This is a genomic window from Paraburkholderia metrosideri (assembly GCF_904848625.1).
GTDB lineage: Bacteria > Pseudomonadota > Gammaproteobacteria > Burkholderiales > Burkholderiaceae > Paraburkholderia > Paraburkholderia metrosideri.
The window spans coordinates 288,358-391,524 of sequence record NZ_CAJHCP010000009.1 but is presented as its reverse complement, the minus strand read 5'-3'; the positions used below and the strand labels follow the sequence as shown (position 1 = coordinate 391,524).

89 protein-coding genes and 7 pseudogenes (1 of these 96 only partly in view) are annotated in these 103,167 nt (G+C 60.0%); 35 read left to right on the top strand and 61 right to left on the bottom strand.

Annotated elements, in window-relative coordinates:
- The 4 genes and pseudogenes from LMG28727_RS22250 to LMG28727_RS22235 form a co-directional block, all read left to right on the top strand.
- A pseudogene (locus tag LMG28727_RS22250) lies at positions 1-322 on the top strand (ISNCY family transposase); the annotation flags it as partial.
- 410 nt (positions 323-732) lie between these two features.
- Positions 733-1,140 carry a DUF2384 domain-containing protein gene (locus LMG28727_RS22245; RefSeq protein WP_201644448.1) on the top strand — a complete coding sequence of 136 codons (408 nt, stop codon included), beginning with the start codon at positions 733-735 and terminating at the stop codon, positions 1,138-1,140.
- A gap of 71 nt (positions 1,141-1,211) precedes the next feature.
- Positions 1,212-1,463, top strand: a pseudogene (locus LMG28727_RS34275) (RES domain-containing protein); the annotation flags it as partial.
- A 627-nt stretch (positions 1,464-2,090) separates the two neighbouring features.
- Positions 2,091-2,435, top strand: a pseudogene (locus LMG28727_RS22235) (DDE-type integrase/transposase/recombinase); the annotation flags it as partial.
- A 43-nt stretch (positions 2,436-2,478) separates the two neighbouring features.
- On the opposite strand, the pseudogene LMG28727_RS22230 reads toward LMG28727_RS22235, so the two are convergent.
- The 17 genes and pseudogenes from LMG28727_RS22230 to LMG28727_RS22150 all read right to left on the bottom strand — a co-directional run.
- Positions 2,479-2,706 (bottom strand): annotated as a pseudogene (locus LMG28727_RS22230) (IS6 family transposase); the annotation flags it as partial.
- Positions 2,707-3,035: 329 nt separating this feature from the next.
- Entirely contained in the window at positions 3,036-4,211 is a 1,176-nt protein-coding gene (locus tag LMG28727_RS22225) for a fumarylacetoacetate hydrolase family protein (RefSeq protein ID WP_201644447.1), read from the bottom strand.
- A 65-nt stretch (positions 4,212-4,276) separates the two neighbouring features.
- Positions 4,277-5,260 (bottom strand): substrate-binding domain-containing protein, encoded by a 984-nt coding sequence (locus LMG28727_RS22220; RefSeq protein WP_201644446.1) that lies wholly within the window; start codon positions 5,258-5,260, stop codon positions 4,277-4,279.
- Between the two features lie 36 nt (positions 5,261-5,296).
- Positions 5,297-6,298 carry an ABC transporter permease gene (locus tag LMG28727_RS22215; protein WP_201644445.1) on the bottom strand — a complete coding sequence of 334 codons (1,002 nt, stop codon included), beginning with the start codon at positions 6,296-6,298 and terminating at the stop codon, positions 5,297-5,299.
- Positions 6,291-8,201, bottom strand: a complete 1,911-nt coding sequence (locus tag LMG28727_RS22210) for a sugar ABC transporter ATP-binding protein (RefSeq protein ID WP_201644444.1) — start codon at positions 8,199-8,201, stop codon at positions 6,291-6,293. The genes LMG28727_RS22215 and LMG28727_RS22210 overlap by 8 nt, the downstream gene beginning before the upstream one ends.
- 20 nt (positions 8,202-8,221) lie before the next feature.
- Positions 8,222-9,097, bottom strand: a complete 876-nt coding sequence (locus tag LMG28727_RS22205) for an amidohydrolase family protein (protein WP_201644443.1) — start codon at positions 9,095-9,097, stop codon at positions 8,222-8,224.
- A 60-nt stretch (positions 9,098-9,157) separates the two neighbouring features.
- Positions 9,158-9,604 (bottom strand): MaoC family dehydratase, encoded by a 447-nt coding sequence (locus tag LMG28727_RS22200; protein WP_074771260.1) that lies wholly within the window; start codon positions 9,602-9,604, stop codon positions 9,158-9,160.
- A 28-nt stretch (positions 9,605-9,632) separates the two neighbouring features.
- Entirely contained in the window at positions 9,633-11,006 is a 1,374-nt protein-coding gene (locus LMG28727_RS22195; RefSeq protein WP_201644442.1) for an MFS transporter, read from the bottom strand.
- Between the two features lie 105 nt (positions 11,007-11,111).
- Positions 11,112-12,251 carry a hypothetical protein gene (locus LMG28727_RS22190; RefSeq protein ID WP_201644441.1) on the bottom strand — a complete coding sequence of 380 codons (1,140 nt, stop codon included), beginning with the start codon at positions 12,249-12,251 and terminating at the stop codon, positions 11,112-11,114.
- Positions 12,252-13,463 (bottom strand): CaiB/BaiF CoA transferase family protein, encoded by a 1,212-nt coding sequence (locus tag LMG28727_RS22185; RefSeq protein ID WP_201644440.1) that lies wholly within the window; start codon positions 13,461-13,463, stop codon positions 12,252-12,254. It lies immediately after the preceding gene.
- A gap of 256 nt (positions 13,464-13,719) precedes the next feature.
- On the bottom strand, positions 13,720-14,754 hold the full coding sequence (locus LMG28727_RS22180; RefSeq protein WP_201644439.1) for a LacI family DNA-binding transcriptional regulator: 1,035 nt from the start codon (positions 14,752-14,754) through the stop codon (positions 13,720-13,722).
- 26 nt (positions 14,755-14,780) lie between these two features.
- Positions 14,781-15,845 carry a Gfo/Idh/MocA family protein gene (locus tag LMG28727_RS22175; protein ID WP_201644438.1) on the bottom strand — a complete coding sequence of 355 codons (1,065 nt, stop codon included), beginning with the start codon at positions 15,843-15,845 and terminating at the stop codon, positions 14,781-14,783.
- Complete coding sequence (gene rbsD / locus LMG28727_RS22170) at positions 15,838-16,329, bottom strand: D-ribose pyranase (protein WP_201644437.1); 492 nt, start codon at positions 16,327-16,329, stop codon at positions 15,838-15,840. Before rbsD ends, LMG28727_RS22175 begins: the two co-directional genes overlap by 8 nt.
- Entirely contained in the window at positions 16,326-17,891 is a 1,566-nt protein-coding gene (locus tag LMG28727_RS22165; protein ID WP_201644436.1) for a sugar ABC transporter ATP-binding protein, read from the bottom strand. Before LMG28727_RS22165 ends, rbsD begins: the two co-directional genes overlap by 4 nt.
- A complete protein-coding gene (locus LMG28727_RS22160; RefSeq protein WP_201644435.1) occupies positions 17,878-18,864 on the bottom strand; it encodes a sugar ABC transporter substrate-binding protein in 987 nt (328 codons plus the stop codon). Before LMG28727_RS22160 ends, LMG28727_RS22165 begins: the two co-directional genes overlap by 14 nt.
- 25 nt (positions 18,865-18,889) lie before the next feature.
- Complete coding sequence (locus tag LMG28727_RS22155; RefSeq protein ID WP_074773044.1) at positions 18,890-19,891, bottom strand: ABC transporter permease; 1,002 nt, start codon at positions 19,889-19,891, stop codon at positions 18,890-18,892.
- An 88-nt stretch (positions 19,892-19,979) separates the two neighbouring features.
- On the bottom strand, positions 19,980-20,159 hold the full coding sequence (locus tag LMG28727_RS22150; protein ID WP_201644434.1) for a hypothetical protein: 180 nt from the start codon (positions 20,157-20,159) through the stop codon (positions 19,980-19,982).
- A 1,051-nt stretch (positions 20,160-21,210) separates the two neighbouring features.
- Between LMG28727_RS22150 and LMG28727_RS22145 the strand changes: the two genes are divergently transcribed.
- Both LMG28727_RS22145 and LMG28727_RS22140 read left to right on the top strand, forming a co-directional pair.
- The gene (locus LMG28727_RS22145) at positions 21,211-21,699 is read left to right on the top strand and encodes a hypothetical protein (protein ID WP_236592220.1); all 489 of its coding nucleotides are present in this window, start codon (positions 21,211-21,213) and stop codon (positions 21,697-21,699) included.
- Positions 21,700-21,744: 45 nt separating this feature from the next.
- On the top strand, positions 21,745-21,933 hold the full coding sequence (locus LMG28727_RS22140) for a hypothetical protein (protein WP_201644478.1): 189 nt from the start codon (positions 21,745-21,747) through the stop codon (positions 21,931-21,933).
- A gap of 801 nt (positions 21,934-22,734) precedes the next feature.
- On the opposite strand, the pseudogene LMG28727_RS22135 reads toward LMG28727_RS22140, so the two are convergent.
- Together LMG28727_RS22135 and LMG28727_RS22130 are read right to left on the bottom strand one after the other, a co-directional pair.
- Positions 22,735-23,430 (bottom strand): annotated as a pseudogene (locus LMG28727_RS22135) (phage integrase N-terminal SAM-like domain-containing protein); the annotation flags it as partial.
- A gap of 650 nt (positions 23,431-24,080) precedes the next feature.
- Positions 24,081-24,796 (bottom strand): annotated as a pseudogene (locus LMG28727_RS22130) (IS6 family transposase).
- A gap of 30 nt (positions 24,797-24,826) precedes the next feature.
- Between LMG28727_RS22130 and LMG28727_RS22125 the strand changes: the two are divergent.
- Positions 24,827-25,261, top strand: coding sequence for a carbohydrate-binding protein (locus LMG28727_RS22125; protein WP_236592218.1), 435 nt, complete (start codon positions 24,827-24,829; stop codon positions 25,259-25,261).
- Positions 25,262-25,872: 611 nt separating this feature from the next.
- Here the strand turns inward: LMG28727_RS22125 and LMG28727_RS22120 are convergent.
- The 6 genes from LMG28727_RS22120 to LMG28727_RS22095 form a co-directional block, all read right to left on the bottom strand.
- Positions 25,873-27,039, bottom strand: coding sequence for a porin (locus tag LMG28727_RS22120; RefSeq protein WP_201644433.1), 1,167 nt, complete (start codon positions 27,037-27,039; stop codon positions 25,873-25,875).
- Positions 27,040-27,257: 218 nt separating this feature from the next.
- Entirely contained in the window at positions 27,258-27,515 is a 258-nt protein-coding gene (locus LMG28727_RS22115) for a hypothetical protein (protein ID WP_201644432.1), read from the bottom strand.
- Positions 27,516-27,621: 106 nt separating this feature from the next.
- Positions 27,622-27,762, bottom strand: a complete 141-nt coding sequence (locus LMG28727_RS22110) for a hypothetical protein (RefSeq protein WP_201644431.1) — start codon at positions 27,760-27,762, stop codon at positions 27,622-27,624.
- A gap of 59 nt (positions 27,763-27,821) precedes the next feature.
- Positions 27,822-28,835 (bottom strand): aldo/keto reductase, encoded by a 1,014-nt coding sequence (locus LMG28727_RS22105; protein ID WP_201644430.1) that lies wholly within the window; start codon positions 28,833-28,835, stop codon positions 27,822-27,824.
- 58 nt (positions 28,836-28,893) lie between these two features.
- On the bottom strand, positions 28,894-30,141 hold the full coding sequence (locus LMG28727_RS22100; protein WP_201644429.1) for an ABC transporter substrate-binding protein: 1,248 nt from the start codon (positions 30,139-30,141) through the stop codon (positions 28,894-28,896).
- A gap of 100 nt (positions 30,142-30,241) precedes the next feature.
- Entirely contained in the window at positions 30,242-31,486 is a 1,245-nt protein-coding gene (locus LMG28727_RS22095) for a DUF1479 domain-containing protein (protein WP_201644428.1), read from the bottom strand.
- Between the two features lie 92 nt (positions 31,487-31,578).
- Between LMG28727_RS22095 and LMG28727_RS22090 the strand changes: the two genes are divergently transcribed.
- The 3 genes from LMG28727_RS22090 (at position 31,579) to LMG28727_RS22080 (ending at position 35,815) form a co-directional block, all read left to right on the top strand.
- Entirely contained in the window at positions 31,579-32,553 is a 975-nt protein-coding gene (locus LMG28727_RS22090; protein ID WP_201644427.1) for a helix-turn-helix domain-containing protein, read from the top strand.
- A 118-nt stretch (positions 32,554-32,671) separates the two neighbouring features.
- Positions 32,672-34,135 carry a mechanosensitive ion channel domain-containing protein gene (locus LMG28727_RS22085; protein ID WP_201644426.1) on the top strand — a complete coding sequence of 488 codons (1,464 nt, stop codon included), beginning with the start codon at positions 32,672-32,674 and terminating at the stop codon, positions 34,133-34,135.
- Between the two features lie 141 nt (positions 34,136-34,276).
- Complete coding sequence (locus tag LMG28727_RS22080) at positions 34,277-35,815, top strand: caspase family protein (RefSeq protein ID WP_201644425.1); 1,539 nt, start codon at positions 34,277-34,279, stop codon at positions 35,813-35,815.
- 99 nt (positions 35,816-35,914) lie between these two features.
- Here LMG28727_RS22080 and LMG28727_RS22075 read toward each other — a convergent pair whose 3' ends face one another.
- Both LMG28727_RS22075 and LMG28727_RS22070 read right to left on the bottom strand, forming a co-directional pair.
- Positions 35,915-36,763, bottom strand: coding sequence for a phytanoyl-CoA dioxygenase family protein (locus LMG28727_RS22075; RefSeq protein ID WP_201644424.1), 849 nt, complete (start codon positions 36,761-36,763; stop codon positions 35,915-35,917).
- 40 nt (positions 36,764-36,803) lie between these two features.
- A complete protein-coding gene (locus LMG28727_RS22070; RefSeq protein ID WP_201644423.1) occupies positions 36,804-37,580 on the bottom strand; it encodes an ABC transporter substrate-binding protein in 777 nt (258 codons plus the stop codon).
- Positions 37,581-37,783: 203 nt separating this feature from the next.
- Between LMG28727_RS22070 and LMG28727_RS22065 the strand changes: the two genes are divergently transcribed.
- The gene (locus LMG28727_RS22065; RefSeq protein ID WP_201644422.1) at positions 37,784-38,734 is read left to right on the top strand and encodes a LysR substrate-binding domain-containing protein; all 951 of its coding nucleotides are present in this window, start codon (positions 37,784-37,786) and stop codon (positions 38,732-38,734) included.
- Positions 38,735-38,834: 100 nt separating this feature from the next.
- Here the strand turns inward: LMG28727_RS22065 and LMG28727_RS22060 are convergent, their stop codons facing one another.
- Positions 38,835-39,974: an iron-containing alcohol dehydrogenase gene (locus tag LMG28727_RS22060; RefSeq protein WP_201644421.1), complete on the bottom strand. Its 1,140-nt coding sequence runs from the start codon at positions 39,972-39,974 to the stop codon at positions 38,835-38,837.
- A 150-nt stretch (positions 39,975-40,124) separates the two neighbouring features.
- Here LMG28727_RS22060 and LMG28727_RS22055 point away from each other — a divergent pair, with 150 nt between their 5' ends.
- The 5 genes from LMG28727_RS22055 (at position 40,125) to LMG28727_RS22035 (ending at position 43,532) form a co-directional block, all read left to right on the top strand.
- On the top strand, positions 40,125-41,054 hold the full coding sequence (locus LMG28727_RS22055; protein WP_201644420.1) for a LysR family transcriptional regulator: 930 nt from the start codon (positions 40,125-40,127) through the stop codon (positions 41,052-41,054).
- A 316-nt stretch (positions 41,055-41,370) separates the two neighbouring features.
- Complete coding sequence (locus LMG28727_RS22050) at positions 41,371-41,604, top strand: DUF4148 domain-containing protein (protein WP_201644419.1); 234 nt, start codon at positions 41,371-41,373, stop codon at positions 41,602-41,604.
- Between the two features lie 94 nt (positions 41,605-41,698).
- Positions 41,699-41,986 (top strand): hypothetical protein, encoded by a 288-nt coding sequence (locus LMG28727_RS22045; protein WP_201644418.1) that lies wholly within the window; start codon positions 41,699-41,701, stop codon positions 41,984-41,986.
- 47 nt (positions 41,987-42,033) lie between these two features.
- Positions 42,034-42,450 (top strand): organic hydroperoxide resistance protein, encoded by a 417-nt coding sequence (locus LMG28727_RS22040; protein WP_201644417.1) that lies wholly within the window; start codon positions 42,034-42,036, stop codon positions 42,448-42,450.
- A gap of 518 nt (positions 42,451-42,968) precedes the next feature.
- Entirely contained in the window at positions 42,969-43,532 is a 564-nt protein-coding gene (locus LMG28727_RS22035; protein WP_201644416.1) for a thioredoxin family protein, read from the top strand.
- 289 nt (positions 43,533-43,821) lie between these two features.
- On the opposite strand, the gene katG is transcribed toward LMG28727_RS22035, so the two are convergent.
- Positions 43,822-45,996, bottom strand: a complete 2,175-nt coding sequence (gene katG / locus LMG28727_RS22030; RefSeq protein WP_201644415.1) for a catalase/peroxidase HPI — start codon at positions 45,994-45,996, stop codon at positions 43,822-43,824.
- 607 nt (positions 45,997-46,603) lie between these two features.
- Between katG and LMG28727_RS34270 the strand changes: the two are divergent.
- Positions 46,604-46,771 (top strand): annotated as a pseudogene (locus LMG28727_RS34270) (HD domain-containing protein); the annotation flags it as partial.
- Between the two features lie 78 nt (positions 46,772-46,849).
- On the opposite strand, the gene LMG28727_RS22025 reads toward LMG28727_RS34270, so the two are convergent.
- Positions 46,850-47,620: an alpha/beta hydrolase gene (locus tag LMG28727_RS22025; protein ID WP_201644414.1), complete on the bottom strand. Its 771-nt coding sequence runs from the start codon at positions 47,618-47,620 to the stop codon at positions 46,850-46,852.
- Positions 47,621-47,792: 172 nt separating this feature from the next.
- On the opposite strand from LMG28727_RS22025, the gene LMG28727_RS22020 reads away from it, so the two are divergent.
- Positions 47,793-48,398 carry a TetR/AcrR family transcriptional regulator gene (locus LMG28727_RS22020; RefSeq protein ID WP_201644413.1) on the top strand — a complete coding sequence of 202 codons (606 nt, stop codon included), beginning with the start codon at positions 47,793-47,795 and terminating at the stop codon, positions 48,396-48,398.
- Between the two features lie 202 nt (positions 48,399-48,600).
- Here LMG28727_RS22020 and LMG28727_RS22015 read toward each other — a convergent pair whose 3' ends face one another.
- Entirely contained in the window at positions 48,601-50,079 is a 1,479-nt protein-coding gene (locus LMG28727_RS22015) for an FAD-dependent monooxygenase (protein ID WP_201644412.1), read from the bottom strand.
- A gap of 176 nt (positions 50,080-50,255) precedes the next feature.
- Between LMG28727_RS22015 and LMG28727_RS22010 the strand changes: the two genes are divergently transcribed.
- Positions 50,256-50,414, top strand: coding sequence for a hypothetical protein (locus tag LMG28727_RS22010; RefSeq protein WP_201644411.1), 159 nt, complete (start codon positions 50,256-50,258; stop codon positions 50,412-50,414).
- Positions 50,415-50,551: 137 nt separating this feature from the next.
- A complete protein-coding gene (locus tag LMG28727_RS22005; protein ID WP_201644410.1) occupies positions 50,552-51,250 on the top strand; it encodes a glutathione S-transferase C-terminal domain-containing protein in 699 nt (232 codons plus the stop codon).
- 112 nt (positions 51,251-51,362) lie between these two features.
- On the opposite strand, the gene LMG28727_RS22000 is transcribed toward LMG28727_RS22005, so the two are convergent.
- Complete coding sequence (locus LMG28727_RS22000; protein WP_201644409.1) at positions 51,363-52,274, bottom strand: CHAD domain-containing protein; 912 nt, start codon at positions 52,272-52,274, stop codon at positions 51,363-51,365.
- A 243-nt stretch (positions 52,275-52,517) separates the two neighbouring features.
- On the opposite strand from LMG28727_RS22000, the gene LMG28727_RS21995 reads away from it, so the two are divergent.
- Positions 52,518-52,898 (top strand): NUDIX hydrolase, encoded by a 381-nt coding sequence (locus LMG28727_RS21995; RefSeq protein ID WP_201644408.1) that lies wholly within the window; start codon positions 52,518-52,520, stop codon positions 52,896-52,898.
- Positions 52,899-52,950: 52 nt separating this feature from the next.
- On the opposite strand, the gene LMG28727_RS21990 is transcribed toward LMG28727_RS21995, so the two are convergent.
- The 5 genes from LMG28727_RS21990 to LMG28727_RS21970 all read right to left on the bottom strand — a co-directional run bounded on the left by LMG28727_RS21990 (position 52,951) and on the right by LMG28727_RS21970 (position 59,269).
- Positions 52,951-54,282: an MFS transporter gene (locus LMG28727_RS21990; protein ID WP_201644475.1), complete on the bottom strand. Its 1,332-nt coding sequence runs from the start codon at positions 54,280-54,282 to the stop codon at positions 52,951-52,953.
- 106 nt (positions 54,283-54,388) lie between these two features.
- On the bottom strand, positions 54,389-55,291 hold the full coding sequence (locus LMG28727_RS21985; protein ID WP_201644407.1) for an NAD(P)-dependent oxidoreductase: 903 nt from the start codon (positions 55,289-55,291) through the stop codon (positions 54,389-54,391).
- Positions 55,288-57,054 carry a dihydroxy-acid dehydratase gene (gene ilvD / locus LMG28727_RS21980; protein WP_201644406.1) on the bottom strand — a complete coding sequence of 589 codons (1,767 nt, stop codon included), beginning with the start codon at positions 57,052-57,054 and terminating at the stop codon, positions 55,288-55,290. The genes LMG28727_RS21985 and ilvD overlap by 4 nt, the downstream gene beginning before the upstream one ends.
- Before the next feature lie 83 nt (positions 57,055-57,137).
- Positions 57,138-57,929 (bottom strand): SDR family NAD(P)-dependent oxidoreductase, encoded by a 792-nt coding sequence (locus tag LMG28727_RS21975; protein ID WP_201644405.1) that lies wholly within the window; start codon positions 57,927-57,929, stop codon positions 57,138-57,140.
- Positions 57,926-59,269: an MFS transporter gene (locus LMG28727_RS21970; protein WP_201644404.1), complete on the bottom strand. Its 1,344-nt coding sequence runs from the start codon at positions 59,267-59,269 to the stop codon at positions 57,926-57,928. Before LMG28727_RS21970 ends, LMG28727_RS21975 begins: the two co-directional genes overlap by 4 nt.
- A gap of 265 nt (positions 59,270-59,534) precedes the next feature.
- Between LMG28727_RS21970 and LMG28727_RS21965 the strand changes: the two genes are divergently transcribed.
- Complete coding sequence (locus tag LMG28727_RS21965; protein WP_201644403.1) at positions 59,535-60,530, top strand: LysR family transcriptional regulator; 996 nt, start codon at positions 59,535-59,537, stop codon at positions 60,528-60,530.
- Positions 60,531-60,925: 395 nt separating this feature from the next.
- Here LMG28727_RS21965 and LMG28727_RS34265 read toward each other — a convergent pair whose 3' ends face one another.
- From LMG28727_RS34265 to tssF, 11 genes are all read right to left on the bottom strand, one after another.
- Complete coding sequence (locus LMG28727_RS34265; protein WP_236592216.1) at positions 60,926-61,177, bottom strand: hypothetical protein; 252 nt, start codon at positions 61,175-61,177, stop codon at positions 60,926-60,928.
- A gap of 201 nt (positions 61,178-61,378) precedes the next feature.
- Entirely contained in the window at positions 61,379-61,642 is a 264-nt protein-coding gene (locus LMG28727_RS21955; RefSeq protein WP_201644402.1) for a hypothetical protein, read from the bottom strand.
- The gene (gene tssG / locus LMG28727_RS21950; protein WP_201644401.1) at positions 61,639-62,736 is read right to left on the bottom strand and encodes a type VI secretion system baseplate subunit TssG; all 1,098 of its coding nucleotides are present in this window, start codon (positions 62,734-62,736) and stop codon (positions 61,639-61,641) included. The genes LMG28727_RS21955 and tssG overlap by 4 nt, the downstream gene beginning before the upstream one ends.
- A 120-nt stretch (positions 62,737-62,856) precedes the next feature.
- Positions 62,857-63,117 (bottom strand): PAAR domain-containing protein, encoded by a 261-nt coding sequence (locus tag LMG28727_RS21945; protein WP_201644400.1) that lies wholly within the window; start codon positions 63,115-63,117, stop codon positions 62,857-62,859.
- A gap of 29 nt (positions 63,118-63,146) precedes the next feature.
- Entirely contained in the window at positions 63,147-64,016 is an 870-nt protein-coding gene (locus LMG28727_RS21940; protein ID WP_201644399.1) for a DUF4123 domain-containing protein, read from the bottom strand.
- 34 nt (positions 64,017-64,050) lie between these two features.
- Complete coding sequence (locus LMG28727_RS21935; protein WP_201644398.1) at positions 64,051-66,309, bottom strand: T6SS phospholipase effector Tle1-like catalytic domain-containing protein; 2,259 nt, start codon at positions 66,307-66,309, stop codon at positions 64,051-64,053.
- Positions 66,309-66,944, bottom strand: a complete 636-nt coding sequence (locus LMG28727_RS21930) for a DUF3304 domain-containing protein (protein ID WP_201644397.1) — start codon at positions 66,942-66,944, stop codon at positions 66,309-66,311. The genes LMG28727_RS21935 and LMG28727_RS21930 overlap by 1 nt, the downstream gene beginning before the upstream one ends.
- Positions 66,945-66,960: 16 nt before the next feature.
- The gene (locus tag LMG28727_RS21925; protein ID WP_201644396.1) at positions 66,961-67,272 is read right to left on the bottom strand and encodes a DUF2345 domain-containing protein; all 312 of its coding nucleotides are present in this window, start codon (positions 67,270-67,272) and stop codon (positions 66,961-66,963) included.
- Entirely contained in the window at positions 67,272-67,907 is a 636-nt protein-coding gene (locus LMG28727_RS21920) for a DUF3304 domain-containing protein (protein WP_201644395.1), read from the bottom strand. Before LMG28727_RS21920 ends, LMG28727_RS21925 begins: the two co-directional genes overlap by 1 nt.
- Before the next feature lie 16 nt (positions 67,908-67,923).
- Complete coding sequence (locus tag LMG28727_RS21915; RefSeq protein WP_201644394.1) at positions 67,924-70,446, bottom strand: type VI secretion system Vgr family protein; 2,523 nt, start codon at positions 70,444-70,446, stop codon at positions 67,924-67,926.
- A 71-nt stretch (positions 70,447-70,517) separates the two neighbouring features.
- Positions 70,518-72,419 carry a type VI secretion system baseplate subunit TssF gene (gene tssF / locus LMG28727_RS21910; protein WP_201644393.1) on the bottom strand — a complete coding sequence of 634 codons (1,902 nt, stop codon included), beginning with the start codon at positions 72,417-72,419 and terminating at the stop codon, positions 70,518-70,520.
- A gap of 294 nt (positions 72,420-72,713) precedes the next feature.
- Here tssF and LMG28727_RS21905 point away from each other — a divergent pair, with 294 nt between their 5' ends.
- Positions 72,714-73,412, top strand: a complete 699-nt coding sequence (locus tag LMG28727_RS21905; protein ID WP_201644392.1) for a DDE-type integrase/transposase/recombinase — start codon at positions 72,714-72,716, stop codon at positions 73,410-73,412.
- Here LMG28727_RS21905 and LMG28727_RS21900 read toward each other — a convergent pair.
- Both LMG28727_RS21900 and LMG28727_RS21895 read right to left on the bottom strand, forming a co-directional pair.
- On the bottom strand, positions 73,310-74,875 hold the full coding sequence (locus tag LMG28727_RS21900) for a UxaA family hydrolase (protein ID WP_201644391.1): 1,566 nt from the start codon (positions 74,873-74,875) through the stop codon (positions 73,310-73,312). The genes LMG28727_RS21905 and LMG28727_RS21900 overlap by 103 nt on opposite strands.
- Before the next feature lie 131 nt (positions 74,876-75,006).
- Positions 75,007-76,344 carry an MFS transporter gene (locus LMG28727_RS21895; protein ID WP_201644390.1) on the bottom strand — a complete coding sequence of 446 codons (1,338 nt, stop codon included), beginning with the start codon at positions 76,342-76,344 and terminating at the stop codon, positions 75,007-75,009.
- 297 nt (positions 76,345-76,641) lie between these two features.
- Here LMG28727_RS21895 and LMG28727_RS21890 point away from each other — a divergent pair, with 297 nt between their 5' ends.
- Positions 76,642-77,613 carry a LysR family transcriptional regulator gene (locus tag LMG28727_RS21890; RefSeq protein ID WP_201644389.1) on the top strand — a complete coding sequence of 324 codons (972 nt, stop codon included), beginning with the start codon at positions 76,642-76,644 and terminating at the stop codon, positions 77,611-77,613.
- Between the two features lie 102 nt (positions 77,614-77,715).
- On the opposite strand, the gene LMG28727_RS21885 is transcribed toward LMG28727_RS21890, so the two are convergent.
- Entirely contained in the window at positions 77,716-78,348 is a 633-nt protein-coding gene (locus LMG28727_RS21885; RefSeq protein WP_201644388.1) for a CGNR zinc finger domain-containing protein, read from the bottom strand.
- Between the two features lie 168 nt (positions 78,349-78,516).
- Here LMG28727_RS21885 and LMG28727_RS21880 point away from each other — a divergent pair, with 168 nt between their 5' ends.
- The 3 genes from LMG28727_RS21880 to LMG28727_RS21870 all read left to right on the top strand — a co-directional run bounded on the left by LMG28727_RS21880 (position 78,517) and on the right by LMG28727_RS21870 (position 81,029).
- Entirely contained in the window at positions 78,517-79,212 is a 696-nt protein-coding gene (locus tag LMG28727_RS21880; RefSeq protein WP_201644387.1) for an alpha/beta fold hydrolase, read from the top strand.
- Between the two features lie 133 nt (positions 79,213-79,345).
- The gene (locus LMG28727_RS21875) at positions 79,346-80,200 is read left to right on the top strand and encodes an alpha/beta fold hydrolase (protein ID WP_201644386.1); all 855 of its coding nucleotides are present in this window, start codon (positions 79,346-79,348) and stop codon (positions 80,198-80,200) included.
- Positions 80,201-80,258: 58 nt separating this feature from the next.
- The gene (locus tag LMG28727_RS21870; RefSeq protein ID WP_201644385.1) at positions 80,259-81,029 is read left to right on the top strand and encodes an SDR family oxidoreductase; all 771 of its coding nucleotides are present in this window, start codon (positions 80,259-80,261) and stop codon (positions 81,027-81,029) included.
- Between the two features lie 61 nt (positions 81,030-81,090).
- Here the strand turns inward: LMG28727_RS21870 and LMG28727_RS21865 are convergent, their stop codons facing one another.
- From LMG28727_RS21865 to LMG28727_RS21840, 6 genes are all read right to left on the bottom strand, one after another.
- Positions 81,091-81,531: an SET domain-containing protein gene (locus LMG28727_RS21865; RefSeq protein ID WP_201644384.1), complete on the bottom strand. Its 441-nt coding sequence runs from the start codon at positions 81,529-81,531 to the stop codon at positions 81,091-81,093.
- 122 nt (positions 81,532-81,653) lie between these two features.
- Positions 81,654-83,000 (bottom strand): LLM class flavin-dependent oxidoreductase, encoded by a 1,347-nt coding sequence (locus tag LMG28727_RS21860; protein WP_236592214.1) that lies wholly within the window; start codon positions 82,998-83,000, stop codon positions 81,654-81,656.
- Positions 83,001-83,038: 38 nt separating this feature from the next.
- Positions 83,039-83,992: a MetQ/NlpA family ABC transporter substrate-binding protein gene (locus tag LMG28727_RS21855; RefSeq protein ID WP_201644383.1), complete on the bottom strand. Its 954-nt coding sequence runs from the start codon at positions 83,990-83,992 to the stop codon at positions 83,039-83,041.
- 47 nt (positions 83,993-84,039) lie between these two features.
- Positions 84,040-84,747, bottom strand: a complete 708-nt coding sequence (locus LMG28727_RS21850) for a methionine ABC transporter permease (protein WP_201644382.1) — start codon at positions 84,745-84,747, stop codon at positions 84,040-84,042.
- Positions 84,744-85,832 (bottom strand): methionine ABC transporter ATP-binding protein, encoded by a 1,089-nt coding sequence (locus LMG28727_RS21845; protein WP_201644381.1) that lies wholly within the window; start codon positions 85,830-85,832, stop codon positions 84,744-84,746. The genes LMG28727_RS21850 and LMG28727_RS21845 overlap by 4 nt, the downstream gene beginning before the upstream one ends.
- A 34-nt stretch (positions 85,833-85,866) precedes the next feature.
- Entirely contained in the window at positions 85,867-87,273 is a 1,407-nt protein-coding gene (locus tag LMG28727_RS21840) for an NtaA/DmoA family FMN-dependent monooxygenase (RefSeq protein ID WP_201644380.1), read from the bottom strand.
- 460 nt (positions 87,274-87,733) lie between these two features.
- Here LMG28727_RS21840 and LMG28727_RS21835 point away from each other — a divergent pair, with 460 nt between their 5' ends.
- From LMG28727_RS21835 to LMG28727_RS21825, 3 genes are all read left to right on the top strand, one after another.
- Positions 87,734-88,591, top strand: a complete 858-nt coding sequence (locus LMG28727_RS21835; RefSeq protein WP_201644379.1) for an oxidoreductase — start codon at positions 87,734-87,736, stop codon at positions 88,589-88,591.
- 268 nt (positions 88,592-88,859) lie between these two features.
- Positions 88,860-89,756 carry a fructose bisphosphate aldolase gene (locus tag LMG28727_RS21830; RefSeq protein ID WP_201644378.1) on the top strand — a complete coding sequence of 299 codons (897 nt, stop codon included), beginning with the start codon at positions 88,860-88,862 and terminating at the stop codon, positions 89,754-89,756.
- Positions 89,757-90,632: 876 nt separating this feature from the next.
- Entirely contained in the window at positions 90,633-91,721 is a 1,089-nt protein-coding gene (locus LMG28727_RS21825; protein WP_201644377.1) for a porin, read from the top strand.
- Positions 91,722-91,936: 215 nt separating this feature from the next.
- Here LMG28727_RS21825 and LMG28727_RS21820 read toward each other — a convergent pair whose 3' ends face one another.
- Both LMG28727_RS21820 and LMG28727_RS21815 read right to left on the bottom strand, forming a co-directional pair.
- Entirely contained in the window at positions 91,937-92,662 is a 726-nt protein-coding gene (locus LMG28727_RS21820; RefSeq protein WP_407945861.1) for an alpha/beta hydrolase, read from the bottom strand.
- Positions 92,663-92,895: 233 nt separating this feature from the next.
- Positions 92,896-93,246 (bottom strand): DUF4148 domain-containing protein, encoded by a 351-nt coding sequence (locus LMG28727_RS21815; protein WP_201644375.1) that lies wholly within the window; start codon positions 93,244-93,246, stop codon positions 92,896-92,898.
- Positions 93,247-94,155: 909 nt separating this feature from the next.
- Between LMG28727_RS21815 and LMG28727_RS21810 the strand changes: the two genes are divergently transcribed.
- The 5 genes from LMG28727_RS21810 to LMG28727_RS21790 all read left to right on the top strand — a co-directional run bounded on the left by LMG28727_RS21810 (position 94,156) and on the right by LMG28727_RS21790 (position 101,378).
- Positions 94,156-95,175, top strand: coding sequence for a sensor histidine kinase (locus LMG28727_RS21810; protein WP_236592205.1), 1,020 nt, complete (start codon positions 94,156-94,158; stop codon positions 95,173-95,175).
- Positions 95,176-95,184: 9 nt separating this feature from the next.
- Positions 95,185-96,003 (top strand): LytR/AlgR family response regulator transcription factor, encoded by an 819-nt coding sequence (locus LMG28727_RS21805; RefSeq protein WP_201644374.1) that lies wholly within the window; start codon positions 95,185-95,187, stop codon positions 96,001-96,003.
- Between the two features lie 325 nt (positions 96,004-96,328).
- Complete coding sequence (locus LMG28727_RS21800; protein WP_236592226.1) at positions 96,329-97,579, top strand: acyltransferase family protein; 1,251 nt, start codon at positions 96,329-96,331, stop codon at positions 97,577-97,579.
- A 433-nt stretch (positions 97,580-98,012) separates the two neighbouring features.
- The gene (locus LMG28727_RS21795) at positions 98,013-99,740 is read left to right on the top strand and encodes a phospholipase C (protein ID WP_201644372.1); all 1,728 of its coding nucleotides are present in this window, start codon (positions 98,013-98,015) and stop codon (positions 99,738-99,740) included.
- A gap of 183 nt (positions 99,741-99,923) precedes the next feature.
- Positions 99,924-101,378 carry a cytochrome-c peroxidase gene (locus LMG28727_RS21790; RefSeq protein ID WP_201644371.1) on the top strand — a complete coding sequence of 485 codons (1,455 nt, stop codon included), beginning with the start codon at positions 99,924-99,926 and terminating at the stop codon, positions 101,376-101,378.
- A gap of 131 nt (positions 101,379-101,509) precedes the next feature.
- On the opposite strand, the gene LMG28727_RS21785 is transcribed toward LMG28727_RS21790, so the two are convergent.
- Complete coding sequence (locus tag LMG28727_RS21785) at positions 101,510-101,881, bottom strand: hypothetical protein (protein WP_201644370.1); 372 nt, start codon at positions 101,879-101,881, stop codon at positions 101,510-101,512.
- A 100-nt stretch (positions 101,882-101,981) separates the two neighbouring features.
- On the bottom strand, positions 101,982-103,167 hold the 3' portion of the coding sequence (locus LMG28727_RS21780; RefSeq protein ID WP_201644369.1) for a DHA2 family efflux MFS transporter permease subunit. It continues 395 nt past the right edge of the window; the window shows 1,186 of its 1,581 coding nt (coding positions 396-1,581); the start codon falls outside the window, past its right edge; the stop codon is at positions 101,982-101,984.

Here is a 103,167-nt window from a genome sequence, read left to right as displayed (position 1 = left end):
GCGCGTCGAAATCCGGGTGAATGGTGCTGCCCTGCCCTGTGTGCCCTACGACCGGCTCTCGGAGATCGATCAGGCGGCGGTGATCGATAACAAGCGGCTCGGGCACACGTTGCAGATGGCGCAGGTCATTCAGGCACAGCGCGATGACCGGCGGGCGTCGGGCTCGCCATCGAGGACCCATCAGGGTGAAGCGCCGCGGCCGAAGGAGCGCAAGGTGGGCACCCGCAAACAGCGCGAGCTGACCCGGCAGGAGTTGAATGAAGCGATTCTGGCAACGGCCGGAATGCGGGTTGGCTCGGTGCTTAAAAGCCCTCTAACATAGAGATTTCTGAACCTCAAAACCGGACATTTCTAAAAAGTCCAAACCCCGACATTTCAGTCTGGCCTCGACATTAGGTCGGACACCTGAAAAATCTTCAGTGACGTCGATTGCAGTCACATGCACAGTTTATGCACATGATCTGTGTCTAGGGAGACTCAGGATTGTCGGTCCCTTTGGAGGGAAACTAGCTCTGCATCACGCGACCTAAAATCCGCTTAATGCTTCTTCTACTCAGACTATGGCTCTGGGCTTTCTTTCACACACAATACGGCGTCGGCCGAGGCAGACTGCCCGCTTGGCAAAACATAAAGTGACATGCTCGTCGAAAGCTGGGGGAAGCAAATTCCGATATCAAGGCCACGTCCACTATGTGCTAATATTGTGCGTAAAATGTTCGCATAGGCGCCGCAATGAACGTCGAATCCGTCTCCGCCCATAGAAACAGGGACACCAGTTTTGATCAGTTTATGTCATCCCTTCGAGATCCGGACAGCTCTGCACCCATAGTGTCCGCTCGCCGCTTTGGCGAGGCTTTGCATATCGATTTGCAGACGCTAGCGCAGCAGGCACACGTGCATCGCAATACGCTTAGTCGTCAGCCTGGCGCGGAAAGCGTCCAGCGCTTCCTGCGGGATGCATTGCGGATAATCCGCGCTGCAACAGACATTTCCCGAGACGTCGGCCAAGCATTGTTCTGGTATCGGAATGAGCCATTGCCTGTGTTCGACTACAAGACAGCCGAGCAACTGGTTTCGGACGGCAGGACCGACGATCTGCTTCGCTACGTTTCCTCGCTTGAGGCGGGCGCGGCCGGATGATCCTCACAGCGCTTTCCAGCGTAACTGTCTACCGGATGCATCTTCCGAAATAGGCGGTTACCCCGACGAGCGGTGCCGGCGGAGGCAGACACGGGGGCCGTGCCAATCGTATCGGGGTCAACGCACTTTACCTTGCGCTGGACGTCAACACCGCTGTACAGGAGTACCAACAGGTGTCGCCGCTGATGCCGCCTGGCACATTGGTCAGCTATCAGCTGACCGTCAATCCTGTCGTCGACTTCACAGGCGGGTATCAAAGCGACAAGTGGCCTGATCAGTGGGAGGATTTCTACTGTGACGGGCGCGGCTGCTGGTTCAATTAACGCATCGAGCCGCCAAGCTGGGTAATTGGCGACGAAACGATTGCGACTGGCGCGAGAGGGATTCTTTTCAGATCACGTCTGTCGCTGGAAGGGATAAACCTGGTTCTGTATGTCGACGAGCTGGAGTCGTCAGATCGACTAGACGTGCACGATTCTCAGAGTGCACTTCCCCGAGACCAATCTTCCTGGACATAGAGAGGGGGATCCGATGGTGATTCCATTCCTTGATCGATAGCGCGCGCCACCCAACTTGTCGAGCTCTGTATTACGGAGGTGCCGATGCTATCCAAAATAACTCGGGGCGCTGTCGCGACCGTTAAGCCAAGCCCGAGGCGTGCATCGCAAATGGCCCGTGGTTGCTGGCGCGTAGTCGACACAGGCTATCTCCCCTGTTCAGACGATCTCGGCCGGCGGCCCGAGGGCGCACTTGTCGGTCTGCTGGTCCAGCAGACCGGCGTGGGAAAGATGCGGCACTGGGCCCTGCTTTCAGAGCCTTAGGCAAGCGCTTTTGGGCCTTGGTGAAGCCGATGCAAATTCCGAAAGGTCTCGGGCTCGCTCGTTGCGAGCAAACGGGCGCGTCTGCCGTCACGTCGGAAGCGAAACGCCCTACCTTTCAATTCGTCCGCAAGCCCGCGCAAGATCGTGACCGACCAGTTGCGCAGCTATCCGGCGGCGAAAGCTGAGATTCCCGAGCTGGCTCACGTCAAGCACGTTTTCGTCAAAGCCAGCGCGCGGGTCAATAACCGGGCTGAAAACAGTCATCAACCGACGCGCGAACGCGAGCGACGCATGCGTGGCTTCCGCGACCCTGAACGAACGCAGACTTTTTTATCGAGTTTCGGTCCGATCCGTCAGCACTTCGCGCTCACGCGGCACTTGCTACGCGCCTTACTCTATCGCAAACAGCTCTCCGCACGCTTCGCCGCCTGGCATCGCTTCACTGAAACAACCCAAGTTCCGTCCGTTTTCTGAGCAAGCCTGCGTCCTCTCCGCTATTGCGTCGCGAACAATTTAACGTGACAGCGCCCCTGCGACGCGCGGCCTTGACGCGGCGCGCGAAGCCCGCGCCGAATTTGTCGCACCAGCGTCGGACCGTTTCGTAGCTGACGATAACCCCGCGCTCGAAAAGCAGCTCTTCGATATCACGCAGGCTAAGCTGAAACCCGCAATACCAGCGCACCGCGCAACTGATGACCGCTCCGGGATAGCGATGACCGTGGTACAGCGATTTTGCATTCTTCATCTCGTGATCTTACTCGACCGTCTCAGCAACGTGACAGTGCCCCCAGTCGCTCTGCTACTGTCACCGGCCTTGACGATCTCGTCGGCATCGAACCGATCGCAGAGGCGCTGATCAAGACCCTCGCAGGCAAAGCGGGGACTGGCCGGCTGGACGAAATGAAGGCGTTGGAACTGTTGCGTCCGATCGTGTCACTTTGATTTGGCTGATTAGCCCGTAGGCACGGGTGGCTCAGAACCGCGATCCGGCGAATCCGCATGCTCAGCGACATACGCGCGGCTCGCGCACAGCCGGATCGAAAGCCACTTCGCTCATCTTCTGCAACGAGACGGTTATACGTGCTTCCCGCGCGCCGCAAGATTCCTGAACAACGCCCGCGTGCCGAACACCCAGGGCGGCACTTCCGTGCACAACCCGACGCGATTGACCAACGCGCCTAACGTACCGGTCGAGATGGTCACCGTATCGCCGAGTTCGTGAGTGAACCCTGCTCCCGCACCATGCCGGTCTTTAACCGGGGAAAACATGGTGCCGAGAAACAGCATGAACCCATCCGGGTACTGATGATGCGCGCCGTGTGCCTGGCTGACGAGATCGAGCGGATCGCGGCTGATCGCCTTCATATGGCTCACCCCTTCCAGTTCGAAGCCGTCTGTCCCTTCGATTCGCAGACTCACCGATACCGAGCGTACCGTGTCGATTGTGAAGCTCTCGTCGAACAGTCGAACGAACGGACCGATTGCGCATGACGCATTATTATCCTTGCATTTGCCGAGCAGCAGCGCAGAGCGGCCTTCGATGTCGCGCAGATTCACGTCGTTGCCAAGCGTTGCGCCGACTGTCTCGCCGCGCGCATTCACCGCGATAACCACTTCGGGCTCCGGATTATTCCAGCTGGACGCGGGCAGCAAACCCACTTCGTCGCCAGATCCAACGGAGGACATGGGCTGCGCCTTGGTAAACACCTCGGCATCGGGGCCGATGCCGACCTCCAGATATTGTGACCAGAGACCGCGTTCAGTCAGTTCGGCTTTCAGACGCATTGCAGCGTCGGAGCCGGGCACGATGTGCGAAAGGTCCGATCCGATGGTCTGCTGGATCGTCGTGCGGACTTCGTTTGCACGACTCGCATCGCCGCCTGCCTGCTCCTCGATTACCCGTTCGATCAGGCTAACCGCAAAGGTGACGCCGCACGCCTTGATGGCCTGAACGTCGCATGGTGCGAGTAGTTTTACCTGAGGCGTCTGCTGCGAAAACTGCTGCGCCATGATTTCCGCCGCATCGCCAACGTCCTCGCCCTCGCCTGCGCGCGCGACGTGCAGCAGATCGGCGCGATCAAAAAGATCGGCTGTAGTAGGCGCAATGTTCGTGATATCGATCATCTTCCCGTTGCGCACCACGACGACGCACGGCCCCTCAAACGAGGTCGTTTTGCGCCACACACGCCCGACCAGCAGCGCGCTCTCCAGGTCCGCAGGAAGATAAGACCGCGCAGTTGCGATATCCATTACTCGACTCTCCAAAACATATGCCGGAGCGCTGCGAACGCGCCCGAATCTAAAAAACCAGAAGATCAGTTTCCGTTTCTGGGCATGACGGTCTTGTTGATCACGCTCATCTGACTGTCGACAGTCGCGGGCGTGACGAGAAGAACCGGGATCGACAGGTTCTTCTGACTCAGAGAGGCGTCGTATAACGCATTCGCCGCCTCCTGGCCCATCAGGAACGGCTGCTGCATGCCGGAGGCAAGCAGTTGGCCTTTCTTCAGCATGTCGATAAATTCCGGTATGCCGTCGAACGCGACGAGCGCGACGTCCTTGTCGCGATGACCAATGCGGATCGCGCGCGCAGCCCCGAGTGTAGGCGTGTCGGTCTCGACGAAAACCGCATGCATGTCCGGATGCGCGGTCATCATGTCCTGCACGAAGCTGAATGTCTCGTCAGGCGTGTACTTCTGCATCTGATTCAGCGCCATCTCATGAATGCCCGCCTCGCTCATCGCGCGGCGAAAACCTGCAGTGCGCAGTTTGCCGTTCTCGCGTCCGAGCGAAATGGTCACGATGCCGTAGCCGCCCTTCTGCCAGCCACGCTGCACCATCACGCGAGCGAGTTCCTTGCCGACTGCGTAGGCGCCCTTCTCGTCTTCGGAGCCTACGTAGGTCCGGTAGTCGCCCGAGGTCGTGCCGATGCCCGCGATGCTGACCGGAATGCCATGCTGCTTCGCAAGCGCCAGCACGCTCGGCGCGGTGCTCGAGTCGGTCGGCGACAGCACGATACCCGCCACACCCTGCGCAATCGCGTCCTGGGTATTCTTCAGTTGCGTCGCGGCGTCGTTGTGCGAGTCCATGTAATTGACGGTGCCGCCGTGCGCCTTCACCCCCGCCGCAACGCCATCGCCGACGACATGCCAGAACGGCAGATCGAGCGCCGGCGCGATATAGACGTATTGCTTACCCGTCGCCTGGGCGCTCGCGTTTTGCACGGGAATACAGGCGATCATTGCGCCAAAGGCTATTCCTTGCAGCAGATGCCTGACAATACTCAGTTTCGTGTTCATGCGCTCCTCCAGATTTTTTTGTTCAGGTGGTGATGCCTAGCGTTTTGCACCGCTCGTCAGCCGCTCGATCAATACAGCAACGAGAATGATGGTTCCGATCGCCGTCCCTTGCCAGTAAGGGCCGACGCCCAGGAGGTTCAGACCGTTACGGATCAGGACCATGATGAATACGCCAAACAGACTTCCCAGCATCGAGCCGCGTCCACCAAACAGACTCGCGCCGCCAATCACCACGGCGGCAATCGCGTCGAGTTCGAGGCCATTTCCCGCAAGCGGATCGATCGACATGAGCCGCGAACTGAGAAACACCGACGCGAGCCCCGCCGATGCACCGGACACCGCGTAAGCGAGATTGGCGTAGCGAGTGGTCCGTAGACCGGCGGCCACGGCCGCGTCGCGATTCGATCCAATCGCGTAGATCGTGCGGCCGCCTTTAGTGCGCTGCAGATACCACCACGCAATCGCAAACAGCGTCAGCAGGAACAGAAAATTGACGGGTATGCCGAAGACTTCCGCGACGCTCAATTCGGACAGCGCATCGGGCAAGCCTGAGATCGAGTTGCCGTTGCTGATCAGGTAGGCGACCGACCGGCAGATCGACATCGTGCCAAGCGTCACGATGAAGGGCGCAATCCGGCCGAAGTTCACCAGAAAGCCATTGAGCAGACCCAGACACGCGCCTGCGCCGATCGCGACCGGCACGCCGAGATATAACGGAAGTCCGGCTCTAGTGGCGATAATCCCGAAGACGATCCCGGCAACGCCCGTCACCGCACCCACTGAAAGATCGATCCCGGCGACCAGGATTACGAAGGTTTGTCCGATCGCGACGATCCCCACCACGACCGACTGATCGAGCAGGTTATAGATGTTGCCCGAGGTCAGAAAGCGCGGACTGGCGACCGACATGATGATGAAAATGACGAGCGCCACGCCGATAATCCGAACGTCGGACGGCAGACGCAGCGGCGCTCGCGTCGATGAAACCTTTGCGGAACTCTGGTCGAGTGCCGCAGTGGCTGTCTTTGCGTCACGCATGTCGAGGTCCCCTGCTCAATTTCAGATGATGGATATCCGCTGCCTGCATCGCCGATATCAGGTGCTGTTCCAGCATGGCTTCCGAATGTGTGCTGTCGAGCGGAAACGTCATGCCAAGCCAGCCGAACGAATGGCCGGATTCATTGGCCAGTTCGAAAAGGATCGACCGGCGCGCTTCGTCGGTCCTGAACTCCGCGCTGCGCAAGTCGGAGAGCGCACAAGGAATGGCAGTCTCCGTGATGAGCGGAAACGCGTTCCGTGATATCCCGACGGGAAGATCGCTGTGCTCCGAGAGGTCGAAGCAGAACACGCGGCCCGCCACCACGTCGATCCAGTAGGTCGTGCATTCCAGTTGACCCGGCAGATCGGCAATCACCTTGCGCAACGCGCCGGACGATGAGCGCGGCGCGGCGAACATCGTGAGTGTCTGGGGGTCGAACACATCGCTGCCGGCACTGGCGATCGAACGTCCATCGCTGAGAACGAGTACTTCGTCCGACATGCCAAGCAATTCCTCGAAGTCCGACGACACGATGACGATGCCCATGCCTGCTTCGGCGCACTGCCTGATCACCGAATAGATATGGCTGCGCGTGCCGATGTCGATGCCGCGGGTCGGCTCGTCGAGCAGCAGAATCTTCGGCTCGGTCAGAAGCCATCGGGCCAGCAACATCTTCTGCTGTTGTCCGCCGCTCAAACTGGTCACGGCGGTCCTGACCACATGCGCGGGCATGTCGAAATCCTGGATAAACCGCTTCACCGCGCTGGCCGCCGCCGATCGCCACGTTCTTCCACCCGCCTGGCCCAGCATCGGCAGCGTGAGATTTTCCTGGAGCGAGAGATCGGGCACGAGCCCCTGGCTGCGTCGATCTTCTGTCAGCAACGCCATGCCCTTTGCTACAGCATCCCTGGGGTGTCGCGGTACGAACTTCGTACCGTCGACACGGATTTCCCCGCTCCTGATCTTTCTCAATCCAAATAGTGTTTCCAGGGTCTCGGTTCTGCCCGCGCCGACCAGTCCACCGAGTCCGAGAATCTTGCCCCTCTCCAACGTGAACGAAACATCTTTCACACCGGTTTCTGCCGAGAGGTTCCGTGCTTCGAGCAAGGCCTTTGCGTGAGCATGCGTGGTGATCGCAGCACCCTCTGCACGAGCACGCGGCTTCGCATACAAAGACGAAACCCGCCGTCCGACCATCCGCTCAACCAGATCGTTCGGGTTGGTCTGATGCGCCGGCAGGTCGCTCTCCACGGTCGACCCTTCGCGCATGATGGTGAAGCAGTCCGATATCTCGAACAGTTCTTCGAGACGGTGCGAGACAAACATCAACGCGCTGCCGTCATCGCGCAGCTTTCGCATGATGCGGAAAAGATGCTGTACTTCTCCCGGCGACAGCGACGCGGTCGGTTCATCGAAGATAAAGATTTTCGAGCGCTGCAGCGTGGCGCGAGCGATCTCCACCATCTGGCGATTGGCCATCGACAACGAACCCGCACGCTCGTCGAGTGCCAGATGCGTGACCTCCAGCGCCGCTAATGCTTTGGCGGCGTCGGCGCGCAACGACCGCCAGTTAATGCGCGCCGACGATGCAAAGCGCGGCAACACTAGGTTTTCAAGCACGCTCAGATCGGGCGCAATACTGGTTTCCTGCAGCACGATGGACACGCCGCTTTCCATTGCATGCCGTGGCGAGGTGAACTCGGTCGCGTTGCCTTCGTAGACGAATTCGCCGCTCGTCTTCTGATAGTGCCCGCTGATGATTTTCGACAGAGTGGACTTGCCCGCTCCGTTCACGCCGACCAGCGAGTGAATTTCATGAGCCCGCAGGCGCAGGCGCGCATTCGTCAGCGCCCTGACGGGCCCGAAGCGCTTGTCGACTTTCTCTGCAATCAGGATGTCCATGGGTGCATCGCCGGTCGGGATCAAATGTGGTACCAGGTTTCCGCCGAGCGCTGGAACAGGGCTTTCTTTTCGTCGACGGTGAAGTCGGTCACGATCGTTCGATAGGCGTTCACCAGCGTGGCGTAGTCAGCGTAAAGCCCGTCGAGCGGCCAGTTCGTGCCGAACATGCAGCGCTCGACACCGAAGAACTCGATACATTTCTCGATCCACGGCGTAATCGATCCAGTCGACCAGTCGTGGTCCACCATGAGTAGCCCCGAGAGCTTGCAGGCAATGTTCGGCGCCTGCGAGATCGCCTTCATTCCCTTGCACCACGCATGAAAGTACTCCACGCTGCGCTGTTTCGGAAAGCCGCAATGGCCGAGGATGATCCGCACATCCGGGAATTGCTTTGCCAGCTTAAGTACTTTGTCGGTGTGCGCAATGTCCGCGTCCATGTCGAATACGAGATCGCGTTTGCGCAGGCCTTCGAAACCACGCAGAAAGGCGGTATCGTTCAGAATGTCCGGCCCATAAAACGTCAGCATCCGGACGCCGCGAAAATTCGCGTACTCGAGGTGGCGATCCAGTTGCTGTTCATTGTTCGCATCCATCAGTTCGCCCCGCGCGATGATCGCGTTGGGAAACCCGTCCTTGTCGGCCACGCTTTGCAGCCACGCTGTTTCGCGAACCGGGTCGCCCTCGCCGTCCGCGGTTTCGATATGGACTGACTTGATCAGATTGACCGGTGCACCGGTGGCCTTGAGATCGGACACCACGTAATTGCGCTTAATCGCCGAATAGTCGCCCGAAGGATGGCCTTCGAACGGTTTATCGGTCAGCCATGCGTAGTGAAGCTGGCTGAGATCCCAAAGATGGTGGTGAGCGTCGACAAAAGCGAAGTTGTCTGAAGCCATCGCTGCCTCTACAAGTTGGATTGGAAAATCACACGGGTCCGGCGGTCGCCTCGCCAACGCTCAGGCGGCCAGCATCAGCTGGTTTTTGCCTTCCTGAACGATCTCGCCGTGCTGGTTGCGAACCTTGATGTCGAGCGTCACGATGCCCCGCGTACCCGACTTCGTGAGACGTTTGCCCGCGATGGTGATCTCGGCGTCGATCCGGTCGCCTACATACACCGGGCCGACGAAACGCCACGAGTCCCAATTCAGCGCGGCAATCACGTCGAACTGGATCAATGACCGGTTCTTCAGACCGTCCACCAGTCCCAGCACCAGCAGGCCGTGCGCGAGCCGCCCGCGAAAGCCGAGATCCGTGGCGAATTTCTCGTCGGTGTGATGCGGCATGAAATCGCCCGTCAGTCCCGCGAAGCCCAGAATCTGCGCCTCTGACACTGTGATGCCCGGTGTGATGAACGCGTCACCCTCGTTCAGGTCCCCGAACTTGTTCAAGCTTGTCGTATGCATGGTTTTTCCAGAATGATCGACCCGGTGGTTAGTCCGCGAGATTCCGGCCTCGCGTTTCCGGGCCGATAATGAGACCCACGGAAGTAATCACCGCCATGGCGATGGCGTAGATCGCCACCGGAATATAGGAACCGCCGCCCGCTTGCAGTAACGCCGTACAGATAAACGGCGCAATGCCCCCAGCGAATACCGCCGACACTTCCCGCACCGTAGAAATCGCCGTGAAGCGGGTACGTGCGCCGAACAGTTCGTTGAAGTACGCGCCTTGAACCGACAGCATCGCGTAGTTCGAGAAGCCGATCGCAATCGCAATGGTCGCGATGATGAGCAGGCTGCTACCTGAGTTCAACAACCAGAAATACGGGAACGTGCCAATACCGAACAGCAATGAGCCGAACAGATAGATCGGCTTACGTCCGACGCGATCCGACAGCCAGCCGAAAAAGGGAATCGTCACGATGCCGAGACTCGCGCCGAGCAGCACGCCTGCCAGCCCTATGTTGCGCGACACGGCGAGTTGTTTCGTGATGTACGCGAGCGTCCAGATCTGGAAGAAATAGCCTGACATGTTCTCCGCGAATCGCGCTGCGAAAGCAATCCAGAAACGCGGGCCGGCTTCGCGGAACATCTCCTTCAGCGGTTCCTTCGTGACATTCTTCTCTTTCTTGAGTTGCTCGAACACCGGCGATTCGTTGACCTGTCTGCGGATATAGGCACCCGCGGCAATCGCGAATACGCTCAGCAGAAACGGAATGCGCCACCCGTAGCCGAGAAAGTCGGCCTCGCTCATCAGGTTGTTGACGATGAAGAACACGCCCGCCGAGAGCAACGTGCCGAGACATACACCGAGCGTGGGGAGACTGGCGTAGAAGCCTCGCTTGCTCGCGGGCGCACACTCGGCGGCCAGGGTGACCGCACCGCCGTATTCCGCGCCAGCGGCGAGCCCCTGAAGAATACGCAATACGATCAGCCCGATCGGCGCAGCCATGCCGATGGACGCATAAGTCGGCATGAAGCCGATGGCCATCGTCGCGCTTCCCATCAGCACCAGCGTGATAACCAGCACTTTCTTGCGACCGTACAGATCTCCTGCCCGGCCGAATACGACGCCCCCTATAGGCCGCGCGAGAAACCCGACCGCGTAGGTGCCGAAAGCCGCCAGCGTGCCCGCCGAAGACGACAGCGAGGGGAAAAACAGCTTGTTGAAAATCAGCGCAGCAGCAGTCGCATAGATGTAAAAGTCGTACCATTCGAGCGCCGTGCCGATCACCGCCGACACGGTCGCATTGCGCAAACTGCGCGCATCGACCTTCGGTGCGGCATGCGAATGAGCTTTTCCCGCAACGCGCGGCTCGACATCGAGCCGTGTATTGCCGGGCAGCGAAGAATTCCCCTGCGTCATAGTCTCCTCCTGACCCGAAGGTCGGACGTGCGCGGCTCTTGATGGCCGGCGTGTTATCGGGTGCTCGATTTCATCACTTCGCAACGCGAAGTGGGAATGGTTGTTTCACCTGACCGACTGCTGTTTAAAACCCGAATTCAACGCCGCTATCAGTTGACGATGCGACGTACCGTCCACCAGCGCCGCACGGATCGCGGACGACGCATGCGTCTGGAAAGCGATATAGCCCGAGTAGCGAGGCCGGACATACGCCTGTTCGATGGTCGTCAGCGTATTGCGGTAGAAGTTACCGGAGACATCGTTCACGCCCGCGTGCGTCCATGCCGCTCGATGACTCGGCTGGCCGTGATGCGCAGGAATGAAGTCGACCTGCGTACCCTCCGACATCAGGAACCGCAGATGATCGAGCAATTCGCGCGATGGCTTCGAGCGTCGGCTCAGCGCAATGCCCGTGCCGCCCAGCGTCGAACCGTGACGGCTAGCGGGCTTGGCAACGGGCACATCCAGGAACCTCACCGGTGCGCGCTCGTTAGTGCGCGTCGCGTAATTGACGTAGCCATAAATCAGCGGACAGAAACGCACTTCGTCGTTACGGATCATGAATTCGAGCATCTGGATCGGATTGAGCGTGTGAGTCGCCGGAGTCATGCGGCCGACCAGTGTCGCCATGACGTCGAGCACCTCGAGCGCGGTCGCTTCATCGACGAAATGCGCGGCGCTGCGCTCCACTTCAGGCGGGCTGCCAAAAGCCGTCATCATCGAACAGAAACTCAGCATCGCGTGCGGACCGCCGATAGACAAACAGACGCCGCCGTCGCTCGACAGACCCACCACATCGGCCCAACTGACCGGCAATGCTCCGTCGATCAGATCGGCGCGTGCAGCGGCTACCTGAGTGGCGGCATCGAGAGGCAAAGCCCACTGCTTGCCCTGCCACGCGTACGACTCATAACTCGCGCCAACCGATTGCGCGGCCCAGCCTTGCAACTCCTGCGCGGAGAACAGTTCCTCCAGCGGCCAGAGGCATCCGGCCTCGACCGCTTCGCCGACATGCGGATGATCCAGCACGACCAGATCGTATTGTTCGCATAACTCGCCGATAGGGTGCGATTCGAAACCCTCCAGCGATTGCGTTTGCCACTGCAGGTTGAGACGCGCCGCTTCGGGCAATGCCGAAGCGGCATCGAGCGCGGCAAAGCCTCGCGGATGGTCCCATGTCAGACCGCGGATGCTGGACCGAGCCATTCAGGCCGCCGTCTCGTTGATGACACGATCGCGCAGCAGCGCGTCGATCGCCGTCTCGTCGTAGCCCAGTTCCTGCAACACCGAGCGGGTATGCTCGCCCACCTGAGGCGCACCGATGCGCACAGACGCCGGGGTTTTCGAGAACTTGTACGGAAAGCCCGGCGCCTTCACGCGCCCTTCGCTCGAATGATCGTATTCGACGAAGGTGCCGTTGTGCTGGATTTGCGGGTCGTTGAGCAACTGCTCGTAGCCATATACCGGACCGGCCCAGATACCGTTGGCGTCGAAGGCCGCGAGCCACTCGGCGGTGGCACGGGTAGCCAGCCGTTCACGCGTGCGCGCGTAGATCTCGTCGCGATGCGTCCACGGATCGGTCGTATCGTTCATGCCGACGAAACTCGGCTCGCCGATCACTTCACCAAAGGTCTTCAACGAAGGCATCGCGACGATAACAAAGCCATCGACAGTGGCGAACGCACCGTACGGCGCGCGGATGTAGACGTGCGCATGCGGCTCGGCCGAGCGCTTCTGCGGCAGCCCGCCTTGCATGTACACGGACAGTTCCTGCATTTGCAGCGTCGTAATCGCGTCGAGCATATTGACGGTCACGAGTTGGCCTTCGCCGGTTCGTTCGCGATGCAACAGCGCCGCGATCACCGCTTCGAAAGCCGTCGACGCGGCGACCGCGTCGACCAGATACTGACCGGCCGGAGACGGAGCATCACCCGCACGGCCGGTCGACAGCATCGCCCCGGACATGCCCTGCAGCAGCAAGTCCTGCCCCGGACGGTGCGCATAAGGACCGTCTTCGCCATAACCCGACATCGACACGTAGACAAGCGATGGGTTCAACTTCGACAGCGATTCGTAGTCCACACCCAGGCGCTTCGCCACGCCGGGCCGATAGTTCTGCACGAATACATCCGCCGACTTCACGAGATCGAACAGCACGGCGCGTCCCGCGTCGTTCTTCAGATCGACGGCCAGCGAGCGCTTGTTGCGATTCAGCGAAAGAAACGACGCGTTGATCCTGTTGCCCGTCGCGCCGCCCGCCGGCGTATGACGTTGCCACTCGCCGTCGAGCGGCTCGACCTTGATGACGTCTGCGCCGAGGTCTCCAAGACGTTGGGTAGCAAACGGACCGGCCATGGCAATCGTACAGTCGACCACCTTGTAACCGGAGAGGATTGATTTGGCAGCTTGTTGAGACATGAGAGACAGGACCCTGAGTGATTGTTTGCGATAACATGTTAGCGCAAACAATCACTCAGGGTCAAAGGTTGGTTGCCAGGGGTTTTTACGGGGTTTCGCGAAACGGATCAGGCCGCCGGGATCGCGGAAATGCAGGGAAAACAGGCGTTTATCGCGTGGAATGGCACGCGCCGGGTGGCGCACCAGTACAGAGAGGGATGCAAGCGCCCGGTTTCTGACCGGGCTCCCGTTTCATCAGAACCTTCGGAGCGCCCTGTCAGGCGCTACCGCGTCGCACGAGTTGATGCGTCAACACAATCTTGGTGGCGGCATCTTCGACTTCGTTGATGCGTGCGAGCAGCATCTGTGCGGCCGTCGCGCCCATTTCGTCGGGCTTGGTTCTGACCGTGGTCAGAGACGGCGTGATCATGGCCGCCAGTTCATAGTCGCCGAACCCGCAGATGGCAAGCTGTTCAGGCACCTTGATGCCGCGCCGGTTGCATTCGAGGATCGCTGCCAGCGCCATCGTGTCGGCGGAGAAAAAGATCGCATCGGTCATGGGTGCGTCGCGCAGCACTTCATCCAGACCGCGCACGCCGTCGCTGGCGTTCATTGGCAATTGCAACTCCACGCGCAGAACAGCGGGCAGTTTCGCTTCTTTCACGGCTTTGCACAGACCGAGATAGCGGCTCTGCGCACGCGAGTCCTGCGTGCTCGCGCCGCCGACGAAGGCGATCTGTTTTGCGCCCCGTCCGCACAACAGTTTGCCCACGTCGTAACCGGCCGTGAAATTCGAGAAACCGACGGCCATGTCGATCGGCTCGCCATCCGTGTCCCAGGTTTCGATAACCGCCACGCCGCTTTCCTGCAGCAGCGAACGCACCTTCGCGCTATGTTGAAGACCCGTGAGTATCACGCCCATGGGACGACGTTCGAGCAGGCTTTGAACAATCGCCTCTTCGCGTTCCTGCGAGTACTCGGTATTGCCGATGATCACCGAGATCTTATGCGGCTCGAGCGTATCGATCACACTCTTCACTTCGGCCGCGAACGCGGTGCTCGACAGCGTCGGAATAATGACGGCCACCACCCGGCTCGAAGCAGAAGCGAGACTGCGCGCCGCCTCGTTCGGGATATAGCGCAGCGCCTGAATCGCCTCTTCGACGCGGCGCCGCGTCTTGTCGGTCACCAGCGACGAATTGGAAACGACACGCGAAACAGTTTGCGCCGACACACCGGCGTACTCGGCCACGTCGAGCATCGTGACCGTGCCAGTGGAGCGGCTTTCTTTCTGGGGATTTTTTGTTTTCATAACGAGAGCTTGTTACGTGCTACCCGTTAGTCTAACAAGACGGGACGCCTCGACTCAGCGGACTTCAACATGGCCTCGACGACCTGCACCGAACGCATGCCGACCAGGCCCGAACCGCAATTCTCGACAGGCTTGCCGAGGCACAGATCGACGAACGCGTTGACCGGCGCCTCGCAGGTGTAAGCACCCGATCCCGCGGCGACGTCCATCTCTTCATCGTCGCCGTCGACGCGGCGCAGCCATAAGCGCTCACGCTCCACGTCGAGCAGCAGGCAACCCTCCGTGCCGAACAGACGGATATCCACCTGGAACGGCGAGCCAGGCGGCAACGAGGCCGAGCCTGAAATCGAACCGGTCGCGCCCGACGAAAACTGCACCGCGAGCGCGTTGTACAGGTCGGTGCCGATATCGGACAGCCCGAGCGTGGCGAACACTTCGCGCGGCGCGAGGCCGGTCACGTAGAACATCCCGCCCAGCAGATGCACCAGTTGACCCCAGCCGTATCCGCCGCTGCCTTTGGTCGTCCATGTGGCCGATTCCGGGCGGAACATTTCGTTTTCGGTGCCCTGAAGCTGTCCGCCTGACATCAGGTCTTCAATCGGTGTGGCCATTTGCGCGACCACGTGCCGGATCGTGCCGATGCGGCCGTCGCTCACCAGTTGATGCGCCCGCCTGAAATACGGCTGAAAATTCCAGCCATACGGCACGAGAATCTGCCGCCCGGCCTGCTTCGCCACGTCGATCAGTTCGTTCGCTTCCTGCGCCGACGTCGCCATCGGCTTCTCGACCATCACATGACAACCCCGGCGCAACGCCGCCTTCGCATGTTCCGCATGCAGCCGATGCGGCGACGCGACGATCACCGCGTCCAGTTCCGGCAAATCGAGCAATGCGCGGTAGTCTTCGAAAGCGTGCTCGAAACCGAACGCTTCTTTCACTTGCCGAAGTTCTGCCTCGCCGGGCCGCACCACCGCCGCCAGTTCGACATCCGGCCGCCCCTTGAGCACCGGCAGATGATTCGCGACAGCCCACGAACCCGCGCCGATCAGCCCCACGCGAAGCTTCCTGCCAAGCGGTGCCGGATTATTCATGGCCGGCTCCCGGCGTGAACGTCGCACGGTCGATCAACGCACGGAACTTGTCCGGCACCGAGATCGCGGGGTCCTTGAAGTAGGCCTTGTAATCGACGCCCGCGACCAGCGCGATATTGCCCCACGGATCGAGCGCGCCCGAACGCACGATCACCTTCGCGCGCTGTGCGAGAGAGCCCACGGTCTCTTCATAAGTGACGGACGCGAAATCGCGCTCGTCGAACCACTTTCTGAGCGACGCGAACAGCGGCTTGTTGTGCTCCGCGACCTCGGCGGCGAACATCACCTTCTCGACGATGAGTTCGGGCGCGATCAACGCGTAAAGCTGTTCGAGCGTCGGCAGGTTGGGGCCGATTGCGAGATCGATGCGCCACGCGTCGCGCGGAATCGGGAAGCCGGCGTCGACGATCATCATGATCTGGCCGTGCCCCATCGATGCAATCGCTTCAGAAAGCTGCTGGTTGAGAATGCCGCTTCGTTTCATGTTCTGGCTCCTTCTGGGGTGAATGCAATCGCGCGATCCAGCTCGGCGTGAGACACGGGGTCCACGTACTCCTGAGCCACGCGCCCGTTTCGGAACAGCACGATCCGGTCGGCGAGGTTCGCTAGTTCGAGCGAGTCCGACGACGTGAAAATCACCGCCGAACCCGCATCGGCGATCTGCCGCAAGATCCGATAAATCTCCGCCTTCGCACCGATATCGACGCCGCGAGTCGGATCGTCGAGCATCAGGATTGTTGGGCTCATCACGAGCCAGCGAGCCAGTAGCGTCTTCTGCTGATTGCCGCCCGACAGCGACGTGATGGGATTCAGCAACGACGACGCTCTGACCGCGAGGCGCTTGATGTTCTCCAATGCGGAGGCTTTGCACACGGCGAGGCTGGTCGAACGCATCGCCCGGTTGGTCGCCTCGGCATTGCCGAGCACGCTGGTGAGCGGCAGGATACCGTCGAGCAGACGGTCGGCCGGCAGATAACCGATGCCGTTCCGGATCGCCCGGCGCGCAGACAACCGGCCGAGGCGGCGGCCATTGATATCGATGACGCCGCTCTTAGGCTGCTGCAAGCCGAAAATATGCTGGAGCAGATCGGAAGGACCGGCGTCCGGCAAACCGGCCAGCGCGACGATTTCCCCTTTACGCACCGTGAGCGACGCGCCGTGCAGCCGTTTGCCCACGAGATCCGTCACTGCCAGCAGCGACTCGACCTGCGAGGTCTGCGAGGCCTGTGCAGCCTTCGCCGCGCGAACCGGAAACAGCTCGGCCGGATTGCGTCCAAGCATCGCTGTCACCACGGTCTCGTGGCTGAAGTCGGCCGCCGGACCGCTCGCCACCAGCCGGCCATCGCGTATCACCGAAATGCGATCGGCGATCGAAAAAATCTCGGCGAGTTTATGCGACACGTAGATCACCGCCACGCCCGACGCCTTGAGATGCTGGACGGTCTGCAGCAGACGGGCCGCTTCGGCCGCGTTCAGCGCGGAAGTGGGCTCGTCGAAGATGATGATGCGGGCTTTCCACGTCAGCACCTTCGCGATCGCAACGAGTTGCTTGTCCGAAGTCGACAATTGCCCGACCCTCGCCTCCGGCGAGATCGTCGTCACCCGCAACTCGCCGAGCGCGCGACTGGCCCGTTCGGCCATCTCTTTCTTCGAGGGCTTCGCGAAGCCGCTGTCTTCGATGCCTAGCGCGATGTTTTCGGCCACGCTCAGATTGTCAAACAGGTCAAGTTCCTGATGGACCACGCCGATCCCGACGCTCAGCGCGTCGCGCGGCGTTGCCAGATTGAGCGGCGCGTCTGCTTCGACGAGCATGCCGCCTTCGCTCGGCCGATGCACGCCGGCAATCAGCTTGATCAGAGTCGACTTGCCCGCGCCGTTCTCACCCAGCAACGCGTGGACTTCGCCTGCTGCAAAGTCGATGCTGACGTCGCGCAACGCCCAGAAGCTGCCGAACGATTTGCCGAGCGCCTTAAGGCGAAGCGCGGGCAGCGTCATCGTGTCGACCGCGCTCGCCGACGAAGGGCTGTTCGCGTCACTCGGCTGCATGTTGATCCACGCTTGCCCGGTCGATCACCTGGACGCCCGTATCGGTATGCGAGTCAGGCATCTTTGCGCCGGTGAAAATCTGGTTCAGCACCACCACGGCGTCATGACCCTGACGCTGCGGATTCTGTGAAATCGTCGCCGTTAATGCGCCGCCCTTGATCAGATCTTTGGTTTGCGGCAACAGATCCGAGCCAACCACGGGAATCTTGCCCGCCAGGCTATTGCGTTGCAGATACTGGCCGATGGCCGGGAAGCTGCAGCAATCCAGCGAAACGATGCCGGTGACATCCTGATGCGCGAGCATCGCGTTTTCGATTGCAGCGTAGATCTGCTGCGGCTCGTTACTCGTATTCACCAGTCCGACGATGGCGATGTTCGGATATTTTGCGAGCGACTGGCGCAGCCCCTTCTCGCGATCCTTCGACCATTCGGCCGCTGCATCGACGGTGAACACCAGCACCTTGCCCTTCTGACCCATGTGCTTGACCAGCGTATCGCCCATCACCACGCCCGAATAGGCGAGATCCTGGCCGACGAAACTCAGCCGATGCGAGGCCGGATTGTCCGTATTGAACGTGACGACCGGGATGCCTGCAGCAATCGCCTTGTTGATCACAGGCGCAAGCGCATCGGTCGACGACGACGACACCGCGATGCCGTCCACGCCCTTGGTGATCCAGTTCTCCAGTTCCGCGACCTGCTTCTCTGCGCCGCCGCCGACCGGTCCCGTGAAGACCGCGTTGACGTTCAGCTCTTTCGCCGCCAGCCCGACGCCCTTGCGCATTGGAGCCGCGACCGACAGCGCCGGATCGTGATACGAAACCACGAAGGTCGGCTTGGTTTTGGCCGCGGCCTGCGCCTTGATGGCGGGCGCAAGCTGGAAGTTCGCGTCGGGCGTCGCCGCGCTGGCGCCGGCCGACATCAGGGTCATCGCTGCTGAAAGCAGCACTGCGCACTTCGATACGAATGTCATGTTGTCTCCTCGTCGGATCAGGATTTCATTTCTTTGATGAAGTGACGCCGCCGATCAGAGCAGCGACCAGTACCACGACGCCGATCAGCGTCGTTTGCCAGAAAGGTGTGACGCCGAGCAGGATCAGGCCGTCACGCACGACCCCGATCAGCAGCACCCCGAGCAGCGTTCCTACAACCGACCCTTCGCCGCCGCCGAGCCGGGTTCCGCCGATGATCACGGCGGCGATGACGTCGAGTTCGAGGCCGGAGCCCGTGACGGCCTGGACGTTCTCGAGAAAGCCGAGGTTGATCGTGCCCGCGAAGGCCGCGAGCAGCCCGGCCAACGCGAAGGCCAGGATCTTGGTCCGCGCCACCGGCACGCCGACGATCTTCGCGGCGCGCGCATTGCCGCCCACCGCAAAAATATGGAACCCGAAGGTGGTGCGGTGGAGCAGCGCATAGCCGATCGCCGCAATGACGATCAGCACCAGCACCTGATTCGACAGATGACCGATCAGGCTGCCTTGCGCGAGCGCCTTGATGATCGGCGAGATCGACTGATCGGTCGGCAGCGACACCGACATGCCGTTGCTCATCACGAGCGTCGCGCCGCGGATCAGATACAGCGTGCCGAGTGTCGTGATGAACGACGGAATGCGTCCGACCACCGTAATGGCCCCGTTGAGCATGCCGAACACCACGCCCAGCAATAAGGTTACGACAATCGCCACCGGCTCGGGCACACCGTGGACGAGCATCATGCCGGCCGCCATGCCGGAAAAGCCGTACAGGGAGCCAACTGAAAGATCGACTTCGGAGATGATCAGCACATAGGTCGCGCCGATTGCCAGCACGCCCAGCAGGGAGATCTGCCTGAGCAGGTTGAGAATGTTGATGCTGGTCAGGAAGACGGGGCTGGCGAACGCGAACAGCACACACAGGCAGATCACTGCTGCCAGTACGCCCGCCTCCCGGGATGCCAGAAAGCTCCTGAACGCGCTCGATATGGGCGAGCGGGCTACTCCATTGCTGGTCGCGTACATCATGTCTCCTGTTTTTTGGAATCTGTTTCCGGTGGCCGGTATGTCTGACTATGTGCGCGCAGCACTGCGGCAGCAGGTCGTGCCAAATGCGTCATTTCCTGTCGGCCACAAAAATGGCAGCGCAAACATCCAACGCAAATGTTATCGCAAACAATTTGCTGTGGTCAACGGTTTGTTGAATTCTTAGGGTGGCGAACCCTCCCTCGCTTTTGCGGAACGGGTTGTTGGCGAAGCGGTGGAAGCGGATCGGGTCATTGACGGTTAGTTGCATGTCAGTAGCTTCCCCGCGATCGCCTGTTGTCTCGCGTTGATACGAAGCGTCCGGCACTCGTCGCTTAGCCGTGCCTAGTCCTTCGGGTTATGAGCGGTCTTGGTGTCGCCAGGAAGCCTCGACGTATAGGCCCGAAGCAGCCTTCTGGCGTCCGCCAGATAGAGCTCCGGGTACCGGGCAAAGATGGTCCGGAAGGCATCATCGGTTTCCTGCAAGCGGGGCGAGTCAGACTGCTGCCCGTTCCACATGAGCACAAACGATTCAGCGCCAGAAATTGGCCCTTTGACAGCGAGCGTGCCCACCATGAGTCGCCCCGCCTTCGTCGTGACCAGACAATCGCCCCAGATGCGTACGACCGTGTCAACGATGGCCGACGCCGGCGGAGTCAACGGAGGAGCCGCGCATGCGAGCCGCAGGTGCGGTGGCATCGGGCCCTCGATCGAATCGAAGCACGCCAGGTTTCTCGACGTCCCGGACGAGGCGCCGCAATGGACGGTTCCAGGCGTAAATCAGTAGCCGCACGCGGTCGGCGAGGTGTCGTGCATGGTCATCCTCAATATACCGCTCTATTTCCCGGTCTTGCCGGACCTCTCGTCTGTGTCGTTCTGTAATGCCGCCCTCGCCTATACGGCTTGCCACACTGGAACTTGAGGAGTGTGGCTCGCTTGCGCAATTCTCGATGCCGTCCGGGCAACCCTGCCGGCTGCCGGGCGCTCCGAAGTGGCCGATCGAAGGAGGAGTTGTCGCGTCGCGTGCGGAACATCCGATGATGTCGCGCCTGTCATGTCTGGGCGAATGAGCCAGGGCAATTCGCCAACGCGATCGCCACATTGTGCAGAAAAGATTCTGCGGCATATTGGTGCGGCGGTCGTCATTCTGGTCCGGATGATAGTCACTTGTGATCATGGGCGACCTCACATCGCTCTTGCGACAAGCTTCCGAATCTCGAGCCACCAGTTGCTGCTGGCACGCGCGGCTGACAGTTGGAATTGCCTGCTGGACATGGGCTCCGGGATGAGAAAGTGGAGGGGAACGAAACGAGGAAACTGGAATGATCGAGTTTGTTAGCGAGGCCCTGCTGGCGGCGCTTTTCCCAGAGGGAGTTGGCGGGACAGGCGCGTTGCGCGTAAACGAACCTGTCCCGGTCGATGACGCAATTGAAGCGAGTGGCATCGACTTCGACGGCATCCGCTACCTGGTCTTTTTTGCTGACGTAATGACATATGCGGGCCACGACGAACAATTTGTCCGCGAAACCGCCGCTGCATGGAATGGAGCCTTCCTCCCCGCTCCAAACTCCCGGCTGGTCAAGTTTTTTCGCGCCGAGGCGGATCCGGAGACAATGTTTTACCCCAGCGAATGGCCGCTGCCCGATCCCGCGATGATCTGGCAGTTCAGCGAGGCACTCGGCATGACGCTAATCGCGCATGCCGATGCGTTTCCGGAAACGACGCAATACTTTTACATGCCACAAACGGGCAAACTGGACGCGTTATATATAGATTGGCGAGGAAATTTGGGTGCGGTGAACTCGGGGTAACGTTTCGCTGTGTGACCCGGCCAGCATCTGACGAAGGAGGTTTTTATGGCTTTGAACGCATCTAGCAAGCTACGCCCGAAGGTGAAAGCCCTGCAGAAGCGCGGCGTTGCCGTGATTCTCCAGCGAACGGAAGCAGCGGTCGAAAACGGTGCACTGGCCGGAAAGACGGCGCGCGAGATCTACCGTGCAACGGTACGCGTGCGTACCCGGCGCACTGCGGAATCAGAGTCGTAAACACCTGGATTTTTCTGAGCGAGACGCCACCGGAGGGTGGCGTTTTGTTTTGCGTCGACTTTCAGCGCGCCGCGGCGATCTGGCCAGATCGTGGCTGTATCGACAATCGGTCTCCCAGACGCAAAATCGAACCCAGCGTCCTGCAGACTGCACTTTTACGTGTCCTACCCGTGATGAACGTCCTTAACGTGCAATTTGCACATCTGCCCGAGGCGAATCGACACGCAGGATGTTCCCCTCTGGTGTGATCTGGCGTGGAATACCCGTCCAGGCAGGGTCGGCTATTTTCGATCCATCCACAGCCCTGCAGCATTTTGCGGTCGTTTGAGGCAATGGCAGCGCTGATCGTCCTTTGCCGCTCCGATGCGTCATGGAGGCAAAGGTCGGTTGCCGATTGGGGGCGCAATCTACTCGCAGATCCAGGCGACCCTTAAAGTGCTATGGCCCGGTCCCCAAGGCTGCGGTGGCCTTGGCTAACGCCACCTGTGCATTGATGTTGTTGGCCTGCGCCGTGAGGAGTGTCGTTTGCTGGTTTGTAGCGGCGATCGCGCCTCGTTCAGTGGGAGTCTGTGCTTGGGCAACGGCTAGGTTGTTCTGTGCGTTGATGAGAGCCAGTTGCCCCCTTGGGCCGGCACTTATCGCATTGGCGCGGGCTGTCGCGAGATTGGCCTAGGCGTTGGCGAATGCTGTCTGGGTGGTGTCCGCTGCGGTCGCCGCCCCAGTGGTGGAGTTCGCGTTGGCCTGGGTCAGCGTGATATCACGCATTAATCTGCGCCGCCTCTGCTTGAGTTCGGCTCACCTTACACGTTTGTCGATGTGCGCGGCTTCGGCGGCGGCATGAATGGCGCGGTTCAACTGTCGCGTGCTTAACTGGTCGAGCGGATCGAGCCCGGGAAACAGCCACCCGCCGTCAAACATCTTGCCCTGCGCACGGGCCATGCGCCACCATACGCGCAGACGCTCGAGCAGCACCGGCGAGAGCATGGCGTAGCGGTCGCGGCGGCCCTTGCCCTGCTCGATACGCAGTGTCATGCGTTCGCTGTCGACGTCGGTGACCTTCAGCGCTACGACTTCACTCGCGCGCAGCCCGGCACCGTAAGCGACCGACAGCGCAGTCTGGTGCTTGAGGTTGCCGGCTGCCTCGATCAGCCGCCGCACTTCGTCGGGACTGAGCACGACGGGCAATATGCGGGGAACGCGCACCGGTTGCATCCTGACCGTCAGCTCGGGCCGGTCGAGCGTGACTGTGAAGAAGAACTTCAGGCCGGTGATCGCATGGTTCAGCGACACGGCCGATGTGCCGTGATCGACCAGATAGAGCTGGTAGCGGCGCAGGTCCTCGACGGTGGCTGTGTCAGGTGAGCGCCCGAGAAACCGGGCGAACTCACGCACGATGTGCAGATAGATGTCCTGCGTCTTGGGGGCTAGCTGGCGCATGCGCATGTCGTCGATCATGCGTTGGCGCAATGGGCTGACGTTTGCCGGTAAGGAGGTCATGATTCGGCTCCTGTTGAAGAGCGAGGCGGATTGCCTCGTTCGCCAACATAAACCTCGTGACCGGCTTGACCTCCACCTCCAGCGTCGGATCGCAGCCCCTACCGCGCGAGCGGTTTAGTTCTTCGGCCAACTACAGTCACTCGCGGGATACGTGCAGCGGACATTCCAGCGACCGCACGCCCCACAAATGCGGTCGTTCAAGTGCTAACGCAGATGCCGTCTCTTCGACCAAAGCGGCGGGGTCGAATTATCTGAACGAGTGTCTCTGTTTTCCGCAAAGCGACCCTGTCCGCTATCGATAGGACCGCAGAGCTAAATGTTTCATGCCTCGATGCGGGCGGCCAGCGGTCGTTGCACTACCGGACGTTACAAGGTCTAAGCTGCTACGTTTTCTTTCGGGCACACGTTGGTTCCTCGTCGATGACGACGAAGAACCGGTCTAATTCACGGCAAGCGACTGCGTGCTGCTTAAAGCCACGGCATCGATTCGTCGGTCGAGCGATGTGGTATTCGCCTCCGAAATGGAGGCCTTCGGGCTCCGCACAGTCTCCATCGAGACGTCCCCGGCGACCTTCCTATACCGTGGTGGGGCTTTGTCAAGTTGACGACGTGGGCATTTACCAATGCTGTATGAGTAGGATTCCTGTTGATTAGCGATCGACACCAGACGGCTCAGCGACCGTCCACTGGAACCAGCTGGCCAAACGAACCCGCAGTTGTGCGCTATGGTTAGCCGCACTCATCCTGTGCCGGGGCAGCGCGAAGTGCTGACGGATCGGGCCGAAGTTCGACAGGAAGCGCTGCGTGCGCCGCGGGTCACGGAAGCCCTGCATCTGACGCTCACGCCGCCGCATCGGCTGATGGCTGTTCTCCGCGCGGTTATTGACCCGGGCCGAGGCCTTCACGAATACGTGCTTCACGCCGGCCAGCTGCGGCACCTCGGATCCTGCCGCCGGATAGCTGCGCAGCTGGTCGGTGACAATCTTCCGGGGCACCGGGTATGAGCGCAACATCTTTTTGAAGAAGCGCCTTGCGGCAGTCTTGTCACGGCGCTTTTGCAGCAGCACGTCGAGTTCGACGCCGCGCTCATCCACCGCACGCCACAGCACGTACGACTTACCGCGCAGTTTCACGAACAGCTCGTTCCCGGCCGCGGCCGGGCCGCTTTCACCTGGTAGGCAAACATCGCGCCGAATCGGTCGCATCAGTTGCGCACCGACTCGTAGCTGACCACGACGCCGCGCTCGGGCAGCAATTCCTCTATGTCACGCAGGCTCAGGTTGAAACGGTGGTACCAGCGCACCGCGCAACTGATAACTGCGGCCGGAAAACGGAAACCGTGATACGGCGAGGGATTTTTCTTCACCCCCCCATTCTACCCAGCGCGGTCTTCAAGTTGACATTGCCCGTCGCAGGCCCCGTCACGCTACCGCCGTTCAAGGCCACCTACGAAGCAGAAGCGTCGAGCAGCGTACTTGCCGGTGGCGCGAGTATCTCGGCATGCAGCACTTGTTCGGGGGGGGCGGACGTCGGCTATGTCGGCAACGGCGGGACGTTGACGATCAACAACATCAGTGCGCCCGCTGACGGGGTTTATACCGTGCTGGTCGGTTATGCGAACGGAGACTCGTCGCCACGCTCGGCGGACATCAGCTTCAACGGATCGACGCCTGTCACCGTGTCGTTTCCGCCGACCGGTGGATGGAACACTATTTCGACTCTCTCTGTGACCGGCACCTTCAGGTCGGGCACCGCGAATGCGCTGATCTTCTCGAACCCTTCGGGTTGGGCGCCGGATATCGATGGCATCGGCGCACCGGCAGCGCAATAACTTTAATTGCGGGATTTGCGCCGCCGTCCGCTGCGGCGGCGCAAACGTCAAAGGGGGGAGCAGGCAGTGATGGGATAGCTTGATCGTGTTCTCGCAACATGCGGCCGATGGGACAACGCCGCTGGTCAAGCGGCTCGAAATGCGGCCATGCAGTCACCTTCGATGCAGACCCTCTTGATGCCAACGATCTGTATGTCGCGACGACTCCTGGATCGAAGTCTCTCACTGTCATCGGTCATCGTTCGTGGAGCACGGGCGAGGTCGAGCCAACTGATATCGCAACGGCGCTGTCGCCAGGTTGGGCAAGGCCGTAGCTGGCCGCGCTGTGCAGCACGCTGACCGGATCAAGACGACCGAAGCAGTCTTACAAAAGCGCAGAGGGGATTGTCGTGTTATCGAGCGAGAGCGGCCGTACGGCTGTGGCCAGATGGGCGCTTCTGTTCATGACCTGTCCCAATACGACTGATTCGGATTGGGACAATGCAACGTTCGGTGAACATGAAAAACACCCCAAAGATTGGACCAATGTCCAACTTTTGGGGTGCAATTCACTACCGGGATTCTTTTGTCTGGGGTCGTGCGTCCACTACCCCAGGCGTTTGAATATGCGATTAGAACCGGTGGTAGATGCCAATGTTGGCTTGAACCTGGTTGCCGCCCGATGCGGTATTGCCGAAGTCCGCAGCCGAAGCCTGAGCGCCCTGAGCATGAACGTAGGCACCCATCGCGTATAGCGAGGTAAGCTTCGACAGTGCGTACGTAGCACCCAGCGACGCCTGGTTGATCGAAGCCATCGTGCGGCCCTCAGCGGCTTGCGCAGGCGTGGCTGCCGAACCGTAGACGTACGTGTAGCCAGCAGCCAGCGACAGCGCCGGGGTTGCCTGATACTGCAGAAGGGCACCCACCACGTTGAAATGGATCGACTGTTGGCCATCGTTACCCTGGTACTGAGCGTTCGAGTAGCGCAGGCCAGCCGTGTACTGACCAAACTGGTATTGGCCAGCGATTTGAGCGATGCCCGCGCTCTTGAACGCATTGCCACCGTTGTAACCCGAGCTCGGGTAGCCCAGAGCACCACCGAACGACGGTTGTGCCGTTGCGTTCTGCCAGCCGGCCGCGCCCTGGTTTGCAGCATGGAAGTAGCCGCCAGCGACCGTCAGGCCGCCTTGAGCGTAGTCCGTAGCCACCGACCACGATTGACCCGAACCCATAGCACCGGCAACGCCACCGAACGAGTACGCGCCTTCAGCCTGGAGGCCGTGGAAAATCGGCGAAATGTACTTGACGGCGTTGTTCTGGTTCGTCGTGTTGTCGTTGTTGTCCACGTCGCCCGGGGTCGAGAACGTCGAAGCCGAAATGCCGTCGCCCGTCAGGCCTTGAACCATTTCCGTCACGGCATCGATCTGGCGACCCAGACGCAGCGTACCGTACTGGTCCGAAGTGACGCCTACGTAGGCCTGGCGATTGAACAGCGAACGCGAGGAGCCAATTGGGCCCTGGCCGCCGATGCCGCCGGTCGCAATGTTGAAACCATTTTCGAGCTTGAAGACCGCCTTGAGGCCGCCGCCTAGGTCTTCCTGACCCTGGATGCCCCACTTGTTCGAACCTGAGGCACCGCCAACCATGGCGACTACCGAGTGGCCATTAACGTTCGAGGTGTAGCTGATACCTGCGTCGAGCATGCCGTACAGGGTGACTGACGACTGTGCCATTGCTGCCGAGGATGCGGCGAAAGCGGCAACAGCGATAACCGTTGCCTTGAGGGTGCTGTTCTTCATCTGTAATTCAGTGTCCCTGAGTATCTTTTGGATTGGTTCATTTGTTACTGCGCGCCGGAGGATACGGCACCTCCTGCAAACTCAAGAAAGGAAAAAAAAAGAGTGTCGCGAAAACGTAACAAAAGGACGCAATGTCTTGCGCGACGGGCGATCGATGGACTATTCCATGCCAGGTCGGCAACGGCGGAAGGGCAACCGTTTTCCGGCTGCCGCTGACGTTAGAACGTCCGGCCGAACCATTCTGTAGCAGACGCTTCATAGCCGCGAGTCGTCTGCCACGTCAGTTCGTAGTGGACCCGGAAGCGCCCTTTGAATTTCATCCAGGCATCCGCCGCACCAACGCGTCGGCAGATCAGGATGACCGCGAGCGCGATCCCCTGCCCGGCGATGACTTCCGAGAGCCCATAGGCTCCCAGCACCGGGCAGCCAGTGAGTTTCTGCCAGCGTTCGGCCGGCTGGCTGGGTCGCGGCGCCACCGGCGACTGTGGTGCGCAAGGCCGAGAACTCTAACGAGCGGCTTCTGCCTGAGGACGGATTCAACCGCTGGATGCAGCACACTGAAGACTGCGCAAGCAGCACTCTCTAGGCTTCGACAATCCTCACGTCATAGTCCTCTTCGACAAAGGCCACGATGAACTCTTCAGGCATGAGCCACGAATCAACGCTGACCGTTTTCTGGTCGACGTCGACGTGGACATTCGCGTCAGCGTCTACGGCCTTCATCGCACGTCGCTGAGGGAGCTAGCTATGAACTGCGAAACGCGCGTTCGCAAGTGAGGTTATTAAGGCGTCGGCGCATCCTGCCGGATCAGTTCCCGGCGTTTCAACTCGGCCCAGAACGCTGGGGGAATGTCTGCCCGGAAGGTTTGCAGGTTCTCTTCCAACTGGGCGACCGTACGAACCCCGGGAATGTTGGTCGGAATCGCTGGATGACCGAGCACGAATTGCAACGACGCTGCCTTTAGCGGCACCGAGTACTCATGACAGACCTGCTCGATGTTGCGGACCCGCTCAAGAATCGGTTCCGGCGCCAGCGAATAGTTGTATTTCGCGCCCGGCACCGCGCCGGTCGCCAGAATGCCGCTGTTGTAGCCGCCACCTAGAATGACCGACACCTGCTGCTTTTCGCACAGCGGCAGAAAGCCATCCAGCGCATCCTGCTCGAGCAACGTGTAGCGCCCAGCCAGCAGCAGGCAGTCGAAGTCCTGGCGGCGAATCGCTTCGTGCGCAACCTGCCACTGGTTCACACCGAGCCCTACCGCCTTCACCACACCTTCGTCACGTAGCTTCAACAGGGCCTTCGACGCCCCCGCCATCGCCGCCTCGAACATCTCGGGCTGACGCTCTCCATGCGTAGGGACATCAATGTCGTGAATCAGCGCAATATCGATGTGCTCCAGCGCCAGGCGCTGCAGGCTATCCTCGATCGAACGCATCGTGCCGTCATAGCTGTAGTCGAAAACCACTTCGAACGGCAGTCCGTCAACCCACGGCGCGAAGTCGATCTCAGCGCGCTTGCGCGGCTTCAGCAGGCGCCCTACCTTGGTCGACAGCACATACTGATCGCGTGGATACCAGCGCAGCCCCTGACCGCAGCGTGCCTCGCTCAACCCATGCCCGTACATCGGCGCGGTGTCGAAGTAGCGCACGCCCTCGTCCCACGCTGCCTTGATCAGGTCTGCCGAGTCCTCTTCACTGATCGGCCTGAAAATGTTGCCGATCGGCGCAGCGCCGAAACCCATCACGGTTGTCTCGAGCCCCGAACGAGGCCATTTACGCTTTCCTACCGGATCCATCTCTTCTCCTGTCAGTGAGGGTAAAACGTCTCAAACCCGGTTGGCATGACGCGCGTTGCTACTTGACCTTTGCAGCAGCGGCCAGTTTGCGTACACCTTCTTTCGGATCTTCATTCGAGTTCATGAAATTCGTAACGACGTCGGTGATGGCGCCGGCCGTCTCCGAGGACTGAAGTTCGCCGAAAGCCAGCGACGGCAAGAATCCACCCGACTTGATGGTGGCCTGCTCGTCTGCGCGCGATTTTTTGGCGCAGGCATCAAACTTGTCCATCGGCACATCGAGTCGAACGGGAATCGATCCTTTGTAGAGACTGAATTGCTCCTGGAAGTCCGGGGACATGATCGTTTTCGCGAGCGCAAGCTGGCCGGGAGTCGCTTCTTTTTTACCATTCTGCTGAAAGAACACGAACGCATCCGCTGTGTATGTATAGGCATTCGACGTTCCTGGCGCCGCGGCACAAACATAGTCAACGTCGGCTTTCTTGTTGGCGTTGGCGAACTCCCCTTTTGCCCAGTCGCCCATAAACTGCATGCCGCCCGTGCCGGAAATCACCATCGCAGTCGCGAGGTTCCAGTCGCGGCCGTGATAGCCCTTATCGAAGTAACTGCGGATCTTCTGGACGGTCTCGAATACTTGTACCATTTGCGGCGAGGTCAGCGTCTTCTGATCGAGATCGACGAGGGCTTTCCGGTAAAAGTCAGTACCTTGAGACAGTACGACTGTTTCCCAGATGGTCATGTCCTGCCAGGGTTGACCGCCATGAGCAACCGGCGTGATGCCCGCTGCGCGAAACTTGTCGGCAAGCGCGAAGAACTCCGGCCACGTCGTTGGCGGCGTGCCACCGACCTTATCCAGCGCGGTCTTGTTTATCCACAGCCAGTTGATTCGATGCACCGAGAAGGGGGCCGCCACATAGTGACCGCCCGCCTTCATCGCGCGGTCTATTTGCGCAGGTGTGTGCGCTTTCCAGTCCGTCGCTGCCTGATCAATCGTGACAAGCGAACCTTGTTCAGCCCAATCCTGAATCAGCGGACCCTTGATCTGCGCAGCCGAAGGCGCATTGCCTGAAATCACCTGGGTCTTCAGCGCCGTCATGGCTGCCGCACCCGCTCCCCCTGCGATGGCGAAATCCTTCCATTCGTAGCCCTGTTTGCTCATATCATCCTTCAGCACGCGAACTGCTTTCGATTCGCCGCCGGAGGTCCACCAATGCAACACCGACAGCTGCTCGGCGGCAAACGCAGATTGGGTTCCACTCATGAGCAGGGCCGCAGCTATCGCAACCAGTTTTAATGATCGTTTCATTGCAGTCTCCGGATTTTTCGTTATGGTTCGAGTGGCGTGTTCAGGAAAGACCTGAACACGCGGACACACTCGCTTTCATGCGGGTCAGTCGTGGTTCGATCTACAGGTCAAACCCTAGTTGCGCCTTGCCAAGGGGCGTTAAATCGTCGGGCGTTGCGCGTCCGGTGAAATCGACTTCGAAGTGGTCAGTCGGAAAATCGGGCGGGCTCTCGCCTTTCAGGAAGCTCGGCAATTGCCGCTTCAGGTAAGCGTCGTTCTTGGCACACGCTGGAGCTGACGCGATGTACATCACATTGCTGTAGCCCGAACCCTTATGTTCGTCTTCGACCGCATGGATAACATCGCTGTGCCAGAACACCGTGTCCCCCGCTTCCATTTGAGGAATCGATGACAATGCCTCGAACAAAGGCGCATGAAACTCCGGCTTGATTGATAGAGCGCGTCCGGGCATTGCACCGCACAGGTCATCATCTGCGACATCGTCCTGAAGGGCGCGCAACAGGATGTATGCCATCGAATTGGCAATAGGCACGAGTTGCAGAGTGCCGTCGCCTGGACCTTGAGGCGTTAAGGCGGTCCAGCCCTGGAACGTGCGAAACATTGAACATACGGCTGGCGATGCAATTTCCTGCACGTCGGGTCGAAAGGCCGCGTCGAATGCATCGTAGTCGCGCCAGTTCCCCGCAAACACATGGCGGTACACCTTCCTGAAATTGCCTTCGATCCAGCGCTCGACCGATCCGCCGTCGCAATGCGCTGACAAGCCCAGCGACTCAGACCCCGGTGGACGACGACGCAAACGGTCGGCATAGACCGGCACGTGCTCCGGGTCGAAGTGAATCTGCCCGTCGCTCTCATTGCGCCACAATCTGTTGAGAAAAACCCGCGCTGCTGTCAGTGATTCCGACTGCCGGGCCAGCACTTGCGGCTTTGACCAGTACACGCCATATATCTGAGGTTTACTGGAGGCCAATTGCCCAAAATATTTGTCCTCCGCGCGGTTCTCCAGGCGTTTGTCGAGGTTGTTACGCTCGACATATTCAGCGATATCCCGGTCCCAGCCTTGCACTTTTTCACGCGGAAAAACGTTGCGAATCACGCATGCGCCGCGCGCCTTGATGACGTCGATCTGATCCGACGTAACACGCTGCTCGACTATGTCGGAGAATTGAATCTCGGGAATAACATTTTCCCCGCGATCCCGTTGGCCGGCGATACGTTTCGCTTCAGCGCTGATTGCTGCCTCGACTTCGGCGAACACTTCCCGGTAGTTCGGCAATGCCGCCCGCAGTTCCTTTTTCGCTTGCCTGATGGCGCCCGGCAAATCGTCAATTGTCAAAGCCATGAATGTCTCCGTGTCGATCTAGTGGCTCAAGGATATGACGGAGAGACGCTCTCCGGTGATACTATTCCGGCAATTAATTTGCGTTTTCGGCCATGAAACCAGCCTATGAACATGTAGACCTTGGCGAAGACTGTTCGGTGCGGGTTTACCATCGGCGACTGCCGCGTATTCCGTTCGAGTGGCATCACCATCCGGAGTACGAGTTAACACTGACCATGAATAGTCATGGAAAGCGCTATATCGGCGACTCCGTGAGCGGATACGAGGCAGAAGATCTCGTGCTGGTGCCACCGGATCTTCCGCATACCTGGGCGTCGAATCGTTCAATCGATCCGTCGTCGCCACAGGTTGCGATCGTCATGTGGTTCGACGGCGTTTGGGCACGGCGCATGGCCGATTGTTGCCCCGAATATGGGCCGTTGCACAAACTCTTACGTAGGGCCGCGTGCGGACTGGCTTTCGAGCCGCTCGCCGGAAACTGGATGCGCGGACGCCTGGAGCAACTGCTGTCGAATGCGGCGCGCGAGCGACTTGGCGCCGCGCTCGATATTTTGTGCACGCTTGCCGACGCACCCGGCCAACCGCTTGCTTCACCGCAAGCGTTTAACCAGACAAACGCCGGTCCGTCTGGCCATGAGCCCGAACGGATCAATCGGGTTCTTTCGATGATCGATGCGCACTTTGCCGAACCGTTGCGCCTATCGCAGCTTTGCGAAGCGGCAAGCCTGTCGGAACGCACGCTGACCCGTTACTTCGTCCAGCATATCGGTGAGAGCGTTGGCCGGTATATCGCCCGGGTTCGCATTGGACACGCATGCCGAATGCTGGCTGACACCACGCTGCCTGTGTCGGTCATCGCTGCCAATTCGGGCTTTGCGCATGTCGCTAATTTCAATCGGCAGTTCAAGGCGTCGAAGGAAACCACGCCGGCCGAATATCGTCGGCTGTTTGCCGTTGCGGGTGCTGCCGAGAAAGAAGCCGTCTCTCGTCTGAACGAACGGTCCCCGTCACTTCGAAGGAAGCGTAAGTCGGCCAGCGAGCGAAACAGCGGAGAGGTGGTCGACTAGTAGGCACGCGTCTCGATCGGCTGGACTGCGCACGATTCCGCTTCGTTGATCAGCATATCGTTACCCGCAAAAAAACGATATGTGTATCCTCCCAAGGTTGCCTCTTGGGGAGCCGCCAGTGAACTATCCGCTGATTTCTGGATTCGGTATTGTCGCTATCGACGTCATCGTGTGGCGTTTCCGGCTTCCTGCTCATGAATTCTCTCGTCTCCTGATACGGCTCGCACTTTTTTCCGTGTTGAGTTGGGTACTTTTTTCGTCCGGCCTGAGTCCAGTCGCTCAGGCACCCGACGCGAACGCGGTCGAACTGCACTGGCTCGGGCAGGTGCTGGAAATAATCTGGTGGCTGATGGGTGCACGGCTGCTGACTCTTTCGCTCGACACACTGTTGCTACCGAACGCATGGCGACGACAGCGATTGTTCTCCGACGTATTTGGTGCGGTTGTGTTTCTCGCTGCGGTCGTGGCCGCTCTTGGATTCGTCCTCGAGCTGCCGGTGCGTGGCCTGGTTGCTACATCGGGGGCCCTTGCTATCGTGCTGGGCCTGGCAATCCAGAGCACACTCAGCGACGTTTTCGCAGGCATCGTGCTTAACACCACCGAGCCTTATCTGGTTGGCGACTGGGTGGTGATCGATGACGTTGAAGGCAAGGTAGTCGAGATGAACTGGCGCGCCACGCATTTGCTGACCGGTCAGGGAAACACGTTGATTGTTCCCAATGCTGTCGCCGCGAAGGCAAAGATTTCCAACAACAGCAGGCCGGCAAATGTTCACGGTCTGTCGCTAGTCCTGGAAATTGAGCCGGAGGCACGGCCCAAGACGGTGCTCGATGCTTTGGGCCAGGCGCTGACCGGTTGCAACGCTATCCTTGCCGTCCCTGCACCCTCGGCCCGCATGAAGCACACCACACTGAACTCAGTGCAGTACGAGGTGGTTGGATTCGTCGACGATATGAGCAAAAAGCTCAACGCGTCCAATGAGCTTTTTGACCTCTGCTATCGACATCTCGCCGCCTCAGGCGTGGCACTGCGTGCGCTAGGGATGCCCGCGCCAACCGCTACCGCGCATGATGCCAAGGAAGCGCTATTGAAACGGGTGAGCCTGTTCGAAAGCCTCACAAGCGATGAAGTCACTCGTCTTGCATCACGACTTTCGCGACACGAGTACCAGACCAATCAACAGGTTCTGGCTGCCGAAACGGTACCCGACAGTCTTTCGATTGTGCACTCGGGGGCACTCGCCGTTAGCTTTGCTGAATCGTCCGGCAGCCGCGAAATCGCTCGTATCGGGCCGGACGAAACTTTTGGCGAAACCGGGTTGCTTGCTGGACTTCCCATGCGTGTTTCCATTGTGACGCTTACCCCTTGCCTGCTATATCAGGTCAGCAAGGACGATATGACTTCGTTCCTGAAGGAGCATCCGCAAGTGGCGAAGCAGATGTGTCAATTGCTGGCCTACCGTCAGGATGCGATTGGCAAACTCATGACCCCGATTCCTGCGACGAAAGAGACAGACCATTCGCTTTTCCAGTGGCTGTACGACAAAGTTCGCCAACTGCACTCCCTGCGCGACGATTCGTGAATCTTTTCCGGGTGCGAACACTGCCGCCTATGCAGCGAGCGCCAATTTAAACCTGACTCAGGCAGCAGGCCCGTAACGACTTTAATTATCAAAAGGCGCACGTATAATTGGTCGCAAAATCATTGCGGGATTTATGCGACATTGATCGCTGCCGGCCATCCATCACAATCCGCAATTAAACAGCTTCTCACGGGGCACGGGATGCAGTTCAAGTGTAGGCCTGTCATAGGCCCAGCATGGCGAGCAAATGCAAATGACCTGCTGGCACGCATGCGTCGTCTGCCTATCTGGATCGTTATTACGCTGATTACGACAAGCTCTATTGCGGCACGCGCGGCTGAACCCGTCGCTATCACGCCCGGTTTTGCAGCGACTGCGCCGCGTGTGGCACTCGTTATTGGAAATGCGGGTTATAACGGAATGGATCGACTCGGTTCGCCATCGTCAGATGCGAATCTGGTTGCGGGAACGTTGCGATCCATTGGCTTCTCGGTCGATATCGAGCGTGACCAGACACGCGCACAAATGCTTGATGCACTGGACCGGTTCAGCAAGCAAGCGTCAAGGGCTTCTATCGCTCTCATTTACTACGCGGGCCATGGGTTCGAGAGCGGAGGCGAGAATTATCTTATTCCCGTCGATATCCCGGTGTCGATTGACAAAGTCGTGCAAACAGACCTGCGGCGTTATGCGGTGCCACTGCGTTACGTGCGCAGTACGGTAAATGGGGGAGAGCCGCGTTCGCTGGTGCTCTTGCTCGACACGTGCCGCAGCCCCGCAGCACGCGGCCCTGTTCGCCACACCATGTCTACCGTTGATGCCGCTCACGGCGAACTGATCGCCTTCGCCACGCAACCCGGCGGGGCCGCACTCGATACGTTCTGGCTCGGAGCCACTCGCTACGACCATAGCCCGTTCGCATACTATCTGAGCCAGCAGATGGCAAGCGGAGGCGACTTGCTGACAATGCTCAAACACACCCAGATCATGGTGTCGGCGGCTACTGCCGATACGCAACGCCCATGGTTCAACGATGGTCTGATCGGAGACCTGCAACTGACCGACCCGATCGCGCCGGGGCCGCGCACCAGCGTCAGTCAAGCGACCGGTACGAGCGGCGCAGCCAGAGGCGCGTCTATCCAGCGGGCAGCGCCTGGGGACCCTGAAGCGACTGGCAGCGACGAGGGACCGGCAGCGGACACCTCCGCCCTACCAGCCCACTGGGATAGCGAAACAGGCCGGATGCTCAAACTGGTCCCGGAGATATGGCAGAACCCGGATGTGGCAAATGAGGTTCACGATCAAGCGGAACAAGGCGATCTCTTTGCGATGACGACAATGGCCATTGCGTTGCAGAATCGTCCGCCGGGTATTAGCGATGAAATCTGGTTCCGAATGCACGCCCAGGCTACCGCCTACACGGTCTATGCCACTGGGCGTCACTATCCGCTGGCGGAAGCGCTCTACGGTAACTGGCTGTTGCGGGAGAACCCGTCGGTTGCGGACCAGTACACCGCTGCTCTATTTTTGCAACGAGCCGTAGACGACGGCTATGCCAAGGCGATTGAAAAGCTGGTTCCGTTGCTCCCCAAGGTCGGCCGTTCAAATCTCGTCGATCAATACAACGCGCGTTACCGGCAGATGTACGGCCGGAATCTCGTGCTGACCAACGTCGACTAGGTGACACCCAACCGATCATCCTCGACACCGCGACGCAGATCCCGCAATCTACTTCTAGCGCGCGTTGATGCACACGGGCAGGCCAATTTGGTTGGCTGCTTACGGATTGCCCGCAGCGTTCGTCCAGACCACCGGAAATAGCGGATGGTCCATCTGCGCCCCCGCTGGCAGCGTGCCAGCGAGGCCGGGGAAATCCGGTGACGTACGCCATTGCCGCGGGGCATGACGAACATCGTCGCCGATGAAACGGATGGAAAACGCACGCCGCCGCGTCGAACCGCTGACACCGCCAGACGCATGCAGCGTCAACATGTTGAAGCACACCATGTCGCCGGGTTCAAGCGCCCAGCCGATGATAGGGAAAGCATCCCGGTTCGCCTCGATATCTGGCAGATCGGCGAGGCTGCCCTCCGGAAACCACTTGGCCTGGTGGTCCATGAAGGTGCGCGGCATCAGCCACGGCCCAAGATGCGAACCAGCCACGAACTCGAGTCGCGACGCATGCGCGACCGGATCCACGGGAATCCACATGCTGACGTTGTCGCTGCCACTAATGTTGTAGTACGGCTGATCCTGATGCCACGGTGTGCGTTGCCGTGTGTTCGGCTCCTTAACCAGCAGATGATCGTGATATAGACGCACCGTCTGGCTGCCTGTCAGTGCAGCGGCCACTGCCGGCGCCGCCGAGTCGAAAATGAAGCGGCGGTATGCATCGATCTCCGACCAGTTACAGAAGTCCTCAAAGAACCAGCCCGGATCGTCGGGGCGGCTCGCCACCTTGGCCCGCGGACTCGGCTCAGCGATATTTCGATCAATACCCGCACGCAATCCTTCGATCTCGTCCACCGTAAATATCTGCCGGACACACACTGCGCCGTCACGGCGAAAATCTTCGATCAGCTGCGGCGTTATCGACCGCGCAACGCGCTCACTCAAGGACTCGACCATGCGTGCTCCTCTCTCCAAGTGACAAAATCTGCTGGCTGATTCAATCGCCGTAAATGTCAAAGTTGAAATATCTGGCGGCGACTTTCTGATAGACACCATCATGCCGGATCGCCACGATCGACTGATTGATTTCGGTCTCCAATGCCGCATCGCCCTTGCGCAAGCCGATGGCGACATCACCCGCGACACGGCCGTCGCTGACAGGCTTGCCGACCAGCGCGAAGCCTGCGCCTCGCGGCGTCTTCACAAAGCCAAAATCGGCCTGCACGGCGGCCTGGAACGCTGCGTCGATTCGATGCGTGACCAGATCCTGATAGATCTGATCCTGCGTCTGGTATGAGACGACCGTCACGTTTTTGGGTGCCCATTCCGCGTTCGCGTAACTTTCCTGAGTCGAACCCTGCACGACTCCGACGCGCTTGCCCTGTAACGCCTGTGCTGTCGGCTGCAGACTCGAACCCTCAGCCGCGATCAGCGCCGAACTGCTCAGATAAAGTCGATGGCTGAAGTCGATCTGCTGACGGCGCGTCGGCGTCGCAGACATGGCCGACAGGATCGCGTCGAACTTGCGAGCCTTCAGCGCGGGAATCATGCCGTCGAAATTCTGCTCGACCCACACGCACTTCTTGTGCAATTGCGCGCACAACGCGTTGCCCAGATCGATGTCGAAGCCGACATACGAGCCATCCGGCGCCTTCGATTCGAACGGCGGATAGCTTGGGTCGACGCCGAAGCGCAGCGTCTGGGTGTCTTGTGCGTGCGCGGTGAACGGCAACATCGCCAGCGTGCAGAGGGTTGATAGCAGCGCGGTTTTCATGGCATTCCCCGTTGGCTCGTTTCGAAAAGTGAACACGTAGCGATAACGTAGCCTGTCAGAATAAGGTCAGGGAGAGCTAGAATCGTGAACGCGTCAACCAAAGGTGAACACCTGAGCGTCCCTGCACCCGGCGTTTGTTGCGCCGCACGCGCGGCGATCGTGTGCTGCGGGCCTGCGCCAGCGCACCTGCTTTCCGGAAAACCATGAAACTGCACCACTTGCGAACCCTGGTCGCGATCGCCGAAGCAGGCGGCGTGCGTGGCGCGGCACGCGCGTTGAACGCATCACCGGCCGCGATCACCAAAAGCCTGCGGCAACTCGAAGAAAGCGTGCAGATGTCGCTTGTCACACGAAACTCGTCCGGTGTGATACTCACTGACAGTGGCCAGACGCTGCTGGTGCATGCGCGGCTGATGATCGGTCAGTTGACGCGTGCGCAGGAGGCAATGGATGCGCTGCGTGGCGCGACGCAAGGCAAGCTCACGGTGGCCGTGACACCGTGGATCGCGATGACGTTTTTGCCGGACGCCGTGACGCGCTTCTGCGCGCGCATGCCGAACGTCCGCCTTGAATTCTTCGAGGGTTTGCTGTCGAATGCGAATCCGCGTCTGCGCGACGGCAGCCTCGATCTTTTCATTGGCCGCCCGACGCCGGGCGCGCTCGGCGCGGAATTCAACTACCGTCCGCTGTTTTCATCGACCTGCGCGCTGGTCGTCCGTGAACAACATCCACGCGCCAACGCCCGGTCGCTTGCCGACCTGGTCGATCTGGACTGGTTGCTGACCTGGGACCCGGAGACCGATACACCCGGCTCCGACACGATGTTCAGTCGCCGCAACGTCGCCATGCCACGCAAGATTCACGTCACGCATTCGCTTTCCATCGCGCTGTCGCTGCTCAGGAAAACCGATATGGTCAGCGTATTTCCGTGGCCGCTGGTTGAAGTCACGGCGGCTCGCGAGGGACTCTGCGCGATACCGTTGCGTGAGGATGTCGAAGACGCGATGGTCGGCGTGATTTCGCGAAGCGGTCATCCGCCAAGCGCAGCGTCGACGTGCTTTATCGACTGCATGATCGAGATGATTCGCGAAAGCGTTGCATCGACCTTGCCCGAGACGCAGCATGTTCTGCGATCGGTGGAGTTGTTGATCTGACACGCACAAAGACGGCATCGCAGGTGATGCAAGACAGGCATCACCTGCTCTCGCGGCCCTTCAGGCGCGCGCGAATGAGACATGCCACACTGCAAACGGATTACATCGACGCTTCGAGCATCGCGAGATAGTCGTCGCTCGACGCTTCTACCGGATTGGTTTTGTGACTGTGGTCTTTGAGCGCGCCGGCGACGATACGCGGAAACATGTCGCGCGTCACGCCGAGTTCAGCAAGACCGAGTGGCAAGCCAAGCGTCGCCGTCATCGAGCGGATCGCGGGCCCGACTTCGTCGCCAGATGTCAAACCCATCGCCTGGGCGAGCCGGTCGAGTTTGCGTTCTTCCCGCATCGACGGCGCGTCGCGATTGAAGGCAATCACGGCCGGCAGGAAGATCGCGTTGAGCGTGCCGTGGTGAAGACGTGGATCGATGCCGCCAAGCGAATGACTCAGGCTGTGCACACACCCCAAGCCTTTCTGAAACGCGAGCGCTCCCTGCATCGACGCGCTCATCATATTCAGGCGCGCCGTGCGGTCGGACGGATCGCGGGTGGCGCGTTCGATATGCCGCCATGCGCGCCAGAGTCCATCGAGCGCGATACCGTCGGCGGGTGGATTGAACGCTGGCGCCATGAAGGTTTCCAGACAATGCGCGATCGCGTCCATGCCGGTGGCCGCGGTGAGTTTCGGCGGAAGACCGAGCGTCAACTCAGGATCGCAGATCGCGACCTTTGGCACGACATGAGGCGAAATCACGCCGACCTTGCGGCCGTCGTCGAGAATCAGGATCGCGCCGCGCCCTACCTCGCTACCGGTTCCCGCCGTAGTGGGAATCGCGATGACGGGCGCAGTCGCCGACGTGATGCGCGCGGCGCCCCCCTCGACCACCGCGAAGCTCTGCAGCGGACCGTCGTGCGTGGCGCAAACGGCGACGCCTTTCGCCAGATCGATCGATGAGCCGCCGCCCACCGCAATCACGCCATCGCATTCGTGCGTGCGATACATCGCCACCGCGTCGCGCACGGCCGCTTCGTTCGGATTAGGCGGCGTGCGGTCGAACACGCTCACGGGTGTGGCGCTGGACAGCTCTGCCAGCACGGTGTCCAGAATGCCGGCGGCGCGGATGCCCGCGTCCGTGACGATCAACGGCCGACGGATGCCGATCCGCTCGCATTCACCCGCCAGAAGACGGATCGCACCGTAGTCGAACTGGATCTGCGTGATGTAGTTGATCAGGGACATTTGATTGACAGAAAGTTATAGGGGAGCGATGGCGGCGGCCGGCCGGAATTTGCCGGTGCAACTGAAGCAAATCTTTATCCAGTATATTGATCGTCCGGGCGCCGCGATATTGACAACATGTGATAGCGCTATAACTTTTCCTCAACCCTGATGACACCTACGCTCAATTCGATCATCTCGCGTCTGCACGTCAAGCAGTTGCGCCTTCTGATCGCGCTCGGCGAGCATGGCTCGCTGCTCGGCGCGGCGCGGCAACTTGCGTTGACGCAGCCCGGCGCAAGCAAGGCCTTGCACGAAATCGAAACAACCTTCGGCACGCCACTTTTCGTTCGTACCAATCGTGGACTCGAACCCAACGCGGTCGGGCGTTGCGTGATCCGCTACGCGCGGCTGATCCATACCGACCTCGCGCATTTGCGCGAAGAGATCGTCGGCATCATGCGGGGATATGGCGGACGCGTCTCAGTGGGCGTCATCATGGGCGCCGTGCCGCTTCTGACCGATGCGATCACGGCGGTGAGCGCGGATCAACCGGAGATGTCAGTCGAGATCGTCGAGGATACCAGCGCCACATTGCTCAGCCTGATCGATGCGGGTCGGCTCGATCTGGCCATTTGCCGCACCAGCGTGAGTCAGACGCCCTATCTGTACGACAGCGTTTTCGTACAGAACGAGACGCTCGCAGTTATCTCCAATACGGCGCATCCGCTCGCACGCCGTCGCCGGTTGCCCCTGAAAGACCTTGCCGGTTATCGGTGGGTGGTTTATCGCGCGAATATGCCCATGCGGTTGCTGCTCGAACGCGAATTCCAGGACGCCGGACTGCGCTTTCCCACGCATTTGCTGGAGACCACTTCCGCGTTTGCGACCTTGTCGCTATTGCAGAAGAACGTGTCGCTCGTCGCGCTGGTCTCGATCGATGTCGCGCGCTTTTGCACCGAGCATGGGGTCGCGTGTACGCTGCCACTGCAACTGTCGTCGAAAAGCGAGCCTTATGAACTGGTCACGCGACGTGATGCACCGTTGTCGCCCGGGGCACGCATGCTGATGGAGGCGATTGTTGAACGGGGGGGCAAATAGGGATTTATTCAGGATCAGTTGCAGGCAGACGCTGATCTTTATCGAGGGATCATCGTCTGACAATTTTCAGGCTTGATATCACCGGCCAGTTCCCACGCGAGCGAACTGACAGAATTGTTTCTCAATGTATATGCCGTTCGCGCAGATACACAGTCTTGCAATACACCCCACCCCCCGACACAAGCCAGATACCTCGTTTGGTTTTAATACATCCAACGACGGAATTCGCTGAAGACCACCACGCAGACACGAGACTCTGCAGCCCGCGGATACCGGACGGATGCTTCCAATCTGATACCTGCTTCAGGAGAACACCATGAAAGTAACGATGCTCGCTTTGGCTTTCGCCGCTTGTGCTACGACCGTTTCCGCTTATGCCGCCAATCCGGCCGCCAATCCAGCCGACGCGGCCCCGCAGCACTCGCAGCAATGGACCCCAGCCCAGAACGCCTCGCAGGCGAAGACGCGCGCCGAAGTCCGTCAGGAACTGGTGCGCGCCCAAAACGATGGCCAACTCGCCGCGCTGAACAAGCTTTATCAGGGTAGCTAAGTCCGTTTCAATTCGGGCCCTGCAGGATCGGGGATGTCGGTTCGCTCTCCCCGATCCGTCCATATTGAACAACCTTGATAGTCGAGGTTTCGTCATGATCAAACATTTCGTTGCTGTCGCGCTCGTCGCCGCCAGCGCCGCTACCGTCTCACCGGTTTTCGCTAGCAGCGGCTACGGTCCAGCGCCTCAATACAGCCCGGTCACTGGCGCACCGGCGTCGCAACGCGGCCAAAGCGCGTTGACCGTTCGCGCTGAACAGGCCGATCTCACAAAGAGCGCAGACGTCGCGGCGCAATCGTATGGCGGCATGCCTATCACGACGTCGCAATCGGGTACCCCTATCGTGCCAGCTGTATCGATCTCACCGTATTCGAAGCACTGATCCACTGCCATTAATCCGCCACTCAACCTGACCAATCGGAATCAATCATGAACCAGCCCGAAAAAGTGTTGTACACCGGCAAGACTCACACCACTGGCGGACGCGATGGCGCCGCGCGCAGCTCGGACGGCCGTCTGGATGTCAGACTGTCTGGACCAGGCTCGGCCGCGCCCGGCACCAATCCTGAGCAGATGCTGGCGGCAGGCTGGTCGGCGTGCTTCATCGGCGCAATGGGTCTGGCCGCGCAGAAGATGAAAGTCGCGTTGCCGAAAGACACCGCCGTCGATGCCGAGATCGATCTGGCCGTGACCGACGGTGCTTACTTTCTGCAGGCTCGCCTGAATGTGAGCGTGCCGGGTGTCGACGCCGAAGTCGCACAAGCACTCGTCGATGCCGCGCATCAGACGTGTCCGTACTCGAAAGCGACACGCGGCAATATCGACGTCGTCATCGCGCTAGTTTGATTTGAGGTGCGGGCCGTATCCAGGCCCAGCGCTTGATGCCAATCAGCAAGCAAGTGGCGTTCTCGTGAGCAAGCCGGCGCATCGTGATGGTTGCGCCGGTTTTTTTGTGGCGTGGCGAATAATCACAGGTTTGACGCCGTACTCGCGTTGCCGACGTCATCTTCTGGCGGCTTCCCTATTTACGTTTGGTGAAACGCGAGAAGCGCGTGAAACCAGCATCCATTAGCATGGGCGCTTTGCGAGACTGCATAAGGGAATTAGACTCGCTCAACGCGTGCCGCCTATTTCCATTAGATACAAAATGTACCTCGACGGCGGGAACGCTAATGAGCTGGTTGGTCCAGCTGTCGCAAACACCAAGGCGTCTGTCGCCACCCAACCGAGGCCCCCTTTTGTATCGCCACGTATCTACCTGCTCCGGCGATACAGGGTGTTTCGCACCGACGGTACAGCCGACATATGCCAGATACGTCCACACGCTCCAATAGGTTCATTGCTGATTTATTGGAGATCTCCTCATGTTTGATCGTCTCAAGATGGCCGCTATCGCCGCAGGTGTCAGCGCAGTCGCATTGCTGGCAGGTTTGGCTTATGGCGGCAACGCTGACTATCCCGCCACCTTGCTGAAAACCGGCGCATCGGCGCCGGATTTCAAGGGCATCGATGGCTGGCTCAACAGCCCGCCACTCGATATGAAGCAGTTAAAAGGCAAAGTGGTGCTTGTCGACTTCTGGACCTTCGATTGCATTAACTGCGCCCACACGATTCCCCATGTCGAGGATTGGTACGCCCGCTATCGCGACAAGGGACTCGTGGTCGTCGGTGTACATACACCTGAATATTCGTTCGAACACGACGCGGGCAATCTGAAAAATGCGATCAAGCGGTTCGGCATTCAGTACCCAATCGCGCAGGACAATCAGTATGCGACTTGGAATGCGTACGGAAATCAGTACTGGCCTGCGGTGTATCTGTTCGATCAGAATGGCCGACTGGCGTTCAGCCACTTCGGCGAGGGTAGCTACGACGAGACGGAGCAACAGATACGCACGCTGCTCGGTCTGAAGGACAAACACGGCTGAAGCTGTCACGGTATCGAGCGAGGGCCTGCGGGGCGTTGTTGTCCGGCAAGCGATACTGGTGGCGGCAGAGGACGTCTGGCGGGGGCCGATAATGCAATCGGATGAACCCGTTCTTTTACGGTCGTACGTGTCCGCTCCGGCTCGGCCAGAACGGGATGTTGTTCTTCAGTCGCAACCTCGTGCCTGACAACCGACGACGGCGGGCGAAAAAATCGCACGCCTACAACGCAAAAAAATAAACCCCGGCGAGTAGCGCGAGCCACTTGCCGGGGTATGAATCAAACCGCCATCAAGCCAGGTCGAAGCGGTCCAGGTTCATCACCTTGGTCCAGGCCGCGACAAAATCATCGGCGAACTTCTGCTTGGCATCGCTGCTGGCATAGACCTCCGCCAGTGCGCGAAGTACAGCGTTGGAACCGAACACCAGGTCGACGCGGGTGCCGGTGTACTTCACTTCGCCGGTTTTGCGGTCACGTCCCTCGAACAATTCCGCCGACGCGTCCGTGGCCTTCCACGCTGTATTCATGTCGAGCAGGTTGACGAAGAAATCGTTGCTGAGCACGCCGACACGGTCGGTGAGCACGCCATGGCTGCTGCCGTCGAAATTGGCTCCCAGCACGCGCATACCGCCGATCAGCACGGTCAGTTCCGGCGACGTCAGCGTGAGTTGCTGGGCCTTGTCGATCAACCGGGTTTCAGTCGAAGGACCGCCCTGCTCGCGGCGATAGTTGCGGAAGCCGTCGACAAGCGGCTCGAGGAGCTCGATCGCTTCTACATCGGTCTGGTCCTGACGGGCATCGACCCGGCCAGCCGCAAATGGCACATTGACTTTGATTCCCGCCGCAGCCGCAGCCTGCTCGATGCCGACCACCCCCGCCAGCACGATCACGTCGGCCAGCGAGGCTTTGCCGGACGCCTGCTGGATGGCTTGCAACTTTGGCAGCACGCCTGCGGCGATCCGGTTGGCTTCCCAGTCTTTCTGAGGTGCCAGCGCGAGCCGTGCGCCGTTGGCGCCGCCGCGCTTGTCACCGCCGCGATAGGTCGACGCCGATGCCCACGCCACAGAAACCAGCTCGCCGACCGACAGGCCCGACTCGGTGATCTTCGCCTTTAGCGCTGCGATGTCGGCCTCACTCGGATTGTGACTTGGTGCCGGCAGCGGATCTTGCCAGAGCAGGTCTTCCTTCGGTACTTCCGGGCCGAGGTAGCGCGCCTTCGGGCCCATGTCGCGGTGCGTCAATTTAAACCACGCGCGCGCGAATGCTTCAGAGAAGGCCTGGGGATCTGCGAGGAAGCGACGCGAAATCTTTTCGAAAGCCGGATCGAAGCGCAGAGTCAGGTCGGTGACCAACATTGTCGGCTTGCGCTTTTTCGACGGATCGAACGGGTCTGGAATGATTTCCGGTGCGTCCTTGGCTTCGAACTGGATCGCGCCTGCTGGGCTGCGGGTCTGCACCCACTCGTACTTGAACAGATTCTCGAAGAAGTGGTTGCTCCACTGCGTCGGCGTCTGCGTCCAGATCACTTCAAGGCCGGACGTGATTGCATCAGCGCCTACGCCCGAGCCGTGGCTGCTAGCCCAGCCGAGGCCCAGCGCGTCGAGCTGCGCGGTCTCGGGGTCGGCGCCCACCTGTTCCGCCGATCCGGCACCGTGGGTTTTGCCGAGCGTGTGACCACCGGCGATTAGCGCGACGATTTCCTCGTCGTCCATTGCCATGTTGCCGAACGTTGCACGGATGGCCGGCGCCGCCGACACCGGATCGCCACTCGCGTTGGGACCTTCAGGATTGACGTAAATCAGGCCCATTTCCGTGGCGGACAGCGGATTCTTCGCCAGCGTCTCCGGGGTGCGGTGGGTGAGCCACTTGGATTCGTCGCCCCAGTTCACGTCCTGATCCGGTTCCCACACGTCTTCACGGCCGGCGCCGAAACCAAAGGTGCGAAAGCCTGCGTTTTCCAGCGCGACGTTGCCGGCCAGCACGATCAGATCTGCCCACGAAATCTTCTGGCCATACTTCTGTTTGATCGGCCACAGCAGACGACGCGCCTTATCCAGACTGACGTTGTCCGGCCACGAATTGAGCGGAGCGAAGCGTTGCTGGCCGCGCCCTGCGCCGCCACGACCATCGACCATACGGTAGGTGCCCGCGCTGTGCCATGCCATGCGGATGAACAGACCGGCGTAACTGCCCCAGTCGGCCGGCCACCACGCCTGCGAGTCCGTCAGCAGAGTCCGGATATCGCCCTTGAGCGCACTGTAGTCGAGCTTTTTGAACTCGTCGCGGTAATTGAAGCTTTCACCGAGGGGATTGGAGCGGTTGGAATGCTGGTTCAGCAGGTCGACGCGCAACTGGTTGGGCCACCAGTCGCGGTTCCCGGTGCCGCCACCGGCGACCGGCCTGCCAGCGGCGTGAAACGGGCATTTCGCATCATCGGGGGTGGGCGTATCGATTGGCGTGCTCATGTTTCCTCCATTCGCGTGTGGGGTCTTCTAATATACCTGTTACCGATGACACACCACAGACGATCGATGCTGATTTTTTCGTGCTCAGAGAAATCGGTATGCTTTCTGCAATTGCGCCGATAACAGTACCGACTGTTCCAGCTAATCATTCAGAGAACTCTGCGTTTGATCGCGCCGCGCTTGCACATGAGTACATTGGATCGAAATGTTGCGTCTGGCCGGGCACGAATGAATTATGTATTTCTATTGCCGTGCTTATCCAGACGTTGCTGGTTCGCAGATATTCGTAGATTGCAGCGATCCCGTTTTCATGACCGGGCGCTGAGCTTTCATGGCCGGCGAATGGGCTCATGTAGCTCAGGGTCCGGTTTATATTGATCCAGATGATCCCCGTTTCGAGCCGCCTGCAAGCGCAAGAAAATGGAGAGTCTCGATGTTCTGGACAAGACCGGCGTGCGATCGGAATCTGAAATGTCGAAATGACTGCTGCCGATCTGACAGGTCGCGGTTCTTGATGCCGCCACTGTATAGACGGCGTGCCCTTACCTACTGCAAAGCGGAGATAAAGGAATGGACGTGAAACACCCTTGCACGTGAACTCACCGAACTGGCTCGTGATACCGAACCACTTCTGCTGCTTCAACACTCGAACCGCGGCTACTGTTTCGGTGCATTAGCTGGGCAAACCAAGCGGTACAGCAGCACCAATGAGAGATTCGACGTGGATGGCGCGAACGCCGCACGAGATTTTCTCAAAGGCATGGTTTTGGATCAATACCCCAAGACCCACCAACGCAATGCGATTGCGCCGCCTGATCATCATTGACGATCTCAGGCGGCGTACTACATTCGATCATTCCGCACTGGACTTTTCTGCCGCCTGCTCGATCAACTTGGCGACTTCGGCAGGATGCGACATATAGGCCACGTGGCTCGAATTGATCTCGACAGTCGTGCTCCCGGCGCGCTTTGCCATGAAACGTTCGAGATCGGGATTGATGGCGCGGTCTGCGGTTGCAACAACTGCCCAGCTCGGTTTCGCCTTCCATGCCGGCGTCGTGATCGGCACGCCAAACGACTGGGCAGCGGGCATTACCTGCGAGGCAGCCATGAACTTCGCTTCAGCGGCGGGCAAGTCTGCCGCGAAATCAGCGTGGAACTGCGCCGGGTCAAGATACAGATAACCGTCTGCGGTTGCCTTGATCGCCGTGCTCGCGCCCGGCGTCTTTTTTGCCAGTTCCATCGGGCTTTCGCCGGCATCGGGCTGGAATGCCGCCACGTACACAAGGCCCGCCACCTTCGCGTCGTTACCCGCCTCGGTCACCACTGCACCACCATAACTATGGCCGACGAGGATGCTCGGGCCGTCCTGCGCATCGACGACCCGCGTGGTTGCCTTCACGTCGTCACCGAACGAAGTTTCCGGTTCCTGAACCACGGAGACCTTGTAGCCGTCGCGTGTCAAAATTTTCGACACCGCCTGCCAGCCCGAACCATCGGCGAAATAGCCATGAACGAGGACGATATTTTTGACCGGTGCGGCTATCGCGGCTTGCGAACCCAAAGCGGCGACAGAAAGGGCGAGTGCTGCGGCGATACGCGTGACGGACGAGGCTGCTTTCATTTTCAGGCTCCAAAGGATCAGTCAGGGTTTGAGTTCGACGAAGCGTCTTGCTCATCGATGTAGCCATCCTACTAGTAGGATGGCTACATGGCAAGAACTTTTTACGGGCTGGATATTTGCCCCCACTGCACGTAGACTTCAGAAATATTCAACCGACTAGATGGTAGGGAAAATGACAGCGACAGGAGAAGGCACCGCGAGCAGGATTCTCGACGCGGGCCGACAACTCATCATGCGTCGCGGCTACAGTGGATTTAGCTATGCCGATGTGGCCGATGCGATCGAGATTCGCAAGGCGAGTATTCATCACCACTTTCCCGCGAAAGCCGATCTGGTGATCGCGGTGGTGAAACAGTCACGCGACATGTTTGACGCTGAAATGGCAGTGTCACGAGAAGGTGGCGCAGATGCACTTGCGCAGTTACGCGCCTATATCGGCTACTGGGAGCGTTGTATCGCAGACGATAGCGCGCCGTTTTGCGTAGCTGGCATGCTTGGCGCTGAACTTCCCGCGTTACCCGAAGAAGTGGCCCGCGAGGTGAAAGCGCATTTCGAGAACCTGACTGTCTGGCTTGAACACGTGCTCGAAACGGGAGTGAAAGACAATCTGTTCAAGCTGGATTCTTCGGTCGAGGCGCAGGCGGAGATGCTGGTATCGCTGGTTTATGGTGCGATGCTGGCCGCACGGGCTTATGGCAACGCCATGCTCTTCAAGAACGTCACAAATGGCGCCGTCGACAGGCTTATCAAGCCGGCCAGACGAACCCGGGCCAGTTAATCGCTGAGGTCCCGGGTTTGCCGTCACACAGGATTGAGTGCCCTGTCGTCTCGAGTCGACAGCAGTACGCCGGCGCATTCTGCCGCGCCTTTAAGCACGAAAAGATAGGCGCCGTGACGTGGAGACGCTGACGCGCATGTCTGAGTTTTCGCCGCGTCGCTCACCAAAGGCGATGTCGACGATGATGTGAGCCTTCTTTCGGCTACGGGGTCAACAAAGTCAAAGCGTTCTTGATCGCGGACAGATCGCTGAGCCTCGCGACAGCCGCAACATACCCGTCTGGCCGGATCAGCCAGACGCCTTCCGGATCGGGCGGCGTGCGAAGCTCCGCCTCAAGTACGTCCGCATACCGGTCGATCAGATCCAGCGCGGGCGTGCCGGAAGCCAGCAGAGCGAAGCGTGGTTCGCTGCCGGCGCCAAACAGCTGATCGTCCAGGATTCTCTGACCGGGTTCCGGACCATCCAGTCCAGACGCAGACCCTGCGTTGAGCGGGCTCTCGGGATAGCCGATCGTAACCTCCGTCATGGTGTCCGCGAGCAGGTTCTGGACTGGGGCGAGACCGAGCATCAAATGGCCGACCACATCTCTCACCGTGCGCGCGACCGGGTTTCTCGTAGTTCCGACGAGGGTCAGGCGTTCCGCGTTCTTGAGAACCTGATCGCCGACATAGCTGCGCTCAGGACTGAAACTGTCGATCAACGCTTCAGCCGCGCGACCCTGCATGAACAGCGCCAGTTTCCATGCAAGGTTGAAGGCGTCCTGCATGCCGGTGTTCATCCCTTGACCGCCCGCCGGACTGTGAACGTGCGCAGCGTCGCCGCAAAGAAACGCGCGTCCCCACCGGTATTGCGTAACCTTGCGCCCGTTGATGCGGAAGCCCGTTAGCCAGATCGGGTCAAAGGCAGTCATGCCCTGTGGCCCACGCCGGTCGATCAGGGTCTGCAACTGCTCCAGCGTGGGTGTCGGCGGATGGGCGTCGCCGGACGGCGGCATGTCTGCGAGAAGGCGATAACGCCCTGGCGAAATCGGGAAGATGACGAACGCCCCGTCCTCGTGCCAGTAGACCGTGGCTTCAGTGTCCGGCACGGGATAGCCGCGCACGTGGACGTCGGCGAGAATCCAGTCGCTCTCCATGGTGCTGCCGTCGAACGTTGCGCCAACGGTGTGGCGCACGAGACTATGCGCGCCGTCGCAACCCATCACCCAATCGGCCGACGCGTTCTCTTCGTGTCCATCAGGCAGGCGCAGCACGACATCTGCGCCATCGTCGCGCAATGAAAGACTGACTGCTTCCGTGCTCCTTTGCACTGTTACGCCGAGAGACGCCAGACGTTCCTCCAGGATTCTCTCGGTATCGGCTTGCGGGAGCATCAGCGCAAACGGATAGGGCGTGGCGACCGCGTCCATGGTGACGCGCCCGATCAATTTGTCGCCGGAAAGGAAGCTCAGCGCGTTTGCTTTGAAGCCCGCGTCGATAAACGGGGCGGAGCCGCCCGGCTGGCGGTCGAGAAGCTCGAGCGTCCGGCTCCACACGACTAGCGCTTTCGACTTGTCGGTGCGCTCGGGCGCCTTGTCGATGATCTGAACGGGGACGCCGAAACGCGTGAGCTCAATTGCCAGGGTCAACCCGACCGGGCCAGCGCCAATAATAAGCACTTTTTTAGAGAGAATCTGGTTCATGGAAAGCTCCGTGGTAAGGGATCCATACCGTTGCCATCCCGCGCTTCAGGCGAAGCGCAAATGGCGTTGAGTCAACGTTCGGACGACCCGGCTTCTATGCTGTGCCGGCAACGTCCAGCCACCGTCAATAATGATCCTGGCGCACGATGTGCATCGTTCGGGAAGGCTCGCGTGCGTTGGACACCTTCAAGGTTTTTATGGCAACCGGCTCGATGAATGCTACGCTCAAAGTTCGCGAACTGACCCGATGGCCGACCCCTCCTCACCTGCTGACGACTTCTATGCCGATGGTGCCGCACCCGGTCGGCGTCGTGATCACGATCGTCACGCTATAGGTTGCCATCAGATTCACGGGTTGGTATCCGGCGCAGAGGGCTCTATAACGCAAACCGAATGAAGCATCGTGATGCGTATCTTCCGATAGGCGTTGACGGCCCGCAAACGCAACAGCACCAAGACACCAGAAGGCGACATGATCACACTCTACTCATATCCGCAGCTTTTCGGTCTTGAAGACAACAATCCCTACGGGCTAAAAGTTTTCGCGTTTCTGACCATGAACGGACTGCCATTCGAGCATCGACATGTACTCGACACGAGCGCTGCGCCGCGCGGGCAACTGCCGTATCTCGATGACGACGGCGATATTATCGGCGACAGCGATGCGATTATTGCGCATCTGAAACATCGTTACGGATTGCAGTTGGACGATGCGTTCAGCGCGAAACAACAGACTATTGATCTGCTGTTGCGGCGCACACTGGACGACCTCTATTGGGTCATGTCGTATTCACGTTGGCGCGACGACCGCTTCTGGCCCAGCTTCCGGGATGCGCTGCTCGCGCAACACCCCGAACTCACTGTCGGAGTACTCGACCACGCACGCCTCTACAACTTCGAGCGCTATCGCTATCAGGGCATCGGCCGTTACGAACCGGAGGCTGCGTACGCTCGCGGGCTGGCAGATCTACGCGCGATCTCGCACTTACTCGGTGAAGGCCCATTCATCTTCGGTGCAGAGCCGTCGAGCACCGATGCGGGACTGTATGGATTCATTGCGAGCATTTATTTCTACGACATCGACACGCCGCTGAAACGCTACGTCGTCACGCAGGAGAATCTGGTGAATCATTGCCGGGCAATGCGTGAGCGGATGCACAACGCGCGGTGAAGGCGAGCGTAGTTGATTTCTGGACAATGGCACCGCGCCCGGAAGCGCCCGGTAAGACGGCGTCAGCGTGGATGCCCTCATGAGGCACTCAGCCTCTTAGATCGCGCCAGTCTCAGCCCCCCATAGCGCGAACCCGCCGCGATGCTGCACGCATTCGTCGGCACTTCTGTTTTTCTAACCATTGCAGGGATTCCAGCACGACCTCGGGCGGAACCTCGTTGAATGTCGTGCTGCGGATCAAAGCCTCGCTTGCGGCAATGTCGTTGAACTGCCCCAGCTTGTCCTGCACGGACGCCAACTCCTTGATCTTGCGACCGTACTCGCCTTTGATAACAGGTTGAAAAAACTCGAGCAGGTACCTCAGTTTTTTGCCGGCCTTGCGCACGTCGTGAAGCTCTTCCTCGGCGACGCTCTCGCTACGTGCTGCGCGCCTGCTTCGTTTTTTAAGTGCACGTTGCGCCAGACGAACGCGCTCCTCGGCAAACGCGCGAATGGGAAGATCGTTGCACCTCGACTCCAGCGTGGTTTGTGCACGAAGCAGCACGTCGTTCAGAAACGCCTCGACGTCAACGCCGCTGATCACTGTCTGGCTATGTACCACTGCCTGGGCGCGCTTCTCGCGCGCAGCGGTCACAAGCAGTTCGATGGATGCACGCTTCTCTTTGGCAACTTCCAGCAGTTCGCCTGCGATGTCCCAATCGCGCGTTCCGCCAGCCACCTCAGCAAGCTGCCTGAATTCTTCGGTGGCGTGCGCTGTCACCTCTTCTCCGAGGTAGGGGGAATATGCCCAATATAAAGCCCGAAGCTTTCTGAAGGAGATCCTAAGCTGATGAAAACCCTCGGCATCGCTTTTTGTGGCTAGCTCTTTCGCTCTCTGGACTGCATCGACTATTACCGGCGTCGCCAAAGATGAGAAGGTGCTGGCAATCGAACTTGTTCCTGTGAGTGCGGAGCCGGGCAGTCTTCGGCCGACCTTGATGAGCGTGTTCGGCCGTGGCAAAGGCCAGTCACCGTCCATATCCATTTAAGCCTCAAGTCAGACGAACAATGCGGTTTGCCCAGACCATAGCACACTGCTCAGAGAGCCCAGCGGCCTCTGTGACGTTTTGATGAAGCGTATTGAAAATGTGACGTCTGCATCGCACGGGAAGCAGAACATGTCCGCTCCTCTGCTGTTCTGTATTAGGATTTCGATAGCAGCACGCGCCCGAAACGCTGGCGCAGCAAACGCGCCCCAAAATACAAAGAACAGAAATAGGAGTTCGGTTTGAAGAAACGCGCCACCGTGATCTGCCGTCGAGGTAAGCGAATTCTGCTGGTCGCTCGAAGTCAGTCGAAATGGGCGTTGCCGGGTGGAATCCTCAAGCATGGTGAACATCTGTCAGACGCCGCACTTCGCGAACTCAAGGAAGAGACACGCCTCTCCGGCAAATCGGCCAAGTATCTCTTTCAGTTTCGCGGAGCGCAAAAGCACCATCACGTCTTTTACTGTGACGTCTCAAAGCGAGCCAAGGCCCGGGCAAGCAACGAGATCTCCCGGTGCCGCTGGGTTCACCTTGAAGACATTTCACAGCTTGCGACCAGCGCTCCGACGAAAGTCATCGTCAAGGCTCTTGGTGAGAAGCGCAGCGGTTCGCGCGGTAAATGAGGTAATTGCAAGGTAGCGGGCGCAGCGTTGAACTGGCCACGCAACCGGTTAATCAGCGCCCACCTGAAGCCGCTACCAAGCCCGGCTCGCCAATCCGTCCACTCAAAGACTTCAACCCGAAGGTCGCCACGAGTGTCAGCACCGCACACGCCACCATGAAGTAACCTGGTGCCGCAGCGTCGCCAGTCCGCTTGATCAGCCAGGTCCCGACGAGCGGCGCCGTCCCGCTAAAAATGGTAAAGCTCAGATTGAAAGCCAGCGCGACCCCGCTGAAACGCACGCGAGTGGGAAACATGTCGGCAATGATGCAGGCGAAGGTCCCGTTGATAAGCGCGGCGCCCAGTCCGCCAACAAACATCAGCGCGATCAGATCGATTCGATGGCCCACAGCCGCGTGATAGAACGGCATGGTCAGCACGATCAGCAGCGCCGCGCCCGCGCGCATCAGATGACGCCGCGCCACACTGTCCCCGAGCCGTCCAACCAGCAGAATCCCGATTGACGCCGTCGCCAGCGCGACATTCTGGCCGAGTGCGACCTGGCGCGGATCATAGTGCAACACCTTGTCGAGATAAGCGGGCATGTGCGCGAACAACAGGCCGTTATAAGCAGCGGTCGCGGCGGTTGTCAGCACGCCGATCAGTACTGGGCGCCAATAGTCACGCATCAGTTCGGCAAATGGATGCTTCGAGGACATGTTTTTCATCTGCGCGAATTCCGGCGTCTCTTCGAGCTTGCGACGTAGCCAGAAGCCGAGCAGACCGATCAACCCGCCGAAGATAAATGCGATCCGCCAGCCGTACGCGGCCACGTCGTCCGGGGCGAGGATCGCGTGTACGCCGAGGTTCACGGCTGCCGCCAGCAGCACACCGGAATTCACGCAAAAGAACACGATCCCGCAGACAAAGCCGGCCCTGCGCGGCACGGTCTCGACCACATAGGTAATCGAGCCCGGCAATTCGCCGCCCAGACAGAAACCCTGAATCAAACGCAGCAGCACCATCGTCACAGTAGCGGCAATGCCCCAACTGGCGTAAGTGGGGACGAGACCCATGCCGATTGTCGAGAGCGACACGACGATCACGGACACGATAAATACGCGCCGCCGTCCGTAGCGATCACCGAACCAGCTCAACACGGCGCCGCCAATCGGCCTCGATAGATAGCCGATGGCGAACACGGCGAACGACAGCAGCAACGCCATGGTCGGATCGAGCATCGAGAAGAACGCGCGTCCGATGAACTGCGCAAACACGCCATAGACGACAAAGTCGTAGAACTCCAGCGCGCCGCCCAGACTGGCAAGAATGATGAGCCGCCATTGGCTCGCGCTCAATCTGTCGAAAGGGGCACCTCGGGCGGTCGTCGTTTCAAGGGTTGGCATCATGTCTCCTGATGCATGGCTTATATGAGCGGCCGGGCGCGCACGCCATGCAGTGCGGCGGCTGTGTGAGTTCGACTGTCCGGGCGCGGCGATCCCGTACGATGCACTACCCTTCGACCGGCACGCGCACGATCTGCGAGATGTCCTCGTTGCCAAGTCCCTGCTCCACCGCCCGCGCAAGCCACCGGCGCACCAGCGACGCAAGCGGCAGACTCACGTGCGTATCGCTGGCGAGCGCTTCGACAGCGTCGAGGTCCTTGAGCATCGTGCGGATGGTCCCGGTTGCGCGAACGGGCGGCTCGATCATTCTCGGCATCAACGTTTGAAGCAGCACCGAGTCGGCCCATCCGCCCTGCAACGCGGCAGGTATCCGCGCGACGTCGATTCCTGCGTGTTGCGCCAATCGTGTTGCTTCGGCGAGCGCCGCGATGGTCGTCATCACGATGGTCTGGTTGGCCAGCTTGGTGGCCTGTCCTGCGCCGCTGTCGCCCATCCGGGTCACCCGTGCGGCGTAAGCGGCGATGACCGGTGTCACCGTGTCGAACGCGTCGGCGGCACCGCCCGCCATCACGGCCAGCATGCCCGCCGCCGCGCCCGCTGTGCCGCCAGAGACGGGGGCGTCGATCCAGTGTCCACCTGTCTGCGCGTGCCAGCGTTGGGCCAATGCAATCGTCTGCGCTGGCGATAGCGTCGAATGATCGACCAGGATCGCGCCGTCGCGTGCGCGGGTGACGAGTCCCTGCGTGCCGAACACGACGGCTTCGACCGCCTCGGCATTGGCCAGGCATAGCATCACGATGTCGGCAGCCTCGGCGACCTCGGCAGGCGAACGGCAGGCGTAACACCGTGGTGCAGCAGTGGCGTCTTTAACCGACTCTGCCGCCAGTGTCAGCGCCTTCTCATGCGAACGATTCCACACGCCGATGCTGTGCCCCGCGCCGACGAGACGACGCGCCATCGGCAACCCCATCAGGCCCAGCCCGCAAAAGCCGATCGAAAGGGCGCTCACGCGGCGGCTCCGTCGTCACCATGGGTCGGCGCGTCGTAAGGCCAGTCGAGCGCGCCGGAATGCGTGACCGCACCGAGATGCGCAGGCCGTACCAGCGCCTCGTATTTTTCCAGCACGCCAGCGAGTCGGCGCTTCGGGCGTGCAGGCAACGCGGCGCGGCGTTGCGCGAGCTGATCGTCGGACAGATCGACGCGCAAACTGCCGCTGCGGGCATCGATGTGCACGAGATCGCCGTCGCGCAGCAACGCAATCGGTCCGCCCGCCGCAGCTTCCGGGCCGACATAGCCGATGCACATCCCGCGCGTCGCGCCGGAAAACCGGCCATCGGTCAACAAGGCGACCTTCTCGCCCATGCCCTGCCCATAGATCGCCGCCGTCACGCTGAGCATCTCCCGCATGCCCGGGCCGCCCTTCGGTCCTTCGTTGCGGATCACCAGCACGTCGCCCTCGCGATAGTCGCGGGCGGCGACCACGGCCATGCAGTCTTCCTCGCATTCGAAGATCCGCGCGTGGCCCGAAAAGGTCAGCGATTTGAGCCCGGCGACCTTCAGGCACGCGCCGTCCGGCGCGAGATTGCCACGCAGGATCACCAGGCCGCCGTTCTCGCCGAGCGGTTCGTCGCACGATCGGACCACGGTCCCGTCCGGGCCGGCATAGTCACGCAACGCCTGCTCCAGTGTGACGCCTTCGAGCGTCGGAACGTCGCCGTGCAAAAAGCCGCCGGCGAGCAACGCATTGAGCACGGCCGGCACCCCGCCCGCGTGATGCAGATCCTGCGCGAGATAGCGGCCGCCAGGCTGCAGATCGCCGATCAGCGGAATGCGCGCGAACACGCGCTGCACGTCATCGAGCGTGAAGCGGATGCCGGCTTCATGCGCGATCGCCGGAATGTGCAGCGCCGCGTTGGTCGAGCCGCCGGTCGCGGCAACCGCCGCGCAGGCGTTCTCCAGGCTTTTGAGCGTCACCAGATCGCGCGGCAGCGGGCCTCCGTCCTTCAGCGTGCGCATTACCGTTTCGCCTGCGCGTCGTGCTATTGCAATCCTTTCGCTATATACGGCCGGCACCATCGCCGAACCAAGCGGAGCGAGACCGAGCGTTTCGGCAACCATCGCCATGGTGTTCGCGGTGAACTGGCCAGGACACGAACCCGCAGTAGGCGTGCACTGCTTTTCGATCGCATCGAGTTGCGCGCGGGTCATGTCGCCGCGTTGCGCAGTGCCGACCGCCTCGATGGTGGTGAGAATGGTCGCCTGACGTTGCAGGCCCGTTCCCGCGCCGCCGGGAATCTGCCCGGGTGCGACGCCCGGCAGCATCGCGCCGCCGAACAGGAACACGCCGGGCACATTGACGCGAACCATGCCCATCAAGATGCCCGGCAGCGTCTTGTCACAGCCCGCCACGCCGACCAGCGCATCGTACGCATGCGCGCGCACGAACAGCTCGACGCTATCCGCCACGACCTCTCGCGAGACGAGGCTCATGCGCATCCCCGCATGATTCATCGAGGTGCCGTCAGACACCGAGATGGCCGAGCCACGAATCGGCACACCGCCGCCCGCGGCGACACCGAGCCGCGCGTTGTCGGACACCTGGTTCAGCGACATCGAACAGGGCGTGTTCTCGCCAAACGTATCGACGATCGCCACGAACGGCTTTTGCATCGACTCATCATCGAGACCGGTCGCGCGCAGAAACGCGCGGTGCGGCGCACGCGTTACGCCATCGGTCACCATGCGGGAGCGGTGTTTATGCAGATTGGTCATAGAGGGGATTCTGTTTTCATTTGAGGGATCTGTACGCGGCAGCGTCGGTTGGCACGGTGTGAACGTGATGCGCCGGCCCGCAGTTATCCGCCGTTTAGCAGCAGTCCGTTTTCAGCGGCAATCACCTGGCCTGTGATAGCCGGTGCTTGCGCTGCGAGAAACCACGCCAGTTCGGCGATTTCAGCCGGCTGCGACACGCGCTTGAGCGGCGCCTGATCTGTCATTCGGGACAACACGCCGTCGTAGCTCGCGGCGTCGAGCACGCGCAGCAGCAGACCGTCGTCGACCAGGCCGGGCGCGATGGCATTGACCCGAATGCGTGGTGCGAGATTGCGCGCCAACGACAGCGTCAACGTATTCACCGCGCCTTTCGATGCCGCGTAGGCAATCGACGACCCAGTCCCGTTCAGCCCCGCCAGCGACGACACATTGACGACGCTGGTACTACGCGACGCAGTCGCGGATTCGCGCAACAGCGGGACGGCCGCCCGCGTCATCTGGTAAAGGCCGATCAGATTCACACGATAGACACGCTCGAATTCGACGTCGTCGATCTGTTCGAACTCGTTATGCGGAATGACCCGCGTGGTGCCCGCGCAATTGATCAGCGCATCGATTCTCTGCCAGCGGGTGCCGACCGCGTCGACCGCGCGGCGGCAATCGGTGTCGTTGCCCACATCCGCGTCGAACACCAGGGTCTGCGCGCCCGCCTCGCGACACCGTGCCTCGACGCTCGACGCTGCATCACGGGTGGCGTCGTCGAAATTGCCGATCGCGACCGACCACCCTGCCTGCGCAAAGCGCAACGCGCACGCTGCACCAATGCCGGAAGCCGAACCCGTGATCACGCACACGGGCGCGCTCGATTGTGTCATTTGAAGGTCCCTTGAGAACTTGGAGAAGTGCGATGAAACGGAATGCCCATCACGAGCGCCGCGCCGATCAGCAGCGCGGCGGCGATGGCCAGCATGCCGGGAAGCAGTTTGCCGCCGCTCAGATCGGCCAGCCAGCCGACGATGAACGGACTGACGAAGCCCGCGAGATTGCCGGTGCAATTGATCACGGCGAGACCCGCTGCGGCCCCTGCGCCGCCGAGCAGCGCGGTGGGAATGCCCCAGAACACGGGCGCAATCGAATTGATGCCGATGGCCGCGACCACCAGCGCAACAACCGACACGGTCACGTTGGCCGCGAACAGGACGGACGCGAGCAAGCCGAACGCGCCGATTGCGCAACAAAGCGCGACATGCACCCGCCGCTCGTTGCGGCGGTCGGCATGACGCGCGATCCAGATCATCGCGACCACGCTGATCAGCGACGGCACCGCCGACAGCAGCCCGATATTGCCGATGCTCGCGACGCCGCTTGCCTTGATGATGGTGGGCACCCAGAAGGCCAGCCCGTAATTGCCCATCGCGATGCAGAAATACAGCAGACCTAGCAGCCAGACCTTCGGGTTCGCGAATGCACCGCGCGCCGTGGTTTCGGTGCGGGTCAGCGCGTCGCGCGCGAGATCGGCGGCAATGCGGGATTTCTCTTCCGCGTTTAACCAGCGCACGTCGGCAATGTTGTCGGTCAGCACGAAGAACGCGGCGACCCCGACTACCAGAGAGCCGAGCCCTTCGACCAGAAACAGCCAGCGCCATCCTGCGATCCCATGGACGCCCGCGAGATGCGCCATCAGCCAGCCCGACAGCGGCCCGCCAATCGCTCCTGATACCGGAATCGCCGTCATGAACAGCGCGATGATTTGCGAGCGGCGCTGCGCTGGAAACCAGTTCGACAGATACAGCACGACACCGGGAAAGAAACCGGCTTCAGCGACACCCAGCAGAAAGCGCAGCACGTAAAACGACGTGGCACCGCTGACGAATACCGTGAGACTCGACACGATTGCCCAACTGACCATGATCCGCGCGATCCAGCGGCGCGCGCCGACGCGATGGAGAATGAGGTTGCTCGGCACTTCGAAGATGAAATACCCGAGGAAGAAAATCCCGGCACCCGCGCCGTAGACGGTCTCGCTCAGCGACAGGTCGGTCAGCATCTGCAGCTTCGCGAAGCTGACGTTCACGCGGTCGATGTACGCGACGACGAAGGCCAGAAAAAGGAACGGCACGATGCGCCGCGTGAGCTTCGCGTAGAGCGCGGTGTGGGCCGGATCGTCGCGCGCCTCGCCGAGGGCGAGGCGATTTCCGTATGAATCAGCGTTCATCTCTTTGTCCTGTTCGTGCCGTTGACACGAAGTCTCCTGGGCGCCTCGCCTGCACGGCAACCGGTGCGGCGGACACTGTCTTGTGGGTGCGCAAAAGCTTGCGCCGCCGCATTGCTACGGCGGCTGGATCAGGCGGCGCTTCAGGCGCTTACCATCCCAACGGTTCAAGATTAGCGATACGACGGCCATTGCCGCAAATCACGAATTCGGCGACAGTTATAACTCCACGGTTATATCGCTCGTCGATTTTGGGGAAAACCCTGTGATGTCCAGCAACGATCCCATTGAGCGATTCTTTCGCAACGGACTGAAATTGCCGCATCTGCGGATACTCGTGAGCCTGGCCGACCTCGGGCAGGTCACGCGGGTGGCGGCCGCATTTCACGTCACGCAGCCAGCCATTTCGAAGCAGATCGCGGAGATCGAAGACGCGCTCGGGGTAACGGTAGTGAGCCGGGTCGGCAACGCGCTTGAACTGACCGGCATCGGTCAGGTGATCGTGTCGTGCGGGCGCGAAGTGTTGCGCCAGATCGAACTCGCGCGGCGCGACGTGAGCGCGCTTGCGTCGGGCACGGCGGGGCATGTCCGGGTCGGCGCGGTCGTTACGATTCCCGAGCCGCTGATTGCCCACTCGGTGCAGCTGTTTATCCGGCGGGCGCCGTCCGCGTCGTTATCGTTTGCCGAAGCCACGCTCGACCGGTTAATGCGGATGATGGACGATGGCGATCTCGACATCGCGCTCGGCCGCAACCGGATCGCGTCGGCAAACGGCGCCCAATCGGCGTTCACGCAAGAGGTACTGCACCGCGAGCCCTTTGTGTTCGTGGCCGGCACCCATCATCCGCTGGGAGACCCGGATCGCCCGACCACCTGGGCCGATTTACAGGGATGCCGGTGGATTACGCCCATGCAAAGTTCGCCTGCGTACGCCACCCTGGTCGAAGCGCTCGCGCCGCACGGGCTCACACCCGACCGTGGCGCGGTCGAATCGAGTTCGCTCGCGTTGAACGTCGCGCTGATTCGCAGCGGCGATTTCGTTTCAATCCTGCCGATGTCGGTTGCACGGCCCCAGGTCATACGCGGCAACATGCGCGTGTTACCGTTGCCGCCGCTGCAACCGCTCGGCGAGATCGTCGCCTATTGGCGAGCGGGTTCGACGACCCCGGCGGCAGAACTTTTCAGCGCGTGTCTTAGGGAAGTGTCCAGCGACCTGCTGGGGGAGCATGTGTCCGAGGGGCGTGAAGACGGTATCCTTTTATAGCTTCGCAGGTTGATCTTTGGACCTCGGTGTGCGAGAGCGGAGTTCGCTCCAGAACAAGGTCCGTTGCGCCGATGGTGCGTAAGCACCCCGCAACACACTCGTACCGCCAATAAACCCTGCAACGATAAACGACTTGCGCATCACAGCGACGTCGTATCCGCCCGCGATCAACCGGTCTGCCGCGAATCCGGCCAGCGCTGCCACGATCGCAATGCCGATGAAACTGAAGAAGGCATATAGCCCCGCTTGTCTCAGCGAAAGCCCGCGCTGCTCGACCAGGTAAGCATGCATCCACGTCATGCAATAGAAAGAGTAATAGCTATAGCAAAGTTGGTAAGACCGCCTTATACCACCGGATTCGCCAGCAGATTGCCTGGCGGCACAGATACAGCCCGCTACTTTGCCGCCACTGTTTCGCTTTGGACGGGAAGTCGTTGCGCAGCATCGGCAACAACCAGACCAAGCAGATTGGCGACAACGAACATCTCTTCCACGAATGCGAAACAATCAGTCAGGCAGCAATCGGTGCGCCAAGAGCGGTGCCCAATTTTTCCGCAAGTCGAATAAATTCCTGTTGCCGTATCTTTCTGCGTTTCCTTGACAATGATGACGCGCCGGTTTTCTCGCGCGCCCATAATTTTCCACACAGCCTGCAGAACTCAGGCCAATGGGCCAGTACTGCCAGGACGCGCTTGCGGACGGAGACTGGCGCGAGCGCAGGTGCAGTGCCGGTGCCGGGGATGTTTTGTGTGCGGGCATTGGTCACGCAGGCTGAACGCAATTGAGGAGCTTTGGGTCAATTTCCACGTAAGCGTGTCGTTGCTATCCGATTGCGCCTCCGCGCTTATCTAGTGCAGGGAGCGGGCGCCAACCTCCGGCTCGTCAGCGCCGTCTTTTTTGATTGCCAACTGAAGTACATCGACCTGTGCGCTGATGCGAACCGACAACCCTTCGAACGTCACCGGGCTCTCTGGCATCTTGCCAAAGAGCGCCAGCGCCACGAGTGGATTCAGAATGACTACGGTCGGCTTGCACCCGTACTGCTTTTCAAACGCCGGGATATTTTCGCGGATCACCTTGCCGACGAGATCCGCAGCCTGCAGGCTACTCATACACTGCCTCCCTCGGCCCTCTTTGTTCTCTTTGCCGCGCTCTCGCGAATCTGACGAAGATACAACTCGGGCTCAAAACGCATGCCGACGACCGGCTCGTCCGTGGGCGACTGGCCTAGCCAGCTCGACCAGCCCAGTTGCTCAGGGCCACCCATTACTGCAGGGGTGGCGCCTCGTGGCTTGATCAGCAGTTTCAGCTCCCAGTTGTACTGCTTGCCAATAAAGGCCCGCACGCATTCGATCAGCCGTAACAGGTTGCTCCCTCGCGGCGTGAAGCCGTAATACGCCTCGATATCCAGTGGCCCGATTACAATCTGGAAACGGTAGAGCCGGTCGGGCATCTGCTCTCCGAGTACTGCCCCGGAGCCCATGTAAGACGACATCCGCTCCTTCCCCATTCGGCAAAGCTCTTCCGATTCGATCGACATCCACTGAAAGACGTTTTCTTCGATCCGTACCGGAACACCGAAATGGTAGGCAATCATGCTACGCAGGCCATCTACATTCCGAGGCTGGCGCACGAGATGCGGCGCGGCCGACAGGTGCACATGCGCGGGCAGCGGCCAGCGCCGGTCACGCCGCTGGCGATGGCCCGAAAGCGTGGCGACATAGACGGAAAAACGGTCGTGTTCTGGACGGTCCAGGTTGACCGTCGATTGCGAGCGGGCCCACGCGCGATATAGCAGCGTGAGCGAGCGATGATGGAAGATGTCCAGAAAATTGCTAAGCGTCGGGTCTTGCCGAAGTTCTTCCCGCTCGCGCGCAATCTCTGTGACGTGGATCGGCAATGGACCGTTCGGACCAGCCATGCCGAGCCCGTAAAGGCGGATATGCAATTTACCGTCCTTCAATTTCGCCTCTGCGATTTCGCGCGGCGCAAATATCAGACTCGGTTTCTGGCCGACCCGAAAAGGGTCCGCCCCGGGCAGCCGGGCCGTGCCGACCGGGGCGACGGCGGGGTTTGCATTGAGCCGGCGCATCAGCGCGAAGAAACCGTAGCGCCACGGTTGGGCCTGCAACTGCTCGATCAACGCGGCAGGCAGGATTTCTCGAGGCGAGCGAGCGTTGGGTAGTGCCGATGATGCCTGATCCATTCACTTAACTCATTCAAGGCCGTCAGGCCTGTTGTGAAACCACTGCGCTGGGAGACGGAGGTTTCTACAGCCGCCAGCGGCTGGCTTGCAGTATTCAGCTTGCTGCCTGTCGACATCTCTCTAATCACCTACGCTGGCAGTCATGCTGCCAATCAGCGTGCATCCACATTCCGTGTGGTGACCATGCAGCGCGACACGCCGGTCACTGATTGTGACCGTGGGATGAGCTTCGATGATTTTGTTCACCCCGTGCTCTGGACAACTGACCAGATCGTCGAGGCGGGCAATCCGCCTTCCGTCAATCAGATGGGTTTCCGATCCAGTGATTACCTTCCCCCCGTGGGAGGTCGCGTCGCCGATGACAATCATCTGCAAAGTCATATTAATTCCTCTCCGATGTGACAAGGCGGTCAAGCCTCGACAGTCCCGAAATCGCGCGTGTACTCGATCTGCTCCCAGACGCTTCCCGAAATTCGTTTGATGGCAACGCCAAGCGACTCGCCTGTCGCCTTGTGTCCCGACAACAGATTCTGGATTTCTGGGTTGCGATCAAAAGACATTCCATAGCGGTATGTATGTTGGCAAAAGACCAGCCGGTCGGCGGGCTCTGTCAGATCCCATCGGATGGCCTGCTGATATCGGGGGAGAAAATCAGCAAACCGCTCGCAATAGGCTGGCTTCCCGTCAACGATGTCCGTCTCTATGAGCGTTGCCAGCAGTTCATCCGGTTCCGTATGTGCCATGAGTGCATCAATATCTGCCTGATCGAACTGGATCAGTATCGAGCGGAAGGTTCGCTGGCTCGCTGGCGCGTCATTCGTGATGCTCTGCGTGTCGCGATGACGCCCGCGGTACATCCATCGTTCGATCGGGGACATAAAGATGCTGCGGATCTGTTCGCCCCATATACCGAAAACCGCCCCTGTGTTACGCGGATCGAAGAAGCGGACGAGTGCCGTCATGTTGTCGCCGATGTCGGCGAACAGGAATGCCTGCAGGTGCGTGACCAGAGAGTCCAGGTCAACATAGCTCCAGACCATCGAAAGGCAGGGCGAGTAGAGGTCGATCCGGTCCAATTCCCTGAACCACTCCGCCCCCGTATCATCCACAGGAATAACGAACAGCGAAGCGGGTCCGAGCGCCTCCTCGGGGAGACCGGCATAGGCGGAGCGAAATGCCTTGCCTGACTGTTGCAAAAGCGGATAGATCCTTTCCGGCCTCGCCGCTGCGTCGACCACTGCGTACAAATGTGACTGCAAGGGCGCGAACCTGGTACTCATCGATTTGCCTCGCGCGGATTATGTCTTGGCGCAGTCATGCAAGCTCCGATTCAGGGATTCCAATGACCGTTCCCTGATTGAGTTCGACTGCAACCTTCATCGGATCGACGAGCCACGCTGTCCGGTCATCGTTGCCGGTAAACACGACACGTGGCCAGAAGTAACCGCCGGGTGCATATTCGTGAAACCAGGGCAGCCGGAACCAGCAGCGGCTGTCGTGAATATAGTCGTCGTACAGCGTGATGACCCCTTCTGGCAGCCTCTTCAAATTCTTAACAGCCGTATCCGACGTGTGATCCAGCAGGAACCACGTCGCATCGCGAACCGGCTTTGAGACTACGTCATCCTCCGCGTCGAATTTCTGCGCTAACACCGATCTGATGGCGTGTCCCGCAATGGCGCTCACATCGACCATCGTCATCCACGGTGATTCGGACGGCTTGTCGTGCGCAACGCGTGGCAGGCTCAACGATGGATCTGACGGAGCCGAATCGCGACCTGAAGGAAACACGCTGGTCGGAAGTGCAGGCGGCGGCCCCGCCGCCCAGCGCTCGCGCTGCGCGGGGTAAAGATAGCTCAGCAGCAGCCGCATCTCTTCCGCCCCCTGCCGCAGATCAGTCTTGTCGTTCGTACCGATGTCGCGGGGCAGTTCGCCCGGGCGCCCGGTGTTCGGGCGATCATCGGATTTCGCTCCGGGATGAGCTACCTCACCTGATAGCGCCTCGATCCGGAGTTTCTGCGTGGCCTTGATAGAATTGATTTGATCGTTGATATCGTTAAGGCCCGCGAGATTGGAGGCCGAATTGGGGCCGTTAATCGCCTCGCGCTGCTGATTCGCATGCGCGAGTTGCTGATTCAATGCCTGGTAGACCGGATCGGTTTGCTTCGCCTTTTCTACCGCGCCGTCAACCTGGTAAGGCGTCATGGCATCTTCTTTGGCGAACTGGTAAAAGAGGCGCTCGGTTACATAGTCGCCTCCGGGTGTTGCGCGCATGGTCCGCCAGTTGAGCATCTGGCCCATGCCGAACTTCATCGCATCTTCAAGGGTACTGATCGGATCCGCAGCTCTCAGCCAGGTGTTGAAGGCTCTGATGGTTTCCGGGGCGATCGCGAAGTCATTGGAAACACGCGGCGTGTTATCGATCGCGGCACCTGAAACAAGCGGTACACCACACTCGAGCGCTGCGATATACATGTCGTGCAGTGCAATCTGACTTAGCTTGCGCGAGTCAATGCCCACGCCCCTGTCGTCGCACGCCTTACCTTGCTCACCAGGGCGGTAACCGCCCCCCACATCCGAATGGACCCCCGGGTAGGCAATCTCAACCCGGTGGCCGGCAGGATAACTGCTCCCCATCCTGATCGAATCGAGCGGAAAGCTCATACGCTGCTCGTGGATCGAAAACGCGTGATAGCAGAAGCGAACCTGCGGCGGAATGTTCATCGCCCCCTTGGCGGCAAAGGTCATTCCTTTAGTACCCTTCGGACTCCATTCGGAATGGCCGGTGAAGCGTGCCAAATTCAGTACGGGCCGGGTTGAGTCTGGCAGGTTCACCGAGGCGACAGTGTCGAACAGCCCCATGAAATTGACCTCGTAATGTAGCGCATACTTTCCGGCCTGGTCGCCGAGCTTGCCACCCGGGGCCCATTCGTTCACCAGTTTGTGCACGAATGCACGAGCTCCCGCTGCGCCGCGTGAGAAGCCGATTACATTAATCCAGATCTTCTTGACAGTCTGCGGCTGGCGCGCCTCGTCAACCGCCTGCTTGTGTGCCGCACCCAACTGGTCGAGATAACGCTTGAAAGCGGCAACGGGACCGCCTGCGTCGCACAACTGTTTGGCTTCGGGCGCGTCATGAATTAAAACCTGAGTTTTGTCAGTTACGATCGCCAGATATACCGCATTGAGCAAACGGGTGTAGGCCCAGACGCAGCGAGGATCAAATCCTTTCGCGATCGCCTTGCCGTCCTGACTGTAGAAATCCTCGCCAATCTTGCTGAACGGCGTACCGACCCCCGGTATGTACACCTTGAAAACCCCGTCTCCCTGCTTGTCGATCGCCGCGTTGAACAACCGCGCAACGTTTGTATGGGCATTGATTTTTGAGTCCCGCCAATGGCCGATGGCATTATCGTCGTTGTTGTTCGTACCATCAAAAAACAGGGAAATATTCAGCGTCTGTGGACAAGACATACAAGGGTCGGTCACAAGCATTAACCCGGTTGCGTATGCCTTGCTGCTTTGTGCGAGCCGCCCCTCCTCTGGCATTGGATCAGGCCATTTCACGCCCATTATTTAATTCCTCGTGCAACACCGTTCGGAAACCGCTCGTTCCATTCGTCATCCAGGACGCCTTTCACAATCAACGGGTCGTCGTCAGCCGGACGGTTATTCGGATTGTTACCACCATCGTGATTGCCGTCCGTAATCATGAGGCGCACCCGGTCCCCGGGCAGGAAGATCATCCATGCGCTGTAGTTTGTTTCGCCATACTGCGCAATGCGAACGTTGTCCGCCTTGTACCAGTAGCCGGGCGCCTTCGCCCCCAGCTTCTTGACGTCCTTGTAAGCAAGCCACCGTACCGTCAGCTGCAGATCCGGCCGCCACGTTGACGGATAGGTCAAACAACAGGTTTCAGCTCCACCTCCAGATGGCTGACCGTCTTCCTCCGCGGGCCAGATATTCGGCCCTCCGCCGTGAATACCTAATCCCTCAGGCCCTTCAATTTCGAACTCGTGGATGTACCACGGCGTATAGTTCAACGCCTTGACGCTGATCGAATCCAGCGGAATCCGATGTGGCACGATCACGGGTACGAAGGCCTGCGTCTGCGCATGGGTGCAAGCCGCGACGCATGAGACCAGCACGCCGGCGAGCAGCGTGCTTTTGAAATGACGCAGGCGATATGACCCAGGCTGCAATTTCATTCTTCTGTTCTCCAGTTCAGCGAGGAATCAACGCGGTGCCGCTCCTGGCTGCCTTGAGTAGACACTCAATGCAAACCTTTTTCGGCGAAAGATCGACCATCTGGTCTTTCGGACCGGGCAGCGCATGACTTGCCGCGTAGGCTATGAACTTGCCCGTCGTGCCGCTGACGATGCCACTCGAGTCCATGTTCAGGAAGCCGCCGCCGACCTCGACGCGAAATGTCTTCGCACGCAGTAGGATCTGCTTCTGCGCCCGCGCAACGATGGACTTCGTCAACGCATTCAGGACAATCTCGCCTGCGCCCGCCACGAGCTGGATCACGCCCATTATTTAATTCCTCGTGCAACGCCGTTCGGAAACCGCTCGTTCCATTCGTCATCCAAGACGCCTTTCACAATCAACGGGTCGTCGTCAGCCGGACGGTTATTCGGATTGTTACCACCATCGTGATTGCCGTCCGTAATCATGAGGCGAACACGATCCCCGGGAAGAAAAATCATCCATGCCCCGCCGGTCTCTTCACCATACTGCGCAATGCGAACATTGTCCGCCTTGTACCAGTAGCCGGGCGCCTTCGCCCCCAGCTTCTTGACGTCCTTGTAAGCAAGCCACCGTACCGTCAGTTGCAGATCCGGCCGCCACGTTGACGGATAGGTCAAACAACAGGTTTCAGCTCCACCTCCAGATGGCTGACCGTCTTCCTCCGCGGGCCAGATATTCGGCCCTCCGCCGTGAATACCTAATCCCTCAGGCCCTTCAATTTCGAACTCGTGGATGTACCACGGCGTATAGTTCAACGCCTTGACGCTGATCGAATCCAGCGGAATCCGATGTGGCACGATCACGGGTACGAAGGCCTGCGTCTGCGCATGGGTGCAAGCCGCGACGCATGAGACCAGCACGCCGGCGAGCAGCGTGCTTTTGAAATGACGCAGGCGATATGACCCAGGCTGCAATTTCATTCTTCTGTTCTCCAGTTCAGCGAGGAATCAACGCGGTGCCGCTCCTGGCTGCCTTGAGTAGACACTCAATGCAAACCTTTTTCGGCGAAAGATCGACCATCTGGTCTTTCGGACCGGGCAGCGCATGACTTGCCGCGTAGGCTATGAACTTGCCCGTCGTGCCGCTGACGATGCCACTCGAGTCCATGTTCAGGAAGCCGCCGCTGAACTCGACGCGGAATGTCTTCGCACGCAGCAGGATCTCTTCGCTTTCCAGCAGGATCTGCTTCTGCGCCCGAGCAACGATGGACTTCGTCAACGCATTCAGGACGATGTCACCTGCGGCCGTCACGAGCTGGATAGGCGAGGTCTGCGTAAAGAGGCGAATGGTGTCACGCACGGTCGCAAAGAAACTCCGACCACTGGCAATGCCGATATGACCTTCTGTCGTGACAGCTAGCTGCTGTGACGCCACATGGACAGTTGCTGGCGTGGTGATCTCGACACCCGCCTTACCATCAATCACAAGGTGCGGCTCGGGCAGTTCCGGAAACGGGTTGTCACGGTTCATGCCGGCCCCGCGAATCTGTTCGTTTTGCGACGCGATCGTGTCCACGATATCGGACTGGTGACCCTGAGCGTCCTGTGCTTCGTTCTGTTGCGCGATCTTCGTCAGCGCATCATGCAACTGTTGCGCTTTGCCAAGCCGGTCAACTGTCTCGCTCATGGCCTTGGCCGCGTCGGATGCGCCACCAGACTCGGTCGTCACCAGCATGCCCTGATTCGCCCGCAGCACGCCCCACGCGTCCGTCGCCAGTTCCCAACCCAACCCCCGAGCACTCTGTCGACCCGTCCGGTAATCAACCCGCGTGTTGTACCCCAGCACAAGACGTGAACTGGCCTGGTCGCTCGCCACCTGAACCTGTAACTGTCCAGGGGTATCGTCCGTGATCACGAAGTTGTTGCCGCGCCCGTCGAGGCCGTTGCTCACCAGCCCCGTGAGCGCCTGGTTCTTCGGCAACTCGAACGGCGGCTGGTTGAACTGGTTGACCTTGCTCGCCGCCACATACGGTTTGTCCGGATCGCCCTCGTGATAACCAATGGTCAGCTCATCCCCAATCCGCGGGATCGCGATGAAACTGTGCGGACCGCCATGCCAGGGCAACGACACCCGCACCCAGCAGCTTGAATTCTCGTCACTGCTGCCAAGCCGGTCCCACACGAACTGGATCTTGATGCGCGCGTAGCCATCGAGCCACACCGGCTGGTTCGCGGCCCCCACCACCACCGCCGTCTCGGGATACGCGCGCGGCTTCTCCGTTGGCCGGTTCTTGAAAAACGAATTCGCTGGCTGCAGCACAAAGTCCGTCACGCATTTGTACTGTGCCTCGCCGCCCGTGGTCTGGCTGACCTCGTCCGGATTGTGAATGTCCAGCGAGGTCGAAACCACCAGGTATTCCGCGTTCGCTTCCTGCTGCGGATGCCCTTCAAGCCAGAAGGTCTTGCCCGTGCTCAGGCCGCGCAGGTTGCCCCTGCCGTGAACCCTCAGCTTCTTGCTACGCAACGAATACACCCGAACGCGTGCGAGGTAATCGCCTTCCGTCTCGTAATCGTTGGGGTCGCCTGTGAGTCCCATCGCGCCCGCGAGCGGCTGCGAGTAATCGCCCCACTGATACTGTTCCACATTGTCGAACGTGGACTTGCTGAACTTCGACTGCGTCACGTCAAACCGGCCACGCGAGCGTGTGTAGTCGTAATCGTTGAGCGTGACGTCGCCAGCAGTGATCTTTCTCGAGAGCTTGAACCGGTGGATATGCTCCTCGTCAATGCGTTTGCCATCAGGAGCGTGATAGCGGATGGTGTCGTACATGTTGTGATGTTGCTTGTGCGACCCCGGCGAGTCGCACAGCACCAGCGTGAGGCCGTCGAACAGGAAGTAGATGCCCCACTCGCGCCATATCTGCGTCAGAAAATCGTAGTCGCTCTGCCAGAACTGCCGGATGTAGTCGCGCTTCGGATACACACCGTTCTTCAGGCCCAGCGCGCCGAGCCGGAACTCGCATGGGTAGGGATAATTTCCGCCCTTGAGCAGGGTTTCCGTGACCTGCACCACGTCCATGTTCTGGTAGGTCCGGCTTTCACGATTCTGCGTGGCAATCCAGAGCCACGGCCTGACTGTAAAGCGGTAATACGCGCGCCGGTCGTCACACCCCGCGCTGCGAATTTCGGTGATCAGGCCGGTAATGGTTCGCGTACCTGCGCCCAGGTTCGCTGCACCCGCGTTGCCCGCGAGTCCTGCAATAAAACTGCCCTTCCCTTCGAATTCAATCGAAATGGTGAGCGGCGTGCCGATCAGCTGCTCGGGGTTGATAGCGCCTTGCGCCTGCCACAGGCCGCAGGTCGGTGAATCCAGCGTTGCGAGTTCCACGCTGTATTCGTAGAGCTTGCCGAGTGCCTCAGTACCACTCACGCGCTGAGCGATAAGCACCTGCTGGCCGCCCCAGGTGGGCAACGCATCGGACGACACCTGCAGTGCCCGGCTCTGAAGCGGGTTGTACATCGGCTCTCTCCCTCACAAAACCAAAGATGACACGGCCATGCCGTGCTGAAGACCGGACCTAGTTCTGTCGCTCAGATCACGCTGCGCGTGCCGGACCGTGGCGGCCACGCGGCGATGCGGCCGCGCTGCGTCGAGCGCAGCACGGTAGACGTGAACGAAAGCGTCGAACCATGTCGCGCCAGATAGCGCTCGAGCACCAGCCCAAGGGCATAGGGACTCACACCGTCGAAGCCGCTTTCATCGAATGTCAGGTCACACTCCATGACGCGTGCCATCGGCGGTTGCTGGCCGGCCACAATGCGGTTCACTGGCGTGAGCCGTGCGCCCACGAGACTGTCGACCTGCCGGCGAAGCGCCCGTGTGCCGTTATCGGAATACAGTTGCAAGATCATGCGCAGGCCTTCGCCGGGATGGGGCTCATCGATTTCATCGTCAAAGACGGAGAGATCCAGATCGAGCTGGGCCAGCAGGTGCCAGGCATTGAGGTCCTGCGCAAGCGGCGGACGGGAAGGAGCAGGCGCACGCACAAAGCCAATGGAAGTGATCGGTGCGGACTGGCGCAACCTCAGGTCGCGCACGCCGTCACAGCGCAGCAGTGACGGCAGTTCGCGGTTGGTCAGCCACACCTCCAGCGACAGGAAACGGATCGCTTCTCCGTCGCCACCGTCGTATGGCTCGCGATCCGGTCCTGTGAGCGACAGGAATGTCGAGGTCGCGACGTACGGCCTGTGGGTGGTGTACTGGCGACTCTTTACCAATGACTGGTGCTGTTCGCGGCGTAGCGTGAAATAGCGCCCTTCCGCGCCCTCATCATTGACAAATGCCGTATCCAGCGGATGGAACGTCAGCGGCTCGGATTCCTCATTCACCTGGCCGAGCGCGGCATCGACTGTATAGACCTCATAATTGAGGGGAAATTTTTCGACGGGAGTGAGCAGGATCTCGTGTGCGTCGGGAGCAATTTTTACGCTGTCGGTGCGCATCGGAAACAGGTTGACCACGGGCGTGCAGAAAGGCGCAAACGTGAAGGCGTTCACGTGATCGGCAAGTTCAGCGGTGGGCTTGTCGAGCAGCACGACAATCTCGGCCTCGCAGCCGTCGATACGCTTCAGACCCGCCTGCAGACCGGTCAGTGTGAAGAAGTAGAAGCGGCTCGGGCAGGCGAAATATTCGTGGACCTGGTTGTGTCCCAGAAACTGTTTTGATACAAGCGGCAGAACCGACTCGTCAGCGCCGAGCCCCTCCTGAATGACGGCGTTCGATGTAACGACATGAAAGTCATAGCCGGACTCGCCAAAGCGCCCAGGTTCACCGACAACCGAGGCAATCGCTGTCGTGTGAATGAGTTCGTGCAGGTGCGAGGCGATTTTCTCATCGCCAGCCAGATACAGTGGCAGCCGGTCGAGCCCCTGCAAACGCGAGAACGGGATGTCTTCCGTGGTACGCAGACGCAGGCGCAGCGAACCACGTACCCGGCGATGAGGCGGCACATGGCGGTCCAGACCGTGGATATCGGGTGGTACGCCGCTCAGCCGTCCGGCTGAAACGGTTAGCGGATACAGCGTCACGTCCTGGGACGTCCGGAACTGGCAGGCCGTTTTTTCGCCTTCGGAAAGATTGCTATCGGCCGCGGTGCCGCGTGTGACCAGGTAGCCTTCCGTGAGATCACCGGCCTTGCCACCGGGGTAGAAGCGGGCTACGCCAATGGCGGGCGTCGGCGAAAGATAATCAGGATAGGCACACGCCAGTAGCGGCTGGAAAAGCTGTGGAAACTCATCGGCGAGTTTGCGCTGCATTCGCGCATTGACGAGCGATGCCGACTCGACAAGTCGACTGACGTAGGCGTCTTCGATTTCACCCGCCTGCATGCCCAGACGCCGCGCAATTTTAGGATGTGCCCGCGCGAACTCGGCGGCGAGCCCACGCATGTAGAGCAACTCCTGGCTGTAGTAATCGAGTAATTGCGGGTCCATGTCCGGCGTTCCAGTGCAATGCAATCTGGCTTTGCGAATACACCGTCTGGATTCCAGGTGACCCGCATTGCTTCACCCTTAAATAGGGAAGGGTCAAATTAGCACGGGTGGCGCGGACAAAGTAACAAGCTTTGTCAAAACTGAGCGTTTGAGACCCAAGCTCTGGTGCAAATCGGAGTCGCTGGCCGGCTAAGCTCGGGTTTGGACGAGCGCGAGCAGCGCTATGAGTCAACTGGTAGACATCGACAGGCTGTTCAACGATCGTCACGTGGACGCGAAGTTGTCGTCCTGTATATGCGTAACACGCTCTGCCTTCGAGACCTCGTTGAAATAATGGCCGGACGCCAATTGTCGCTGGCGCACACTACGATCATCGGCTGGGTCAAACGCTTCACGCCTGCGTTCTTCAAGCGCCGGGACCGATTTGCGAAATCCACTGATCGTTCATGGAGAGCCGACGAGACGTATGTGGAGGTCTGTGGCAAATGTGTCTATGTTTTTTACAGTGCAGTTGACCATGCAGGAAAGACGGTCGACTTCCGGCTCAGCGTCACGTGCGACGTCGTTGCGGCCAAGACCTTCTTCAAGATAGCGATCGGGAATCAAGGACTCGTGCCGGATGACAGTCCGCAGGACGACTACCCTGCGTCTCACCGCGCAGTGCGCGAAATGAAGGTGCACCAGCTTCTGCCTGCGGAAACGACATTCCGATCGTCAATTTGCACCGCAGCCGTCTTCGCCAATCGAAACGGCAAAGGGATGCCGCTCCAGTATGGTTCCATGACGCTGCCCGCGACGCCGCGCAGAGATCATCGCGTCAGCCACGACGATCTCCACGCGTATGTCCGGGTCAGACTTGACGCTCAAGCCCGTGAAGCACACCCCACACCCTACGTAACGGCTCCAATCTGCCACGGTACGAATTCATTCTGGCCGTATCCATGGATCTCACTTTTCGACGCCTGGCCTGATGCGGTCGCAAGGATAAGCTGAAAGATCTCTTCACCAAGATCGTCGACTGTTCGTGCGCCGTCGAGAATCGACCCGCAATTCAGATCAATGTCCTCTTCCTGGCGTTGCCACAAAGCGGTATTCGTTCCCAGTTTTAACGACGGCGATGGCGCGCAACCATAAGCGGAGCCGCGACCCGTCGTAAAGCAGATCAAGTTTGCCCCACCCGCCACCTGACCTGTCGCCGAAACCGGATCGTAGCCGGGTGTATCCATGAAAACGAGCCCGTGTTCGCGAACCAACTCGGCATATCGGTACACGTCAACGAGATTCGTTGTGCCACCTTTCGCGATGGCACCGAGCGACTTCTCAAGAATTGTTGTCAGCCCGCCAGCCTTGTTTCCTGCCGATGGATTGTTGTTCAGATCGGCATTCATGCGCGCGCAATAGGCCTCCCACCAGTGAATCCGCTCGATGAGCTTTGCGCCAATCTCACGAGACACGGCCCGGCGCGTCAACAGATGCTCGGCACCATAAACCTCGGGCGTTTCGGAAAGAATCGCCGTACCACCGTGCGCGACCAGCCGATCGACCGCCGCGCCGAGTGCCGGATTTGCCGTGATGCCTGAGTAGCCATCTGAACCACCGCATTGCAAACCGATCACCAGATGTTTTGCATCGACCGGCTCGCGTCGTACGTTATTCGCTTCCGTGAGCATGGCCTTGATCTGTTCGATGCCAGCCGCCACCGTGCGGGCCGTGCCGCCGGTCGCCTGAATGGTCATCGTCTTCAACGCCGCACCGGGCGTCAGACCTTGACTCTGCAGAAGCCCGCTGATCTGATTGGTTTCGCAGCCCAGGCCGACAATCAGTACCGCAGCGAAATTGGGATGCCGTGCGTAACCACCGAGAGTGCGCCGGATCATTTCCAGCGCTTCGCCTTCGGAATCAATTGCGCAGCCCTGACTGTGCGTCAGCGCAATGACGCCGTCGACGTTCGGGTAGTCCGCCAGCGCATGCGGGTGGGTATCACGACGAAAGTAATCGGCGATGGCGCGAGCGGCAGTCGCCGAGCAGTTAACCGATGTCAGGATGCCGATGTAGTTGCGCGTCGCGACACGTCCGTCGGCGCGGACAATACCCATGAATTGGGCCGCCTGCGCGGCCGGCGGCGTGGGTTTCGCATCTACGCCGAAAGCATAGTCGCGATCGAAGTTGCCCATCGAGAGGTTATGCGTATGGACATGCTCGCCGGCTTCGATGGTGCGCGTCGCAAAGCCGATGATCTGCCCATAACGTCGTACTGCCCTGCCCGTTTCGATCACGCGGACCGCAAGCTTGTGACCTGCCGGGACCAGGCCGCGCACGGCGAGTTCGTTGCCAATGCGCATCCCTGCGACCAGCTGGTGCCGCGCGATGACGACGTCGTCATCCGGGTGCAGTTGTACGACGGGGTCAAGGGAGCCCGACGTTTCGGCAACGGTGTCTTCAGTCTTAAACGTCACGGGGTAGCCTCCACAATGTTGGCCGCGCGCACTGCCGCACTCGTCGGAGCGCAGTCAAGCCGGCGATGGGGATGGTCGAGAAAGGTCATGTGTATGTCCGGTTGAATCGCAAGCAGCGTGCTCACAAGTATTTAGCGAGGCGTCGCTTTGGCCGCGCCTATCGTCGCCTCAACCGCGCCGCGTGAACGCAAGCCGATGGTTAAAAGCAGAAGCACACCGACGACACCGGCAAACGCCAGGGCGAACATGCCCGCACGTTGGCTATGAAAAAGCGTTTCCATTGCGGTCTTCAGCGTCGGCGCAATGAAGCCACCCAGATTGCCGAGCGCACCGATCATTGCAATCCCGCTCGCCGCGGCAGTGCCGCTCAGGTAAGCCGTCGGCAAGGTCCAGAAGAGCGGTTGAACGACGACGAAACCGACCGTCGCGATGCAGAACGCGACCAGCACCGGTCCAATGTGATGACCGAGAGTTGACAGTGCGATCCCTGCAGCGGCCATCGCCAGCATCGCGATGGCAAGCTGCCGATGCTTGCCCTTTGAGTCCGCGTAACCGGTGATAAAGCGCAGCGCGATGAGGGCGCAGAACCAGGGTATGGCAGTCAGCAAACCGACCTTTGCGCCAATCGCGTTACCAGTCAGTTCCGAAATCCGGGTCGGCAGATAGAAGATGACGCCGTACACGCTGACCTGAATGGCGAAGTAAATCGCAACGAAGCGAAGCACGTTCCAGTCGCCCAACGCGGTGAGCGCCGTAGCCGGCCCGTGCGCAACCTTGTGACGATCTTCCGCTGCAATCGCGCCTTCCAGGGCGTCTTTTTCGGCTGCCGTCAGCCACTTTGCCTGACGCGGCTTGCTGACCAGATAGAAGAACGCAATGACGCCGACAATCGAAGCGGCGAGACCTTCGATCAGGAACATCCATTGCCAGTTGTGCAGGCCGAGCCGGCCACCCATGACTTCCATCAAATAGCCCGACAGCGGACTGCCGAGCACGAGCGCCATCGGCAATCCAAAATAGTAGATGCCTAGCGTCTTGCCGCGTTCGCGCGCAGGGAACCAGTACGTGCAATAGAGGATGACCCCGGGCGAAAAGCCCGCTTCGGCCACGCCGAGAATAAAGCGGAGCACATAGAACGAAGTCTCGTCGTGCACCAACATCATGGCCGCCGACGCCAGTCCCCACGTGATCATGATCCGGCTCAGCCAGATTTTTGCACCGACCCGATGCAGCATCAGATTGCTCGGAATCTCGAACACCGCATATCCGATGAAGAAAATCCCGGCGCCGAGCGCGAACGCCGCGTTACCGATGTTCGCGTCGGCCTGCAGCGCCTGTTTGACGAATCCGACGTTCGAACGGTCGAGCATCGATAGCGCGAACATCAGCGCGAGGAACGGCGCGAGCCGCACGCGTGCCTTGCGTACGGCACTGTCCAACGATTCTTGTGCACGCTGTTGAATCTGCATCTCGTCTGTCTCCGTGGGGAAGCCGGGTACACCGGTCTGTTAGCGCAGTCTTTTGCGGTTCGTGCTGTGATCAGCCCGACGCAGTGCCCAGCAGGCCCCGCTCCGGTTTGTCATCACTCGATGCAGTCGCCGCGGCTGACCCGTCCAATGGTCTTTAGTCAGGGCCTGGATGGCTTGCAGCCAACTCGCCCATTGATGCGTCAGGTAGCCCACTTTAAGCAGCCAACCGATAAACATCCAATCCATTATTTGGTAAAGTCGATTCCATCTGGTTATGAGTACGCGCGCGTTTACCCCATGTCGAGACAGATTTCACTGCATATGTCGAGCGTCCTGGCAACGCTGCGCTTGCGGCACCTTCAACTGCTCGATGCCCTTGGACGCACTCACAACCTGCGCATCGCGGCCGAACAGATGCACATCACCCAGCCGGCTGCGACAAAGATCCTGAGCGATATCGAAACGATGTTCGGTGCCCGGTTATTCGAACGGCTTCCACGGGAGATGCGACCTACTGATCTCGGCCTCGTCTCCGTGCGCTATGCGAGCGAAGCGGTTGCCGGTCTGGGCAAATTCCTGAGTGAGTTCAGTACTTTGAGAGATGGCGGCTATGGTCATCTCACCGTGGGCGCTATCTCGGCTTCGGCTGCTCAGGTGGTGATTGCGGGCATCAAGGAGATCCGCCAGCAGAGGCCGCAACTGGTCATCAAACTGCTTGAGCAGAGCAGCGACCAACTGGCGATCTGGCTCGAAGAGAGACGGCTGGACATCATGGTTGGCCGGCTGACGGAACCACGCCATCAAGTACTGTTCGACTTCGAGGTTCTTTCTGGGGAACCGGTCTGGGTGGTTGTCGGACAGCATCATCCATTGCGGGAGCGACCGAGACTCGAGTTGGCCGACCTCGGTACGTGGCAGTGGATTCTCTATCCGCCAGCGACGGCTATCCGGCAATTATTCGACGAGACGTTTGCGAGCGCGGGCATGCCTGCGCCGATCGGCATGGTGGAAACGCCGTCGATCTTTTCAACACTTGAACTGTTGCAGGCGACCGACATGATCTCGCTGCAGCCGCGTGCCGCTGTCGAAAAATATGTGAACAAAGGCATCTTGGGGCGGCTGCCGATTGCCCTTAATCGGTCCATGACGAGCTACGGTATCGTCACGCGCAAGGACGAGGTGATGTCGCAGCCAATGCGGGAGTTCATCACCATTTTGCGGTCGGTCGCCGGGGGTGTGCGAGATCAGGACACGGCGCCGATGCGCTGAACCCTGGCTCCGCGTCCGCGAGGCCGGAGCTGCACCCTCCCGATGCGCGTCGCAAGACCTTGCTCGCGCCCGCCTCTGTTGCCATCGTGAAGATGCGCCAGATCAGCTACTGTGCTGTTCCCTCGCCCGCTTGCGATGAGCCGCTACCTTCGCGCGATTTCCACAAATCGCCATGCTGCACCATCGGCGCGCGTGTCCCCGCGTGTGATCGGCAAACATCAACGTGCAGCGCGGCCCCTCGCATGCCTTTACCTGCGTGAAATCCTCGTCACATACGAGTCTCGCCAGCGCCTCGGCAATAGGAATCAGCAATGATTCCGCCGACTTCCACCGCCGCTTCGTCCGCAATTCAAAAATCGCCTCGCCGTCCGTCACGCTGGCGACAATTTCCGCATATTGGTCGTCGCGCTCGAGCAACTGATTCAGCGGCGCGAGTTCATTCAAATCCTTTGCGGCTAGCGGCCGGCCTTTCCGCTTCTGCACGAATTCCCTGAACCAGTCCCGTAGCGCGCGAGCCTGCGCAGCAACCGCGTCCAGCTCAGCAGGAGACGACTGCGCGCGCACCGCCGTTAGCGCAACGGCGGCCACCATGCCGGCCTGCTGCAGCCAGGCCAGCAGACCCTCTCCATTTTCGAGCCAGTCGATTTCCTCGGCCACCGGCGTGGCAATCGAGTTCAGGAAATCGAGGCCCGGCGCATCCGCAACAAAGATCGCAGGAATTTGACGGTAGTCCATTTTTTGTGACGAATCTTCAATGACGACGGGGGAATCGTAACCGCTTAAATTGTCCTTGACAAGTTACATCAAGCGTAGCTAACCTCTAAAAACCAATTAAAGAGGTTACTTGACGAGAAGGTCGACCTTTGTCACGGGCTGTATCCACAACTTTCGAAGGAGCGGGATATGTCGTTTGGCAATGTGAATGTAGTGCTGGTGCACGGCGCGTGGGCGGACGGATCGAGTTGGAGCAAGGTGATCGATCGTCTGAGCCAACTCAACGTGCGGGCGATTGCGGCGCCGCTGCCGCTCACGTCGTTGAATGACGACGTGGCCGCGCTCGACCGGGTGCTCGAACGGATCGAAGGTCCGGTCGTGCTGGTGGGCCATGCCTATGCGGGTGCGGTAATCGGCTCGACCCGGTCACCCAATGTCGAGGCGTTGGTGTATGTCGCGGCGCTCGCGCCCGCTGAAGGAGAGACGGTCGGCGACGTGTTCTATCGCGGCACGACGCATCCTCAGGCGCCGCAGCTAGCACCCGATCGGCACGGCTGGATATGGCTGCCGCAAGACGCTTTTGCACGGGCATTTGCGCAACACGCAACCCCAGATGAACTGGCTGTTCTCTCTGCCGTACAGCGTCCGATTTCGGTGTCATGCATCGGCGAGGCGGTTGGGCGGCCGCTCTGGCAAGACCGTCCAAGCTGGTTCCTGGTCGCTGCGCAGGACCGGATGATTGATCCCGATACCCAGCGCTTCACGGCAAGCCGGATGAAAGCTCACGTGCGATCGCTCGAAGTCGATCACACGCCAATCGTGACTGCGCCCGACGCGGTGACCGAGGTCATCGTCGAAGCGCTCCGGTCAGTATCCGCTCGCTAACGACAATCGCGAGTTATCCAACGGTTGCAGGCGACCTGCGATGCCAAATATCGCTCGGGCTTTTGTTATCGCCTGCTCGACCAACATGTTCAACCAGCCTGCTCAACCAGCCTGCTTAACGAGAGTGAAATCCATGACTGCTATTACATATCGCCACGCCAACATCGACGGCTTCAAGGTGTTCTACCGTGAAGCCGGTCGCCCCAGTGCCCCCAAGCTGCTGCTCCTGCACGGCTTTCCAAGCGCGAGTCATATGTTTCGCGACCTGATGCCGAAACTTGCGGACCGCTTCCATATTGTCGCGCCGGATTTACCGGGCTTCGGGCAATCGGATATGCCCAGTCGTGACAATTTTGCGTACACGTTCGGCAACATCGCGAATGTCATCGAGCGTTTCACTGAAGTGATCGGCTTCGACCGCTTCGCGCTGTATGTATTCGACTATGGCGCACCCACCGGTTTCCGGCTTGCCATCCGGCATCCCGAGCGGATCGCCGCCATCATTTCGCAGAACGGCAACGCGTACGAGGAGGGTTTGAGCGACGGCTGGAATCCAATTCGCGCCTATTGGCAAGACGCTTCGGCTGCGAACCGGCAAGCGCTTCGTGGCTTGCTGACGCTTGAGACGACCGCCTGGCAGTACACCCACGGCGTGCCGGACACGGCCTTCGTGTCACCAGACGGCTACTCGCTCGACAACTTCTATTTGAACCGCCCCGGTGCGGACGAGATACAGCTCGACCTGTTTCGCGACTACCAGAGCAACATAGCGCTGTATCCCGCGTTTCAGCAGTACTTTCGTACCCATCAGCCGCGCTTCCTCGCCGTGTGGGGAAAAAACGATCCGTTCTTTCTGCACGCTGGCGCCGACGCATTCCGGCGCGACATCCCCGATGCCGTGGTGCGGTTCTTCGACACCGGCCACTTCGCCCTGGAAACGCACGCCGCAGAGATCTCCACGGCAATTGCCGACTTCCTCAAACCCTAAGACAAACGATCAATCAGGTCATGCCTGATTCTTCATGTATGCAACAAGGAGAAGCATCATGTCTGGCAAAGTCGCAATCGTAACGGGCGCGAGTCAGGGTATCGGCCGCTCGACTGCCATCAGGCTGGCTCGGGATTTTGACTCGATCGTGCTGGTCGCCCGCAATCGCGCGAACCTGGAAGAAACCGCCGCCGAGGTGAAGCAGGCAGGGGCGACGCCGCTCGTGATCGACGCAGACCTGTCCGAAGCCGATGTCGCACAGCAGGTCGTCGATCAAACACTCTCGACGTTCGGGCGGATCGACGCATTGCTCAACATCGCGGGCGCGGTACCTCAGATCGATGTACTCGAGATGACCGATGAGCAGTGGGACCGCGGCTTCGCACTCAAGCTGCACGGTGCGCGCCGGCTGACGATCGCGGCGTGGCCGTCGTTGAAGCAAGGCGCTGGATCGGTCGTGCTGATGTCCGGGAACTCGGCGCTGTTTCCCAAGGCACCGTATGCGGCTGTGGGCACGATCAACGCGGCCATCGTGGCACTCGCCAAAGCGTTTTCGGATCGCGGCATCGTCGACGGCGTGCAGGTCAACAGTGTGCTGCCGGGGCCGGTCATGACCGGCCGGCGCCGCTCGTATCTGGAACATTGGGCGCCGCTACACAACATGTCGGTCGAAGAAGCGACGGCGAAGTTTCCCGGCGAAGCGGGTATTGCGCGTTATGGCACGCCGGAGGAGATCGCCGAACTGATGGCGTTCATCGTGTCGCCGGTGGCGCGGTGGATGACGGGATCGACGTTGCGGATGGACGGCGGAGAAGTGAAATCGATCTGAGCAGAGGGCCGCGATGCTCGCGTGTCGCGGCATCTGCAGCCGCGCTGCTGGACGCTGAGGGTCAGCCTGCATCGGCCAGCAATGACTGCCGGCATACGCTCGACGCACAACGGCATACGTACTGCGTCCGGACGCCGTCGTCCAGTGGACCGTCGGTCACCAGAAAATATTCGATAAACAGCTCTTCCCCCGGCTCGATTGCACGCAAGGTGTCGATGAAAATACGGCCATTGTCTTCAACGGTTTCGCAGTTCGGCGTGCAGGAGTGGTTAAGCCATCGCGCGCTATTGCCGCCCCGGCTGCCGTCGATCACGGACCCATCCGACAGCCCGAACAGAAACGTGTGTCCTTCGATGCCTTCGCGCTGGTGACGGCGCACGGCATTGCGCCACGAGACAATTTCACCCTTGTACTGCAGCACACGCTCGCCCGCCTCGAGCGGCCGCACCGCGAACACGCCTTTGCCGTGTACTGACGACTGACGGACGATCACACGCTTCATGCTGTTTCCCCTGTCTGGTTGGATACCAGTATAGGAGAGCCGTTTTCCGGCATCCGCCGCACCGAAGCGCCAGTTATCGATAATTACGTTGGCGAAGCACCTGGGAATACCTGCTCCAGGTGCTACGACAACGCGCTTTCCTCCCGCTGATGAACGGCCGGTACAGCCAGCCCGAGATGATCCCGCAACGTCGAACCCCGGTATTCGCGCCGGAAAATCCCGCGCCGGCGCAAGATCGGCACGACATGATCGACGAATGCCTCGATCCCTGACGGTTCGACATCGGGCATCAGATTGAAGCCGTCCACGGCGCCCGCGACAAACCACTCCTCGATCGTCGTCGCCAGCTGCTCGGGGCTGCCAATCACCAGCCGATGCCAACTCTGCACGCGTTCGAGCAACTGCCGCACGGTCAACGGCTCGCGGCGGGCCAGCTTGAGTACCAGATCGCGCGCACCTTGTGCATTGCGCGATTGCGTCTGGGTCTCCAGCAGCCATTGCGGCAACGGGCGATCCCACGCCAGCTCTTCCACATCGACGCCGATCTGCCAGGCGAAATTTTGCAGACGACGCTCGCCCGCCAGTTCGTTCAGCTCGCGACTCCGGGCCAGCGCCTCGGCATGCGTACCGCCCAAGACGAACGACAGCCCTGGCATGACGCGCACCGCGTCCTCGGGGCGGCCATAGGCAGCCGTCCGTCGCCGCAGGTCACGCGTGTAGGCGAGCGCGTCCTCGAGCGTGGCCTGCGACGTAAACACGGCGTCGGCATGGCGGGCGGCAAGATCCAGTCCGCCCGACGAACCTCCCGCCTGAAACAACACCGGCTGCCCTTGCGGCGAGCGCGGCAAATTCAGTGGGCCGGCGACGTCGAAAAATCGACCGCGATGATTGATGGGACGCACGGCGCCAGGCCGGGTGAAGCGTCCGGTCGACTTGTCGGCGAGCAATGCATCGTCATCCCAGCTATCCCACAGCGCGCGCACGACGTCGACGAACTCGCTCGCCCGCGCGTAGCGCTCTTCACGCGGCAGATGCGGCGTGTCGCCGAAGTTCGCAGCCGCTGCCGCGTCGGCAGTGGTCACCACGTTCCACGCGGCCCGCCCGCCGCTCAGGTGATCGAGGGACGAGAACCGCCGCGCCACGTTGTAAGGCGCTTCGAACGACGTCGACACCGTACCGATCAGCCCAATATGGGTGGTCTGTCCAGCCAGTGTCGACAGCAGCACGATGGGGTCGAGCGCGAGAGGCGGCTTACCGAGCGATCCGCTGGCATCCAGCGTCAGGTGCGGAATGTCAGCAAGAAAGATCGCGTCGAGCGTGCCGCGCTCGGCCACCCGCGCAAGGTGCGTCCATTGCGCGGGCCTGATGAACCCGAGCGGATCGGTATAAGGCGCCTGCCATGCAGCCGGATGCATGCCATCCGACAACACGTTGAGGCCGAGATGCAAGGTGCGGGATCGATCCGTCACGGGGCTGACTCCTCAATGTCGTCGCGAATCGCCAGGATTCAACCGGCGCTGTGGGTGCCGGCCGCGCTGGTCGTGGTCGGCAGAACAATGGGCCGCGTACGCGGATCGTTAGCGATGAAAGTCTGCAAGCGTGGATCGTTGAACGCGGCGATCAGGTTCTTCACGTTTTCCGTGTCTTTGTAGCGCGTGCCGATCGTCAGCACCGAGGCGAACTGATCCGGCGACTTCGGGTTATAAATCAGCTTGCTTTGTGGAATGCCCGCGGCAAGAAATGATTCGGCGTAGCCGATCACGGCATCGAGCGAAGCCAGCCCGCGTGGCTGCGCCGCGAGATCGAGTTGCACCCACGAAAAATGATGCGGGTTCTGCGCAATATCGTTCAGTCCCGCGGACCACGGCTGCACCCCGTCCCTGAGCTTGATCAGGCCGATTTTCTCCAGCAGCCACAACGCCTGCGCCTGATTGGCAGGATCGGACGGAACGGATATCTTCGCGCCATCAGGCAGGTCGTTCACGCTACGGTATTTATCCGACCACACGCCGAAGATCCAGTGAAAAATCGGACCTGTTCCCGGCTCTTCCTTGAACGAGGGATTCGCTTCCATCACCTGGCCCAGCCAGTACTTGTGCTGGAAGATCGTGCCAGCAATCTTGCCGTCGCTGACCGAGCGATTGATCTGCGTGCTGTCGCTGAGAGATATGCCTTTAACCTTCACGTGATGCGCAGGCCCCAGCGTCGTGCTGATGTATTCGACAATCGCCTGTTCCGCCGGATTGCTTTCCAGATACGCGACTTCCACCGTGCTGCCGGCGTCGCCGATAGTCGAACCGTCGTTGCTGTTGCGTACCGCGGCAAGCGCCGTGATCGCAATCAGCGCGATGACCGTGCCGCCCGCAATCCACGGCCAGCGGCGTTTGCGTTGCAGCGTGAAGCCTCGCGTGTTCGCAGCGGACGGTGCGCCGCCGGATTGGTTCTGTTCGTTTTCGCTCATGATGCTGTCTCGGAGAAGAATGAAAAGAGATACTCGTGCGCCTGCGCTCAGCCCGGACGGGCCCGTCGCACGAAGAAGTCACCGACCACCTGAACGACCGCCACCGTCACCACAAGAATCACGACAGTGGCCAGCATGACGGTGTGATCGAAGCGTTGGTATCCGTACGTCACCGCCACATAACCAATGCCGCCGGCGCCGATCGTTCCGGCAATCGCCGAATACTCGATCATGCCGATCGTGTTGACCGTGAGGTTGCCGATGATTGCGGGCCATGCCTCGGATAGCTGCGCCGATACGATCACCTGAAGATGCGAGCCGCCGGAGGCGCGCGCGAGGTCGGTGACGGCGTCGGGAATCTCGCGCAGCGAGTTCTCGACGAGCCGCGCAAAGAACGGCGTGCCAGCGACGACCATAGGAACGATCGCGGCGGGAATCCCGATCGTCGTGCCGGTGATTAACAGCGTGAACGGAATGATCGCGGCCATCAGCACGAGAAACGGCAGCGAACGACCAAGACTGATGACAGCACTCAGCACCGCGTGAGTTCGGCGCCTCGGGAACAGCCCGCGCGGGCCGGTATTGTGCGCAATCACCCCGAGTGGCAGGCCGAGAGCAAACACGATCAGCATCACGACGCCGACCATCAGCACCGTCTCGCCGAACGCGGGGATCAGTAACGCCGGAAGTTTGTCGAGCGGCGTGGTGTTCAGTACGGTGACGACCGCAGCAGCGCCGGTGGTGTCCGTGCTCATGCGTAGGCTCCTTCGTCCGCGACGGTTTGCGATGGTCTGATTGGCGACGCTGCGGACGCAGCCGTGGCGACGTTACTGCCAACCGAAGGGCGCGGGTCGAGCGGATGACCATGCAAGCCCCAGTCCGCCAGCAATGCGCGAATCCGCTCGCGGTTCGCATCGGCTCGCAAACCGATCGACGCATGTCCCACATGGACACCTGAAATGGTTTCCACCGACGCCGCCAGCAGATGCACGTCACCGCCGGTTTCGCGTGCCAGCCGCGCGATCCAGTCCGACGCCGCGCCACGTTGCTGGTACGACACCTTCCACACTTGCAGGGACAGGTCGAGATCGTGTGTGTGCAGCGCGTCGGTGCGCGGCAACAGCGACTGGCCGAGTTCCGACGCGGGATCGCCGAGCAGTTCGAGCAAGCTGCCCAGTTCGACGATACGTCCGTGCGCAAGGCGCGCGACCCGATCGGCGATCTTGCGCACGACGTGCATATCGTGCGTGATCATCAGCACGGTCAAGCCCAGATCGCTGCGTAGTTCGCGCAGCAGGTCGATGATCGAGTCGGTGTTGTCGGGGTCGAGGCCCGAGGTCGCTTCGTCGGCGAGGAGCACGGAGGGACGCAGCGCGAGTGCGCGCGCAATGCCCACCCGTTGACGCTGGCCCCCCGAGAGTTGATGGGGATAGCGATGCGCGTGCGTGCCCAGTCCGACACGTTCGAGCAATTCCGCCACGCGTGCATCCCGTTCGGCCGGCGCGACACCGAGGTATTCCAGCGGCAGTGCGACGTTACCCGCCGCCGTTCGGCGACTCAGCATGTGCGACGCCTGGAACACCGTGCCGATCGAGCGGCGTGCAACGCGTAATGCCGACTCGCTCAGCCCGGTCAGTTCATGGCCGTCGACCACGACCGCGCCGGCACTGGGCCGCTCGAGCAGATTGATACACCGTGCAAGCGTGCTCTTGCCCGCACCGCTCGGTCCGACGACCGCCAGAATCTCGCCGCGCTCGACCGACAGATCGATGGAATCGAGGACAGTCGAACGGCTCGCGCCGTCACCGTAGGTTTTGGTCAGTTGCCTGATCGATATCATGGATGAGAAGACCTCATGGGCAATTCAGAATGGTTCACGATTCAGCCTGCGCTGCCTCGATAGCCGCCGGTGCCGGCTCATCGCGGAACGCACCGCGATATCGCGCCGCCGGGTGACGCCCGTTCAGGCGCGGCCCGCGACCGGCGAACAGCTTTTCCCGCAACGTGCCTGGCGCGTATTCGCTCTGAGCAAGGCCGCGTCGTTGCAGCACAGGAGTCACGTGCTCGATGAAGCGGGCAAACGAGTGTGGAGTGCGGTGATACATGACGTTCACGCCGTCGATGCCGGCACGCTGCCACTCCTCCAGTTGATCGGCGATCGATTCCGGCGTGCCGACTATCCGGCCGCTTTGTGAATAAGCAGAAATCAGATTGCGCACCGTGGGCCGCACACCTGGATTGGCGTCTTCGAAAAAACGCACGAGACCTTGCACGCCCTCGATTTTCAGATCGTCGACGGGACGGTCCGGATCGAGCAGCCCCAGATCGACCCCGAGATCTCGGCTGATATGAGCGGCCAGACCGTCCAGGCTGATGTATTCGTCCTGTTCGCGCGCGAGCCGCCGCGCTTCTTCTTCGGTGCTGCCCACCACGAACGACATGCCCTGAATGAACAGCAGATCGTCGTCGTGACGACCGAACCCACGTACCTTCTCGCGCACCTGCTGCGTCAGCCGCTGAGCGCCGGCCGGACTCTGGCTTGCGATGAAGGTGCCTTCGGCATGGGCCGCGGCAAACGCGCGGCCAGCGGTAGACGCGCCCGCCTGGTAGAGCACCGGCACACGCTGCGGCGATGGCGTCGTCAAATGCGGACCCAGTACACGATAGCGCTTGCCCTCGTGGCGAATCCGATGCACACCCGATGGATTCGCGTACAGTCCGCGCAGTTTGTCGACCACTAGCGCGTCGTCGTCCCATGAGCCTTCCCACAGCTTGTAGACCACGTCGAGATATTCGTGCGCCCACTTATAGCGCTCGTCATGAGCGACGATGCGATCGAAACCGAAATTCTGCGCCGCGTTGTGACTCACGCTCGTCACGATGTTCCAGCCGATCCGGCCGCCGCTCAGGTGATCGAGCGTCGACACGCGACGCGCAAAGCTGAAGGGATGATCCTGAAGGATCGAACTGGTGAAATTAAGGCCGAGCTGTTCAGTTGCGCCGATTAGTGCGGCGATCAATGTGCTCGAATCGTTGATCGGAATCTGCACTGCCTCTTCGATATAACGGTCCCAACCGCCTTCATACGAAGGATCGACACCGATTACGTCGGCCATGAATAGCGCGTCGAATTTCCCGCGCTCCAGCAGCTTCACGAGCTCGACCCAGGTGGCAAGCTCGTTGAATTCGGTCTGCTTCGTATCAGGGTGCCGCCACATGCCGTGAAAGACATGTGACACGCAATTCATCGAGAAGCCATTGAAGATGAGACGTTTTGACATGAGTATCGAAGCGCTGGCAGAGATCGTTGACGGAAACGTCGAGACATCTGTGATGTCTGGATCGGCGAATCAATTATGGGTGGCCAGATGCGGCCATGGCCAATATCGATTCGAGATTTACTAATCACATGGACAACGAATCAACCTCAATGCATGCGTCAGTACCTGGTACATTTGCAGCCAGTCATCTCATGAACATGGAAGGAATCGATGGGTCGGAACAACTCATCATGTACTCGAGAACCGCGCTTCGCTTTTCGCCACGGTCACGACAACGATGGTCAAGTCCGGCGTTGCCGGTAGAAGCAACTTTTCCGGACCTCCCCTGCTACGCGTTGAATCGATCAGTAAATATTACGGTCCACTCTGAACCCGGCAGAACGCACGATTTTCGCAAAGAGACTAAAGTCGAATCCTTTACCGAGGGGGATCCCCTCACAACCCTGACCGAAGGATTCTCATGGCACCCGCTAACACTCTCTCGTCGGAACCCGTCTGGTTCATCACTGGCTGCTCGACCGGTTTCGGCCGGGAACTTGCACTTGCCGTGCTCGACAAGGGTTGGCGTGCGGTCGTCACCGCGCGTCAACCTGATTCGCTGGCCGAATTCGCGACCCGTTATGGAGAGCGAGCTCTGGTACTCGAACTGGATGTCACACAGCGCGGCCAGATCGATCGCGCGGTTGAACGCACGTTGCAGCAATTCGGCCGCATCGACGTGCTGGTCAATAATGCAGGTTACGGCTATCTGAGTGCCATCGAAGAAGGCGGTGACCAGGACGTGCGCGACATGTTCGAGGTCAACTTCTTCGGTGTGGCCGAGACCATCAAGGCCGTGTTGCCGGCCATGCGAAAACAGCACGCCGGTCATATCGTCAACATCACGTCGGTCGGCGGTCTGATCGGTAATCCTGGAAGCGGCTACTACGCCGCCACCAAGTTCGCCGTCGAGGGATTGAGTGAAGCATTGGCCGCCGAGACAGCCGATCTGGGCATCAAGGTCACGGCGGTTGAACCGGGACCATTCCGCACCGACTGGGCAGGACGGTCGCTGAAGCAGACAAAAACGCCGATCGACACCTACGCAGAGATCTCAGGCAAGCGCCGCGCGTCTATCTCGGCCAATAGCGGCAAGCAGCCGGGCGACCCGGCGCGCGCGGCTCAGGCGATCATCGCCGTCGTGCAGTCGCCGAACCCGCCGGGTCATCTGATCCTCGGCAGAGATGGTCTGACGCGCGTCAAAGCAAAGCTCGACACGCTGCACGCTGAGATTGACGCGTGGGAAGCCACGACTGTTGGCGCAGATTTCCCCGCCTAGCCTGATCCACGGCCTGCAGAGCCCGGCTCCGGTGCATCCGGAGCCGCTTTTTGATTTGACCCCGGAACATCATCCACTCATTAAGGGTCGCATAGTGGGTTCTCCATCAGTGGCGTCGTCGGACTCGACTTCAACATCGGGATTCGTCGCGATACGTTGGGTTCCCCACCGCAGTGCGTCGAGCGGTTTGAGTACACTAGAGCCGAAATAGACTGAGTTCCGACTCGCCGTTTTTTGGTCAGATGTTTGTTTTACAAGGAGATTGTCCGTGGCCAATGAGAAGATGCTGGTGCAAATGCGTGAGAAGCAGGGCTTTATCGCCGCGCTCGACCAAAGCGGCGGCTCAACGCCGGGCGCGCTCAAGCTGTACGGTATTCCAGAGAGCGAGTACAGCGGTGACGCTGAAATGTTCAAACTGATGCACCAGATGCGCGTGCGCATCATGACCGCGCCTAGCTTCACGGGTGCCAAAGTCATCGCGGCAATCCTGTTCGAAGCCACCATGAACGGCGACGCGCAAGGCAAGCCGGTCCCGGCTTTTCTGTGGGAAGACCGCGGTATCGTGCCGTTCCTGAAAGTCGACAAGGGCCTTGAGGATGACGCTGATGGCGTGCGTATGATGAAGCCGATTCCCGGCCTCGATCAGTTGCTCGAACGCGCCGTTGGACTCGGCATTTTCGGCACGAAGATGCGCTCGGTCATCAACGACGCTTCGCAATCGGGCATTGCGGCGATTGCGAAACAGCAGTTCGAGATCGGCGCACAAATCAGCGGACACGGCCTCGTACCGATCCTCGAACCGGAAGTGTCGATCAAGTCGCCCAACAAGGCCGGCGCAGAAGACATCCTGCGCGCTGAACTTCTGAAAGGGCTCGACGCACTACCGGAAGACAGCCCTGTGATGATCAAGCTGACCATACCGGACGTCGCGGATTTCTACCGCCCGCTGATCGAACATCCGCGCGTCGTGCGCGTCGTTGCTTTGTCGGGCGGCTACACGCGCACCGACGCGTGTCAGCGTCTCGCGAAGAATCACGGCATGATCGCGAGCTTCTCGCGGGCGTTGATCAACGACTTGCGCAAACAGATGACCGACGCGGAATTCGACGACGCGTTGAAGAAATCGGTTGATGAAATCTATGACGCGTCCGTTCATAAAGTCTGATTGAGACACCGTCGCTGTCGGCTGATGAAGAAGGCCGGGCCCGCGCTGATAAGTGCGTCGCCCAGCCTTCGTACAACGTGCAACGACGCGCGTGAACCGCCGAGCGGAGAACATCCACCACCCTGCCCTCCGACGCGAACGCAGATGTGCGCTCTTCGCGATCTCCAATGCACGCGTGGATTTCCATCCCGCACTTCGCGTCACCCCGACACCCGATAAATTCGTTGCGCCATCAAATCGAATCTGACGCGTACTTCATAGTATGACGACGCTGGTCTACGGCCTGGATCATCTCCATATCGATTGATTAGGATACCAGTGCATTATCGGAGCCATTCGAATCACGTCCGCAAACACAACCATGCCGAACGAGTAAAAGATTCGATCTTCACGTCAATGCGCACGATCGTTCGTTCAGCGTCTAGGTTTCATCGACTCCGACTGCACATAGCACGCCGAAACGATACTGGTTTACCCGGTCCGGTTACCGAATATTAAAAAAATGCCATTCAATCGAAGTTTTATGCATGGACGCGTTGCCTCCTGCGCAATTAATCTCACCGAATGACGTTCGATACGGATTACACCAGAATCGATATCGAGCGCACGAAAAGCAATTAGTTAAAGGAAATCGGTTTGATTAGCGAAATAACTTAAAGCCGTTAGTTTTCCCGCCCATCATCGGCGTCCGAGCCGACAGACAAAGAAGGTCGGACTGACTGACCCAAATCAACTCTCGATCCGCCATATCGCGGCATAGCCGTGGGCATTGGCACGCCCGATTGCTTCACTTCATGACGCTGATACCAGCCGCGCCAAAAAATAATTACTTATAAAGCACCGGCATTCCGATGCAAATAAAAATGGAGACACTGGATGAAAAGATTTACCACTCTCGCATGCGGCACAGTCCTGTCCTTCGCATCCGTCGCTCCCGCGTTTGCGCAGTCGTCGGTCACACTCTATGGCGTGCTCGACAATGGGTTCGTCTATCAGAGTTCGAGCGGCAGCAACAATTCAGCGATCCGCGCGGTACCTGGCGGACTCTTCGCAACCCGATTCGGCTTTAAAGGCAGCGAGGATATCGGCGGCGGCCTGCACGTCAATTTCCAGCTGGAGCAGGCCTTCTCCGGTCAGACGGGGGCAGCGACAAACCCGGCCGACGCGTTCAACCGGCTGGCATTTGTCGGCCTGTCAGGCGGCTTCGGTGAAGTCCGCTTCGGCTTGCAAAACTCGCCGTCCTACGACGTTCTCCAGGCGGCAATGGATCCTTCGTGGGTTAAAAGCATCGCGTCGCCGATGAATAACTTCAACGCTCTGATCATCCGCGCGAACAATGGCATTTCCTATTACACGCCTACGTTTGGCGGGTTGAATGCCAAATTCATGGTGGCATTACGCGACCCCACGACCGGCGGCGGCAATGGCATAGGGTTCTACAACGTAGTCCTGCAGTACATCAACGGACCATTGAATGTGGCGGCCGGGTACGAACGAGGAGACGAACCGGGCGTCGGCGCGGGCGGGAGCTATACGATCGCTGGCGGCGCTGCCGCAGGTCCTGGCGCGGTACTGACCGTGTTCAACGCGGGTGCTTCGTATGGGATTGGAGCCAATCGTATCTGGCTGGCCTACCACACAGAGAACCTGACCAATACACCGAACTACATGCAGCATGACGTCTACCAGATATCGGACTCGTATCAGTTCGCGCCAGACATTCTTGCTTCGCTGATGTACGGTTACCTGTACGACCGCACTGGAAAAGGCAACAACGCGCAGCAACTGGGTTTGCTTTTCGAGTACTACCTGTCCAAATCGACGGAACTCTATACAGCGGCCGGCTTTATCCAGAACAGGAATCAGGCGAAATACACGCTGTCCGGCACTGCGTATTCGGGCCTGCCGATCACGCCGGGAACCGACACGCGCGGCATCGGCTTCGGCCTGGTACACAAGTTCTAAGGTGACGGCTGAACCCCGCCGCCCGGTTCTGTGACGCGGGGTTTCCGCGTGAAGCGTGGTCAACGGGATTTCCGGACGCCGCCTGTCCGGACCAGGCACGCGCATGACGTCGGCAAAACTCGCGATTCGAAATTCGCCCATAGCGGGTAAAAGCGCTTCACTTCCGTATCTTGAAGTGGATACCAGTAAAGCCGCACCCAGCGCTGCCGCACATACTATTGCTGAGCGTGCTTCGCTGCGTCTTCGATTACCGCCGCAACTTCTTTCGGGCGCGATTCGTAGACCGAGTGGCTGGCGCCCGCCAATACCGTGGTATGACTATGCGCGCGCTGGTAATAGAAACGTTCGAGATCGGGATTGATGATTTTGTCGTCTCCCGCCACGATGCCCCAGCTCGGCTTGGTGGTCCAGGCCGCGACCGTCATCGGCGCAGAGAAGACTTTCGCCGCGGTCAGGATCTGCGATTGGGCTTCGAATTGAGCCTGCTTCAACGGCAGATCAGCCGCGAAATCCTTCGGGAAGTCCGCCGGATTCAAATAGGTGTAGCCGTCGTCTGTCTTCATGATTGCGCCTGGCTGCTTCGACGTATAGCTCGGCATGTTCTTGCCCAGATCGCTTTCGTCCTCGCCGACAGCCGGCGCATGGGCCGCGACATACACGAGACCGGCCACCTTCGGATCGACACCCGCTTCCGTGATCACTGAGCCGCCATAGCTGTGCGCCACGAGAATGATGGGACCGTCCTGCAGATCGATTACGCGCTTTGTTGCGGCGACATCGTCGTCGAGCGAGGTCAGCGGCTCCTGCACCATCGTGACGTGGTAGCCATCTTTAGTGAGGATGTCGTAGACCGGCTTCCAGCCCGCGCCGTCGACCCACGCGCCATGAACCAGAACAATGTTTTTTATGGGCGCGGCGGCCGGTTGGGCACCCTGCGCCATGACGCTGGAGGAGGCGAACACACAAGCAGACAACGCGATAACCGATGCTGCGAAAGGCAAGATCTTCACGGTAAAACTCCATTGATAAGAACAGGAAATCTGACAGATAGCCGGCTTGATGTGCGATCCATATGACCCGCGACGCGTTGGTCGATCAAGCCGCCTGCTTCTGCGAATAGAACTGCATGGGACCGTGCACATCCGCGAGAAGTGCACGATCCGTTCTGTGCCACTTAGCTGCCGAAATAAAGGTTGCAGAAGCTGACGGGGCCAACACAGCTTGAGTGCATCGCCACAGGGGACCTAACGCCAGACGCAGAAGTACCGTTCTGTGCGACACCGCCCACGGCCTGCGTGGCCAGTTGCCGATCGCTCTGTGTAGCGATCTTTGCTTCGGCGGTCTGGATATCCATCGGATAATCGAGGTCATCGCCACGTGCCGGGTTGTAGCCCGCATGCTCGACACGAACCAGATCGGCGCGAACTTCTGCGCGAGTAAGCGGAGCGTTCGACTGGGCGAAACTAAGAGCCGGTGCGCCAAGAGTGGCGGCAGCAAGAGCGAGACCAACAATAATTTTCGACATGATTGACAATTCCTTAGTGACGTAAAGATTCTTTGGCGCAACGAGCGCCCACAAAAATCGGAGAAAGATCCGTCGACAGCATGACGTCGGGCAGTGTCAGTGCTGCGATGACCACTACAAACCAGCTACCTTGAAAATTCCATTCGATTTAATCGGATTCCTTATCGATTGGAATTTAACCTATGCGAATCGACGAGAGATCAATCCCGGTTCCCTCGCGTCCCACAGCGGCGCAACGCTTCGCCTTCTGTCTACATGAAGGCGAACACCTGATCTCAATGTTTATTCCAAAGCTCGTTCAAGTTGAACAGATTGCGCTGTTCGCATCCCGATTCCACATGACTGAGCGGCGCTGGACATCAATTTCTTGCGACAGGCAAATATTCGCTCTGTCGTGTCTGGGTCTCCAGCGATTTGCGACCAATCGACTCCTGGCGTCGCGAAATGCGTCAGACCGGTCGCGAAACGCGCCGGGCTGAACCCAGGTGACAAGCGGCACAGGATGCGGAAGCCGCCCGTGCACTTCCCAGATCGCCAGACCGAAGCACTGGCGCGGGAATCGGAAAGGAATGCCATGGACAACAGACTGTCGGAATGCAAGCAGGCGCGTCGGAAGCGCTCTGATGAGAGGCCCCGCTTGATCCCGCCAACCATTTGCACTCAAACTCGGCCCAACGGCATGTCACCGCCAAACCCGCTGCACCAGGATACAGCTCGCGCCTCCACAACATCAATTCGCGAAGATTGCGGTCTTTTCGTCGCAATACACTAGCGACCGAACGCGCCGACGGCGAAGATAGCGGCATGCCAGTTCAACCCGCACGTGATCCCGAAGCCAACCCGATGCCGCCCATACCTTCCATTCAGACGTTCGCCCGACGGCTCTGGCGCCCACTCAGGGTCACCCTATTGACGACCATTGGTTGTGCGTGGCTTTACAGCACGATCTACCGCGAATCTTTCGCCAAAGACCTCGTCTATGCGCTGTTTGTTGTCGGCTTCACGCAAGCGCTGATCGCTGCCGGTCGCCACGGCCTCGCTTTCTGGTTGCGCAAACGCTATCCCGACAATCTCGATGCCCAGAGAAACTGGCCCGGCTGGGGATTGATGGCGCCGTGGGTGGTCGTCTCGGTGGTCATCGGCTACCTCGCGGGGGTTTCGCTCGTCGACTTGTTTACCCAGACACCACGCACACCCATTGTTATCGAACCGAATCTGCGCACGTTGTTGCTGAGCGTGACGATCGCGGTCGTGCCCGCGATCTGCATCACCTATTTCTTCTACGCGCGCAGCAGAATGGCATCCATGGAAATGCGCACGCAGGCAGCGCTGCGCAGTGCTGCGGAAAACCAGCTCAAGCTGCTGGAGGCGCAACTCGAACCGCATATGCTGTTCAACACGCTCGCCAACCTGCGCGTATTGATCGGTAGCGACCCGCTGCGCGCCCAGGGCATGCTGGATCATCTGATCGCCTATCTGCGCGCCACGCTCGCGGCGTCGCGTACTGGCTCGCATCCGCTCGCGTCGGAATTCGAGCGCATTTCCGACTACCTCCAGCTGATGCAAATCCGCATGGGCAGCCGCCTGCACGTCCAACTGGATCTGCCCGCGAGTCTGGCCAATGCCCCCTTGCCGCCGTTGCTGCTGCAACCACTCGTCGAAAACGCGATCAAGCACGGGCTCGAACCGAAAGTGAGCGGCGGGCGCGTCCACGTCGCCGCGATGCGTGGCCCCGGCACGTTGACGCTGAGCGTGCGCGACACCGGCGTCGGCCTCGACGCCCGGACCGAACACGGCGCGCGCTTCGGCCTGCAACAGGTACGCGAGCGGCTCGCGACGCTCTATGGCGCGGCGGCCCACCTCGAACTGTCGCCCGCCACCGACGAAGAAGGCGGTACGCTCGCCACTGTCACCTTGCCCTACTCCTGACCCTCCATCATGAAAATCACTGCATTGATTGCCGAAGACGAACCGCTGCTCGCGGCTAACCTGCAAGCCGAGTTATTGAAACTGTGGCCCGAACTGCACATCGTGGCGAGCGTCGGCGACGGCGAGAGCGCAGTGGAGTCTGCGCTGGGCGTACAGCCCGACGTCATGTTTCTCGACATCCGGATGCCCGGTATGACGGGACTGGAGTGCGCCCAGGCTCTTGCGGAAGACTGGCCCGCCAACGGCAGGCCCTTTCCGCTAATCGTGTTCGTGACCGCCTACGACGAGTACGCCCTTCAGGCCTTCGAACGAGCTGCGTTCGACTACATCCTCAAGCCCGTGCAACCCGATCGGCTTGCGAAGACCTGCGCCCGACTCAAGGAGCGGCTTGCGGACGGCAGCGCACCGCCAGACGAAGCGTCGCTTGGCAAGGTGGTGGATCAGATGCGCGAACTGCTGGCTGCGGGGCGCCCCGACGCATTGTCCGCGCCTGCCGTCAGCGCGCCGCTGCGCGTGATTCAGGCAAGCGCCGGCAATACGATCACAATGGTCCCGATCGACGAAGTCTGTTACTTCGAAGCTGCTGACAAATACGTTCGCGTGGTAACAGCCAATCGTGAACACCTGATCCGGATGTCGTTACGCGAACTCCTGCAACAACTCGATTCGCAGCGCTTCTGGCAGATTCACCGCGGCACGATTGTGCGAAGCGACGCTATCGACACCGCCGAACGCGACGAAGCAGGAAAGCTGACACTGACCTTGCGCGGCAATCCGGCACGGCTGATTGTCAGCCGGCTATACACCGATCTGTTCAAGGGAATGTGACGCAGCGCTGATTGATGAGTGATCGCGCAACTATCGCGCTGTCCGTCGTCCCATTAGCACTCTGCCGCCAACAGCCTGTGATATCACGCGATTGCGACCGCCCTGGCGTCTGAACGCGGGTGAAGCACGTCCATTTTTCCTTTTATGAGCAAGCACCCGATAAGAGTGGGAAATCGCACAGACCGTATAACACGCATCACTAAATCTTACGGTCATCAAATAGCTCAAAATATCTTTCAATTCACGATAAAAGCCTTTGAAAATGAAAGCTAATTTGCGATTTCGTTAATTTATCTGCAAGTATCGGGGAAACAAATTGAAGAAAATGCTTCCAGGTCTGGACGTCCTGCGCTTCTTGCTGGCCTGCTACCTGGTCTTCTATCACACGCTGGCTTATTACCCGGCGGCGCAGGCACTCCACCTGGTTGACGTTTTCAGGTTTGGAGGCGGCGCGACAAGTATTTTCTTTATCTTATCCGGCTTCATTCTCTCGCACGTGTCAGTTGAAGCAAAGCCGGACGGTAGCAGGAAAGTGGCAATGCCACGCTTTATTGTTAATCGACTGACCAATATCTACCCCATCCATATCATTTCGTTCTTGATGATGGTTGCCTTAATGGCCGTGAACTCACGGCCCTTCGACGTGACATTGAGCAATCTCGATTCTGCACTGCCGATACCGCACACCATGAGTACCGTCGAAGTCACGGTTAACTCGATCCTGCACATCTTTTTGCTTCAGGCATGGAATCCGTTTTACCTGTCGTTCAATGATCCTTCATGGGCATTGTCGACGCTGCTTTTTTTCTATCTGTTATTCCCCATCGTCGCGCCCCGACTGCTCGCGGTACGCCGCAAATGGACGATGCTCGCTGCTATGTGGATCGTCGGTCTTCTCCCTGCGACGCTCGCCGTTACGCAAGGCTGGTATGGCGTATTGATGATGGGGATACTGCACACCAATCCGCTGGTACGACTGCCGGAATTTATGGCAGGCATCATCGCCTACGGCATTTTCGCGGCACACGTACAGCCGATCACCGAGATCGTCACACGTCACCGGAAAATCATCATAGCGGCGCTAGTGACGTTTTTCGTTGCTGCGGCTTTTCTTTTCCTAAGAGGCCCGCGTTCGTGGCAAGTACTTCTTCACAATGGCGCGATATTGCCAGCGCAGGTTGCGGTCATATTCGTGGCGGCCAGTTTGCACCAGCAGACTTCACCGCGTGCCGCGGCCTGGTCCCGGCGACTCGGCAACGCGGCTCTGCCCATCTTCGCTCTGCAAATCCCACTCTTTGTGGCCTTTTCGAAAGTCCAGCGCGCCCTTGGCATTCCGTATCCGCTTGTGTCCTGCGCTCACCGGTTTCACGTGTGCACGGCGGCGTCTAGCCGGGTGCCGTTGCATCTGTCGGCCTATCCGATTTACCTGATCATCGTGCTCGTCGCATCCGCCCTGTTTCAGGAAAGAATTGTCGCGCCGCTGAGAAGCGCGTTGCGACGCGCACTGACTCGTCGAAGAGAGCGATTTAGTCGCGCGGCAGAGATGCATGCGCCTCCGGTGTCGGAGGCGCAGTAAGAACCCTGTGAAGTTGTTGATCAGATGCGAAGCAGCTGATATCGCGCTGAGCGCCTACGCCTGAAGCCAGCGAGCATCGCCGACACCCCTCAGTCGGCATCGAAACATAGCGCCATTTCTTTCGAACCCATCCTCACAGCGCGAGCATTGCGCCGCACCGGATGCCGGTTCTCAATCGCCTCGACCCGACGCAAAAGTGCCCACGCACTTTCGCGTCGCCATGCGTCGCGCGCCTAAACGTAATGTCATTTAAAGCATTACGTAGGTACGAATGAAAGGCGACAGTCAGAATGTTGCCCGAAAACTTTCACTCATTAATGGTCCAATGCGCCAGCTTCATCCAGTAGTTTGGCCGTCGCGTTTCTAACAACAATCCTCCAGACCCTCCGCGCCTATCGACGGAAGGGCTGGACAGCGAATGTGGAGCCCCCTAATGTTTCGCCGAACCCTATTGCCCATCCCGTTTGCCGCAGCACTATTTGTGCTGAGCGCATGCGGTCACAGCAACGATTCCTCGCCTGCATCGACCGCGGGCGCCTCTGCGCCCGCCGTGACCGTGTCCGCGCAGGACGCGCTGACCACCGCTACGCCGATCAAGCACCTGGTCGTGATCTTCGGGGAGAACCGTTCCTTCGATCACTACTTCGGCACCTACCCGAACGCACAGAACCCGGTTGGTGAACCTGCATTCACGGCAGCAGCCAATACGCCGACCCAGATCAACAACCTGAATCAGAAGTCGCTGCTGACGAGCAACCCGAACTTCCTGAACACGGCGAACAACGCGTTTGCAGCAGGCAGCGGCATCAACCCGTTCCGACTCGACCGCAGCCAGGCCAACACGAACGGCCAGTCGCACGACTACCGCAACGAACAGCTCGCTTACGACAATGGCGCAGCCGACCTGTTCCCGAAGTACACGGGTAACAATGGTGCGAGTTCCGGTACGACCTTCGGTACGCCGGGTCTCGTGATGGGTTACTACGACGGCAATACGGTTCAGGCGCTCTGGAACTACGCTCAGAACTTTGCGATAAGCGACAACATGTACACGGATACGTACGGTCCGTCGACCCCGGGTGCAATCGAAGTCATCTCGGGCCAGACGAACGGCGCGGTTCCCGCGAACGGCGCAGCGCAAGGCGACAACGTGATCGCCGACGGCACCGGCGGCTTCACGATGAACGGCGACTCCGACCCGACCGGCGACAAGTGTTCGTCGACGTCCGCCTCCGACAACGTGGTGATGTCCTCGGCCAACAAGAACATCGGCGACCTGCTCAACGCGAAGAACATCTCGTGGGGCGGCTTCATGGGCGGCTTCAACCTGGCCACCACGAACGCGAACGGCACGACGGCATGTGCCCGCAGCACGTATTCGTCGGTTCTCGGTGCAACGAAGGCGGACTACGTACCGCACCACAACTGGTTCCAGTACTACGCGACGACGGCCAACCTGGCCCATACGCGCCCGACCTCGACCGCGCTGATCGGCCAGACCGATCCGCTCGATTCGACGGCCACGCCGGTTCACCACCAGTACGACACCGACGACTTCTTCGCAGCAGTCAAGGCAGGCAACTTCCCGTCGGTCAGCTATCTGAAGGCACCGGCAGTTGGCGATGGCCACCCGGGCAATTCGGATCCGCTCGACGAGCAGGCGTTCTATACGAAGGTCGTCAACTTCCTCGAGCAACAGCCGGACTGGAAGAACACCGCCATCGTCCTGACGTACGACGATTCGGACGGTTGGTACGACCATGCTTACTCGACGCCGACGACCTCGTCGTTCGACCCGACCGCCGACCAGTTGAACGGCGTCGGTACGTGTAACGCAACGGGTGCGACGCAAGGCGTGGGCGTGTCGGGCGCTAACGTGAACGGCCGTTGCGGTCCGGGCACGCGTGTTCCGCTCGTCGTGATCTCGCCGTATGCACGTAGCAACTACATCGACCACACGCTGATCACACAGGCTTCGGTTGTCAAGTTCATCGAAGACAACTGGCTGGGCGGCACGCGCCTGGGTGGCGGCTCGCACGACGCGGCGACGGGCAGCCTGAACGCGCTGTTCGACTTCACGAATGGCGGCGCAACGCCGGCGGTGTATGTCGACACGAACACGGGTGCCAAGCTGTCGTCCGCTCCGGCAACGACGGACTAAGCAGGTGGAGTGACGTGTTCGGTTCGTCCGTCTGTCATGCCGCAGGAGAGCTGCTGTTCAATCCTGCGGCATGACGTTCGGTGAACGGTCAATTGATAAAAGACAGTTAGTCAACGCGTCGAGCCAGCCGGTACGGTGGCTCGACTTGCTTATATGTAGTTCAGATTTGCTCCAGCTATCGCCATGAACCTTCCTTCGAATGCCACCTTGCCTTCGCAACTCCCCACCGGAAGCGACCCGTCTCCCGACGCTGCCAGGCCCACGCTGCGCCACCGGATTTTGTGGACACTGCTGGGCATCGTGCTGGCATGCGCCGTCGTAGCTGGCTACGCGCTGATCTACCCTGAGCGCATGCCGACGGCGATCGGCGACAAGGTTGAAGATCTGACGGGCGCCAATGCTCATCCGGTCACGCTGCTGCGTCCCCCGGTCGCGCCGCTCAGCGCGGCCGCTGTGCTCGGCAGGGACATGTTCAATGACCCGTCGCTGTCGGCGTCGGGCAAACAGTCGTGCGCATCGTGCCATAGCGCCTCACACGCATTCGGCCCTCCCAACGATCTGTCGGTGCAACTGGGCGGCCCTCATATGACGGACGCTGGCTATCGGCCGGTGCCCTCGCTTGCTTATCTGTATCGCCAGGCTCCGTTCAGTATCGGTCCCGATCAGGGCGAAACCGACGCGGCGCCGGTTAACCTCGATGTACTGGCATCCGCGGCACAAGGTGTGCAACGCGCGCAGAAAAACGCCGGCGTTGCGCCTGCCGCCCCGGCGATGGTGCCGCAAGGCGGCTTCTTCTGGGATGGCCGTGCGAGCACGCTTCAGGATCAGGCGCTCGGCCCGATGACGAACCCGGTTGAAATGGCCAACCCGAACGTGGCCGCGGTCGCCGACAAGCTCATGCATTCGAAGTACGTCGATACGATGAAGCAGCTCTTCGGTGCACGCGTCGTCAACGACCCGAATCTGCTGGTGTCGGAAGCGATGTTCGCGATTGGCCGGTACCAGTTCGAAGATCAGGCGTTTCATCCGTTCACGAGTAAGTACGACGCGTGGCTCGAAGGGCGGGCCCGTCTTAGCCAGGCCGAATTGCACGGCCTGCGCCTGTTCAACGATCAGAACAAGGCGAATTGTGCAGGTTGCCATTTGAGCCAACCGACGTCCGACGGTCTGCCGCCGTTATTCACGGACACGCAGTACGAGGCGCTGGGTGTCCCACGCAATCACGAACTTCCGCAGAACAAGGATCCGAAGTTCTACGACATGGGCGTGTGTGGGCCTTTCCGTACCGATATGACGAAAGATACGCAATATTGCGGCATGTTCCTGACGCCGACGCTGCGTAACTCGGCCAACCGCGGTGTGTTCTTCCACAACGGCGTGTATCACGACCTAAAACACGTGATGGATTTCTATAACCTGCGCAACACGAGCCCGGAGAAAATTTACCCGCATGACGCGTCGGGCAAGGTTCTGGCCTATGACGATCTGCCTGCGAAATACCACGCGAATATCGACGTTGCAGATGCGCCGTTCGATCGCAAGCTGGGCGACAAGCCCGCGATGACCGACGACGATATCAACGACATCATTGCGTTTGTGAAGACGCTCAATGATGGCTACGACAGCGATCGCAAGTAAGAGCGGAATGAAAGACGAGCGCGCTATGCGCTCGTCGCGCGCCGATCTGGCTGAAACCGCGGCGCGAAAGAATAGAACGAAACGTTGAGACGCACGCCCCTCTCGCGAGGGGCAATCACTCTGGCCAACCTTCAGTCGATCGCGGCCCCGTTGGTCGCGCAAACCTGCTGCATTGCGCGCAGGACGACCGGCTGCATCTTTTCATTCAGCCACTCGGGGTGCGCAACGAGGTATTGATCGACGATGGTGCCCACCTGCCGTGCATCGATATGCATCGTTCCGATGCAGCGCTGCAGCTTCGCGACTTTCGCGTCCGGCGCGCCGAACACAGGCGCATAGGAGAAGCCGTCGAGCACGCCGATCACATAGGCGGTACGCAGCGACTGACTTCCACCCTGAAAGAGTTTGCCGGTGAGAAAGCCGTTGTTCGTATCGGGGGCCGAACTTGCGTGCGCAACGGAGCAAAGGGTGAAGAGTGCTGCGGCGGCCAAAGATTTGTTCATCTGATGTCGATTCAAAAGGATAAGGTGCGCTATTGTGTGCCGCCTTTATGACGATTGCAGCGCTGTCACTTCAAATTCACGCTGGCAATTCGGCGAGTCGTCAATGACGCCGGCTTCGCAGAATGAATGCGCCTAAAGTACAGGCGCCCATCGCGATACCGGCGATTAAAAACGTGTCGCTATAAGCCATCAACAACGCTTCCCGGCCGACGGTCTGGTTGATGATGCCAAACGCAAGCTCGCGTGCCCCGCTCAGCTCGCCTTTCGGCAATACATCGGCACGCGGCGCATGGTTGCCCGCGAGCAATCTCGCGAGATAGACCACGCGCTCCTGGAATGCAGATGAGAACGGCGTGATCGACTCGCCGAGACGCAATGCATGTAATTTCTCGCGTTCGACCACGATCTGACTGGCAACCGCAATGCCGATCGCGCCGCCGACATTGCGCACCATAGTAAATAATCCCGAAGCCGATCCAAGCTGACTCTTTTCGAGACCATCGACGGCCATCACGGACAACGCGATCACCACCAGCGACTGACCGATGCCGCGCACGATGAGCGAAGGGACGATCACGTTAGACGCTGCGTACCGGTCCAGATGAATGTTCATCAGACAGCCGGCGGCAACCAGCGCGAAGCCGAGAATGATCGCGGTACGTGCGCTGGTCCGGCGCATCAATGGCGGCGTCAGAAATGACATCGCGAACTGGACGAGTCCGTACGGAATCATCGCGAGGCCAATGTCACGCGCACTGTAGCCCTGCAATTCCGCAAAATAGTTCGGCACGAGAAACACGACACCGAATACGACCGCGCCGAACAGAAACTGCATGAGGCTTGCAATGCCGAAGTTGTAGCGGCCGAGCAGTCGCAAATTGATGAATGGCTCCCGGCGACGCAACTGGATGGTGGCGAACACGGCAAGACCGAGTACCGCGACGATCAGCATGTTGACGATGAACGGGGACGAGAACCAGTCCTGCCGGCCGCCCTCTTCCAGCGCGATCTGCAACGCGCTCAGGCCGATTGCCATGGTCAATATGCCGGGCCAGTCGGCGTTGCGCAGCTTCGCGAGGTGCATCGGCATGGGCTTGATCGACCAGCTGATGGCACCGAGCAGGACGAGCGTCGGCGGAATCTGCAAATAGAAGATCCAGCGCCACGAATACATGTCGGTGAGATAGCCGCCCATCGACGGGCCGGCTGCCTGCGCCACGTTATTGGCGATCGCAAAGAGCGCCATGCCGAGCGGATGCCGCGCGACCGGCAATTCGGTGACGATC

Bases quoted from the DNA above. Each gene is read 5' to 3' on its own strand.
- LMG28727_RS22245 (WP_201644448.1), top strand. From the start codon at position 733: ATGAACGTCGAATCCGTCTCCGCCCATAGAAACAGGGACACCAGTTTT.
- LMG28727_RS22225 (WP_201644447.1), bottom strand. From the start codon at position 4,211: ATGGATATCGCAACTGCGCGGTCTTATCTTCCTGCGGACCTGGAGAGC.
- LMG28727_RS22220 (WP_201644446.1), bottom strand. From the start codon at position 5,260: ATGAACACGAAACTGAGTATTGTCAGGCATCTGCTGCAAGGAATAGCC.
- LMG28727_RS22215 (WP_201644445.1), bottom strand. From the start codon at position 6,298: ATGCGTGACGCAAAGACAGCCACTGCGGCACTCGACCAGAGTTCCGCA.
- LMG28727_RS22210 (WP_201644444.1), bottom strand. From the start codon at position 8,201: ATGGACATCCTGATTGCAGAGAAAGTCGACAAGCGCTTCGGGCCCGTC.
- LMG28727_RS22205 (WP_201644443.1), bottom strand. From the start codon at position 9,097: ATGGCTTCAGACAACTTCGCTTTTGTCGACGCTCACCACCATCTTTGG.
- LMG28727_RS22200 (WP_074771260.1), bottom strand. From the start codon at position 9,604: ATGCATACGACAAGCTTGAACAAGTTCGGGGACCTGAACGAGGGTGAC.
- LMG28727_RS22195 (WP_201644442.1), bottom strand. From the start codon at position 11,006: ATGACGCAGGGGAATTCTTCGCTGCCCGGCAATACACGGCTCGATGTC.
- LMG28727_RS22190 (WP_201644441.1), bottom strand. From the start codon at position 12,251: ATGGCTCGGTCCAGCATCCGCGGTCTGACATGGGACCATCCGCGAGGC.
- LMG28727_RS22185 (WP_201644440.1), bottom strand. From the start codon at position 13,463: ATGTCTCAACAAGCTGCCAAATCAATCCTCTCCGGTTACAAGGTGGTC.
- LMG28727_RS22180 (WP_201644439.1), bottom strand. From the start codon at position 14,754: ATGAAAACAAAAAATCCCCAGAAAGAAAGCCGCTCCACTGGCACGGTC.
- LMG28727_RS22175 (WP_201644438.1), bottom strand. From the start codon at position 15,845: ATGAATAATCCGGCACCGCTTGGCAGGAAGCTTCGCGTGGGGCTGATC.
- rbsD (WP_201644437.1), bottom strand. From the start codon at position 16,329: ATGAAACGAAGCGGCATTCTCAACCAGCAGCTTTCTGAAGCGATTGCA.
- LMG28727_RS22165 (WP_201644436.1), bottom strand. From the start codon at position 17,891: ATGCAGCCGAGTGACGCGAACAGCCCTTCGTCGGCGAGCGCGGTCGAC.
- LMG28727_RS22160 (WP_201644435.1), bottom strand. From the start codon at position 18,864: ATGACATTCGTATCGAAGTGCGCAGTGCTGCTTTCAGCAGCGATGACC.
- LMG28727_RS22155 (WP_074773044.1), bottom strand. From the start codon at position 19,891: ATGATGTACGCGACCAGCAATGGAGTAGCCCGCTCGCCCATATCGAGC.
- LMG28727_RS22150 (WP_201644434.1), bottom strand. From the start codon at position 20,159: ATGCAACTAACCGTCAATGACCCGATCCGCTTCCACCGCTTCGCCAAC.
- LMG28727_RS22145 (WP_236592220.1), top strand. From the start codon at position 21,211: ATGATCGAGTTTGTTAGCGAGGCCCTGCTGGCGGCGCTTTTCCCAGAG.
- LMG28727_RS22140 (WP_201644478.1), top strand. From the start codon at position 21,745: ATGGCTTTGAACGCATCTAGCAAGCTACGCCCGAAGGTGAAAGCCCTG.
- LMG28727_RS22120 (WP_201644433.1), bottom strand. From the start codon at position 27,039: ATGAAGAACAGCACCCTCAAGGCAACGGTTATCGCTGTTGCCGCTTTC.
- LMG28727_RS22110 (WP_201644431.1), bottom strand. From the start codon at position 27,762: ATGAAGGCCGTAGACGCTGACGCGAATGTCCACGTCGACGTCGACCAG.
- LMG28727_RS22105 (WP_201644430.1), bottom strand. From the start codon at position 28,835: ATGGATCCGGTAGGAAAGCGTAAATGGCCTCGTTCGGGGCTCGAGACA.
- LMG28727_RS22100 (WP_201644429.1), bottom strand. From the start codon at position 30,141: ATGAAACGATCATTAAAACTGGTTGCGATAGCTGCGGCCCTGCTCATG.
- LMG28727_RS22095 (WP_201644428.1), bottom strand. From the start codon at position 31,486: ATGGCTTTGACAATTGACGATTTGCCGGGCGCCATCAGGCAAGCGAAA.
- LMG28727_RS22090 (WP_201644427.1), top strand. From the start codon at position 31,579: ATGAAACCAGCCTATGAACATGTAGACCTTGGCGAAGACTGTTCGGTG.
- LMG28727_RS22075 (WP_201644424.1), bottom strand. From the start codon at position 36,763: ATGGTCGAGTCCTTGAGTGAGCGCGTTGCGCGGTCGATAACGCCGCAG.
- LMG28727_RS22070 (WP_201644423.1), bottom strand. From the start codon at position 37,580: ATGAAAACCGCGCTGCTATCAACCCTCTGCACGCTGGCGATGTTGCCG.
- LMG28727_RS22065 (WP_201644422.1), top strand. From the start codon at position 37,784: ATGAAACTGCACCACTTGCGAACCCTGGTCGCGATCGCCGAAGCAGGC.
- LMG28727_RS22060 (WP_201644421.1), bottom strand. From the start codon at position 39,974: ATGTCCCTGATCAACTACATCACGCAGATCCAGTTCGACTACGGTGCG.
- LMG28727_RS22055 (WP_201644420.1), top strand. From the start codon at position 40,125: ATGACACCTACGCTCAATTCGATCATCTCGCGTCTGCACGTCAAGCAG.
- LMG28727_RS22050 (WP_201644419.1), top strand. From the start codon at position 41,371: ATGAAAGTAACGATGCTCGCTTTGGCTTTCGCCGCTTGTGCTACGACC.
- LMG28727_RS22045 (WP_201644418.1), top strand. From the start codon at position 41,699: ATGATCAAACATTTCGTTGCTGTCGCGCTCGTCGCCGCCAGCGCCGCT.
- LMG28727_RS22040 (WP_201644417.1), top strand. From the start codon at position 42,034: ATGAACCAGCCCGAAAAAGTGTTGTACACCGGCAAGACTCACACCACT.
- LMG28727_RS22035 (WP_201644416.1), top strand. From the start codon at position 42,969: ATGTTTGATCGTCTCAAGATGGCCGCTATCGCCGCAGGTGTCAGCGCA.
- katG (WP_201644415.1), bottom strand. From the start codon at position 45,996: ATGAGCACGCCAATCGATACGCCCACCCCCGATGATGCGAAATGCCCG.
- LMG28727_RS22025 (WP_201644414.1), bottom strand. From the start codon at position 47,620: ATGAAAGCAGCCTCGTCCGTCACGCGTATCGCCGCAGCACTCGCCCTT.
- LMG28727_RS22020 (WP_201644413.1), top strand. From the start codon at position 47,793: ATGACAGCGACAGGAGAAGGCACCGCGAGCAGGATTCTCGACGCGGGC.
- LMG28727_RS22015 (WP_201644412.1), bottom strand. From the start codon at position 50,079: ATGAACCAGATTCTCTCTAAAAAAGTGCTTATTATTGGCGCTGGCCCG.
- LMG28727_RS22005 (WP_201644410.1), top strand. From the start codon at position 50,552: ATGATCACACTCTACTCATATCCGCAGCTTTTCGGTCTTGAAGACAAC.
- LMG28727_RS22000 (WP_201644409.1), bottom strand. From the start codon at position 52,274: ATGGATATGGACGGTGACTGGCCTTTGCCACGGCCGAACACGCTCATC.
- LMG28727_RS21990 (WP_201644475.1), bottom strand. From the start codon at position 54,282: ATGCCAACCCTTGAAACGACGACCGCCCGAGGTGCCCCTTTCGACAGA.
- ilvD (WP_201644406.1), bottom strand. From the start codon at position 57,054: ATGACCAATCTGCATAAACACCGCTCCCGCATGGTGACCGATGGCGTA.
- LMG28727_RS21975 (WP_201644405.1), bottom strand. From the start codon at position 57,929: ATGACACAATCGAGCGCGCCCGTGTGCGTGATCACGGGTTCGGCTTCC.
- LMG28727_RS21970 (WP_201644404.1), bottom strand. From the start codon at position 59,269: ATGAACGCTGATTCATACGGAAATCGCCTCGCCCTCGGCGAGGCGCGC.
- LMG28727_RS21965 (WP_201644403.1), top strand. From the start codon at position 59,535: ATGTCCAGCAACGATCCCATTGAGCGATTCTTTCGCAACGGACTGAAA.
- LMG28727_RS21955 (WP_201644402.1), bottom strand. From the start codon at position 61,642: ATGAGTAGCCTGCAGGCTGCGGATCTCGTCGGCAAGGTGATCCGCGAA.
- tssG (WP_201644401.1), bottom strand. From the start codon at position 62,736: ATGGATCAGGCATCATCGGCACTACCCAACGCTCGCTCGCCTCGAGAA.
- LMG28727_RS21945 (WP_201644400.1), bottom strand. From the start codon at position 63,117: ATGACTTTGCAGATGATTGTCATCGGCGACGCGACCTCCCACGGGGGG.
- LMG28727_RS21940 (WP_201644399.1), bottom strand. From the start codon at position 64,016: ATGAGTACCAGGTTCGCGCCCTTGCAGTCACATTTGTACGCAGTGGTC.
- LMG28727_RS21935 (WP_201644398.1), bottom strand. From the start codon at position 66,309: ATGGGCGTGAAATGGCCTGATCCAATGCCAGAGGAGGGGCGGCTCGCA.
- LMG28727_RS21930 (WP_201644397.1), bottom strand. From the start codon at position 66,944: ATGAAATTGCAGCCTGGGTCATATCGCCTGCGTCATTTCAAAAGCACG.
- LMG28727_RS21925 (WP_201644396.1), bottom strand. From the start codon at position 67,272: ATGGGCGTGATCCAGCTCGTGGCGGGCGCAGGCGAGATTGTCCTGAAT.
- LMG28727_RS21920 (WP_201644395.1), bottom strand. From the start codon at position 67,907: ATGAAATTGCAGCCTGGGTCATATCGCCTGCGTCATTTCAAAAGCACG.
- LMG28727_RS21915 (WP_201644394.1), bottom strand. From the start codon at position 70,446: ATGTACAACCCGCTTCAGAGCCGGGCACTGCAGGTGTCGTCCGATGCG.
- tssF (WP_201644393.1), bottom strand. From the start codon at position 72,419: ATGGACCCGCAATTACTCGATTACTACAGCCAGGAGTTGCTCTACATG.
- LMG28727_RS21905 (WP_201644392.1), top strand. From the start codon at position 72,714: ATGCGTAACACGCTCTGCCTTCGAGACCTCGTTGAAATAATGGCCGGA.
- LMG28727_RS21895 (WP_201644390.1), bottom strand. From the start codon at position 76,344: ATGCAGATTCAACAGCGTGCACAAGAATCGTTGGACAGTGCCGTACGC.
- LMG28727_RS21890 (WP_201644389.1), top strand. From the start codon at position 76,642: ATGTCGAGACAGATTTCACTGCATATGTCGAGCGTCCTGGCAACGCTG.
- LMG28727_RS21885 (WP_201644388.1), bottom strand. From the start codon at position 78,348: ATGGACTACCGTCAAATTCCTGCGATCTTTGTTGCGGATGCGCCGGGC.
- LMG28727_RS21880 (WP_201644387.1), top strand. From the start codon at position 78,517: ATGTCGTTTGGCAATGTGAATGTAGTGCTGGTGCACGGCGCGTGGGCG.
- LMG28727_RS21875 (WP_201644386.1), top strand. From the start codon at position 79,346: ATGACTGCTATTACATATCGCCACGCCAACATCGACGGCTTCAAGGTG.
- LMG28727_RS21870 (WP_201644385.1), top strand. From the start codon at position 80,259: ATGTCTGGCAAAGTCGCAATCGTAACGGGCGCGAGTCAGGGTATCGGC.
- LMG28727_RS21865 (WP_201644384.1), bottom strand. From the start codon at position 81,531: ATGAAGCGTGTGATCGTCCGTCAGTCGTCAGTACACGGCAAAGGCGTG.
- LMG28727_RS21855 (WP_201644383.1), bottom strand. From the start codon at position 83,992: ATGAGCGAAAACGAACAGAACCAATCCGGCGGCGCACCGTCCGCTGCG.
- LMG28727_RS21850 (WP_201644382.1), bottom strand. From the start codon at position 84,747: ATGAGCACGGACACCACCGGCGCTGCTGCGGTCGTCACCGTACTGAAC.
- LMG28727_RS21845 (WP_201644381.1), bottom strand. From the start codon at position 85,832: ATGATATCGATCAGGCAACTGACCAAAACCTACGGTGACGGCGCGAGC.
- LMG28727_RS21840 (WP_201644380.1), bottom strand. From the start codon at position 87,273: ATGTCAAAACGTCTCATCTTCAATGGCTTCTCGATGAATTGCGTGTCA.
- LMG28727_RS21835 (WP_201644379.1), top strand. From the start codon at position 87,734: ATGGCACCCGCTAACACTCTCTCGTCGGAACCCGTCTGGTTCATCACT.
- LMG28727_RS21825 (WP_201644377.1), top strand. From the start codon at position 90,633: ATGAAAAGATTTACCACTCTCGCATGCGGCACAGTCCTGTCCTTCGCA.
- LMG28727_RS21820 (WP_407945861.1), bottom strand. From the start codon at position 92,662: ATGGCGCAGGGTGCCCAACCGGCCGCCGCGCCCATAAAAAACATTGTT.
- LMG28727_RS21815 (WP_201644375.1), bottom strand. From the start codon at position 93,246: ATGTCGAAAATTATTGTTGGTCTCGCTCTTGCTGCCGCCACTCTTGGC.
- LMG28727_RS21805 (WP_201644374.1), top strand. From the start codon at position 95,185: ATGAAAATCACTGCATTGATTGCCGAAGACGAACCGCTGCTCGCGGCT.
- LMG28727_RS21800 (WP_236592226.1), top strand. From the start codon at position 96,329: ATGCTTCCAGGTCTGGACGTCCTGCGCTTCTTGCTGGCCTGCTACCTG.
- LMG28727_RS21795 (WP_201644372.1), top strand. From the start codon at position 98,013: ATGTTTCGCCGAACCCTATTGCCCATCCCGTTTGCCGCAGCACTATTT.
- LMG28727_RS21790 (WP_201644371.1), top strand. From the start codon at position 99,924: ATGAACCTTCCTTCGAATGCCACCTTGCCTTCGCAACTCCCCACCGGA.
- LMG28727_RS21785 (WP_201644370.1), bottom strand. From the start codon at position 101,881: ATGAACAAATCTTTGGCCGCCGCAGCACTCTTCACCCTTTGCTCCGTT.